At 49.3% G+C, this 99,719-nt stretch carries 86 protein-coding genes, 1 tRNA gene and 1 pseudogene; 59 read left to right on the top strand and 29 right to left on the bottom strand.

Features of this window, described 5'->3' with window-relative positions:
- Both B2U90_RS00835 and B2U90_RS00840 read right to left on the bottom strand, forming a co-directional pair.
- Positions 1 to 519 (bottom strand): annotated as a pseudogene (locus tag B2U90_RS00835) (hypothetical protein); the annotation flags it as partial.
- A 55-nt stretch (positions 520 to 574) separates the two neighbouring features.
- On the bottom strand, positions 575 to 2,713 hold the full coding sequence (locus tag B2U90_RS00840) for a TonB-dependent receptor (protein ID WP_257536617.1): 2,139 nt from the start codon (positions 2,711 to 2,713) through the stop codon (positions 575 to 577).
- 209 nt (positions 2,714 to 2,922) lie between these two features.
- Between B2U90_RS00840 and B2U90_RS00845 the strand changes: the two genes are divergently transcribed.
- The 4 genes from B2U90_RS00845 to nrdG all read left to right on the top strand — a co-directional run bounded on the left by B2U90_RS00845 (position 2,923) and on the right by nrdG (position 8,469).
- Complete coding sequence (locus tag B2U90_RS00845; RefSeq protein WP_292016917.1) at positions 2,923 to 4,320, top strand: purple acid phosphatase family protein; 1,398 nt, start codon at positions 2,923 to 2,925, stop codon at positions 4,318 to 4,320.
- Positions 4,321 to 4,455: 135 nt separating this feature from the next.
- Positions 4,456 to 5,286, top strand: coding sequence for a hypothetical protein (locus B2U90_RS00850; RefSeq protein WP_292016850.1), 831 nt, complete (start codon positions 4,456 to 4,458; stop codon positions 5,284 to 5,286).
- Between the two features lie 343 nt (positions 5,287 to 5,629).
- Complete coding sequence (gene nrdD, locus B2U90_RS00855; RefSeq protein ID WP_292016851.1) at positions 5,630 to 7,840, top strand: anaerobic ribonucleoside-triphosphate reductase; 2,211 nt, start codon at positions 5,630 to 5,632, stop codon at positions 7,838 to 7,840.
- A gap of 74 nt (positions 7,841 to 7,914) precedes the next feature.
- Positions 7,915 to 8,469, top strand: coding sequence for an anaerobic ribonucleoside-triphosphate reductase activating protein (gene nrdG / locus B2U90_RS00860; protein WP_292016852.1), 555 nt, complete (start codon positions 7,915 to 7,917; stop codon positions 8,467 to 8,469).
- A gap of 68 nt (positions 8,470 to 8,537) precedes the next feature.
- Here the strand turns inward: nrdG and B2U90_RS00865 are convergent, their stop codons facing one another.
- The 5 genes from B2U90_RS00865 to B2U90_RS00885 all read right to left on the bottom strand — a co-directional run bounded on the left by B2U90_RS00865 (position 8,538) and on the right by B2U90_RS00885 (position 14,550).
- Positions 8,538 to 9,707 carry an amidohydrolase gene (locus B2U90_RS00865; protein WP_059076138.1) on the bottom strand — a complete coding sequence of 390 codons (1,170 nt, stop codon included), beginning with the start codon at positions 9,705 to 9,707 and terminating at the stop codon, positions 8,538 to 8,540.
- 151 nt (positions 9,708 to 9,858) lie between these two features.
- Positions 9,859 to 11,067 (bottom strand): hypothetical protein, encoded by a 1,209-nt coding sequence (locus tag B2U90_RS00870; RefSeq protein WP_113855277.1) that lies wholly within the window; start codon positions 11,065 to 11,067, stop codon positions 9,859 to 9,861.
- 297 nt (positions 11,068 to 11,364) lie between these two features.
- Entirely contained in the window at positions 11,365 to 12,573 is a 1,209-nt protein-coding gene (locus B2U90_RS00875; RefSeq protein WP_292016853.1) for a hypothetical protein, read from the bottom strand.
- Positions 12,574 to 12,867: 294 nt separating this feature from the next.
- Entirely contained in the window at positions 12,868 to 13,431 is a 564-nt protein-coding gene (locus B2U90_RS00880) for a manganese efflux pump MntP family protein (RefSeq protein WP_170087032.1), read from the bottom strand.
- Between the two features lie 222 nt (positions 13,432 to 13,653).
- Positions 13,654 to 14,550 carry a DMT family transporter gene (locus B2U90_RS00885; protein ID WP_292016854.1) on the bottom strand — a complete coding sequence of 299 codons (897 nt, stop codon included), beginning with the start codon at positions 14,548 to 14,550 and terminating at the stop codon, positions 13,654 to 13,656.
- Between the two features lie 202 nt (positions 14,551 to 14,752).
- Here B2U90_RS00885 and B2U90_RS00890 point away from each other — a divergent pair, with 202 nt between their 5' ends.
- From B2U90_RS00890 to B2U90_RS00910, 5 genes are all read left to right on the top strand, one after another.
- Entirely contained in the window at positions 14,753 to 15,841 is a 1,089-nt protein-coding gene (locus tag B2U90_RS00890; RefSeq protein WP_059076133.1) for a hypothetical protein, read from the top strand.
- A gap of 21 nt (positions 15,842 to 15,862) precedes the next feature.
- On the top strand, positions 15,863 to 17,791 hold the full coding sequence (locus tag B2U90_RS00895; protein WP_059076132.1) for a sigma 54-interacting transcriptional regulator: 1,929 nt from the start codon (positions 15,863 to 15,865) through the stop codon (positions 17,789 to 17,791).
- A 551-nt stretch (positions 17,792 to 18,342) separates the two neighbouring features.
- Positions 18,343 to 19,557, top strand: coding sequence for an MFS transporter (locus B2U90_RS00900; protein ID WP_292016855.1), 1,215 nt, complete (start codon positions 18,343 to 18,345; stop codon positions 19,555 to 19,557).
- 17 nt (positions 19,558 to 19,574) lie between these two features.
- Positions 19,575 to 20,246: a cyclase family protein gene (locus tag B2U90_RS00905; RefSeq protein ID WP_059076130.1), complete on the top strand. Its 672-nt coding sequence runs from the start codon at positions 19,575 to 19,577 to the stop codon at positions 20,244 to 20,246.
- A 24-nt stretch (positions 20,247 to 20,270) separates the two neighbouring features.
- Positions 20,271 to 21,275: a PdxA family dehydrogenase gene (locus tag B2U90_RS00910; protein ID WP_292016856.1), complete on the top strand. Its 1,005-nt coding sequence runs from the start codon at positions 20,271 to 20,273 to the stop codon at positions 21,273 to 21,275.
- A gap of 121 nt (positions 21,276 to 21,396) precedes the next feature.
- On the opposite strand, the gene B2U90_RS00915 is transcribed toward B2U90_RS00910, so the two are convergent.
- The gene (locus tag B2U90_RS00915; RefSeq protein ID WP_292016857.1) at positions 21,397 to 22,764 is read right to left on the bottom strand and encodes an MATE family efflux transporter; all 1,368 of its coding nucleotides are present in this window, start codon (positions 22,762 to 22,764) and stop codon (positions 21,397 to 21,399) included.
- A gap of 132 nt (positions 22,765 to 22,896) precedes the next feature.
- On the bottom strand, positions 22,897 to 23,763 hold the full coding sequence (locus tag B2U90_RS00920; protein WP_292016858.1) for an AraC family transcriptional regulator: 867 nt from the start codon (positions 23,761 to 23,763) through the stop codon (positions 22,897 to 22,899).
- Positions 23,764 to 24,040: 277 nt separating this feature from the next.
- On the opposite strand from B2U90_RS00920, the gene B2U90_RS00925 reads away from it, so the two are divergent.
- The 21 genes from B2U90_RS00925 to B2U90_RS01025 all read left to right on the top strand — a co-directional run bounded on the left by B2U90_RS00925 (position 24,041) and on the right by B2U90_RS01025 (position 45,538).
- Entirely contained in the window at positions 24,041 to 24,817 is a 777-nt protein-coding gene (locus B2U90_RS00925) for an SDR family oxidoreductase (protein ID WP_292016859.1), read from the top strand.
- A 20-nt stretch (positions 24,818 to 24,837) separates the two neighbouring features.
- Complete coding sequence (gene fucP / locus B2U90_RS00930) at positions 24,838 to 26,082, top strand: L-fucose:H+ symporter permease (RefSeq protein ID WP_059077118.1); 1,245 nt, start codon at positions 24,838 to 24,840, stop codon at positions 26,080 to 26,082.
- 11 nt (positions 26,083 to 26,093) lie between these two features.
- Positions 26,094 to 26,876 (top strand): amidohydrolase family protein, encoded by a 783-nt coding sequence (locus B2U90_RS00935; RefSeq protein ID WP_059077117.1) that lies wholly within the window; start codon positions 26,094 to 26,096, stop codon positions 26,874 to 26,876.
- A 141-nt stretch (positions 26,877 to 27,017) separates the two neighbouring features.
- Positions 27,018 to 28,868, top strand: a complete 1,851-nt coding sequence (gene ftsH, locus B2U90_RS00940) for an ATP-dependent zinc metalloprotease FtsH (protein ID WP_170087025.1) — start codon at positions 27,018 to 27,020, stop codon at positions 28,866 to 28,868.
- A 20-nt stretch (positions 28,869 to 28,888) separates the two neighbouring features.
- The gene (locus B2U90_RS00945; RefSeq protein ID WP_292016860.1) at positions 28,889 to 29,425 is read left to right on the top strand and encodes a hypothetical protein; all 537 of its coding nucleotides are present in this window, start codon (positions 28,889 to 28,891) and stop codon (positions 29,423 to 29,425) included.
- Positions 29,422 to 30,459: a S66 peptidase family protein gene (locus tag B2U90_RS00950; protein WP_292016861.1), complete on the top strand. Its 1,038-nt coding sequence runs from the start codon at positions 29,422 to 29,424 to the stop codon at positions 30,457 to 30,459. Before B2U90_RS00945 ends, B2U90_RS00950 begins: the two co-directional genes overlap by 4 nt.
- A 123-nt stretch (positions 30,460 to 30,582) precedes the next feature.
- Complete coding sequence (locus B2U90_RS00955) at positions 30,583 to 31,056, top strand: NUDIX domain-containing protein (protein WP_075581807.1); 474 nt, start codon at positions 30,583 to 30,585, stop codon at positions 31,054 to 31,056.
- On the top strand, positions 31,049 to 32,506 hold the full coding sequence (locus B2U90_RS00960; protein WP_292016862.1) for an aminotransferase class I/II-fold pyridoxal phosphate-dependent enzyme: 1,458 nt from the start codon (positions 31,049 to 31,051) through the stop codon (positions 32,504 to 32,506). Before B2U90_RS00955 ends, B2U90_RS00960 begins: the two co-directional genes overlap by 8 nt.
- A 4-nt stretch (positions 32,507 to 32,510) precedes the next feature.
- Positions 32,511 to 33,188: a dTMP kinase gene (locus B2U90_RS00965; RefSeq protein WP_113855286.1), complete on the top strand. Its 678-nt coding sequence runs from the start codon at positions 32,511 to 32,513 to the stop codon at positions 33,186 to 33,188.
- A 98-nt stretch (positions 33,189 to 33,286) separates the two neighbouring features.
- The gene (locus tag B2U90_RS00970; RefSeq protein WP_292016863.1) at positions 33,287 to 34,279 is read left to right on the top strand and encodes an ATP-binding protein; all 993 of its coding nucleotides are present in this window, start codon (positions 33,287 to 33,289) and stop codon (positions 34,277 to 34,279) included.
- Positions 34,280 to 35,122, top strand: coding sequence for a PSP1 domain-containing protein (locus B2U90_RS00975; RefSeq protein ID WP_059077111.1), 843 nt, complete (start codon positions 34,280 to 34,282; stop codon positions 35,120 to 35,122).
- Positions 35,112 to 35,846 (top strand): tRNA1(Val) (adenine(37)-N6)-methyltransferase, encoded by a 735-nt coding sequence (locus B2U90_RS00980; RefSeq protein WP_059077110.1) that lies wholly within the window; start codon positions 35,112 to 35,114, stop codon positions 35,844 to 35,846. Before B2U90_RS00975 ends, B2U90_RS00980 begins: the two co-directional genes overlap by 11 nt.
- 50 nt (positions 35,847 to 35,896) lie before the next feature.
- Positions 35,897 to 36,754, top strand: a complete 858-nt coding sequence (gene rsmI, locus B2U90_RS00985; RefSeq protein ID WP_075581811.1) for a 16S rRNA (cytidine(1402)-2'-O)-methyltransferase — start codon at positions 35,897 to 35,899, stop codon at positions 36,752 to 36,754.
- A gap of 71 nt (positions 36,755 to 36,825) precedes the next feature.
- Entirely contained in the window at positions 36,826 to 38,763 is a 1,938-nt protein-coding gene (gene metG / locus B2U90_RS00990; protein ID WP_113855290.1) for a methionine--tRNA ligase, read from the top strand.
- A complete protein-coding gene (locus B2U90_RS00995; RefSeq protein ID WP_292016864.1) occupies positions 38,763 to 39,539 on the top strand; it encodes a TatD family hydrolase in 777 nt (258 codons plus the stop codon). The genes metG and B2U90_RS00995 overlap by 1 nt, the downstream gene beginning before the upstream one ends.
- A gap of 43 nt (positions 39,540 to 39,582) precedes the next feature.
- Positions 39,583 to 39,861 (top strand): TIGR04076 family protein, encoded by a 279-nt coding sequence (locus B2U90_RS01000; protein ID WP_075581814.1) that lies wholly within the window; start codon positions 39,583 to 39,585, stop codon positions 39,859 to 39,861.
- 221 nt (positions 39,862 to 40,082) lie between these two features.
- Positions 40,083 to 41,231 carry a galactonate dehydratase gene (dgoD, locus tag B2U90_RS01005; protein WP_292016865.1) on the top strand — a complete coding sequence of 383 codons (1,149 nt, stop codon included), beginning with the start codon at positions 40,083 to 40,085 and terminating at the stop codon, positions 41,229 to 41,231.
- Between the two features lie 210 nt (positions 41,232 to 41,441).
- Positions 41,442 to 42,317: a LysR family transcriptional regulator gene (locus B2U90_RS01010; RefSeq protein WP_059077104.1), complete on the top strand. Its 876-nt coding sequence runs from the start codon at positions 41,442 to 41,444 to the stop codon at positions 42,315 to 42,317.
- Positions 42,318 to 42,331: 14 nt separating this feature from the next.
- Positions 42,332 to 43,024 (top strand): iron-sulfur cluster assembly scaffold protein, encoded by a 693-nt coding sequence (locus B2U90_RS01015; protein WP_059077103.1) that lies wholly within the window; start codon positions 42,332 to 42,334, stop codon positions 43,022 to 43,024.
- 13 nt (positions 43,025 to 43,037) lie between these two features.
- Positions 43,038 to 44,048, top strand: a complete 1,011-nt coding sequence (locus B2U90_RS01020) for a GGGtGRT protein (protein ID WP_292016866.1) — start codon at positions 43,038 to 43,040, stop codon at positions 44,046 to 44,048.
- Positions 44,049 to 44,308: 260 nt separating this feature from the next.
- Positions 44,309 to 45,538, top strand: a complete 1,230-nt coding sequence (locus B2U90_RS01025) for a peptidoglycan-binding protein (RefSeq protein WP_234995357.1) — start codon at positions 44,309 to 44,311, stop codon at positions 45,536 to 45,538.
- A 156-nt stretch (positions 45,539 to 45,694) separates the two neighbouring features.
- On the opposite strand, the gene B2U90_RS01030 is transcribed toward B2U90_RS01025, so the two are convergent.
- Together B2U90_RS01030 and B2U90_RS01035 are read right to left on the bottom strand one after the other, a co-directional pair.
- Positions 45,695 to 46,480 (bottom strand): hypothetical protein, encoded by a 786-nt coding sequence (locus B2U90_RS01030; protein ID WP_150824333.1) that lies wholly within the window; start codon positions 46,478 to 46,480, stop codon positions 45,695 to 45,697.
- Positions 46,481 to 46,519: 39 nt separating this feature from the next.
- Positions 46,520 to 47,443, bottom strand: coding sequence for a LysR family transcriptional regulator (locus B2U90_RS01035; RefSeq protein ID WP_059077099.1), 924 nt, complete (start codon positions 47,441 to 47,443; stop codon positions 46,520 to 46,522).
- A gap of 276 nt (positions 47,444 to 47,719) precedes the next feature.
- Between B2U90_RS01035 and B2U90_RS01040 the strand changes: the two genes are divergently transcribed.
- On the top strand, positions 47,720 to 49,066 hold the full coding sequence (locus tag B2U90_RS01040) for a branched-chain amino acid transport system II carrier protein (protein WP_075581818.1): 1,347 nt from the start codon (positions 47,720 to 47,722) through the stop codon (positions 49,064 to 49,066).
- Positions 49,067 to 49,088: 22 nt separating this feature from the next.
- On the top strand, positions 49,089 to 49,943 hold the full coding sequence (locus B2U90_RS01045; RefSeq protein WP_292016867.1) for an alpha/beta hydrolase: 855 nt from the start codon (positions 49,089 to 49,091) through the stop codon (positions 49,941 to 49,943).
- A gap of 114 nt (positions 49,944 to 50,057) precedes the next feature.
- Here B2U90_RS01045 and B2U90_RS01050 read toward each other — a convergent pair whose 3' ends face one another.
- On the bottom strand, positions 50,058 to 50,387 hold the full coding sequence (locus B2U90_RS01050) for a hypothetical protein (protein ID WP_059077096.1): 330 nt from the start codon (positions 50,385 to 50,387) through the stop codon (positions 50,058 to 50,060).
- Positions 50,388 to 50,682: 295 nt separating this feature from the next.
- Between B2U90_RS01050 and B2U90_RS01055 the strand changes: the two genes are divergently transcribed.
- On the top strand, positions 50,683 to 51,828 hold the full coding sequence (locus B2U90_RS01055) for a pyridoxal phosphate-dependent aminotransferase (protein WP_292016918.1): 1,146 nt from the start codon (positions 50,683 to 50,685) through the stop codon (positions 51,826 to 51,828).
- A 170-nt stretch (positions 51,829 to 51,998) separates the two neighbouring features.
- Here B2U90_RS01055 and B2U90_RS01060 read toward each other — a convergent pair whose 3' ends face one another.
- Together B2U90_RS01060 and B2U90_RS01065 are read right to left on the bottom strand one after the other, a co-directional pair.
- Positions 51,999 to 52,877 carry an MBL fold metallo-hydrolase gene (locus B2U90_RS01060; RefSeq protein ID WP_292016868.1) on the bottom strand — a complete coding sequence of 293 codons (879 nt, stop codon included), beginning with the start codon at positions 52,875 to 52,877 and terminating at the stop codon, positions 51,999 to 52,001.
- A 13-nt stretch (positions 52,878 to 52,890) separates the two neighbouring features.
- The gene (locus B2U90_RS01065) at positions 52,891 to 54,102 is read right to left on the bottom strand and encodes a hypothetical protein (RefSeq protein WP_292016869.1); all 1,212 of its coding nucleotides are present in this window, start codon (positions 54,100 to 54,102) and stop codon (positions 52,891 to 52,893) included.
- Between the two features lie 131 nt (positions 54,103 to 54,233).
- On the opposite strand from B2U90_RS01065, the gene B2U90_RS01070 reads away from it, so the two are divergent.
- The 7 genes from B2U90_RS01070 (at position 54,234) to B2U90_RS01100 (ending at position 64,326) form a co-directional block, all read left to right on the top strand.
- Positions 54,234 to 55,571 carry a replication-associated recombination protein A gene (locus B2U90_RS01070; protein WP_292016870.1) on the top strand — a complete coding sequence of 446 codons (1,338 nt, stop codon included), beginning with the start codon at positions 54,234 to 54,236 and terminating at the stop codon, positions 55,569 to 55,571.
- A 138-nt stretch (positions 55,572 to 55,709) separates the two neighbouring features.
- Positions 55,710 to 56,951, top strand: coding sequence for an efflux RND transporter periplasmic adaptor subunit (locus B2U90_RS01075; RefSeq protein WP_292016871.1), 1,242 nt, complete (start codon positions 55,710 to 55,712; stop codon positions 56,949 to 56,951).
- 15 nt (positions 56,952 to 56,966) lie between these two features.
- Entirely contained in the window at positions 56,967 to 60,050 is a 3,084-nt protein-coding gene (locus tag B2U90_RS01080) for an efflux RND transporter permease subunit (RefSeq protein WP_292016872.1), read from the top strand.
- A 181-nt stretch (positions 60,051 to 60,231) separates the two neighbouring features.
- Positions 60,232 to 61,176 (top strand): glycosyltransferase family 2 protein, encoded by a 945-nt coding sequence (locus B2U90_RS01085; protein ID WP_292016873.1) that lies wholly within the window; start codon positions 60,232 to 60,234, stop codon positions 61,174 to 61,176.
- Positions 61,177 to 61,349: 173 nt separating this feature from the next.
- Positions 61,350 to 62,375, top strand: coding sequence for a FecCD family ABC transporter permease (locus tag B2U90_RS01090; RefSeq protein ID WP_292016874.1), 1,026 nt, complete (start codon positions 61,350 to 61,352; stop codon positions 62,373 to 62,375).
- Position 62,376: 1 nt separating this feature from the next.
- Complete coding sequence (locus B2U90_RS01095; RefSeq protein ID WP_292016875.1) at positions 62,377 to 63,135, top strand: ABC transporter ATP-binding protein; 759 nt, start codon at positions 62,377 to 62,379, stop codon at positions 63,133 to 63,135.
- Positions 63,136 to 63,150: 15 nt separating this feature from the next.
- Positions 63,151 to 64,326 (top strand): ABC transporter substrate-binding protein, encoded by a 1,176-nt coding sequence (locus tag B2U90_RS01100; RefSeq protein WP_292016876.1) that lies wholly within the window; start codon positions 63,151 to 63,153, stop codon positions 64,324 to 64,326.
- Between the two features lie 95 nt (positions 64,327 to 64,421).
- On the opposite strand, the gene B2U90_RS01105 is transcribed toward B2U90_RS01100, so the two are convergent.
- The 6 genes from B2U90_RS01105 to B2U90_RS01130 all read right to left on the bottom strand — a co-directional run bounded on the left by B2U90_RS01105 (position 64,422) and on the right by B2U90_RS01130 (position 70,820).
- Positions 64,422 to 65,795, bottom strand: a complete 1,374-nt coding sequence (locus tag B2U90_RS01105) for an MATE family efflux transporter (RefSeq protein WP_292016877.1) — start codon at positions 65,793 to 65,795, stop codon at positions 64,422 to 64,424.
- Between the two features lie 152 nt (positions 65,796 to 65,947).
- A complete protein-coding gene (locus tag B2U90_RS01110) occupies positions 65,948 to 66,691 on the bottom strand; it encodes an ABC transporter ATP-binding protein (protein WP_292016878.1) in 744 nt (247 codons plus the stop codon).
- A complete protein-coding gene (locus tag B2U90_RS01115) occupies positions 66,676 to 67,473 on the bottom strand; it encodes a dipeptide/oligopeptide/nickel ABC transporter ATP-binding protein (protein ID WP_292016879.1) in 798 nt (265 codons plus the stop codon). Before B2U90_RS01115 ends, B2U90_RS01110 begins: the two co-directional genes overlap by 16 nt.
- Before the next feature lie 36 nt (positions 67,474 to 67,509).
- Complete coding sequence (locus B2U90_RS01120) at positions 67,510 to 69,057, bottom strand: ABC transporter substrate-binding protein (RefSeq protein WP_292016880.1); 1,548 nt, start codon at positions 69,055 to 69,057, stop codon at positions 67,510 to 67,512.
- A gap of 5 nt (positions 69,058 to 69,062) precedes the next feature.
- Entirely contained in the window at positions 69,063 to 69,878 is an 816-nt protein-coding gene (locus B2U90_RS01125; protein ID WP_292016881.1) for an ABC transporter permease, read from the bottom strand.
- Between the two features lie 3 nt (positions 69,879 to 69,881).
- A complete protein-coding gene (locus B2U90_RS01130) occupies positions 69,882 to 70,820 on the bottom strand; it encodes an ABC transporter permease (protein ID WP_292016882.1) in 939 nt (312 codons plus the stop codon).
- Between the two features lie 234 nt (positions 70,821 to 71,054).
- Here B2U90_RS01130 and B2U90_RS01135 point away from each other — a divergent pair, with 234 nt between their 5' ends.
- The 5 genes from B2U90_RS01135 to B2U90_RS01155 all read left to right on the top strand — a co-directional run bounded on the left by B2U90_RS01135 (position 71,055) and on the right by B2U90_RS01155 (position 75,377).
- The gene (locus tag B2U90_RS01135; RefSeq protein ID WP_292016883.1) at positions 71,055 to 71,798 is read left to right on the top strand and encodes a class I SAM-dependent methyltransferase; all 744 of its coding nucleotides are present in this window, start codon (positions 71,055 to 71,057) and stop codon (positions 71,796 to 71,798) included.
- A 90-nt stretch (positions 71,799 to 71,888) separates the two neighbouring features.
- Positions 71,889 to 72,836: a metal-sensing transcriptional repressor gene (locus B2U90_RS01140; protein ID WP_292016884.1), complete on the top strand. Its 948-nt coding sequence runs from the start codon at positions 71,889 to 71,891 to the stop codon at positions 72,834 to 72,836.
- Between the two features lie 8 nt (positions 72,837 to 72,844).
- Positions 72,845 to 73,600 carry a class I SAM-dependent methyltransferase gene (locus tag B2U90_RS01145; protein WP_292016885.1) on the top strand — a complete coding sequence of 252 codons (756 nt, stop codon included), beginning with the start codon at positions 72,845 to 72,847 and terminating at the stop codon, positions 73,598 to 73,600.
- Between the two features lie 193 nt (positions 73,601 to 73,793).
- The gene (locus B2U90_RS01150) at positions 73,794 to 74,549 is read left to right on the top strand and encodes a macro domain-containing protein (RefSeq protein WP_075581839.1); all 756 of its coding nucleotides are present in this window, start codon (positions 73,794 to 73,796) and stop codon (positions 74,547 to 74,549) included.
- Positions 74,550 to 74,564: 15 nt separating this feature from the next.
- Complete coding sequence (locus B2U90_RS01155; RefSeq protein ID WP_292016886.1) at positions 74,565 to 75,377, top strand: CpXC domain-containing protein; 813 nt, start codon at positions 74,565 to 74,567, stop codon at positions 75,375 to 75,377.
- Positions 75,378 to 75,465: 88 nt separating this feature from the next.
- Here B2U90_RS01155 and B2U90_RS01160 read toward each other — a convergent pair whose 3' ends face one another.
- The 3 genes from B2U90_RS01160 to B2U90_RS01170 form a co-directional block, all read right to left on the bottom strand.
- Positions 75,466 to 76,584: a hypothetical protein gene (locus B2U90_RS01160; protein WP_075581841.1), complete on the bottom strand. Its 1,119-nt coding sequence runs from the start codon at positions 76,582 to 76,584 to the stop codon at positions 75,466 to 75,468.
- A gap of 39 nt (positions 76,585 to 76,623) precedes the next feature.
- On the bottom strand, positions 76,624 to 77,487 hold the full coding sequence (locus B2U90_RS01165) for an NYN domain-containing protein (RefSeq protein WP_292016887.1): 864 nt from the start codon (positions 77,485 to 77,487) through the stop codon (positions 76,624 to 76,626).
- A 148-nt stretch (positions 77,488 to 77,635) separates the two neighbouring features.
- Positions 77,636 to 78,730 carry a M48 family metallopeptidase gene (locus B2U90_RS01170; protein ID WP_075581842.1) on the bottom strand — a complete coding sequence of 365 codons (1,095 nt, stop codon included), beginning with the start codon at positions 78,728 to 78,730 and terminating at the stop codon, positions 77,636 to 77,638.
- 259 nt (positions 78,731 to 78,989) lie between these two features.
- Between B2U90_RS01170 and B2U90_RS01175 the strand changes: the two genes are divergently transcribed.
- The 9 genes from B2U90_RS01175 to B2U90_RS01215 all read left to right on the top strand — a co-directional run bounded on the left by B2U90_RS01175 (position 78,990) and on the right by B2U90_RS01215 (position 87,587).
- Positions 78,990 to 79,718: a FadR/GntR family transcriptional regulator gene (locus B2U90_RS01175; RefSeq protein WP_075581843.1), complete on the top strand. Its 729-nt coding sequence runs from the start codon at positions 78,990 to 78,992 to the stop codon at positions 79,716 to 79,718.
- A 252-nt stretch (positions 79,719 to 79,970) separates the two neighbouring features.
- Positions 79,971 to 80,801: a transketolase gene (locus B2U90_RS01180; RefSeq protein ID WP_113855323.1), complete on the top strand. Its 831-nt coding sequence runs from the start codon at positions 79,971 to 79,973 to the stop codon at positions 80,799 to 80,801.
- A gap of 1 nt (position 80,802) precedes the next feature.
- Positions 80,803 to 81,738 carry a transketolase family protein gene (locus B2U90_RS01185; protein WP_292016888.1) on the top strand — a complete coding sequence of 312 codons (936 nt, stop codon included), beginning with the start codon at positions 80,803 to 80,805 and terminating at the stop codon, positions 81,736 to 81,738.
- Between the two features lie 63 nt (positions 81,739 to 81,801).
- On the top strand, positions 81,802 to 83,145 hold the full coding sequence (locus B2U90_RS01190) for an MFS transporter (RefSeq protein WP_059077072.1): 1,344 nt from the start codon (positions 81,802 to 81,804) through the stop codon (positions 83,143 to 83,145).
- A 79-nt stretch (positions 83,146 to 83,224) separates the two neighbouring features.
- Positions 83,225 to 83,983: an SDR family NAD(P)-dependent oxidoreductase gene (locus tag B2U90_RS01195; protein WP_170087004.1), complete on the top strand. Its 759-nt coding sequence runs from the start codon at positions 83,225 to 83,227 to the stop codon at positions 83,981 to 83,983.
- 72 nt (positions 83,984 to 84,055) lie between these two features.
- Positions 84,056 to 85,084: a zinc-dependent alcohol dehydrogenase gene (locus tag B2U90_RS01200; RefSeq protein ID WP_292016889.1), complete on the top strand. Its 1,029-nt coding sequence runs from the start codon at positions 84,056 to 84,058 to the stop codon at positions 85,082 to 85,084.
- Between the two features lie 30 nt (positions 85,085 to 85,114).
- Positions 85,115 to 86,080 (top strand): ATP-dependent 6-phosphofructokinase, encoded by a 966-nt coding sequence (locus tag B2U90_RS01205; RefSeq protein WP_059077069.1) that lies wholly within the window; start codon positions 85,115 to 85,117, stop codon positions 86,078 to 86,080.
- A gap of 108 nt (positions 86,081 to 86,188) precedes the next feature.
- The gene (locus tag B2U90_RS01210) at positions 86,189 to 86,698 is read left to right on the top strand and encodes a flavin reductase family protein (protein WP_170087002.1); all 510 of its coding nucleotides are present in this window, start codon (positions 86,189 to 86,191) and stop codon (positions 86,696 to 86,698) included.
- A gap of 49 nt (positions 86,699 to 86,747) precedes the next feature.
- The gene (locus tag B2U90_RS01215; RefSeq protein ID WP_059077067.1) at positions 86,748 to 87,587 is read left to right on the top strand and encodes an MBL fold metallo-hydrolase; all 840 of its coding nucleotides are present in this window, start codon (positions 86,748 to 86,750) and stop codon (positions 87,585 to 87,587) included.
- A 2-nt stretch (positions 87,588 to 87,589) separates the two neighbouring features.
- Here B2U90_RS01215 and B2U90_RS01220 read toward each other — a convergent pair whose 3' ends face one another.
- Genes B2U90_RS01220 through murQ form a run of 3 tightly spaced genes read right to left on the bottom strand, consistent with a single transcriptional unit; the run spans position 87,590 to position 90,968 of the window.
- Positions 87,590 to 88,672, bottom strand: a complete 1,083-nt coding sequence (locus tag B2U90_RS01220) for a MupG family TIM beta-alpha barrel fold protein (protein ID WP_059077066.1) — start codon at positions 88,670 to 88,672, stop codon at positions 87,590 to 87,592.
- Between the two features lie 2 nt (positions 88,673 to 88,674).
- Positions 88,675 to 90,048 (bottom strand): PTS transporter subunit EIIC, encoded by a 1,374-nt coding sequence (locus B2U90_RS01225; protein WP_292016891.1) that lies wholly within the window; start codon positions 90,046 to 90,048, stop codon positions 88,675 to 88,677.
- A complete protein-coding gene (gene murQ / locus B2U90_RS01230; RefSeq protein WP_292016893.1) occupies positions 90,048 to 90,968 on the bottom strand; it encodes an N-acetylmuramic acid 6-phosphate etherase in 921 nt (306 codons plus the stop codon). Before murQ ends, B2U90_RS01225 begins: the two co-directional genes overlap by 1 nt.
- A 193-nt stretch (positions 90,969 to 91,161) precedes the next feature.
- Here murQ and B2U90_RS01235 point away from each other — a divergent pair.
- From B2U90_RS01235 to gmhA, 4 genes are all read left to right on the top strand, one after another.
- Positions 91,162 to 91,238: transfer RNA gene (locus tag B2U90_RS01235), tRNA-Arg, on the top strand.
- Positions 91,239 to 91,293: 55 nt separating this feature from the next.
- Positions 91,294 to 92,658, top strand: a complete 1,365-nt coding sequence (locus tag B2U90_RS01240; RefSeq protein WP_292016896.1) for an NAD(P)-dependent oxidoreductase — start codon at positions 91,294 to 91,296, stop codon at positions 92,656 to 92,658.
- Positions 92,659 to 92,668: 10 nt separating this feature from the next.
- Complete coding sequence (locus tag B2U90_RS01245) at positions 92,669 to 93,232, top strand: beta-class carbonic anhydrase (protein WP_292016897.1); 564 nt, start codon at positions 92,669 to 92,671, stop codon at positions 93,230 to 93,232.
- Between the two features lie 12 nt (positions 93,233 to 93,244).
- Positions 93,245 to 93,802 (top strand): D-sedoheptulose 7-phosphate isomerase, encoded by a 558-nt coding sequence (gene gmhA, locus B2U90_RS01250; protein ID WP_059077062.1) that lies wholly within the window; start codon positions 93,245 to 93,247, stop codon positions 93,800 to 93,802.
- A 111-nt stretch (positions 93,803 to 93,913) separates the two neighbouring features.
- On the opposite strand, the gene B2U90_RS01255 is transcribed toward gmhA, so the two are convergent.
- Genes B2U90_RS01255 through B2U90_RS01265 form a run of 3 tightly spaced genes read right to left on the bottom strand, consistent with a single transcriptional unit; the run spans position 93,914 to position 95,889 of the window.
- Positions 93,914 to 94,558, bottom strand: a complete 645-nt coding sequence (locus B2U90_RS01255) for a lactate utilization protein (RefSeq protein ID WP_059077061.1) — start codon at positions 94,556 to 94,558, stop codon at positions 93,914 to 93,916.
- Between the two features lie 35 nt (positions 94,559 to 94,593).
- Positions 94,594 to 95,238 carry a lactate utilization protein gene (locus B2U90_RS01260; RefSeq protein ID WP_059077060.1) on the bottom strand — a complete coding sequence of 215 codons (645 nt, stop codon included), beginning with the start codon at positions 95,236 to 95,238 and terminating at the stop codon, positions 94,594 to 94,596.
- A 12-nt stretch (positions 95,239 to 95,250) separates the two neighbouring features.
- The gene (locus B2U90_RS01265; protein WP_150824351.1) at positions 95,251 to 95,889 is read right to left on the bottom strand and encodes a tetratricopeptide repeat protein; all 639 of its coding nucleotides are present in this window, start codon (positions 95,887 to 95,889) and stop codon (positions 95,251 to 95,253) included.
- A gap of 465 nt (positions 95,890 to 96,354) precedes the next feature.
- On the opposite strand from B2U90_RS01265, the gene nifJ reads away from it, so the two are divergent.
- Positions 96,355 to 99,719: pyruvate:ferredoxin (flavodoxin) oxidoreductase (nifJ, locus tag B2U90_RS01270; RefSeq protein ID WP_292016898.1), on the top strand; the 3,365-nt coding region annotated here is incomplete at its 3' end.

The raw sequence follows: 99,719 nt of genomic DNA on the forward strand, positions 1-99,719 counted from the left end.
ACCGTTACCGCTGCCACTACCTTCTCCAACGCCATCACCGTTACCGGTGCCACTTTCTCCACTGGCATCCCCGCCTATATTGCTGTTGGTACTTTCTGCAGTGGTGCTGCCGGCCGAGGCGGCAGTTGCAGGAACCGGTGTTGCGGCATCCTCTGCTGTATGGGAAGCCGGTGCTGCATCCGGGATGGATATACGGTTCTGATCTGACGGTATCTTGGCGGACGCAGCTGTTGTCGCCACACTGCCTGCACGGTTAACGGCCTGCAGGCTGCTGGAAACGGCTGATTCACTGAGGGGCTGGGGAAAAGCCGTATTCTGCCAGCCGGGGGTTCCGCTGCTACCGCCCCCGCCGCCACCGCCACTGCTACCTGTATTGCCATTTCCTTCCAGTTCGACCATGACCATTTGTGGGGGCTGCGTAGCTGCTGTATGGACAAAAAACAGGGCGAGGATGAAAAAGAAAAGGACATGAATCAGGCCGGATACGGTGTATGCTTTTTTCCAGGAAAGAGTATTCATATACAGGGAGTGCTATCCTTCTGAAGGAGTCAGCATCTCCGGCACCTCCTTAATGTTAAAACGTATATTTGACGCCGCCATAATATGTCCGGTCCGATCCTGCCGTGATGGTGCTATAGGGTCCGATACCAGATTCGTATTCGTAATACGTCTTGTTGAACAGATTGGTGATGCCACCGAATACTTCCAGATTTTTGTTCACTTTATAATGAGCATCGATATCGACGAGAGAGTGAGATCCGATGATTCCGCCATCGTTATCATATTTATCGGCATCGGATAGGAAGTTATTATATTTTCCGATATAGGTGTAGGTGGCGCCCATATTAAATTTTTTATTGAAAGCGTAGTCGGCGCGGAGCATGACTTTATGTTTGGGAACTTTCATGAGCCCGCTCTTGGTATAATCAATCCGGTCTTTCGGGTGTTCTGCCATCCAGGCTTCGCCGGCACCGTTATAATTGCTGCGGCCTTTTAGATACGTATAGCCTTCAGTAAATTTCCATTTTCCTACATGCTGCTGGATTGATAAATCAATTCCCTTTCGCTGTGTTTTCAGAATATTCATGGTTTTCATGTTCAAGTGATTCTGGGCGTCAAAAATATAGAAACGGTTCATTTGATTATCTGTATACGAATAAAAACCTGTCAGGCTGATTGTGGAAGCTCCGATTTTATCACGCCAGCCCACTTCATACATGTTGAAAATTTCGTCATCGGCCCCGGTCGTGACATAGCGCTTGTATCCATCGATACGCGTTTCATCGGTGATCTGCAGGCCGTCGGGGGAAGTAAAGCCCCGTTCCCAGCGGGCGTATATACGTCCTGTATCGTTGTAATGGTATGCTGCCGACAGTTCAGCTGCTGTGTTCCAGCGATTGCTTTCATCAGCGCCGGAAAGTCCGCTGGCTGCCTGTTTGTCAAAGTCCCACAGCAGGCGTTCCCGGCGCAGTCCCTGGGTGAATGTCCATTTCTTTTTGTTCATGACATTCAGAGCATAGAGGGCTTCTACTTTCTTGTCGTAATTAAACGATAATGGTTCCAGTGTATAGGTTTTAGTCCGATAGTTCACTAATTTATAGTTATTATAATCCAGATTAGCTTTTTGCCGGTAGATGTCCAGGCCGAGCAGCAGGTTATTCTGCTTGCCGGAACCGTAGGAATAATCGAATTTCAGTTTGGCCCCTTTAGTATCGTGATACATGCGCTTATCGTCCGTATCGGTATTGCTGTAATACCCCTTGTTATAGAAAAAGTCGCCAATAAACCGCCAGTTGGAGCCAATACTGGATTCATAAGTCATATTATATGAATCGAGATGGCGGTCGCCATTCAGATAATCACGCCGCTGTTCTGTTATTTTGTGACCGTCTGCATCGAGGCCGACTGTGACTGTCTGATAAGCGGGAACATAATTTTTACCTTCTTTCAGCATTTTGGAAATAGAAATATTACCGATATAGCGGCTGTCCTCTTCCAGATGGCTGGCACGGACGGTCAGCCGCTGGTTTTTATCGATGTCATAGCGGAAGCCGCCGTATACATAATCACTATTGCGGTAGGTGTTTTTAAAATAGAGGTTGCGGTTGATTTTGGAATAACCGGCCGTAACGGTCAGCTTGTCATTGACTTTGGATCCGATGTTCAGGTTCAGCTTCTCCCCGTCAGAATTCCATTCTGTATTGAGCGTGTTCTGTACCTGATTCATCGTCCGCAGACTCGTCGTAATATTGATGACACCGCCAGAAGCTCCGGAACCGTAAAGGACGGATCCACCACCGGGAATGATTTCAATTTTTTCGATATTTTCCACGGGTACAACATCATAGTTTGTCTTGAGAGGATGATTGACGACAGAGGTAATGGGAGCCCCGTCGAGGAGTACCTGCAGGTTACGGGCAGACTGGTCCGAACCCTGACCACGAATATCGATATCGCCCTGTCCGGTGAGGCCGACGTTGATGGATGGGACATCTTTCAGAATGTCTGACAGGCTGGTGTAGCCCTTTTCCTGGATATCTTTTTTCTGTATGACAATGACTTCTTTTGTATCTTTGAGACGCTCGACTTCCACATAGTCAGGATGGACGTAGGAATCCTGTAATTTAATGGTAGATGGTTCGGCCGCCAGACTGGAACCGCAGGCCAGAAGAACTGAAACTGTCAGCAGTGGTATGTATTGTTTCTTTTTCAAAATAATCCTCCTTATGTATACGAGATTTCACAAACGATTGTGACAATCTTTATCAAGTATACACGCGTAATGTGACAATTTCTACTCCATTCAGACAAAAAGCAATCCATTCCGACATTTTTTTATGCAGACTGTGTCATAACTCTTGCCAGTCCTTCTATTCGTGTTAGAATAGGTCATGCAGTATAAGATAAGAAAGGAACATTGTGATGAAATATAATCATATCATAGCAGGGATACTATCTGTCTTCTGGTGCGCTTCTCTGATGCCGGTTCTGGCGGATACGATTCCTGTCAATAATCTGGTGCAGATAGTCGCTTCCGATTCGGCGACGGCCAAGACTGTGGCCTGGCAGGATGACAGCGGACGCCGTGACTATACCGTTACGTATCGTCAGAAAGGCAGCAGGGAAACAGAAAGGGCCTTTGTCACCAACCCTAAACGCCCGCCTGTATACGATGCGGACTGGGTCCCGCCGTATACGTATGGTGCCTATATGCAGGGACTCCGGCCCGATACGGATTATGAATATGAAATTGCCGATGGGGACGGGGAAAGCGGCTGGTTTCCCTTCCACACGACGACGGAACAGCTCAACCGGTATGAGGTACTCGTCTTCAGTGATACCCAGTCATCAGATTACAGCGTCTGGGGACAGACGGCGCAGTCTGCCTATGAAGCCCATCCCGGAGCCGCTTTTTTTACGGTCGTAGGAGATTTGAGCGATAATGGCCAGTCCTGGTATCAGTGGAAAGAGTGGTACGAAAATACTGATATCCTTACGTCCTATATGCCGATAGCACCGGTCCTGGGGAACCATGAAGCCTATTCTCTGGACTGGAAATTCTGTGAACCCTATACCTATAAGGCGCTGTTTCCCGTACCGTACGGGGCCCCGGAAGGACAGAGCCGCCTGGCCTACTCTTTTGATTATGGCGACGTTCATTACGCAGCTCTTAATACGGATTATGAAGAATTGCACGAGTTATATCCGGACATGATGGAACATGAAGTGACCTGGCTGGATCGGGATCTGGCAGATGCACAGAAACGGGGGAAAAGGCTGATCGTGCTCATGCACCGGCCGGCAGTAACGGCTACGTACCGGGCTCTTCCCGATATCAATGGGACTTATTTTATGCCTCTCTTTGATAAGTACCATGTGCCACTGGTTTTTACGGCCCATGAACACTGCTATGCCCGTACGGAACCGCTGATAGATGGCAGGCCCGGCGAAGGAGGCACGACGTATATTTCAACAGGCCGTGCCGGGACGGAATCGTATACGGATACGGTAAAACGATACTGTGATGCGGCTTATTATAATCCTACGGATCAGCCCATGTATCTGGTATTAGATGTAACCCCGGATTCCTTTGTCGTGACGGCGTATAAGATGGATGGCGCGGTTATCGATACGGCTTCTATCGCGGCTCCATCTCCTTCAGGAAATACGGTGACTGCATCTGCCGGAACATCCAGTGAGAAAAAGAAAGTCCGCAAAGTAGTCAATAAACCGGCGGAAAATCGGTTGTTACAGAAGAAGAATTCAACTAAAGACCCCGGCTCTTTACAGAAAGAAAAACCGGAGCGCATACAGAAATAAAGAATGAACGTATCCGGCAACAGGAACGGGAATGCCTGCCATCGTGTGGCGCAAAGTCTATATCCCGTTCCAGCCGGGCTGTCATGTAATCGTGACAATGGTGTAGTATAATTAGGGAACAGGAGGTAGATAATAATGAAAAATAAAACATGTAAATTCTTGGCTGCCGCTGCGGTACTGGCACTGGGATTTGCCAATACTGCCTTCGTTTCCCAGGCTGCTGGTACGGCATCCGGTGATTGGAATCGCCAGCTGGTACGCCAGATGGACCAATTAGAACAACGTATGGATGCGATGGAACGGCGCATGGACCGCGATATGACAGTGCAGCGTCAGTTCTTCAATGACTGGATGGATCATTCTATGGTTATGCCGGATCCCTTTGCCCGTATCTGGCAGGATAAGTTTCAAAGTCTGGAAAATATGCAGACCATGCTTTCCCAGGATGGGAAAGGCAACGGCTCTTCTTCCGGGCTGCAGCTTACCGGGACGGATGGCAGTCTGATGCAGTTCAGTACCTGGGGCAATGGGATTCCGGCCGACACCGATATCAGCTATGCCGTATCCAATCAGACGATTGCCGGCGATGTGACGGCCGATGGAAACAGTTCATTAAAACTGGTGCTGCGGGACAAGACCTATTTTAAAGGAGCACTTAATAAAGACAAAACGGCGCGGGCCGTATCGGTCTCCCTCGATAAAGATGCTGTGTGGGACGTGACGGGTACATCTTATGTGACAGCTTTTACGGATGAAGATACGACGCTGGCGAACGTTCACAGTAACGGATATGACATTTATTACAATGGTGATATTCCTGATAATGCCTGGCTGAAAAAAGCTGTGCGGGATCTGCCCGGAGGGGGACGGCTTCTTCCGGAAGTACAGAAACCGGAAGTGCAGCAGGCAGCTTCTGACAGCAGGGTGGAAAAAGCGCTAAAGGCAGATACCGGACATACGATGTAACAGGGCGCGTGCAGGCTCCCAGGCTTGTCATAAAAAACACTATATATTGTATAACCGGAAGGTATTCACTTTCTATACGCCTTCCGGTTTTTCTGTGCGCCCGTATAGCGAGGGAATGGCCCGATATAACAGATGATAAATTGATACTGGACAAGGCTTCCTTATATTGTTTTCACAAAAACCTGTGAAATACCAATTCTTCTATTGGCTTTTCCCTTATTTTGTAGTATTATAATACACGGCATTAACGACACTATATATAGTATTTTTAAAACATTAATTGACAATATTTTGTATATAAAAGAGGAATACCTCGTATGTTTGAGACACAAGGAGATGTAGTATGGAACAGGTACAGCAGACAGAAACCATCAATGTAAGGACCCATGTCATCAAGCGCAATGGTCAGGAAGTGGGCTTTGATATTTCCAAAATCATCAATGCAATCAGTAAGGCCAATCAGGAAGTCAGCGGGATTCACCAGATGAACAGCTACCAGATCCGGGCTGTAGCCGACACCATTGCTAAGAATATTGCCAGCCAGCCCCATGCTGTCAATGTCGAAGATATACAAGATATGGTAGAAAAGGGCATCATGGAAATGCGCGGCTATGAAGTGGCCCAGAAGTATGTGCGGTACCGGTATAAGCGTGAAATATCCCGGAAAACGAATACGACAGATGACAGTATCTTGTCACTCATCGAACAGATGAATGAAGAAGTCAAGCAGGAAAATTCCAATAAAAACCCGGTCATTAATTCGACACAGCGGGATTATATGGCGGGAGAAGTCAGCAAGGACCTGACGAGACGAGTTTTATTGCCGGAAGATATTGTCCGGGCTCACGAACAGGGAATCATTCATTTCCATGATATGGATTATTATGCCCAGAAAGAACATAACTGCGACCTCATCAATCTGGAAGATATGTTGCAGAATGGCACTGTCATCAGTGAAACGCTGATTGAAAAACCGCACAGTTTCTTTACAGCCTGTAACGTCACGACCCAGATTGTCGCCCAGGTAGCCAGCAATCAATATGGTGGCCAGTCATTCACACTGGCTCATCTGGCTCCGTTCGTCGATATCAGCCGCCGCAAAATCCGCCGTCAGGTCGAAGAAGAACGGAAGGTATGCGGAGAAAGTCTCGATCCGGCCATTATAGATAAAATCGTTGCCTGCCGGCTGCGGGAGGAAGTAAAGAGCGGTATCCAGACGATACAGTATCAGCTTATTACACTCATGACCTGCAATGGACAGGCACCGTTTGTGACGATGTTCATGTATCTCGATGAAGTGCCGGAAGGTCAGACCCGGGACGACCTGGCCATGATTATTGAAGAAGTGCTGCACCAGCGTATGCAGGGCGTCAAAAATGAAAAGGGAGTCTGGATTACACCGGCTTTCCCGAAATTGATTTACGTCCTCGATGAAGATAATATCAGTGAAGACGCTCCCTATTGGTACCTGACGGAACTCGCTGCGCAATGTACGGCCAAACGGATGGTGCCGGACTACATTTCTGCAAAAATCATGAAACAGCTGAAACAGGGCAATGTCTATACCTGCATGGGCTGCCGGTCCTTCCTTACCGTCGAAGATTCCCAGCGCAATCCCGATGGCAGCCACAAATTTTATGGCCGTTTCAATCAGGGTGTCGTAACCATCAATCTCGTTGACGTGGCCTGTTCGTCTAATGGCGATATGGATAAATTCTGGAACATCCTCGATGAACGGCTGGAACTCTGTCACAGGGCCCTGCGCTGCCGCCATGAACGGCTTTGCGGTACCGTATCGGACGTAGCTCCCATTCTCTGGCAGTATGGCGCTCTGGCACGGCTGAAGAAAGGGGAAACGATTGATAATCTTCTGTATAATGGCTATTCGACGATTTCCCTCGGATATGCGGGCATCTATGAAATGTGCATGCGCATGCTCGGTAAATCCCATACGACACCGGAAGGCCGGGACTTTGCCCTGTCTGTCATGCAGCGTCTTAATGATAAATGCAAAGAATGGCGGCAGGCAGAAAATATCAGTTATTCTGTATATGGCACGCCCATGGAATCGACGACATACCGCTTTGCCAAATGCCTTCAGAAACGGTTTGGCATTATTAAAGGTGTAACGGATAAAAATTATATCACCAATAGTTACCACGTCCATGTGACGGAACCGATTGATGCGTTCCATAAATTGAAATTCGAAGCCGATTTCCAGCGCCTTTCGCCCGGTGGCGCCATCAGCTATGTTGAAGTGCCGAATATGCAGAATAATATTCCGGCCGTCCTGACAGTTATGAAATACATATATAACAATATTATGTATGCAGAACTCAATACGAAGAGCGATTACTGTGAAGTCTGTGGATATGACGGTGAAATCAAAATCGTAGAAGATGACAGCGGAAAATTGGTCTGGGAATGCCCGAACTGTGGCAACCGGGATCAGAGCAAGATGTCCGTTGCACGCCGGACCTGCGGATACATCGGTACCCAGTTCTGGAACCAGGGACGTACCCAGGAAATCAAAGACCGGGTGCTTCATTTATAAGAACAGCAAAATGTCTGACCATAGAGGAGTTGTCTGCCTGAGACAGCTCCTCCTTTCATCGCGGAGGCAGAATCATGAATTATGCAGAAATAAAAGAATACGATATTGCCAATGGTCCGGGCGTGCGGCTGAGTGTATTCGTATCCGGCTGTACCCACCATTGCAAAGGATGTTTTAATCCCATGACCTGGGACTTTTCGTATGGAAAACCATATACACAGGAAACAGAAGACAAGATTATAACCTTACTGGGGGAAGAGTGCTATCAGGGACTGACTCTTCTGGGAGGAGAGCCCATGGAACCAGTCAATCAGAAAGGCCTGCTGCCTCTGTTGCGGCGGGTCCGGCAGACCTATCCTCATAAGGATGTATGGTGCTTTACGGGATACCTTTTCGACCGGGATCTCCTGGGACGCATGGCAGAGGCTGTACCGGAAACAAAAGAACTGTTGTCCTATATTGACGTTCTCGTCGATGGAGAATTTGTCCTGGAGAAAAAAGACGTTACCCTTCTCTTCAAAGGATCCAGTAACCAGCGTACGATCAACGTTCCTGAGTCACTCCGGACAGGGGATATTATTTTCTGGGACCCGGGACATGTATCCATGTCTAAGATGGCAAAAGTATAATGATAATTTGAACGTAATAAAAAGACCTGCTGCATGTGCGGCAGGTCTTTTTATGAGACGTGGACAGATTATTTTTCAGCATTGAAATCCAGTGCTGTCTGGGCATAGAGCATAGCACCGCCCAGGAGGGCACTTTCATCTACGGTGTAGTAGCAGGAATGCTGTGGATAAACGGCTTTGCAAGCTTCATTGCGGATACCAAGCTGGCAGACGCAGCCAGGAACTTTATCCATGAAGAAAGCGAAATCTTCACCGCCCATGGTGGCTGGAACTGCTACGGGAGCATCAGGAGCAATGACTTTGCGGGATGCACCCTGGACAACGGCAGCCATGTGTTCATCGTTGATGACCGGCGGGCAGAGTACTGTATTTTTTGTAACAGCCGTAGCCCGATAGGCGGCAGCTGTTTCGCTGGCGATGCGATCGATGACTTTCGGGAGAGCCGTAAAGATTTCTTTGCTGAAGCAGCGGGATGTGCCACCGAGATGAGCACTTTCGGCAATGACATTCCAGCGGTAGCCGGCTTTGACTTCGCCGACCGTAACGACGACCGGTTCCATCGGCGAGAATTCACGGCTGACCATAGACTGCAGGTTGTTGATGATTGCAGCCTGGACGACAACGGCATCGACGCAGCTGTGCGGAGTAGCACCGTGGCCGCCTTTGCCGGTGACATCAATGGTGAACATGTTAGCAGCACCCATACGCGGACCGGCATCGCAGGAGATATGACCGGCATCGACGTCGAACCAGACGTGAATAGCGAAGCAGCCGTCGACGCCTTCCAATGCCCCGTCTTTGATCATGGCAGGAGCCCCTGTGGCTACTTCTTCAGCCGGCTGGAAAGCCAGTTTAACTGTACCGCAGAGGTCTTCCTTCATATCATTCAGGATATGAGCGGCGGTCAGCATCATGGAAATATGGCAGTCATGGCCGCAGGCATGCATGACGCCTTCGTTCTTGCTGGCAAACGGAAGCCCTGTTTTTTCCGTTACTGTCAAGGCATCCATATCACCGCGGAGGAGAATGGTTTTGCCCGGTTTGCTGCCTTTAATGGTAGCGAGCACGCCTGTTTCCAGACCGCAGGGAACCCAGGGTACGCCGATTTTATCGAGTTCTTCTTTGACGACTTTACTCGTATTGAATTCTTTTTCACTGAGTTCCGGATTTTCATGGAAATACCGTCTCATGTTAATCTGATAGTCAGCATATTTCTTTGCAACTTCTTTGATATCCATGTTAAAAGACCCCCTCTTCTTTTAAATAAAAATAAACTTCATTTAGAATATTAAACCTATGAAACATTGCTGTCAAATAAACAGAAAGAAAAAAAGATAAATCAGATTGCTGATTTTGCTATAGTAAAATACGTTATAGTCATTATAGCATTTAGAGCAATGTAGCAAAATATCCGGCAATCAGTACGGATGTAATAGTAACGGAGGTAAAACCGCCGACAATCATACTCGGGAAGATATGACTCATGAGATAACCCCGTTCTACCATATTATCAGCCAGAGAATCACACGTCATTTCGGTAATCAGAGCGTCTGCCGGGAATCCGTAGAGTGCAGTCAGGCCATTGGCAAATGCCAGTGGGAAGGAAATGCGCATGATTTTGGAAATGATGAAGGCAAATACACCCATACCAGCGGTACCGACGAGAATCAGTATGACCATGGGGCCGATAAGAGACATCAGCATGTCCGGCGTGCAGTTTTTCAGGCCGTCAAAGACGAACATCATCAGAGCGAACATGATGATCCAGAACGAACCGGCACGGGTCAGAGAGTTTTGGTCGAGGAAACCGATATAGGTGAAGAATACGCCTAAGACCAGAGCCCAGATAGCACCGTTGACCGGTGTGGCCTGACCGAGGAGAATAGCAAACCAGGCAACGAGGCCAAGTTTGGTCATCATGAAGACAGGCGTATTGAATTTGTCCGGCATTTTAGGAATCAGGGTTTTACGCTGAGTGTCATTGGACACAGCTGTCAGTCCGACGTGGGAATTACGTTCGATTTCTTCCGGTGTAAGAACGACTTCACCTGTACGGAGTTGTTTTAAAAGGCGTCTGCCTTCCGCCTGCAGGCAGACCGCTGTGAGCGGATATCCGGCAAAACCTTGGATACAATACATGGCAATAGCAAAGACGGAGGCACTCATGAGACCTGCCTTCGTTGCGGCCTGTTGCATGATGGTCGTAGCGACGATACCACCAGTCAGTGGTGGCAGACCGACGATGACCAGCGTGCGGTCCATGAGGAGAGAACCGACAAAATAGCCGATAATGCACATGCCGAGGAGACCGAACAGGCAGATGACGACGGTACGCCATTGATGAATGAGCTGCTGGACGCTGATAATCGTACCGATGTGCACAATCAGAAGGAAGATAGCAATTGTATTGCCAAAAGGCATGAGGCCTGAATTAGTCACCATTTCTTTTGGAAAAATCGTCCAGTAGCCAAGCAACATGAGGCAGGCGGTGACGAAAACTGATGGAATCCAGGCTTTAGATAATTTGGAAACGTATTCGCCGATGACGAATACGACGCCACAGGCAAAAAAGGCCAGGGCAAAGTTATACAGTACCATAATACCAAAACCCCTCTCATATAACTAAATCCCCTCGTTCTGAGGTGGTGACTCATATACTAGTACTGTCAAAATGGTTTGTCAATAAAAAATTAGCTATAATAGATTAAAATATTAAATTAAACGTTTTACTGATATATACAAGATAAGAATATAATAAATGCGATGTAATATATTAATATTTGATTTGTATAATCAGTATAGAGAAGAAGACTTTTTCGATATAAAAAAACAGGCGTTATCCATAAAGAATAACGCCTGTATGGTTTGTACCGATATGTGCAGACCGCTGTCTGATCAGAGCAGGGTAGCAAAGTAACCAGCAATCAGTACGGATGTAATTGTAACGGAAGTAAAGCCGCCAACAATCATGCTCGGGAACATGTGGCTCATGAGATAGCCCCGTTCGACCATATCATCAGCCAGAGAATCGCAGGTCATTTCCGTAATGATGGCATCGCAGGGGAATCCGTAGAGTGCCGTCAGGCCGTTGGCAAAAGCCAGCGGGAAGGAAATCTTGAGGATTTTGGAAATGACAAAGGAGAAAATGCACATGCCCAGCGTCCCGGTAACGATGAGGATGATCATAGGCCCGATGATGGAAATCAGCATATCGGGGGTGCAGTTCTTCAGGCCGTCGAATACGAACATCATCAGGGCAAACATGACAATCCAGTAAGAACCGGCACGGCTCAGCGTGTTCTGTTCGAGGAAGCCGAGGTAGGTGAAGATGACGCCCAGAACAAGTGCCCAGATAGCGCCATTAACGGGTGTTGCCTGACCGAGCAGGATGGCAAACCAGGCGACGAGACCGAGTTTAGTCAGCATGAAGACCGGTGTATTGAATTTCTGCGGCATTTTCGGAATCAGTGTCTTCCGGTTGCTGTCATCGGCAATAGCTGTCATGCCGACATGGGAATTACGTTCGATTTCTTCCGGCGTAAGGACGACTTCTCCCGTGCGGAGCTGTTTCAGAAGACGACGGCCTTCAGCCTGCAGACAGATAGCCGTAAGCGGATAGCCGGCAAAACCCTGGATGCAGTACATAGTGATAGCAAAGACCGATGCAGTCATAAGGCCGGCTTTGGAAGCGGCCATCTGCATGATCGTGGCAGCGACGATACCACCTGTAAGAGGCGGCAGGCCAGCGATGATAAGGGTGCGGTCCATAAAGAGTGAGCCGACGTAATAGCCGATGACGCACATCCCTAAGAGGCCGAACAGACAAATGACGACCGTTTTCCACTGGCGGATGAGTTGCTGGATACTGATAATAGTGCCGATATGAACGATTAGAAGAAAAATAGCGATAGTGTTGGCAAACGGCATGAGACCAGCATTAGTAATCATTTCCTTCGGAAAGATTGTCCAGTAGCCGACCAGCATGATGCAGGCCGTAACGAAAACGGATGGAATCCACGCTTTGGTAATGGTGGATACATATTCACCGATTACGTATGCGCAGCCGCAGGCAAAAAATGCTAAAGCAAAATTGTAAAGGACCATAATACCTGATACTCCCCTCTTAAAACGTAATATATACATGCGTCAGGTATAACGCACGCATATTCTTTACTCCGCCAGTATAGGTTCCTGACGGACTGTCATCTTGTCTCCCCAGACAGCTTGGACAGTAGAACGTTTTTCTATCCCCCTTTTATTCAATTTTGTTCTCATCCTAGCACAAAATATTCACTCCGTCAATAAAAAAATAAACAAAATGCCAGAAAATATTAAAGTTAAGAAGAAACTTAAAAATATTAAGAAAAGTATTTAATGCATTGCATGCAAAATTGAGAACTATAGTATACCAAGCCCCTGCAGGAGAATTTTCAGGCCGATGAGGATGAGTACGATACCGCCGAGGCGTTCAGAACTCTTCTGATACCGCAGGCCAAAGAGACTGCCGGCTTTTACGCCGATGGCAGAACAGATGAAAGTCGTACAGCCGATACAGAGCGCGGAGTAGAGAATAGATACGCCCATGAAAGCAAAGGTAACACCTACTGCCAGGGCATCGATGCTGGTGGCGATGGCCAGTATGAGCATGGTCCGGACATCGAGAGCGGCGCCACAGTTATTTTCCTGTTCACTGCTGCCTGATTCGCGGATCATATTGCCACCGATGAGGACGAGCAGGAGGCAGGAAATCCAGTAGTTGTACTGCACGATATAGGTGGAAAAGAAACTGCCCAGAAGATAGCCCAGCGTTGGCATCAGGGCCTGAAAGCCGCCGAACCAGGCACCGGCAATCAGCATATGGCGCAGGCGGATATGTCCCAGGGAAAGGCCTTTACAGACCGATACGGCAAAGGCATCCATGGAAAGACCCAGGGCCAGTAAAAATAATTCGATGGTATTCATGAGGGATGGCTCCTTTTCTGTATAAAAAATCATAAAAAAAAGAGACGTAAAGACAGAAAAACTGTCTTCAAGTCTCATCATTTCAAATAGTACCGGGTGCGGGCACCAGTATGTCGATACTACTATACATATTTCTATGTACCGATTACTCCCTTGAGGTAATGTACACATTATATAGTATCTATACATTCATGTCAATAAAATTGAGAAAATAGTTGAGAATCAGGTCTGGCTTTTCATGGTAATCAGATAGACAGTGGCGATGATGCAGGCAAATCCAATGAAATCGGTGAACGAAAAGGATGTGCCCAGGAAGAACAGAGAGGAGAGCGTAGCTGAAACCGGCTCAAGGGTGCCGATAAAAGTTGCTTTGACCGGACCGATATCACCGACGCCGCGCAGAAACAAGGTGAAGGAGGCTACCGTGCCAATCAGGACAATAAAGGCGATTGCCAGGATTCCGGTCGTATCGAGGTTCATGGCGCTCTGCCAGGGGCGCAGGCAGAGCGTCAGCACGATGCCTCCGATGAGCATACCCAGGGCATTGACGGGAAGCGTTCCCCATTTGCGGATTTGTTTATGGGGAATAACCGTGTACAGGATAGAGCCGATAGCGGCGCCGATGCCCCAGAACAGCCCCTGGGGAGAGATGACCATAGTTTGTATCTGGCCGCCTGTGGCAATGAGGAAAACTCCGGCTAATGCCAGAAAGATGGCTATTATCTGCCAGCGGTCGGGCCAGCGCCGGAAGCGGATGGCCGCTACGCAGGACATAAGGGCTACATTAAGGGATTGCAGGACCGTGGCTGTTCCTGAATTGGCGTATTGGATAGCTGATAGATACGTAAGCTGACAGGTAACGAGTCCGAATACAGAAAAGGCCGCCAGTTGTACCATATCGCGCCGGTTGTGCAAAAGGGCTGTCAATGTTTGCCGCTGCAGGGAAATGACCAGAATCATGAGGACGATACCGGCACCGAGCATGCGGATATTCGTCAGGAGCAGGGCGTCTATGGTGTAGTGCATGAATAAATACTGGCCGCATGTGCCGGACAGTCCCCAGCTGAGTGCGCCGAAAGTGGCACAGACCATTCCTCGTTTTACATTTTCATCTGCCATACTATCGTCCCTTCTGTGTATTTTCTTCATTATAAGAAATGAAAAAGGGATTGTAAAGGCATGGGAAATGAGAAAATAGTGCCATATCAGAAAGAAATAATCATTTGTTCATTCAGGCCGGGCATGATACAATATAAAATAAGGTACTATATATATGTAATATAGAATATAAAGAATATTATGTGAGTGAGGAGGAATTATCATGAGTTGGTCTATGCCAGTTTATACTGCACCGGATTTTACGAAAGAACCGTTTGTCCATGCTCCGGACGTTACATTAGTGCCGGCACCGACAGATGGAGGAGCTCCAGATCAGTACCATTCCATGTCGATTTTCCCGGAATACTTTAAAATAAACGGACATTGGCTTCTGGCCGAAGAAAGCCGGATGGACTGCGTGCCCGTATATGATGGTCAGAAAATCCGCATCGTGGAATTCCGTAACCTGAAAAAAGGGGACCTTGTCGTCATAGGGCGGAAAGAATGCGGTGAAGAAGGGATTTATGTACACGTCGATGGCTTTTTGACGGAAGAAGAGAAACATAAAGATACGTTCGTATTCCGCACAGGCCGCTCGCGGGAAACGTCGTATTCCAAAGATTACGATTCTATCTATGAACTCCTGCGGCATGAAAAAGCCCATGGCAAAGTGGTCTGGATTCTGGGACCGGCTTGCGCTTTTGATGCCGATTCGCGAAAGGCCTTTTCGGATCTTGTACGCAATGGCTATGTCAATGGACTCATGGCGGGAAATGCGCTGGCTACCCATGATCTGGAAGCGGCGTATCTGGGGACGGCTCTGGGGCAGGATATCTATACCCAAAAGCTGGCACCGCTGGGACATTATAACCATCTCGATACGATTAACAAAGTACGTCAGTATGGTTCCATTCATTCTTTTATTGAACAGGAACATATAGACAATGGGATTATCGCGGCATGTGACCAGTGTCACGTCCCGCTCGTACTGGCCGGTTCTATCCGCGATGACGGTCCTCTTCCGGAAGTCATTGGAAATGTCTATCAGGCACAGGATGCGATGAGGGCCATGATCAGCGATGCCACGACGATTATCTGTATGGCCACCATGCTTCATTCCATAGCGACCGGCAATATGTTCCCGTCGTATCGCGTGGTGGATGGTGTCGTACGTCCGACTTATTTTTATTGTGTCGATATTTCAGAATTTGCTGTCAACAAATTGCGTGACCGGGGCAGTCTGAGTGTCGATTCTATCGTAACCAATGTGCAGGATTTCATCGTCAATGTGCGCAACAATCTCTGCTGTTGATAAGGAGACAGGCTGAAAGCTATGAAAATTACGTTCTTTTTGCCATATATGGAAATGAAAGACGTCGTCTGCCATACGTTTCTTGAGCAACAGGAGCAGAGCGGGGAAGAGTGGCAGCTGGAAACGATACTCCGGCTGGGAACTCAGATCCTGGATGATGTGGCTATTGGCGGCGACGTAGTTGTGGCCAGAGGGGCTACGTATCGTAAACTGAAACAATTGCTGAAGCATGTGCCGGTTACGGAACTGAAAATCAGTGGATACGATATCATGCGGGCGGCGCTGGCCTGTAAAAAAGAATCGGGCGAAGAACGTATCGGGTTCATTGGAACGACGGAAATGATTTACGGCGCCCAGCATATTTCTGAATTGATACCCGTAGAGCTGGTAACTGCTGCGGCATTTGAAGAAGATGGCATACGGGAACGACTTCTGGAAATGAAAGAAAAAGGAGTCAGAGCGGTCATCGGCGGCGTGACGGCTACGATTATTGCCCGCAAACTAGGCTTTTCTGCTGTTCGCATCAGCTCCGGCCGGGAAGCTGTGTATCAGGCGCTGGTAGAGGCAAAAAGGGCTTATCAGCTTTCCCTGCAGGAACGGCGCCGGGCCGAACTGTTCCGGGCTATCCTGAACTATACGAACGATGGCATTATTGCCGTGGATAAGAACGATGAGATTCTGCTCATAAACCGGGAAGCCGCAAATATTACAGGACTTTCGCCACAGAGCACGGGCAAGCGGCTGGCATCTCTTTTACCTCATATCCCCCTGCGCCAGGTGGTGGAAACGGCCCAGCCGGTACTCAACCGCATTACCCGTTTCAACGACCAGGATGTCACTCTGACCTGTATTCCCATGCAGACGGGAAATCAGACAATTGGTGCCGTTGCGGCATTTCAGCCCGTATTGAAGGTGCAGAACCTGGGAAATGAAATCCGGCGCAAAAAAAATCAGAAAGGGCATATAGCCAAAGCTCACTTTGATGATATTTTGGGCGAGAGCCCGGCTCTTCTGGAAACGATTCATCTGGCTAAACAGTACAGCAAGGCCGATGCCAATGTGCTAATCAATGGCGAGACGGGTACAGGGAAGGAACTCTTTGCCCAGAGTATCCATAATGCCAGCAGCCGCAGCCGGGAACCATTTGTCGCCGTAAACTGTGCCGTCCTTTCGGAAAATCTTCTGGAAAGTGAACTCTTCGGCTATGTGGAAGGCGCCTTTACCGATGCACGGAAGGGCGGTAAGAGCGGCCTCTTTGAAGCGGCCCACCACGGTACGCTCTTTCTGGATGAAATAGCGGAAATTTCTCCACGTATGCAGGGACTGCTTTTGCGGGTATTGCAGGAACATGAAATCATGCGCGTCGGCGATGACCGGATTATTCCCGTCGATGTCCGCGTCATCGCGGCGACCAACCGGGATTTGGCGGCTATGAGCCGGGAAGGGAAATTTCGGTTAGACCTATATTATCGCCTTAATACGCTGCATCTGGTGCTGCCACCGCTGCGGGACCGGGGACAGGATGTGTTATTCCTGTTCCGCCGCTTTTTGTCGGGGATTTACAGCCGTGATGGCATTATCTGGGAAGGCATGACAAAGGCGGCAGAGCAGTGTCTGCTGCAGCAGCACTGGGCTGGAAACATCCGCGAACTGTATAATGTGGCGGAACGCGTCGCTGTATTTACCGAAGGAGCTGAACTGGACGAAAACGACTTGCGTATTGCCCTGAGCGGAGGCGTACAGACTGGAACTACCCAGCAGGCCCTGCCAGAAGAGCGGCCAATGCCTGCAGAGCAGAAAACCGTGGCAGCGCCGGCAGCCGGAGAGATGGATGAATACCAGCGTATCCGGCAAGTGCTGGAAGAAACTCACTATCATTATGGACATGCAGCAGAACGACTGGGAATCAGCCGTACGACACTGTGGCGGAAAATGAAGCAGATGAAGTGACAGGATAGAATCGGTGGCTGCACATCGGCTCTCCTCTTAGAATGTTGATTGAAGAAGACCGTGTACCGCGAGGTATGCGGTTTTTTTCTTATATTGAAGTTTGTTCCTTGCATAAAAGTTTTGTGAAACAGAATAATTCCGAAGTAATTACTCTGTTTCACAAAATGAAAAATATGAAACGGTAAATATGAAAAACAGAAAAGATATGTTCCATTGAACGATGCCTTAATCGAAATAGAAGGCTTTTTTGTGTGTAAATTATGTGAAAATTTTATCTTTTTAAATCATGTTGAAATAAAAAGAGCATATCTTATGTTATTACATCATAGGTGGCAGTTTGTAAATACACATTGGCATAAATATTTCATATAGACATGCGAAACGTGAGAATAAACGAAATGGCCATTTGATTTAATACTCGAACGTTGACCGTAATATGTTTCAATCTTGTTTTTATTCTATTATAATGAACTAATACGGACGTAAAGGAGAAAAAAATGAATACGGTTCCAAAGAAAAGATGGTTTAGAATTTTACCGGCAGTATTTCTTATGTACTGCATCAACATGATTGACAGAAATAATATCGGTTTTGCCTTCCCGGGCATGGAATCAGACCTGGGGATTGGTGCTACCTATGCCGGTCTTGCCGGTGGTATTTTTGCTATTGGTTACTTATTCCTTCAGGTTCCCGGCGGCTTATGGGCAGAACGTTGGAGTGCTAAGAAACTGATTGGCGTAGCTCTCATTGCGTGGGGAATCTTTGCTGCTGCTACCGGCTTTATCCAGAACGTGACACAGCTTCTGATTGTCCGCTTTATGATCGGTTTCGTCGAAGGCTGTATCCTGCCAGCCATTGTATTGCTCCTGAAACGATGGTTCCCGCTGGATGAACGGGCCCGGGCCAATGGCATCTGGATGCTTTCCATTCCGTTTGCAGCCATGATTATGTCGCCTATCTGCGGTTTCATCCTTACCTATGCTACCTGGCGTGAAATGTTCTGGATTGAAGGCGCATTCCCGATTATATTCTGCATTACGGATCATCCGAAAGATGCCAAATGGCTTTCTGAAGAAGAACGGAATTACCTTGTCAATGCTGCTGCAAAAGAAGAATCGAAAATTGCCACTAAAGGTATGTCGGTCATGGAAGCCCTTAAGACCCGTAATGTAATCATTCTCATTGCTATCTGGTTCCTGACACAGACCGGATTTGCCGGTTATTCTATCTGGCTTCCGACCATGATGAAAGATTTGACGGGCAGCAGCCAGATGCTGGTTGGCCTGCTGACTTCTGTTCCCTGGTTCTTTGCCATGATTATGCTGACTTTGAACTCCCGCCATTCCGATAAGACGGGCGAACGCCGTTTCCACATGATTGTACCGGCTGTTACATCGGCTCTCTGCCTGCTGGCTTCTACACTTCTGGCAAGTTCTGGTAATGTTACGGCAGCCGTCATCGCCCTGATTTGCTGTGGCGGCCTGATCCAGTGCTACTATGGTATCTGGTGGGCTATTCCGACAACATTCCTTACGGCAGATGTACTGGCTGTTACCCTGGGTGTCATCAACGCAGTCGGCAACCTGGGCGGTTTCTTCGGACCATGGCTCTTTGGTTATTTCACAACCGTTACGGGAAGCTCCCTGGGTGGCATGGTATTCCTGGTCGCTGCTTCCATCGTAGCGCCGCTTCTTCTGTTATTCCTGAAAAAAGATGCAACGAAAGCACCGTCTGCTACGGCTGCCCCGGTAAGTAAAGAAGCTTAAAAGGAGATGCAAATATCATGAAGTTGATTGATTTATCTTTTCCTATCCGCGATCATTGGCGTTGGGGATATAAACAAAGTTTGAAACATACATTAGAAGCCGGCGATGATTTCCGCGCTTCTGTCATGACGCTTCCGGCCCATGCCTTTACTCATGTTGATACACTGTTGCACTGTAAACCAGGTGGTGCGCCGGCTTTGGACGAACTGCCTGTCGATACCTATAGCGGGGCTGCAGCCGTCATCGACCTTTCTCATATCGGTGCCGATCATGAAATCACGGCAGATGATTTAAAAGAACATGCCAAGGATATCCGTGAAGGGGACATTATTATCTTAAAGACCTGCTGGGATAAGAAACGTGATATCCAGTCTAAAGAATATTGGACGGATGCTCCTTTTGTCAGTGAAGAAGCAGCTGACTGGCTCTATGCCCAAAAGCCTAAGGCTGTCGCCTTTGATTTTCCGCAGGATCAGATTCTTAAACAGGCGGCTACGTATAAAGGATGCCTGCCTATGAGTGAATCGACGACACATTACGCATTACTCCTGAAAGGTGTATTCCTTATTGAATATCTGGCGGGTCTGGATCAGATTACAGAAGACAGAATTACCTTTATGGCTCTGCCGCTGCGCCTTGTAGGTGTGGAAGGCTGCCCCGTACGGGCTGTGGCCGTCAAATCTTTATAATAACGTAAGGAGAAATATATAACTATGAAACCAATTATCGGTATATTTTTAGGAGAAGCAGCCGGTGTAGGCCCGGAACTGATTGCCAAACTGGTAGCAGAAAAAATGCCGGATACGTGCTGCCGCCCTGTACTCATCGGCGATGCCCGTGTATTGCGTCGGGGGATGGAAATTTCTCACGTTGATTTTCCGTTCACCTGCGTAGATAAGGTAGATCAGATTGACTGGGATGGTCCTGTTTCCATCATTGATTTGAAAAATCTGGACCCTGATACGGTCAAAATCGGAGAAGTCGATCCTAAATCTGGCAAAGTGACCGGTGATACCCTCGTGTATTCGATGGACCTTTTGAAGGAGCATCAGATTGATGGCTTCGTCTTTGGCCCTCTCAACAAACAGGCTTTCAAACGGGGCGGGTATCATGTAGAAGACGAACATGAACTCTTTGCCCAGTGCCTCGACTGGATGGATAAACCCCGCGGTATCCTCAATGTCATGAATAAATTGTGGACATTCCGCGTGACGACGCACATCCCCTTCAAAGAAGTACCTAAATATATTACTAAAGAAAACGTCCTGAAGACCATCGATCTGACCTATCAGACGATGAAACGGGCTGGCTATGATAATCCCCGTATTGCTCTGGCAGCACTCAATCCGCATTGCGGGGAAGGGGGCCTGTGCGGTACCGAAGAAATCGATATCCTCAAGCCCGTCGTAGAAAGCCTGCAGGCCCAGGGCAAAGATATTGTCGGTCCTGTATCGGCAGATACCATTTTCATGCATGCCTTCCGTGGCGAATACGATGCCGTCGTGACGTTGTATCATGACCAGGGGCAGATTGCTACGAAACTCTTGGCTTTTGATGAAGGAGTTACCGTAGCCGGTGGCCTGCCGTATGCTATTACGACACCGGAACATGGAACGGCATTTGATATTGCCGGCAAAGGTATTGCCAAAACGAGCTCTTTTGCCCATGCAATCCGTCTGGCAGCCCAGATGTCCGGCTGGAGGGGAGAAGAAGCATGATCATCTGCTTTTTGCAGATGCGTAAAAAGGCTCCGGTGGCAGCACACCGGAACCTCTTATAAGACGTTAATGAATAAGACCGTATACCTCCGGGTATGCGGTTCTTTTCATTTGGACACAGTCATTTTTGCCGGACCCGGGATTTTTTCCAGGCGCCGCTCAGGTAAAAGAGGATACCTACCCAGAATGGCGTGAAGTTGGCCAGGGCATCCCCGAGCCAGAAGCCCATATAGCGCATATTCAGATAGACGCCGAACAGGACGGACAGACCCAGCCGCAGGATGAGGCCGTCAAAGAGGGCTGTTGCAAAGTTTACTTTGGTATTGCCGCTGCCATTAATGAGGGAATTCATGGCAGACCGGCCGGCACAGCTGAAAAAGCAGAGGATGCCAATTGGGACATATTCTATGCCGATACGGGCTACTTCAGGGTCATCGGTAAATATCTGAAAAATTTCTACCGGCCAGGTGTACAGCAGGATAGAAAAAAGGATAGCCAGAGTAACGGTGATGCGGAAGATGGACCAGATAATCTGATTGACCCGTTCGTACCGGGCAGCTCCGATGTTCTGCCCTATCATGGACGATCCGGCTGTATTGATGGCATTGGAAATAAGATTGGATGTTACATAGAGACGGTTGGCCACTCCGGAAAATGCGGAAACGGCTACGCCATAGGAATTAATCCATGAATTGACGAATAATTTGGAAAATTGGACAGAGGCGTTTTTGATGGCCATGGGAACGCCTAGTTTGAGAAGATCACCGGCAATCTGAAAATCAGGATGAAAGAATTCTCCCAGGGAAGCAGGCAGGTAGTACTGGCTGCGATGGCGCCAGACAAAACAGGATGCGGCCAGAAAACTGACTCCCTGACTGAATACGGTAGCCAGGGCAGCGCCGGCGGCTCCCATATTCCAGAAGCAGACGAAAACGAGATCCAGAATGACGTTGAGGACTGTAGCGCAGGCAATGAAATAAAAGGGATGCCGGGCATCCCCCATGCCACGGAGAATAGCACTGGCAGCATTGTATCCGTAGATAAACAGAATGCCTGTCATGCTTACGACGGCATATCCCATCGTTTCGCCATATGCTTCAGGCGGTGTATTCATGAGAGCCATAATGGCGTGCCGTTCATACAGGCAACCTGCGGTCATAAGCAGAGCAAAAAAGAGCAGCAACAGGAGCAGGGTACTTACCAGAGCAGCCAGCTGATCATGACGCCGGGCCCCAATATACTGGGATATGAGAATCTGGCCGGCGCTGGAAAATCCCATAGCGATAAAAGTCAGGCAATTCGTCAGGTCCCCGCCGATAGAAACTGCCGACAGGCCAGCCTTTCCCAGTACCTGGCCGACAATAATCATATCTGCCATATTATATGTAATTTGTAATAACTGGGACAAAAGCATAGGCAGGGCGAACCAGAGAAGCTGCCGGGTGACGCTGCCTGTCGTAAAGTCCGTGACATAAGTTGATTTATTCATTGCAGCTGAAACACAGAGAGCCTGTAGCATAGAATTCGCTGCAGGCTCTTATCCTTTATGTTTTATTATTGTTGTATCAGCAGAAAACTGCTATACCGACATTATACCAGACCTGTCCCGGGTGGAAAAGTGCTATTTCCGGTTGACCTGACGGAATTTACCAGGGGAAATCCCTTTTTGTCTGCGGAACGTTTTGATGAAATAACTGAGGTTATTGAATCCGCAGGAATAGGCAATATCCGTGATGGATTTGTCTGTGTAGGCCAGTTTCAGGCAGGCCTGATCGATACGATACTGGTTCAGATATTCAATCGGTGTATAATGCGTCATTTTCTGGAAAAATTTACAGAAATAATTAGGTGACAATCCGGCAGCACTGGAAAGCTCGGAGAGCGTAAGGGGTGCAGCGTATTTGTCATCAATGAGTTGAAATGCCTTTTTTAGTTTTTGCATCTGAAGATGACTCGTTTCTACAGGCTGCTTTGTCACAGGAGTATATTGCTTTTCCTGAATGATAAGTCCGAACACTGTATACAGCATGCCTGTGACAATCAGTTCATAACCGGGATTTTCCCGTTGCATTTCTTCAAAGAGTATACGGACGATGAGAGCTATTTTCTTATCATCCTGGTTGAAGTGGTTGCGGACATTGAAGGTATGATTGAGCAGATTATTGAGATCACTGGATTGATAATTGGCCGAATGAAGCAGTTTGGGAGGCTCAAATACGAGACATTCATACGCCGTATCATCGGAATCGACAACACCTCCGTGGACGATTCCGTCGCGGATAAAGACGATATCTCCCGGAACGAGATGGAGTGTTTCCTCATTGAGCGAGATAGTAAAACCGCCGCGGAGCATACGGATGAGTTCATATTCCATGTGCCAGTGATAGGGCATGTTAAAGCGGGGATGATATTTTTCAACATGATAAAAGCCTATGGGAAAATCGAAGCGGCCGCGCTTCATCATTTCATGATAACTTTCGTGTTCCAATGGACCAGATACCTCCTTCTGATGCGTAATATTGCACAAACAAACGATAAAATTATTATATTTTAACATTGTTAACTAACAAAAATAAATAAAATAACCGAAATAGACATAAAATTATTATACTAATAGGTAGTATAACACAAGTAAAGAACTTTGCCTAATGCTATACTATAAGCATGAACAAAAGGAATAACAAAAATTAAAATCATGCATGATACGCAACAAAGTTAAACAGTTAATGACTTTATGGTATGGTTAGAAAGGATGGTATTATATCATGGATTTACAGTTAAAAGGCAAAATCGTATTGGTTTCTGGTGGTGGCGCCGGTATTGGCAGCGGTATCGTAGTCTCTCTCGTAAAAGAAGGCGCTGTTCCCATTATTCTGACCCGTTCGGATAAACCCGCATTCAAAAAAGAATTAGATGCTATGGGCGCCGATTATGAATTTCACCTCATCGACCTCAACAACACCGACCAGATCAAACCGATTGTTGACGATGTAGCGAAACGCCGCGGGGGTATTTATGGCGTCGTAAATAATGCCGGTTGCAACGATAATAAAGCTATTGAAGAAACGTCGTGGCAGGATTTTGAAAAGAGTCTTCATGGCAATCTGACCCATTATTATGAACTTGTCCGTGCCGCTCTCCCTTATCTGATCAAGAGCAAAGGCTCTGTCCTCAATATTACATCCAAGACGGCTCTTACCGGCCAGGGAAAGACGAGTGCTTATGCAGCTGCCAAAGGGGCTATCCTGGGCCTGACCCGTGAATGGGCCGCTGCGTTCCTTCAATATGAAATCCGCGTCAATGCCATCGTAGTCAGCGAATGCTGGACTCCGCTGTATGCAAAATGGATCAAGACCTTTGATGATCCGGAAGCCCGTAAGAAAGTCATTACCGATAAGATTCCGTTCCAGCACCGCTTTACGACAATTGAAGAAATTGGAGACAATACGGTATTCCTCCTCTCACCGGTATCATCCCATACGACGGGCCAGTGGGTATTCGTCGATGGCGGCTATGTACATCTCGACCGTGCGTTAACCTAACAGCAGGGAGGTAAGGACGTATGCCAAGTGCAAGCAATAAAAGTATAAAGATTGCGTTTATCCTGGTTACGACGCTGTTTTTGCTCTGGGGGCTCAGCTATGGCCTGATCGATGTCATGAATAAGAATTTCCAGAACCAGCTGGGGATTACAAAAGCTACTTCCGGCCTGTTGCAGGCAGCTTATTTCGGCGGGTATTTCGTTTTCGCCACGCCGGCTTCTCTCGTAGCCCGCAAATACGGTTATAAAGGCGGCATCATGATGGGCCTGGCACTGTATGCTATCGGTGCCCTCCTGATTGTCCCGGCCAGCAATGCCCACAGCTTCCAGATTTTCCTCGTAGCCTTCTTCATCATCGCCTGTGGTCTGGCCAGCCTGGAAACGAATGCCAATCCGTATATCACTAAGTTAGGCAGTGATAAGGATGCTGCATTCCGGCTGAATGTCGCTCAGTGCGCCAACGGTATCGGCCAGTTCTTAGGGCCTATCATCGGGGGCATGCTCTTCCTGTCCATCGCCAGCGGCACAGATATTTCGCAGAACATGCACAACGTACAGATGGTTTATGTCGGTATTGCTGCTATCGTCGTCGTTATGCTTATCCTTTTCGTGGTCAACAAACTGCCGGAAGGGGCAGAAGTTTCCGGGGATGAAGATGCCGCCGAAGGAGATGGATCGTATAGCCAGCTGTTCAGCTACAAACACTTCCGCCTCGGTGCTCTCGCCCAGTTCCTCTACATTGCAGCACAGGTCGGCGCCGGTGCCTTCTTCATTAATTACAGTGTTGAACACTGGCAGGGACTTTCCGACAGCCGTGCCGCTTATTTCTTCAGTATCGCGCTCGTAGCCTTTCTGATCGGCCGTGTCGTAACGACACCGCTTATGAAAAAATTCAGTGCTGGTAAAATCCTCGGTGCGTATTCAGCTATTAACGTCGTCCTCGTCGTACTGCTGAATGTCGTTTCCGGCAGCACAGCCGTATTCCTTCTCATTGCCGTATTTTTCTTCATGTCCATCAGTTTCCCGACCATTTTTGCCCTGAGCATTGTCAATCTGCCACAGAATCTGGTCAAGACGGCATCCAGTATCATCATCATGAGCATCGTCGGTGGAGCTATCATGCCGTACTTCATGGGTCATGTCGCCGATATGGTCAATACGGCTGCCGGGTATCTGCTGCTCATCCCATGCTTCCTCTATGTTGCCTGGTACGGCTTCAAAGGCTGCCATGCTGATGACAGTGCCAAGAAAGCTGTTCAGCAGTAAGGAGAATTGTTATGTTAGATATTATTGACAGCCATTTCCATATATGGAATCTCGATGTACTTCGTCTTCCCTGGCTCAAAGACTGTCCGGCCATTGCTCATAGCTACGCCGTGTCAGATCTTCTGAAAGCCTATGGTCGCCACTCCGATGTCAACTTCCTCGGCGGCGTCTATATCGAAGTCGATTGCGACGACCGTTTTAAAGAAGACGAATACATTTATGGCCTTCACGAACCGAAGATGCTGGCCAAAGTCATGCGGGCCCCCCTTTCGGCACACATGCGCGTACCCCTTGGCATTGCCGGTGTCCGCGAACCGCTCCATGTGCCGGGATCGCCTAAAGGCCGCTGCCTGCAGAAAAGCTTTATCGAAGGATTGGAAGCATTGGCTGATGCGGGACTTCTCTTTGAAAGCTGCAACCGTACGGAAGAACTGGACGATATGTATCAGGCGGCAAAGACCGTTCCGCAGGCCAAAATCGTCATCAATCACTGTGGGAATGCTACGGAAGTGACTCCAGCATATAAAGAAGTGATGACTAAATTTGCCTCTCTTCCCAATGTGTACTGCAAGGTTTCGGGCTTTCCGACCCAGGATAAAACGTTCGTGAAAGAACTCCTCGATTTCCTGAGCGGGACCTTTGCTCCGGACCGCCTCATATACGCATCCAATTTCCCCGTCGTATCACTGTATTCAACCTTTGATGAACACCTCAATATCGTCCGCGATTATTTCCACGACGATCCTGATTTCTTTGCTAATACGACAAAAGCGTTATATCGGATTACAGACTAATACGCTTATGCCTGTTAGATAGCCACTTCTCTGAGGAAAAGCACTGCTTCTGCCGGCAGTGCTTTTTTCCGTATCATTTTTCCCTGTTTGGGGTTATAATAATACCACATAGTACAGTTTGCACAGTAAGGGAGTGACACCATGAAAGAAGTCAAAGAAAAAAAGAAGCCCATGCTGTTTTATTATATCGTGGCGCTGGCGATAATATTTGTGTTTAATGCCATTGCCAAACCTTATTATGATCAGCAGAGCGTCAAAAATGTCGATTATGGCACCTTCATGAATATGACCGATGACAAATCGGTGGCCAGTGTGGAAATTGAAGAAAATCAGATTCTCTTCAAAGACAAAGACGGCAATCAATATCGGACCGGTGTCGTCAATGATCCTCAGCTGACAGAACGGCTGCATAAAGCCGACGTTTCTTTCAATCAGGTCATCAAAGAAAAGGATTCGCCTTTTACAGATTTCCTCATTGCCTGGATTCTGCCTATTCTGATTTTCTTTGGTATCGGCTATTATTTCAACCGCAAACTGATGAGCCGCGGTGGCGGAAATTCGCTCATGTTCGGCTCGAAAAATCAGGTCAAAGTCTATGTTCCCTCTGCTAATGGCATTCATTTCTCCGATGTAGCCGGGGAAGATGAAGCCAAGGAAAATCTGTCTGAAATCGTCGATTTCCTTCATCATCCCGATAAATATGCCAAAGTAGGGGCTAAGATGCCCAAAGGGGTACTCCTCGTAGGCCCTCCGGGCACAGGAAAGACTATGCTGGCCAAGGCTGTAGCCGGCGAAGCCGGTGTTCCCTTTTTCCCAATTGCGGGGTCGGAATTTGTAGAAATGTTCGTCGGCATGGGTGCTTCCAAAGTGAGGGACCTTTTCAATCAGGCCAAACAGAAAGCGCCGTGCATTATTTTCATCGATGAAATAGATGCTATCGGTCAGAAGCGGACGGGCAGTGCTATGGGCAATAGTGAACGGGAACAGACGCTGAATCAGCTCCTTACGGAAATGGACGGCTTTGATGCCGATGACAGTGTCGTCATTCTGGCGGCTACCAACCGTCCGGAATCACTGGACCCGGCACTATTGCGCCCGGGCCGGTTTGACCGCCGCGTTCCTGTCGAATTGCCAGATCTTCAGGGGCGCGAAGCCATCCTCAAGGCCCATGCACGCAAGGTTAGTCTGGGGCCGGACGTCGATTTCCACACCATTGCCCGTATGGCTGCCGGCGCTTCCGGGGCAGAACTGGCTAACATTGTCAATGAAGCGGCGCTGCGTGCTGTCCGGGACCACCGGGATGCCGTTTGTCAGGCCGACCTGGAAGAAAGCATCGAAGTCGTCATCGCCGGCTATCAGAAGAAGAATGCTATTTTGTCGGATGAAGAAAAGCGGACTGTGGCCTATCATGAAATCGGACATGCCCTGGTAGCTGCTCTTCAGAGCCATTCGGCACCGGTACAGAAAATCACCATCATTCCCCGTACGTCCGGGGCTCTGGGCTATACCATGCAGGTGGATCAGCAGGATAAATATATTCTTTCCAAAGAAGAACTGGAAAATAAGATAGCTACCTTTACCGGTGGCCGCGCTGCGGAAGAAGTCGTATTCGGCCGGGTGACGACCGGCGCTTCCAATGACATCGAACAGGCGACGAAGCTGGCCCGGGCCATGATTACCCGATATGGTATGAGTGATGAGTTTGATATGGTCGCTATGGAAACGGTGACTAATAAGTATCTGGGCGGCGATACGTCTCTGGCCTGCGCACCGGAAACGCAGAAGTACATCGATGCCAAAGTCGTGTCACTCGTCAAGGAACAGCATAACAAAGCCAGAAAAATTCTTTCCGATAACCGCCCCCTTCTGGATGAGCTGGCAAAGTTCCTGTATGAAAAAGAAACGATTACAGGGAAGGAATTTATGGCTATTTTGCGTAAATACTATAAACAGGATGAAGTCAAAGATGCTCCGGAACTGCCGGAAGATTAAATAAGAGAGGCGGAGATAGGATGAAAAACGGCAAGTATGGCAGACGAAACGGAAACATATGGAAAAAGGCAGCCGTCCTGATGAGCCTGGCCTTGTGTCTGGGTGCTGGAAGTGTGCTGCCGGCACAGGCGTATTTCAAGAGCCCGCTGGCCGCCGATTCCCGTTACCGGCCTGTAAATTTCGGCATGGGATACGAAGTATATGTCGATTTGTCGCGTCTGGAAACGATACCGGGACAAGGAGGAGACTGGGTATTTAAAGTCCCTATGTTCAATTCTAAAGAAGATTCTGGACAAATAGAAGGGACGTATACGATTACCTATAAGATAGACCGGAGCAGAGAGGCCTGGGTCTATGATGAAGGGACGCATTCCTGGCAGGCTGTTCCCATGAGCAAACGGATACAGCACAGCCAGATGGCAGATTATGTGGCGGTTAATCTCTGCTATAAAGCAAAAACCGGCAAGTATCTCTATGATGCCGGCCAGTACGCACAAGCCATGGAACGGTATTATCGCGGACCGGCGGTGATGCCGGCTGTGGGAGATGTACCGTGAGGCGTTTTCGTATTTATGGTCTGCTGGCCGTGGTACTGATATCCCTGCTGACAAGTGTCATTGTGGTGCCAGTCTGTGCATACGGTTTGCCTGTCGTCAAAGGACGCCCTCTTCAGCCCGGTGATACGATAGGCATCGTTGCGCCGGCGACACATAGCGAAGATATCGCACTGGCTCCCCATCTGGAAGCACTCCATGCCATGGGGTATAAAACGTGCCTGGCTCCGTCGGCACTGCATCGGTATGGCTATTTTGCCGGTACCGATTCGGAGCGGGCCTTTGATATCAATGAATTTTTCCGCGACGATCGCATCGATGCTATTCTCTGCCTCAATGGCGGATATGGTAGTTCCCGTATTCTGGACCAGCTTGATTATGCCATGATTGCGGCCCATCCCAAGTTGCTGATCGGATTTAGTGATATTACGGCCCTTGAGGCAGCGCTTTATGAGAAAAGCCGTCTCGTGACGCTCAATGGCCCGCTACTCATCACTCTTCCGGGCAGTCCCTATTCCTCTCAGCAGTTTGAAAAGGCCGTGACCACCTCGGTGCCGCTGGGAGCTGTGACTATGCCGGCCGGCAGAGTCTTACAGACCGTGCTGCCGGGGAAAGCCTCCGGCAGGATTATAGGTGGCAACCTTTCCGTTGTTGCCTCCCTTGCCGGTACACCGTATGAATTAAAAGGAAAAGGCTGTATTCTGGTTCTGGAAGATGTGGGAGAAGAATCATACCGCATCGATCGGATGCTGAACCAGCTCTGGCAAAATGGGCTGCTACAGCAGGTGGAAGGAATTGTCTATGGCGATTTTACAGACTGTGGCCACGATTCCGGTGATTTTACGACCGATGAAGTGCTGGACTATTATGCAAAGAAAGCCGGAAAGCCTGCTGCCCGGGGATTACCCTTTGGTCACGGGGCGGATAAGGCCTGCATTCCTATAGGCGCAGACAGCGAACTGGATGCCCGGTCCGATGGAACGGCTCAGCTGATTATCAAAGAAGCTCATACGACACAAAAAAACGCATCGAAATGACGAGATGCGTTTTTTTGTGTGTCCGGTCCCGGTTATGGCCGAATCAGGGCTTTTTTTGTTGTCCCGTATTTGTTAAAATAATCTATTATAGTTGTATATGAAAGATGCAGAAAGGAGTGCGCTATGGCACAGGAAGAACGGGTGCATATGGGACTGAGCGTAAAGGCAATGATTTTTCATGCCGGCCGCCTGCTCGTGCTGCAGAAAAATGATTCGGAAGGGTTGCATCACTGGGAATTTCCCGGCGGAGGACTGAGGCGCGATGAGGACTTTGCTATGGCTGTACGCCGGGAGGTCATGGAAGAAACCGGGCTTTCTATTCAGATTCTGGCGACAGCAGGAACATGGAGTTATCAGAAAAAAGACGGCCAGTTTCTGAACGGCGTTATTTTTACGGCTGTGACAGATAAGGAGGACGTACGCCTTTCTCACGAACACTGTGATTACCGCTGGGTGACGCCGGAAGAATTCCGTACGTGTGAACTTCACGGATCACTGAGACGGTCGCTGGACCGGATGCAGGAGGCAGACTATGAGCGGCAGGATTTCCTGCTCCAGCCGTTCCTGCGTCTTCATGGAGTGATTGGACATGAATAAAGAAGCGCAGAAGAGAACTCCTTTTGCCGATGCGTTAGAGGAATATTGCCAGCAGCAGATGGTGCCATTTCATACGCCGGGGCATAAATTGGGGACTGGAGCCCCTTGCAGGGAACAGGCCCTTTTTGGAACAGCGCTGCGGCAGGATTTGGGCCTTATGTACGCTCTGGATGACTTATTTCAGCCGGAAGGCCCGCTCCGGGAGGCGATGGAACTGGCGGCAGATGCCTATGGTGCCGGACGGACTTTCTTTTCCGTCAATGGGACGACGGCCTGTATTGAAGCGATGATTCTGGCTGTCTGCGGGCCCGGCGATACCGTGCTTATTCCAAGAGAAGCCCACCGCAGCGTCCTGAGCGGCCTGATTCTGAGCGGGGCCATGCCAGCGTATATGGAAAGCCGCTATGCCGGCAGGGAAGAAGTTTCACTCGGCCCTGACCCGGCTAGTCTGCAGGCGGCCATTGCGGCTCATGGGGAGGCAAAAGCTGTACTTTTCACCTATCCGACCTACGACGGTCTGGCCGGACGGTTGGCAGAGATGGTACAGATTGCCCACCAGCACGGACTGATTGTACTGGTTGATGAGGCGCACGGGGCGCATCTGGCTTTTCATGAAGACCTGCCGGCAGATGCCCTGGCCTGTGGTGCCGATTGTGTGGCTCAGAGCACGCATAAACTGACGGGATCGCTGACACAGACGTCTATGCTTCACTGCCGCAAGGGGTTCCCGTATACAGAACGGGTAGCGGCAGCTATGGCGCTTGTCCAGTCTACGAGTCCCCATTACTGGTTTCTGGCATCGCTGGATCTGGCGCGGCAGCAAATGGCACTGGAAGGAAGAGCACTGGAAGAGAAGGCACTGTTTCTGGCCCGACAGGCCCGCAAGCAGCTCAATGCCCTGTCCGGAATCAGCTGCTTTGGCGGGGAGATGACGCGTTATGAAGCCGTTGAGTCCTTGGATGAAACGAAACTGACGATTGATTTTTCAGGCCTGGGGCTTACCGGGCGGGAAGCGGAACGTCTGCTGCGGGCTGCCCATATCGAAGTAGAACTTACCGCCGGCCATCACGTGTTGGCACTTGTTACCTTTGGTGATACAGAAAAAAGCATACAGACTTTACTGGAGGGCTGCCGTACGATTGCCTGTACGCATGAGACCGTGGAGCGGAAAGATACCGCTGAACCGCCACTGCCACAGCCCCGCGTCGTCATGGCGCCACGGGAAGCCTGGTATGCTGAAAAAGAAGCGATGGCCCGTCCTCTTTGTGCAGGACAAATATGTGCAGAAACGATTACCTTTTATCCGCCGGGAATCCCTGTTGTGGCGGCAGGGGAAGTATTGACCGGGGAGGTACTGGCATATATTGACCAGAAATTAAATGAGGGATATGTAACTAATGGTGCGGCAGACAGCAGTCTGGACACGATACAGGTCGTACGGAAAGGATGATATCATGCAAGGCAGGTTGATTATCATAGAAGGCGGAGACGGCAGCGGCAAGGCGACACAGACGAAATTGCTGCAGGAGCATCTCCAAAGAGAAGGACAATCGGTACGGGCCGTAAGTTTTCCCGATTATGACAGCGATTCCAGTGCCCTCGTACGCATGTACCTGCGGGGCGATTTCGGCGCTGATGCCGACGCGGTCAATCCCTATGCAGCGTCTGCCTTTTACGCTGTAGACCGCTTCGCGTCCTATCAGATGCACTGGAAATCATTTTTAGAACAGGGCGGGATTGTTCTGGCTGACCGGTATACGACGAGTAACATGCTCTATCAGATGATTAAATTCAATGATCCGGCAGATCGCCGTGCCTATCTGGATTGGCTGGAAGATTTTGAATTTGGAAAGATGGGGCTTCCCCGCCCGGACCTGGTATGTCTTCTCGATGTGCCACTCGATGTGACAGAACAGCTGATGGCGGGCAGACAAGGGAAAACCGGCGGCACTACGGGTGACATTCATGAAAAAAACGGGTCTTTTTTACATAAATGCCATGATGCCTATGATGAACTGACAGACCGATATGGCTGGCAGCGTATTGCCTGTACGGAAGACGGGCGTATGCGCAGCATAGACGATATACACGCTGACGTATACCAGGCAGTCGCGGCAGTCCTGATACCGTAAGCGGTATTTTTCTCATGGAAGGCATAGTATAGACTTTATGCTTTATTTTCCTTATAATAGAAAGGATTAGTATAGATTTTTCAACAGGAGGGCGCGGCATGAGTCAGGATTATTTTGATGCTGTTATCGGCCATGAGACGGTCAAGGCACGTCTGCGGCGTCTGATTGCCGAAGAGCGGCTGCCCCACGCCATGATTTTTGCCGGACCGGAAGGCCTTGGCAAAGCGCTGATGGCACGGGCCGTTGCAGAAACGATCAGTGACCGTCCGCTCCTGGCTGATTTTACCCACCTGTCCTGCGATGCCGATACGCCATTCATTGAAGATGGAGGAACCGTTTTTTATCTGGATGTTATCGGTACGATGCTCCGGGTAGATCAGTTTCGGCAGCTTCAGGAAAAGCTGATGTTACGCGCTTCCGGGAGCCGGGTCTGCATTATTAATCACGTAGAAACGATGAACAAGGAATTTGCCAACCGCATGCTCAAGACATTGGAAGAGCCGCCAGAAGGCGTGCATTTCATTCTTGTGACCAGTCAGCCCGACTTATTACTGCCGACGATTGTGTCACGCTGTGCCATCATATCCTTTGAACCGGTCGGTGATGAGGAAATGTTAGGCGGGCTGGTGCGGCAATATGGAGGAACGGCAGAATCCTATCGTCAGGCTGTGTTGTGGGGCGGTGGCAATGTCGCCCGTGTCCTTGCCCTGAAAGAGGGAAAAGGCCTTGAAGCGCTGCAGCAGGCACTGTCCTTCCTGCAGGTCATGGCCCGTCACGCATGCCCTTATGCCAAGTGGCACAGTATCTCGGCGGGGTGGACGGATCAGGAATCGCAGGAGGTTTTCCGCTGGATCCAGATGCTTCTTCGCGACATGGCAGTCATGCGTTCGGGTGTACCGGCAGGACGACTCCGCCTGGGCCAGTATGCCCATGAAGTTTCAGAATTGCTGCCGGCCTGGCCGGATTCCTGTATTTTTTCACTCCAGCATGTTCTCGATGAAGCGGGAGAAGCAATCCTCCGTCACGTCAACGTGCGGCTGGTGTGGGATGCGGTGTGTATCCGGTTTATCCGGGCAAAAGGAGGAATATAGTTGATAGTTGTTGGCATTCGTTTTAAACCAGCCGGCAAGATATATTATTTTGACCCGACAGAGATCGTTCTCGCTGAAGGGGACGGGGTCATTGTCGAAACGGCCCGCGGTATGGAATACGGAACGGTGGTCATTGCCCCGCGCAGTGTCGCCGCTTCGGAAGTGGTACAGCCACTAAAACCTATTATCCGCAAAGCGACGGCGAAAGATATGCGGCAGGTGGAACGCAATAAGGAAAGAGAAAAGAAAGCGTTTACCATCTGCCTGGAAAAAATCGCCAAACATAAACTTCCCATGAAGCTTATCGATGTGGATTACACCTTCGATATGGGAAAAATCATATTCTTTTTTACCGCTGACGGGCGGATTGATTTCCGGGAACTGGTGCGCGACCTGGCATCCGTATTCCGTACGCGTATTGAGCTGCGGCAGATCGGCCTCCGCGATGAAGCCAAGATGATTGGCGGTATCGGGTATTGCGGCCGGCCGTTATGCTGTGCTTCCTTCCTGGGCGATTTCAAGCCCGTATCAATCCGTATGGCTAAAGGACAGGGCATGTCCCTCAATCCGACGAAGATATCCGGTATCTGCGGCCGCCTCATGTGCTGCCTGCGCTACGAAAATGATTTGTATACGTCAGGGGAACTCAAATGCCAGAACTGCCAGAAAAATTGTGAACAACAGAAACCACCGCAGGTCGGACAGCGGGTCATTACCGATGAAGGCCTGGGTACGGTCCTGCGCGTCCATATGAAAGACCATACGGTCAAGGTACAGCTCGAATCAGGGCACAATGTCAACGTTCCCTGGTCGGATGTAGCCGAACCAGATCATGAAAGTTAGTCTGGGACCTCACGAACGGCTCGATGACCTGGTCCTGGACGGGATGAAAATTATCCAGCGCGATGATCAGTTCTGCTTTTCTCTCGATACGGTGCTGCTGGCTCATTTTGGTACGGTACCCCGGGGGAAAGTCCTGGACCTGGGTACAGGGACGGCGGCAATCCCGCTTATTCTGAGCGCCCGCGGTGCTGTTTCCGTGACCGGTGCTGAACTCAATCCGGTCATGGCGGATATTGCCCGGCGGAATGTGATACTCAATGGCCGTGAGCCGGTCATTACCATAGTGGAAGGAGATTACCGTACTATCCGGCAGTGGTCGGACAGCGGAGCGTTTGCAGCAGTATATGCTAATCCGCCGTATCGGGAAAAAAGCCGTGGCGCATACAGTGATGCCGAAGGAATCCGGCGGGCGCGTCACGAAGAAACGGCTACACTGGATGATGTGCTCGATGCGGCCTCCTTTGCGCTCAAGTTCCATGGACGCTTCCGCATGGTGCATATAACGGAACGCCTGACAGATATCCTGACGGCGATGCGCATCCATGCCATTGAACCCAAAGTGGTACAGATGGTCCATGGAAGGGCAGATAAGAAGGCCAAACTGTTCCTCGTAGAAGGAATACGGGGTGGCAGCAAGGGTGTAGATGTCCTGCCGCCGCTTATCGTACATCATGCCGATGGGACCTATACGGAAGACGTTTTGAAATTATATGGAAAATTGTAATATTTGGTATATTATCGTATATAATACGAACAGGGCTGAAGGAGGTCATGATGGCTGAACAATTTCAAAAAGGCACATTGTATCTGTGTGCTACGCCCATTGGCAATATGGAAGATATCACCTACCGGGCCGTGCGATGCCTCAGGGAAGCCGATTTGATCGCCGCAGAAGATACACGCCATACGAGACTTCTCCTTTCGGCCTACGATATAGGGACGCCGACGACGAGTTACCATGAACATAACAAGGCGGAAAAAGGGCCGCAGCTTATTGAAAAACTCAAAGAAGGCTGTATGCTTGCATTGGTGAGCGATGCAGGCATGCCGGCTATCTGTGATCCCGGCAGTGACCTCGTACAGATGGCCATTGCCGAGCATATCCCCGTCGTACCGCTTCCCGGAGCCAATGCGGGTCTTACGGGGCTCATTGCATCGGGCATGGATACGACGCGGTTTACGTTTGTAGGGTTTCTTCCAAAGACAAAGAAACACCGCCGTCCCGTACTGGAAAGTATCAAAGACTATACGGGCACATTGATTTTTTATGAAGCGCCGCACCGCATCCTTGCTGTGCTGGCAGAAATAGAAGAAGCGTTGGGAGACCGCAAAGCAGTGCTTTGCCGGGAACTGACCAAACGCTATGAGGAATATCTGCGGGGACCGTTGTCCCAGCTCCGGACGGAACTGGAACAGGAAGGGGTCCGCGGTGAATTTGTGATCCTCGTCGCCGGTGCCGTTCCGCAAGAAGACGGCCCTTCCGACGATGATTATGCATCCCTTGTCCGGGAACTGATGGATAAGGGAACAGATAAAAAGCAGGCTATCCGGACCGTAGCCCAGCGCTGTGGTGTCAGCCGCCGTGTGGTATATCAGGCGGTGCTTGCTTCAGAGGGCAGCTCAGCCCCTTAAGAAACGCTGGTTCATCAGCAGCGTTTCCCGTACAAAAGGCCGGCTCATTTGCCGGCAGAGGAGGAATTTCCATGACAGACAAGAAGAAGTATTTTATTACCACCCCGATTTATTATCCGAGTGCCAAGTTGCATATCGGTCACACGTACTGCACGACTATTGCCGACACACTGGCCCGGTTCCATCGTCTCCGCGGCGATGACGTCTTTTTTACTACCGGATCTGATGAACATGGTCAGAAAATCCAGCGTGCCGCTGAAAGCAAGGGAATGCAGCCTAAGGAATATGTTGACGGCATCGTGGCTCTTTTCAAAGAACTCTGGAAGGAACTGAACATTTCCCATGACCGCTTTATCCGTACGACTGATGCCGATCATGTCAAAGTGACGCAGGCCCTGATGCAGAAATCCTATGACAAGGGAGATATTTATAAAGGAGAATACAAAGGCTGGTACTGCACTCCCTGTGAATCGTTCTGGCCGGAAAATAAACTGCCCGAAGGCAAACACATCTGCCCGGATTGCGGCCGCCCGCTGGAACTCGTTTCGGAAGAAGCTTATTTCCTCAAGATGAGCAATTATACGGACCGCTGGCTGAAATTCATCGATGAAAACCCTGATTTCATTCAGCCGGAAGCCCGCCGCAATGAAATGATTGCCTTTGTCAAAAGCGGTCTGGAAGATTTGTGCGTATCCCGTACATCCTTTAACTGGGGGATTCCCGTACCCTGGGATCCGAAACATGTCGTATACGTCTGGTATGATGCCCTGGCTAACTACCTGACTTCAGCTGGCTATGTATTTGATGAAGAACGCTTCAAAAAATGGTGGCCGGCAGATCTTCATCTGGTCGGTAAGGAAATTGTACGGTTCCATTCAATTATATGGCCCATTATGCTGATGAGTGCGGGCCTTCCTCTGCCCAAAAAAGTATTCGGTCACGGCTGGCTGATTGTCGATGGGACGAAGATGAGTAAATCCCTGGGCAATGTCGTCGATCCGATTCCACTGATTAAACGCTATGGCGCCGATTCACTCCGGTATTATCTGATGCGTGAAATCCGTCTCGGCCAGGATGGCAACTTCTCTCTGCCGACCTTTATCGACCGGATCAATGCCGATCTGGCCAACGACCTGGGCAATCTTCTCCATCGTACGCTGGCTATGGTTGAACAGTATGAAAACGGAGTGGCAGCCGGTCCTTCGGCTGCAGAACCGGTGGACAGCGAATTGTCCCAGATGGCCGTAGAAACTGCTAAAAAATACGAACAGCAGATGGATGACATGAAGATTAATGACGCCCTTAACGATACATGGGCTCTGATCCATCGCAGCAATAAATATATCGATGAAACGACACCGTGGATTCTCGCCAAAGACCCGGCTAAAAAAGAACGCCTCCAGACTGTTCTGTACAATCTCCTGGAAGTACAGCGTATCATTGCCATGCTGGTAAGCCCGGTCATCCCGTCGGCGGCTGCTGAAATATGGAAACAGCTGGGGCTGGGTGATTTCTCCCAGGCAATTTTGGCAGATGGACAGACTTGGGGCCTGTATCCGGCCGGTACGAAAGTTTGCAAAGGAGCGCCTTTGTTCCCACGGTATGATCCGAAAGAAGAAATTGCTGAAGCGGAAGAAGAAAAGAAAGCGGCCGCTGCCTGCCCTGCAGCAAAAGAACCGTTCAAAGATGAAATCAACATTGATGATTTCGGCAAAAATGATCTCCGCGTCGGCAAAATTGTAGCCTGTGAAAAAGTACCGAAAGCCAAAAAACTTCTCAAAATCCAGGTTGATTTGGGTACAGAAACCCGTCAGATTGTCAGTGGTATTTCTCTGTATTATAAGCCGGAAGACCTGATTGGTCATAATGTTATTGTCGTGACGAATCTGAAACCGGTTAAGCTGTGTGGTGTAGAATCGAAAGGGATGCTGCTGGCAGCATCGGATGGCAACGATCATCTGCAGGTCGTCTTTGTCGATGGCATGGCACCGGGAAGCCGCGTCCGCTGATGTTGTTTGATACACACTGTCATCTTTACGATGCAGCGTATGATGCAGACCGGCCGGCCGTGCTGGAGCGTGCCTGTGCTGCCGGTATTGGAAGGATGCTCTGCCCGGCGACGGACCGGCAGTCTTCTGAAGCCTGCGTAGAACTGGCACGGCACTATGACGGGATATATGCAGCGGTAGGAATCCATCCGCAGGAAGCGGGCCGCGTGCAGCCTGGTGATATAGAAGCAATCCGCCGTATGGCGGAGCAGGAGCCGGCTGTCGTGGCTATTGGCGAAGTGGGCCTCGATTATCATTACGACACGCCGGCACGGGACACGCAAAAAGAAATCTTCATTGAGATGATAGGTCTGGCCCGCGATTTAGACCTTCCTATTGACATTCATGACCGGGAGGCCCACGGCGATACAATGGAAATCCTCCGTCGGTATGGAAAGGGCTTGCGCGGCGTCTTCCATTGTTATTCCGGGAGCCTGGAAATGACGACAGAACTGATCCGCATGGGGTTTTATTTTGGCTTTACCGGTACGGTCGTATTTCCCAATTCCAAGCGGGCAAAACAGGTGGCTTCCCGTATCCCGATGGAACGCCTGCTCATCGAAACGGATAGTCCCTACCTGACACCGCCGCCGTACCGGGGCAGACGCAATGAGCCGGCCTATGTGCGGTATGTGGCAGAGGAAATAGCCCGGCTGCGCGGCCTCGATGTAGAATACGTCATCAGTCAGACTACGGCTAATGGGTTACAAGTATTCGGAATAGCAGAAGATGTCTGAATCTCATCGGATGCTATTGGTCCGCTCAGAAAAGGAGAGTAGTATGACACGAGGAAAACGGCCGGACATACGGCTGACCATTACGGGGAAGTTAGGGAAAATAGGCTGTCACCGTGGTCATCATGTCGGTGAAACGTTTGATTATGATACCGAACGGGGCAGGATTTGCCCTATGGCACTTCATTGCGCCTTTCCCTATATTGACATCCTGCGCTACGGAGGCACATTGCCGGGACAGCCGGAAGGAACGGCAGAATTTTGTTGTTCCGATGCGGATGTGGCCATGGTATTTAAAGCAGAAGTCATAAAAGAAGAGGAATAAGTCTGGATAGGCGGGCATACGAAACAACCCTGTTTCGTGTGCCCGCTTTTTTGTTCCAGGGCAGGATTTGTCTGCCATGAATCGCCGATACATCGTCCAGAGGGACCGCTTCAGGCCCACCTGGCACCGGGATGTTGCGGTTGGACAAGGCAATTGATATAATTGGAAATGTATAAGATAATCTTATGAGTCATCTGCCAAAGGTGTGAGGAGGCGTAAACATGAAAATTCAATCGATAGAATTATTTAAGGTACCACCCCGCTGGCTCTTTTTAAAGATTACGACTGACACAGGGCTATCAGGATGGGGGGAACCTGTTATTGAAGGACGCGCTGATACGGTAGCTGCTGCTGTTAGAGAGTTGGAAGAGTACCTTATCGGCAAAGAGGCCGGGCGGATTGAAGACTTGTGGAATGTATTGTACCGCGCTGGTTTTTATCGTGGCGGTCCTGTCCTGATGAGTGCCATTTCCGGTATTGAACAAGCGTTGTGGGATATTAAGGGCAAAGCCCTGGGCGTGCCCGTATACGAGCTCCTGGGCGGCGTATGCCACGATAAAATGAAAGTATACTGTTGGATTGGCGGCGATCAGCCCGACGAAGTGCTGCAGGCGGCAAAAGAAAAATACGAACAGGGATACCGGGCTGTTAAGATGAACGGTGTTCCCAAGGTAGGCTGGATCCAGAACAACCGACAGATTGATGAAGCTGTAGCCCGTGTGGCATCTATCCGGGAAGCATTCGGGTACGATATGGATATTGCCGTCGATTTCCATGGCCGTGTCCATAAACCGCTGGCTTTTACGCTCATGAAAGAACTGGAACCGTACCGTCTCCTTTTCGTCGAAGAACCGGTTCTTTGTGAAAATGAAGAAATTTTCCCCATGCTGCGGCAACAGTTCTCTACGCCCATTGCTACAGGAGAACGGAATTATACCCGCTGGGGATTCAAGCAGATGCTGGCCCGGGGCGGTGTCGATTATATCCAGCCCGATCCCTGCCATTGCGGGGGAATCCTGGAAACGAAGAAGATCGCGGCTATGGCAGAAGCCTACGATGTAGCACTGGCTCCTCACTGCCCGCTGGGTCCGATTGCCCTTGCGGTGGCACTGCAGATTGATTTCTGCACATATAATGCGGTCATTCAGGAACAAAGCCTGGGAATCCATTATAATCAGGGATCTGACCTGCTTGATTATCTGAAAGATCCGTCCGTATTTATCTATCATCAGGGATATGTCAATCTTCTGACAAAACCAGGACTGGGAATCGAAATAGACGAAGAAAAGGTACGGGCTGCTGCAGCCGTGGGACATCATTGGAAGAATCCCGTATGGCGCGATGAGACGGGTACCGTATTGGAATGGTAGTACACGTAAAATGAGAATGGTGTATCCTGAACCAGAGGTGGACCGATATATATTGTTAACAAGTAGAAAAATAGTATAACCGTGCATAGTACAGCTGTTTCCACCGTATTACACCTTGATTAAATTTCAGAAATACCGTAGAATGTTCATGAGGATTACGCTTAAATTATTGATACGTATTATATTTCTAATTGAGAGAGGAGCCGCCTCATGCTAGATTTTCGTATTCATACGTTTTTGTGTGTCTGCCGCCATATGAACTATACCAAGGCTGCAGCAGAGCTGCATATCACACAGCCGGCTGTCTCACAGCACATCCGCTACCTGGAAAATGAGTACCATGCCAAATTATTCGATTATACGGGCAAGCACCTCATTCTGACACAGGCCGGACATATCCTTCTGGATGCAGCAGCCACTATCCGGCATGATGATCTCATCCTGAAGGAAAAACTGCAGGAACTCAGACGCAGTACGAAAATCGTTTCCTTTGGTGCGACCCATACAATAGGCGAGTTTATGATTGTGGATAAACTGGCACAGTATCTGAGGGAAAATCAGGAAGTCCTTTTGCGGTTGGAAATCGCTGATACGGAGCAGTTATTGCAGGAAATTAATGATGGTAAAATCGACTTTGCCATCGTCGAAGGATTTTTTGAACAGAAACAATACGAAACTATGCTGTTTTCTAAAGAACCGCTCATTGCCGTATGCGGTCCGGAATTCGATGTTCCCGATGAAGTAGAGCTGACCGATCTCTTGCTAAAACGCCTTTGCGTCCGAGAACGGGGATCCGGCTCACGGGATCTTTTGGAACGGACTCTGGCCGAATACAGCCTGTCGCTGGAAGATTTTCCATACCGGGCGGAAATTGGCAGTCCTCAGACCATCAAGGCGTTGGTACACTGCAATGCGGGATTCTCGTTTTCCTATGAAAAATCGGTGCGTGATGAATTAGCCGCAGGTACGCTTCGTAAGATTCATATCCGCAATTTTACAGCCGAACATTCCTTTACGTTCTTATGGCGTAAGGGAAGTATGTATGGCAATACGTTCCGCGGCATGTTTGAAGCACTGAAAGATTAGAAAGGATGAATAACATGATATATTCAACAGAAGTCAAGAATATGTGCCCCGTTACTAAAGGTGCATATCATGGACCGGCCCCGATTCCCGAAGAAGGCGAATGGGTACAGGTCAAAGAAATTAAGGATATCAGCGGTCTTACTCATGGTGTAGGCTGGTGTGCTCCCCAGCAGGGCGCCTGCAAGCTGACACTCAATGTCAAAGACGGTATCATTGAAGAAGCTCTCGTTGAAACGATTGGCTGTTCCGGTATGACCCATTCTGCCGCCATGGCATCGGAAATACTGCCGGGAAAGACTCTTTTGGAAGCGCTCAATACGGATCTGGTCTGCGATGCTATCAACGTTGCCATGCGCCAGTTGTTCCTCCAGATTGTGTATGGCCGCAGCCAGACGGCTTTTTCTGAAGGCGGATTGCCTATCGGCGCCAGCCTGGATGATCTGGGAAAAGGTATGCGCAGCCAGACCGGGACTATGTTTGGCACAAAAGCAAAAGGGACACGTTATCTGGAAATGACCGAAGGATATGTCACCCGTATGGCCCTGGATGAAGAAAATCAGGTTATCGGATACGAATTTATCCACCTTGGCAAAATGATGGACGCCATTAAAAAGGGCGTAGAACCAGCTAAAGCCATGGAAGATGCTAAAGGTCATTATGGCCGTTTTGAAGAAGCCGCTTCGTATATTGATCCGAGACAGCAATAGGAGGAACCTACAGATGGAATTATTCGAAAGTTATGACAGAAGAATAGATAAAATCCTCGGCGTGCTGAAAGAATACGGCATTAAAAGCGTAGAAGAATGCCGTGATATCTGCCAGAATGCCGGCATTGATCCGTATCAGACCGTCAAGGAAATCCAGCCCATCGCCTTTGAAAATGCCGGCTGGGCATATACCGTAGGGGCGGCCATTGCCATCAGGAAGAATTGCCGTACGGCTGTTGATGCGGCTAAAGCCATTGGCATCGGCCTGCAGGCTTTCTGCATTCCCGGATCCGTCGCCGAAGACCGCAAAGTAGGGCGGGGCCATGGTAATCTGGCATCTATGCTGCTTCAGGACAGCACACAGTGCTTCTGCTTCCTGGCCGGCCATGAATCTTTTGCCGCCGCTGAAGGAGCTATCGGTATTGTCCGCAATGCCAATAAAGCGCGTAAAGTGCCACTTCGCGTTATCCTGAACGGCCTGGGTAAAGACGCGGCCCAGATTATTTCCCGTATCAACGGATTTACTTATGTACAGACCCAGTTTGACTATAAAACGGGAGAACTGCACATTGTCCGGGAAATTTCCTATTCCAAAGGTGAACGTTCTGCTGTCCGCTGCTTCGGTGCCGATGACGTACGTGAAGGCGTGGCTATCATGCATCATGAAGGCGTTGATGTTTCTATCACGGGGAACTCGACAAACCCGACCCGCTTCCAGCATCCCGTTGCAGGTACGTATAAGAAAGAATGCATCGAAATGGGCAAGAAATACTTCTCCGTTGCATCTGGCGGTGGCACAGGCCGTACACTCCATCCAGATAACATGGCTGCCGGCCCAGCTTCTTACGGCATGACCGATACGATGGGCCGTATGCACAGCGATGCCCAGTTCGCTGGCTCTTCGTCCGTACCGGCTCACGTAGAAATGATGGGCTTCCTCGGCATGGGCAACAACCCCATGGTTGGCGCATCCGTAGCCATAGCTGTCGCCGTAGAAGGTGCTGCCAAAGCGGGAAAATTCTGATTTATCGTAAATGATGACTCAAATGAACAGGACTACCGACGAAGTCAGGTACACTTCGTTAGTAGTCCTGTTTTTGACACATAGTCTCATATTATGCTATAATATATAGCGGATTTATAATCAATGCACAAATTCAAGCTATCCAACGAGCAGGCCTTGGCGGATAGCTTGTTTCATACGCCATAAAGATTAGCAGTACGTCTTAAGAGCTGGAAATACGAGCTGCAGATGATTGGCAGAAATACCAGAAAGGGGATACAATGGCAGACATAAAAAAAATTGCAGGTCTTGCCTGCTGCATGATTTTCGTTTCTACATCTTTTGCCGGAGCCACGTTCCATCCTGGCGACAGGGGCAGCCAGGTTCTGGCAGTACAACAGCAACTGGCCGCTGACGGCTATTCACTGACCGTTGATGGGGACTACGGGACTGGAACGACGGAGGCAATCCGGGAGTTTCAACGGGATCATGGCCTGACGGCTGATGGCATTCTCGGCGCAGCGACCTATGCAGCCCTGATGGGATCGGCTATGCCGGATAATATGAGCAGTCATTTTGTGCAGAAAGACGCACCGGACCCAGAAGCAGCACCGGTGCAGCCTTCCCAGCTGCAGGATATCCAGCAGGCGCTGGCTGATCGGGGCTACAGTGTTGATGTGGATGGCGTATTCGGCAAAGGAACCGATGCGGCTGTCCGGTCTTTTCAAAGCAGTAATGGTCTGAATGCCGACGGTGTCATTGGCCCGGCTACTTACGAAGCACTGATGGGCCAGCCTATGCCTGACGGACAGACAACCTTTTCCATGGCAGACCGGTTCCGGACTGATACGGCTCCAGCAGCACCGGCAGATAATAAGCCTGCTGCCTCTTTAGAGCCGGCAACGGCGTCCAACGCTATTGTGTTACTGCAGCAGGCGCTGGCCAATAATGGATATGATGTCGATGTAGACGGCGTGTTTGGCGTTGGAACGGAAAATGCCGTCCGCAATTTCCAGGCCAGTCATGGATTGGAAGTAGATGGCGTAGCCGGCCAGGCTACGTTTTATGAACTGACTGGGAAATTCCTTCCTTCCGGTCCGCTGCGCCGCTTTGGTAACGGGGGATATGGCGGATCTACTATGGTGGCAGATAGGGCTCAGCGCCTTATGGGCATTGCCAACCAGTATATTGGCGTACCCTATGTGTTTGGCGGAAATGATCCGTCCGGATTTGACTGCTCCGGTTTTACCCGGTATGTCTATTCGGCCGTAGGAATCGATCTGCCCCGCATGGCTGACGAACAATACAACGTTGGGTACGATGTATCCCGTTCGTATTTGCAGCCGGGGGACCTCGTATTTTTCACGACTTATCTGCCCGGTGTTTCCCATGTAGGGATTTATATCGGAAATAACCAGTTTATCAACGCCTCCAATTCCGGGGTCAGTATTGACAGCCTGGACAGCCGCTATTGGTCCAGCCGCTATGTAGGGGCAAAACGGGTTATGTAAAAATAAGGTTTGCAGGAAATATCACCATGGGGCGAGTTGCCAATTAAACAGAGGCTGCACTAAAATGTCTTTAGCAATCATTTTAGTGCAGCCTCTGTTTGTTTATCGTGGGAAAAACCACTTATTTAACGAAAGCATACCACAATCCTATTTTCTTTATATATTGCAGTAGACCTGTTCCAGTTCATGCAGTATAGCATCAGTTATTTCAGGATTATCACCACTGTCATAGGATTTTTCAATGGCTGTTTCATCGACAATCCAGTGATTCCGCCGCAGATTTTGGCGGTGTTCATACAGCCATTGGGCACAGCATCGGGCCATGCGGCTTTCCGACAGGCTGCGCTTCAGGTAACGGAACCGTGTCCGGGGAATGGCCTGGTGAGGTTCTTTCATAATATCTTCGATTTCCAGTGTGAAGTCGCATTCATGATATCCGTTCGATACGGCTTCCCTGCCGACGAAACGGGTGTTTTCCAGCCCCATGTCATACAGAAGATACTCATGGAATAATTGTTTTTCCAGTTCATCGGCCATGATATCCCTTATGGGCAGGCACTGACAGATATCGTTATGACACAGGCGCAGCAGGTCCATCAACATGACGTGACGATGGCGCATGAACGTGCAGTCTGCAGCATCGAGCCAGATGGTGCGGAGACGGATATACGCTTTCATTTCTTCTTTATATCCGGCATCGTAAATGCTCAGCGGTGTGTTCTGGCAGGTGTACCGGTACAGACGGGGTTCCAGCGTGAGCCAGTCATGAGCAGCCTTCTGCCGGCATGGCTGGTCCAGCTGGCTATCGGCGAAGGTACGCTTCAATGCCTGCAGATAGTTCAGGCCGCTGCAGGAAACGGCAAGTACACGGAAGGTTCCAGAAACTGGCTGCTGGAAAAAAATCTGCTTGAAATCATTTTCTGTCAAATCGGATGTATCCATTTCTATCGGTCCTTTGTGGTGATGTATCTGTCCGGAACGTTATTGGGCAGATGCATTTTTTTCTGCTGCTTTGTGGGAATCGCTGTAAAAATTTTTGAATGATTGTACCCATGTACGAGCTGGATGAGGCAGGAAGCCCTTGCTTTTCCATACCATGGCCAGTGTCCAGGGAATCTGTGGCTCTACGAGGGGAATATGGACGAGCTTTTCGTCATCCAGACGCTGACAGATCGTGTGAGGCAGGAGTGCAATGCCCAGCTGGGTGCGTACGATTTCGGCCTGGAAATCCCAGTTGCTGCTCTGGCAGACAATCCGGGGATGGGCCATGATTTTCTGATAAAATGTCTTGATGAACGGATTGAGAGAGAATGATTTGGGATAATATACCAGCGGTTCGTCTTTTATCTCTTCCAGGGTAATGACTTTATTTTTGGCAAGGGGATGTTCCGGCCAGAGGACAACTTCCAGGTGCTCTTCGTTGAAGATAAAGAAATCGTAGGTCATTTCCGTTGCCACGGGTAGCGCAACAAACCCGACCTGGATAAGTCCTTCGTCAATCGATGAAATAATATCATTGGAGCCGACTTCCAGCAGTTCTAATTCAATTTGGGGATAATCGGAGATGAAATGCCGGATAAAGGATGTGATGAAAGAAGAGCCGATCATGGGGGGGATCCCGACCGTCAGCTGTCCGGAATTGAGGAGCTGGGGCGATTCCATCTGTTCGTTCAATTGGGAAAAGTCTTTTATGAGCGACTCAATACGCGGTAACAGCCAGGCGCCCGTTTCCGTCAGTTCGACGCGTTTGCCGTTCCGGTTAAACAACTTGACATTCCAATGGTCTTCCAGTGCCTTGATGCCTTTACTGATGGAAGGCTGGCTGATATGCAGTGATTTTGAAGCTTTGGTAAAACTTTTTTTCTGGGCTACTTCGACAAAGTAGGTTAATTGAAATAGATCCATAGCCTTACGTCACCTCTCTTATGACACTATATTACCATATTTCTTAGCATAATAGAACCATGCACAAATGGAATGTTACTGATATGTCAAGTTTATTTATTTTTCATCATGTGTGTAAGGCAGAGGGGACTTATTATCTATAAGCTGAAATTTTAATAATATTTTAATCTATAAGACATGGAAGTAGTGTATTGTCATATGTCTCATAACGAGATATAATGAAAGACAAATGTATATTGTGAATATACATTCACCTATTTTAAGGAGATGTTACCTATGTCAAAAAATGCAAACGCAAATGCCCTGATTATTGGCTTTGCCATGTTTGCCGTATTCTTCGGTGCGGGCAATCTGGTATTTCCGCCTCTTATCGGGCTCATGTCAGGGAGTTCCTGGGAAATCGCTATTATCGGCCTTGCTATTTCAGCTATTTTATTTCCTATTGCTACGATTATTGCTGTCGATAATATGGGCGGTAACGTCCAGGCTATTTGTGCACCTGTAGCCAAATGGTTTACGAAAAGCTACATGGTCATGTGGATTATCTTTATCCTCACCTGTGGCGTGCCCCGGCAGGCAGGCGTTGGCATTGAAAGCGGCCTGCTCAGCGTATTGCCGGGACTGCAGGGAAATGACGCCGTCCGTATTGCTCTTCTGGCAGGATATTTTGTCATTGTCCTGGCGCTTACCTTCCGTCCATCCAAAATCGTCGATATCGTCGGAAAATATCTGACACCGTTCCTGCTCATCTGCCTGGTCGTCATGATCGCCCTGGCTGTTTTCGAACCGCTGGGAACACCGATTGCGCCGCAGGTAGATAACGTATTCTCCTATTCTTTCCTGCAGGGCTATCAGACTGGTGACGTTGCCGTCGGCATTGCCATTGCCGGTATGTTCGTCGCTTCCATCAAAGCCAAAGGATATACCGACCCGTCAGCACGGCATAAAATGACACTGAAAGCTGCCGTTGTCGCCTTCCTGGGACTTCTCATCGTTTATGGCGGCCTGTTGTACCTCGGTGCTACCGGATCCAGTATGTTTGATGGCAAAATGGATCAGACAGCTCTTCTCAATGGCCTCGTCCATGCGCTGACCGGTGCTACCGGTAATGTTGTGCTCGGCATTGGTATTTTCCTGGCCTGCCTGACGACGACCATTGGCGTCGGTTCGACTATTGCCAATCTGACCGTTGACTTATCAGATGGTAAGATTCCTTTCAAATACATGATGGTATTTGTGTGCCTCTTCGGCCTTGCTGAAGCCTGCATTGGCGTACAGGGGATCATCCGTTATACATTCTGGATTTTTATTGCTATTTATCCCGTTTCTATCGCCCTTATGCTTCTTGGCGTATTCTGCAAATACGTTCCTAATCATGGTGCCTGGAAAGGGACCATCGCCATGGCAACCATTATCGGTTTGTTTGAAGGGCTGATGCAGCTCAATAAGAGTGGTATTACCAATCTTCCCCTCGACTCACTCATCCAGCTGTATAATCACATTCCCTTTGCAGCGGAAGGGTTTGCCTGGGTTCTGCCGGCTGTTATTGGTTTCATCGTTGGCACCGTCATTGTAAAATCCAAAGGCGGCGATCCCTATCCTATGATTTCGAAAAATCAGTAAAACGGACGAAGGAGAGATTGATATGGCGTTACAGATTGAAAATATAGAAAAAGACCCTCTTTGTTGTCCTCAGGAACGGCCGGCATCACTGGAATCGCTGACTTTTTCCAGTCATGGCTGCCAGGTATATGGCACGGCTCTGATTCCCGGTGGAGCCAGGGACCAGACCTATCCCTGTGTCATTATCTGCCATGGCTTTCCCGGTTTTGCCTCAACTTTTGACATTGCCCAGAACCTGCGCCGTACCGGCCTGGTAGTCATCAGTTTTTCTTACCGTGGCAACTGGGGGAGTCAGGGGAATTATACCTTTTCTGGTGCTATCGACGATGCCGTTTGCGTGGCCGAATGGGCTCATGACGAAAAAAACGCAGCTCAATACCACATCGATAAAAACAACATCTTCTTCATTGGTCACAGTATGGGCGGTTTTGTCTCCATTAATGTCACACGGCGCCTTCCCTGGCTGAAAGGGACGGCCGTCATGTCACCGTATGACCTGCCGTACTGGCCTGCCCATGGTCTGGACGCGGCTATGCACGAACTCATCGACTCCAGCCTTTACGTTCTTCATATTGAATCACCGGAAGCCTTGTACCGGAACGTCGTATACTGCTGTCAGCAGGGATACGGTATCTCCCAGGCTTTTGAAGATATCAAAGACCGGAACCTCTATTTTATCGGAGCCAGCCAGGATGACGTGGCACCTGCCAAAACGATGATTGAACCTCTTTGGAATCAGCTCAGCCAGCATCAGACAACGGCTATCCAGGATTATGATACACTGCCGACAGAACATGCCTATAATGACGTGCGCCTTACCGTAAGTCGCATGTTTGCCCAGTGGATTGACAAAGTCCTGGAAGCAGAAAAGAAGTAACAGGAAGCACCTTTATTATGCATTAGACTACAAAGCAGGGGCTGTCGCACGAAGCGGCAGCCCCTGTTATTTGTAGTTTTTGCTTTTTCTTCAAACCTCAAACTTTTTTCTTAGCTACGGCAGACCTGGAAAATTCTGGACGAACTGGATGCGGATGTCTGGGAAGGAATCGACGAACTGGACCGTAAAATCTTCACCGTAGTCGACGAATTGCCACTGGCCAATGTCATCGGGGAAGTAGTCGACCGTCTGGACGCGCAGATCCGGGAACGAGTCGACGACCTGGACACGGATATCCGGGAAGGAATCGACGACGCGTACTTTACCAGCCAGACGGATATTTTTGAAGTAGCCGTCTGCATTGATGGGAGACGCGGCCAGGGTTGAGCCGCCGATGCAGAACAGACAGAGTGACAGACATATAAATCGCAGGAATTGTTTCATCGTGCATACCTCCTTACAGGAATAAGTCTTTCGTTTCCTTTAGCGTAGCAAGTTTTTCGTTAGAATACAACGGGTTGTAGGGATATAAAAAATTAATTACAAAAAATAATTGGATATTTACAAATGAAGTGTCATTGCTATAATAAGAAGTATGCTAGACAATTTAATTAAAATAATAGGATACAAGGCCGTATTGCTTATCTATTTTCGATAATCGATGCGGTACTTTTCTATTCAAAGAGGGGGAAGCGCGCATGGTAGCAACAAAAATGTATGAATTGGGGCCAAGGCTAACCTGATTCGGACACTCTACATGTTTGGCCTCCAGCAGGCTAAAAAAGTGGGCGAAGAAAATGTATTCGATTACAGTATCGGCAACCCGTCTGTACCGCCACCGCAGGCTGTATCCGATGCCATTGTCGAACTGGCAACGAAGTATTCCCCTATGGAAATCAACAGCTATACTCCGGCTATGGGTCTTTCGGAAGTCCGTCAGGGACTAGCCGACTATATGAATAAGACTTATGGGGCGGAGCTTAAGGCAGATAACTTCTATCTTACCTGTGGTGCCAGTGCTTCGTTGTCTATTATCATGAAGGCACTCATAGAACAGGATGGGGATGAAGTCATCATCATCGCTCCCTATTACCCGGAATATAAAACCTTCGTCACTGTACCGGGTGGTAAAGTCGTCATTGTGCCACCGGACACAAAACACTTCCAGCTCGATATTGAAAAGCTGGAAGCGGCGATTACCCCGCGGACGAAAGCTGTCCTGATTAATTCGCCGAATAACCCGTCAGGGATGGTATACTCAGCAGAAACGCTGACGAAATTAGGAGATCTTCTGCGGGAAAAATCACAGGAACTGGGACATCCCATTTATCTGATTTCCGATGAACCGTACCGGGAAATCGTCTATGATAATATTCCCATTCTGTATGTACCGAAGTTCTATAAGGATTCCATTATCCTCTATTCGTACAGCAAATCCTTATCGCTTCCGGGCAACCGTGCCGGCTATATCCTGGTGCCGGGAGGCGTAGAAGATGGAAAAGATGTTTATACGGCCGTCATTGGCGCCGGTCGTGCCTTGGGGTTTGTCAACATGCCCAATCTCTATCAGCATGTCATCCTGAAATGTATGGGTATGACTTCCGATTTCAGCGTCTATGACCAGAACCGTAAGACACTGTACAATAATCTCAGTGAAATGGGATTTGACTGCGTATATCCTAGCGGTGCTTTCTACTTATTCATGAAAGCGCCTGACGGCGATGATATGCAGCTCATGGAAAATGGTAAGAAAATCAATCTGCTCCTCGTACCAGGGACAGGATTTGATTGCCCGGGATATGTTCGCATATCCTACTGTAAACAGCCAGAGATGGTTGAACGGTCTCTGCCAGTCTTCCAGAAACTTCGAGATATGTACAAGTAATAATTATATACAAATCAATACCTCTTTTCTCTTTATGAAAAACCGTTACAATATGGCTTGTCCCCTATATTGTAACGGTTTTTGGATATCTTACGATAAACGGACGGTGGCATGAATTCATACTTTTCATGCCACTGTCTGTTGCTATATTTTTTTTCACGATTCCCTGGTTATACGGTCTGCCAGAGCAGGCGGTTTGCTTTGATGAGAATGGTCACTTTGTCCGTATCGCGGAGCCAGGAAAGGTAGGACCGGATGGTATTTCCGATGAGGACGTATTGTTCCACTGTGAGTGTGAGATGATAATAGTCAAATACGGACTGCAATATGTCATCCCAGCTCAGGGGGGCCTGGCAGAGTTGGAGAATCAGATCGGCGATTTCCTGCACCTTCTGCCGGTTGTACTGCACGAGCGGGCGGATATTCTGCACGGCTTCAGCATGAGCCGGTACAAACCAGTCTGCTTCCATCGTTTCTACTTTGTCCAGTGTATCGAGATAAGCCTGAACGTCGTAGATATATCCCAGGGCATACTTATCGAGAATCGCCCGGCTGTTCAGGCAGTCTGCGAGAAATACGACATTATCGGGTGTACGGAATCCAACCATATGGAAGAAATGGCCGGGCAGGGGAATGATTTCTATATCCTGGGGAAAGGACGGGTCGGAAAAATCGGTGACAGGACTTTCTTTTGCCATGAGAAATTTGTGTCTCAGATCTTTCATGGGATAGCCGCCATATAAAAAGGATGGTTCTAGAATGGGATACGATGTAAATGCCTTTTCCAGTCCGCCGGCATAGACGCGGCATCCCGTCTGACGCTGCAGATATTGATTGCCTCCGATGTGGTCCGCATTGGAGTGGGTATTGAGGATTCCCTGCAGCTGCCAGCCCTGTTGTTCCAAGATTTGACGCAGTTTTCGCCCCGCATCTTTGTCATTCCCGCTGTCGATAAACCAGGCGTGGACACCGTCGGGGCACCAGACGCCGATTTTAGCGGGGCTTTCGATATAATAGGTTTTGCCAGTAAGGGCCGTAAGTTCAAACATTCAGGACACCTCTTTACGGTTTGGACGCTGTGAGAAACAGGATTTCCGGGGGAACTTGTGAGGAAAACTGGAATGGTGTGAGTACGGCACTGTACGCTCCGGCGTGAGGGAAAGCTAATACGTCCCCAGGCGATAGTTTTGGCAGGAGCACGTCCGAGGCGATGATGTCTGCTGCCGTGCATAAATTGCCGTAGATGGTGACTTTTTCCATTTCCTGCGTGTCGTTCAGCACGTAGAAGGGAGTCGAACCGGTGCGGTAAAATAAGGGTTCCCGTGCTGGTGCTGTTTCACTGATGCTGGTGACGAGGTGTTCCAGACAGGGACGGAGAAAACCATTTAATGTATTGGCTGCTATGGCGATATGGCTGCCGTGAGATTCTTTCGTATCGATGATATGGGTGACATACCAGCCACAGGGGCCCGCCAGATAGCGGCCGCTTTCAATCAGGATACGGGCCTGTGAAAACGTATCTTCATAAATGACGCGTAGTTTTTCCAGTTCCTGTCCCAGAGATTCTATGTCGCAATCTGCTTCGTCCTGACAATAGGGGATACCGATGCCACTCCCGAGATTGAGGAAGCATAGCGGGCTGTCCAGTTTTTCCTGAATGAGTGAAGCCAGGGAGAAGACATTTTTATAATAGCTGCAAAGTGTGTTCCAGTTCAGCTCCTGGCTGCGCAGGTGGGTGTGTACCCCGATAATGAGGATATGAGATAATTTTTTTAATTCCGGCAGAGCAGAGAAAAACGCATCTTCATCGATGCCGAATTTTGAGCTGTGTCCCTTCTTGTCAGTATAGGAGAAATTGGGGTTGATGCGGACGCCGATGGGGACTTTCATATTCTTTGTGGCGGCCAGTGCGTTGATACGGCGTATTTCATTCAGACTGTCGGCGATGAGGATACACTGGCCTAGTGCTTTTTCCAGACAATAATCGCTCTTGCCTGGGGCAGAGTAATAGATGTGGTCGGATGGTACGCCACAGTCACTTGCAGCATACACTTCTCCCAGACTGGCAGCATCGGCATCGATGTCACTGGAGAATATGGTCTTTAAGATTGCCCGATGGGGATTGCATTTGATGGAATACAAAATCTGTTCATGAGGAAAGGCCTGCTGCAGATGATGAATGGATTCCACGAGAGTCTGTTCATCATAGAAATAGAAACTTTCGTGCTTTTTTGCTTCGGCCAGTAATAGGGGACGCAGACGCTGGGTTAACATAGACATGCACCTCTTTTTCGGGATGGAATACAGATACGATTCGCTATAGACGTGGTATAATGCTACTATAAGCGTACCATATTGTTAACAGAAATTCCAGACGTATATCTTGCGTTGGAGGAGGAAACGAAATGCGTGAAGAATCGCTTTTTTCACAGGATGTGCCGCAACCGCTGGCCAGCCGCATGCGGCCGGAAACTCTGGATGAATTTGTCGGTCAGCAGCACCTCATAGGAAAGGGGAAGGTACTGTATAATCTGATTGAAAAAGATTGTATTTCTTCTATGATTTTCTGGGGACCGCCCGGTGTAGGCAAAACGACGCTGGCACGGATCATAGCTCACCATACCAAGTCGGTATTTATTGATTTTTCTGCCGTTACCAGCGGGATACGGGAAATCCGCAAAGTCATGGAAGAAGCGGAGAAAAACAGGATGTACGGACAACGGACCATCGTTTTTGTCGATGAAATCCACCGTTTTAATAAGGCACAGCAGGATGCGTTCCTTCCTTTTGTAGAAAAAGGAAGTATTATCCTGATTGGGGCGACGACGGAAAACCCCTCTTTTGAAATCAACAGCGCTCTCCTTTCACGGTGCAAGGTATTTGTCCTGAAAGCGTTGACAACGGATGATCTGGTACAGCTCCTCCGGCGGGCTGTCCAGAGTCCCCGCGGATTGGGAAGGGAACGCGTATCTGTAGGTGAAGACGTATTGACGCGGATTGCCGTCTTTGCCAACGGGGATGCCCGTACGGCCTTATCGACACTGGAAATGGTTGTCCTGAATAGTGAATGCAAGGAGGACGGTACGCTGGTAGTGAGCCCCGATATACTGGAGCAGTGTACGTCACAGAAATCTCTTCTATATGATAAGAATGGGGAAGAGCATTATAATATCATTTCGGCGCTGCATAAGTCTATGCGGAATTCCGATCCCGATGCGGCTGTTTACTGGCTGGCCCGCATGCTGGAAGCCGGCGAGGATCCACTATATGTGGCCCGCCGGGTCACACGTTTTGCCAGTGAAGATATCGGTCTGGCAGACCCGCGGGCGCTGACTATTGCCATCGCTGCATATCAGGCCTGTCACTTTATCGGCATGCCGGAATGTACGGTTCATCTGACCGAAGCCGTCGTGTACATGTCACTGGCTCCCAAATCCAATGCGCTGTATACGGCCTATGGCCAGGCTCGTCATGATGCACTGCGGACATTATCCGAACCGGTGCCTCTGGTGATACGAAACGGGGTAACGAAGCTTATGAAAGACCTGGGATATGGGAAGGGATATCAGTATGCCCATGAAACAAAAGAAAAGCTGACGGACATGCAGTGCCTTCCCGATACACTGGCAGGAAGGGAATACTACCGGCCGGGACAAAAGGGAGAGGAAGCGGAATTTTCTACCCGCCTGCAGCGCATCAAACAATGGAAGAAAGCGCACAGGCAGGGGGAAAAGCAGGAATGAAAGAATATCTTTTAACTTTTTTTTTGATTTCGTTTACATATAGTTTACATTTGGCTTCTATACTAAAAACACAATTCCGCCCGGTATGGCTCCGATAATCCGGACCTGCCAGACTCAGAATAAATTAGGAGATATATAATGAACCGTTATTGCAATCCATTCCGAGGACCTCACGGCAGTGCATATAAATTGACGGCTATGGGAATGGTCCTGCTATTAGCCTGCATCATCATATACGGCGTCAGCCATTCACAGAAAATAACAAAAGAAAAAGGAAGCAGCGGACCGATTCCCGTGGCGTCGTATACATTGGCCAGGCAGGACATGAATCGTACCATATCCCTGTCGGGGAAGACCGTACCTGTATCCCAGGTGGATATCACGACGAAATATGCTGGCAAAATAGCGGCAGTCAGGGTGAATCTGGGTGATACGGTAGAGCCCGGCCAGGTACTGCTGCTGCAGGACGTCGTCGATGCGACTCTTTCCCTGCAGCAGGGACAGGCGGCACTGTTGCAGGCGATGGCTGATTCACGGGCGGCAGAATCCCAGTTTTATGCCGATCTGAAAAAAGCCGAAGTCGATTATGATATGGCCAAAATCAATTATAACCGGTATCAGGTCCTGCGCGATGAAGGCGCTGTATCCCAGCGCGAGCTGGACACGATATATCAGGCCTTTATCGATGCCCAGGCCGTATTGGACAATCTCAATTCCCAGAATGTAGGATCTGTCCCGGCCAGTATTGCCGGAAAATATGCGGCACAGGATAAAGCCGATTATGCCGTACACAGCCTGTCACAGCAGATCGATGACATGACGCTGCGCGCCCCACGTAGGGGTGTCATAACGTACCGGAATGCAGAAGCAGGTACGATTGTACCGGCCAATACGAAAGTGCTGACCATCACCGATACGAGTGGCATGTATGTCGATTGTGCCCTATCAGAAGAAGATGTCGCCTTTATGCAGATGGGAACTCCTGTTACGGTGTCCATTGATTCGTTGGCAAAGACGTACGATGGAATCGTTACGTATGTCAGTCCGGCTATGAATGATGCCGATAAGACTTATGCCATACGTATTACGCTGCAAAATCCTGACGCCCTGCTCCGTGGAGGGATGCTGGCTGAAATGAATATAAGTGTGTTGCAGAGGAAAGATACATTGTTTGTCCCCAAGGAAGCTCTGGATGTACAAAACGGGACGTCCCGTGCATACGTTATCAGACCGGACCAGACCGTTGAAATCCGCACGGTTCAGACGGGACTGATGAATGATTCCTATATAGAAGTGACAGACGGACTTTCCGAAGGAGACGTCATTGCGACGACTAATCTGGCACGTCTGAAAGATGGTACTGCCGTTACAGTTGATTAATATGAGGTGTTACCCATGAATCTGACTAAATTTTCTATACAGCGGCCCATCGGTATTGCCATGATTGTAGCATTTTTTGTCGTTCTCGGCCTGTTCAGTTTTTATAAAATCGGCGTAGAATTACTGCCGGCGCTGAATACGCCCTATGTAACCGTTTCCATCGCCTATCCGGGGGCCAATGCGGACTCGGTGGAACAGCAGGTTGTCAAGCCGGTGGAAAATGCCCTGTCTTCCGTTGCCAATCTCAAACACATGACTTCCCAGGCTTCATACGGGCAGGCGCGGATTACACTGGAACTGGATTTTTCTGCCAATGCTGATGCGGCGGCCATTGATGCGACGAAGAAAATCAATGCCATACGGGGTAGTTTCCCGACAGGAATTGAAGAGCCGGTCGTCATTAAGCGGGATATCAATGCCACTCCTGTCATGTATATTGCCGTGCAGTCGTCCCGGCCACTGGATGACATATATACCAAGGCATATAATGATTTTCAGGATGTACTCCAGCAGGCGGACGGTGTATCGGAAATCAATCTCAATGGCGGACGGGATAAAGAAATCGCCGTTGAAATCGACAAAAACAAGCTGGTTCATTTTGACATGACCCTGGCAGAAGTGATTTCTGCGTTAAAGTCAGAAAATCTGCTCATGCCGTCCGGGACGGTCTATTCATCCGGCACAGCGACGGACGTCCGGGTGAAGGCGCAGTATGCCAATGAGGCTGAATTATCGCAGATTGAAATCACCAATGCCAAAGGCGCCCGGATCCCACTGACAGCCGTCGCTTCCATTAAGCGGCAGGATCAGCGGGTCAGCCGCTATGCCCGTGTAAATGGTGAAGACGCCATTGTCATGGAAGTATATAAAAACAGTGATGCCAACGTCGTATCGACAGTAGATAATGTCAATAAAAAATTGGAAACGCTGAGGCAGGACAATCCGGAATATACCTTTACTGTAACCAGTGAATCAGCGTCTTATATCCGCAATTCCCTGAATAACACATTGCAGACACTCATTGAAGGACTCTGTACGACCGGCCTGGTCCTGTTCTTTTTCCTGCGGGGCTGGCGGTCTTCCCTGGCCGTTATGGTAGCCATACCGACGTCTCTTATTTCTACGTTCTTTGCCATGTATATGGCCGGTTTTACCTTTAATATGATGTCTCTCATGGGGATGACCCTTTGCATTGGCATCCTCGTAGATGACTCCATCGTTATTCTGGAAAATATACACCGCCATATCAGAAACGGAGAGCCGCCGGAGACGGCAGCCCTCAACGGCCGTATGGAAATCGGCATGGCCGCCATTGCCATTACGCTGTGCGATGTAGTCGTTTTTCTGCCTATCGCTTTTATGACGGATATGGTAGGACAGTACTTCAAACAATTCGGCCTGACTATCGTATTTGCTACCTTGTTTTCCCTCTTTGTTTCCTTCACCCTGACTCCTATGCTGGCATCCCGGCTGTTTAAAAAAGGGGCAGAAGTAAAGAAGCGGCCTTTGTGGCAATTTATGGACCGCATGGAGGAACGGGCCCGCCAGGAATATACGAAGATACTTACATGGAGTATTGATCATCCGCGGAAACTGGTCCTGCCCATCCTGTTTTTGTTTGCAGTGGCACTGGGACTCCTGGTCAGCGGTACCGTGGGGTCGGAATTTATGCCGCAGACGGATGAAAGCGGGTTCCGCGTATCCATCCAGCTGCCGGCAAATGCCAGCCTGGATAGAACAAATGGCGTCGCCCGGCAGATAGAAGATTATCTGAAGACTGTACCGGAAGTCACTTATTACACGGCTATGGTAGGAGGAAAGCGGCAGAATGAAGCGACTATCAAAGTGACGCTGGACGACCGACGCAACCGTTCCCGGTCTATCTGGGATGTGACCAATGAGGTACGTAAATTCGCCGCAGCCCATGTGTGGGATGGTACGGTACGGGTCCGGGAAGACCAGGCTTCCGTAGCCGGTACATCCGGCGGCTATGGCGGCGGATCCGGGAATCTCCGGCTGGAACTCCGTGGCAAGGATAATGAACGGCTGCTCCAGAAATCGAAAGAAATCGAAACATGGATGCAGACGGATATTGCCGGCCTCAACGGGGTCAGCAGTTCGTATGAAGATGGTATGCCTGAATACCGGCTTGTGGTGGACCGGGTGAAATTAAAACAGTACGGAGCATCACTGGATGATCTCAATAAAAATTTCTCCAATGCTATCAGTGGGCAGAAAGCGGGAGTATTGCCAAACGATGCTAAAAACGATAATAACGATACAGATATTTACGTGCGGCTGAAAGGCGCCGATTCTTTCGGCGTATCCGATCTCAGACGAATCCCGCTCAATGCCAATGGTCATATCATCTTTGTTAGTGACGTGGCGCAGATTGTATCGGCTACAGGGCCGGTCACGATCCGCCGTACGGACAAAGAGCGGAGTATTACCCTGGGAGCCGTGCCGCAGGGCAGACCGCTCAGCGATATCATTCAGGACATAACGGCCCATTTGCAGACGATGGACTTGCAGGGCATCACCTACCGGTTTACCGGACAGGCAGATCAGATGACGACGGCATTCAGGAGTCTGGGCGAAGCCCTGGGATTATCGCTCATCCTGATATTCATGATTCTGGCGATTCTCTATGAATCCATCAAAACACCGTTTATCCGCATGTTTTCTCTCCCTCTGGGCCTGATTGGTTCTGTGTTCCTTCTGTTCCTCACGAATAATACGCTCAATCTTTATTCATTGATTGGCATTCTGGTCATGGACGGCATGGTGGCAAAAAACGGGACGCTGCTCCTGGATTACACCCTGACGTTGATTCATGAGCAGCATATGGATGTACGCAGCGCCGTCATCGAAGCCGGACGGGTCCGGCTCCGTCCTATTTTCATGACGACCCTTACGATGATTGTAGGGATGCTGCCGACGGCATTATCCATGTCAGCCGGCTCAGAAACCCGGTCCAGCATGGCCGTTGTCGTCATTGGCGGACTGATTACATCGACCGTATTTACCCTTGTGATTATTCCGATTCTGTTTCTTTTTATCGAAAATCACCGGCCGGGCAAAAAAATGCCGGCAAAGTAAGCGGGATGCGGCAGATAATACAGGGACTATCCGTGTGCAGCTGGAAATTTGGCAAAAATAAAGTTTTTTTACAATGCAGTTTATATTTTCTTAAAGAAATATCCGTATACTAGGGGCATACGCTGATGGAATACTCCGCTTGTGAGTATCTTCCCTTCCAGAAATGATGAAAGGTGATTCTATGATATCGATCATTACTCCCGTGTACAATGAAGAAGAAAATATAAACTGCTTTTATGATGCCGTCACGGCCGTCATGAACCAAGTGGGAATGGATTATGAACTGATATATGTCAACGATGGATCCCGCGATGGGACTGAAAGGGAAATCAACCGGCTGGCAGCTGCCGACCCTCACGTCCGGGCTGTTTCGCTGGCACGGAATTTCGGTCATCAGATTGCCCTTACCTGCGGGATGGACCTTTCCAGAGGAGATGCCATCATCACGATGGACGGAGACATGCAGCATCCACCGGCTCTGATTCCAGAACTGATAGCCCGCTGGCAGGAAGGATATGATATCGTCCAGACTGTGCGGGAAACGACGGAAAACGCCAGCCTTTTTAAACGGATTACGTCGGCAGCCTATTATAAACTCATGAACGCCATATCTGCGACGCCCGTCGTTCCCGGAGGCTCTGATTTCCGCCTCATGGACCGGAAAGCCCTTTCTATCTTCCAAAAGTTCCGTGAACACAGCCGTTTCATCCGTGGCATTGTAGGAGGACTGGGATTCCGGCAGACGACACTATCGTTCAAGGCACCGGCCAGACATGCGGGGACCTCGAAATTTTCCCTGCGGAAAATGCTCCATCTGGCGATGGATGGCATCATTACCAATTCGACAGTACCGCTTCGCATGACCTTTTATCTGGGATTCCTGGGGGCTTTTGCCGGGGTTATACTGATTGTCTATGTTTGTTACTGCCATATTGCGGGCATTACCGTGCCAGGCTGGTCAACGACGGTGATTCTCCTGGCAATCTTTGGCAGTGTCAACCTCATGGCTCTGGGAATATTGGGGGAATATATCGGCCGCATTTTTGAAGAAACAAAACAGAGGCCATTGTACTGGCTGGCGCATGATTCAAAGGAAACAGAACCGGACCGGTCTCTTACAAAATGATATTTCCCGTAGAATCCGTTATCAAAAGTGAGTACAGCTCCTGCAGTTTGGCATAATTAACTGCAGAAGCTGTACTCTTTTTTTATAAAAATGTATCCCCTGTGGGGGATTGAGAATGTATGGGATACTGATATACTAGTCCTATACTCCTTGAAAGGCAGGAAAAACTTCTTATGGAATCTCATGTATATCATGATATCAACAGCCGGCGATTGTATCTTAGTGCAGGTATTTGTCTGGCGATGATACTGTCTGCTGCTATAGATTTAAATACAGGTGCCTCCTCCATTCCTCTCGCTTCTATGGGAGAAGCCCTGCTGGCAGGACCTGACGGCCATACACTTCATTCTATGATTGTCTGGAATATACGACTTCCCATGACCCTGACTTGTATTTTTGTCGGGCTGGCATTAGGAATCGCCGGTCTTCAGGTACAGACGACGACTCATAATCCGCTGGCCAGTCCATATACCCTGGGCATCACGGCGAGTGCCAGTTTTGGTGCTGCTACGGCAATTACTATCGGATTTACCATTGCAGGCTATTTGTGGATTGGGACTACGCTGCTGGCGCTGATTTTTGCAATGATTGCGTCTATGGGCATTTTTTTCCTCGGGCGTCTGAGAGGAATGACTGCCGATACGCTGGTATTTGCCGGGATTATTACTAATTTTTTCTTTTCTGCATTACAACAGTACCTGCAATACCGGGCTTCGGCAGAAGTGGCACAGATTATTTCCAGCTGGACCTTTGGTAATCTGGCCCGCTCTACCTGGACGAGTGTCATTGTCGTTGCCGTCGTAACGGTCGTCAGTTTCTTTTTCCTTGCCCGGTGGGCCTGGAAACTGACGATTCTCACTATAGGGGAAGAACGGGCTGTCAGTCTGGGCATTAACGTACAAAAACTGCGGCTGTACACATTCATCATCTGTTCTTTTCTGATTGCAGCAGCGGTGGGCTTTATCGGTACGGTTGCCTTTGTCGGATTAGTCGCTCCTCATTGTGCACGGCTGATGCTGGGTGAGGACCAGAGGTATTTACTTCCCATGTCGGGCGTTACGGGCAGTTTATTGATACTGATTTCATCTATTATATCCAAACTGCTTTCTGTAGGAGCCATGCTACCTGTTGGTATCATTACATCGATTGTCGGAGTCCCCTTCCTGGGGTTCCTCCTAATTAAAAACAGGAGAAAATAAGATGCTGCATCTTGAAATAGATCACCTTACCGTTTCATATAATAAAGATAACATCTTGGAAGATATCAATGCGTCATTTACAGGCAGTCAGATGATTTCTGTCATTGGTTGCAACGGGGCGGGAAAAACAACATTGCTGAAAGCACTGGCCAGAATGGTACACAGCAGTGGCAGTATCCGCCTTTTTGATGATTCCGGACAGAACTATTCTTCCCGGGATATATCGTATCTGCCACAGCTTGAAAGTGTGGAATCCCGGCTTACTGTTTATGAAATCGTCCTGCTCGGTCTCGTAAAGGAACTGAACTGGCGCGTTACGGAACAACAGGAAAGAAAAGTAGATCAGATTTTGAGGAAACTGGGAATCCATGATTTAGCGGAAGTCCCTATATGCAACCTGAGTGGCGGGCAGAAACAATTGGTATTTATGGCACAGGCAATGGTATCAGAACCTAAAGTACTGCTCATGGACGAACCTACCAGTGCACTGGATTTACGCCATCAGCTGATAGTAATGGATCTGGCGGCCTCCTATACAAGAGAAGCCGGCATTATCACCTTGTTTGTCGTGCATGACCTGATGCTGGCGGCACGCTATGGTGATCAATTATTGCTGTTGGAACAGTCCAGAGTAAAAATGCTGGCAGAACCAGAGAAAGTACTGCATCCGGAGCTTCTGGAGTCGGTATATCAGGTGTCTGTAGAAATAAGCCATAATCAGCACGGGTTTATCATGGTCACACCCTTGAAGCCCTTATAAAAAGGAGGAATCGTTGTGTTTGTAAAAAGATGGATGTATACGTTGGTGGTACTTGTTTGTATGATAATGGCCGGGAGCATTCTTTCAGGATGCAGTACGGAGAAAAAAGATACGTCTGCTGCAGCCGTCATGACATTTACCGATCTTGAAAACAGGAATGTGTCGCTGGATAAAATGCCGGAAAAATTTGTGGTAGGTGACTATATCACCAATTTCCTGCTGGTAGGCGGCGCTCCCAGCCTGGATAAGGTAGTAGGTGTCACAGCCGACGGCTGGCAGGATGTCCGTTATGGCGAATATCAGGTGTTCACCAAAGCGTTTCCCCGCCTGAAGACGGGAGAGTCTGATAGTATCCCCAGTATTGGCGGATATCATGACAATGTTCTCAATGCAGAAAAAATCTTGTCTTTGAAACCTGATGTGCTGATTATAGATAAGAGCCAGTTTGCTGAAAATAATCAGGCCATAGAAAATTTTGAAAAAGCCGGTATCAGGGTAGTCGTATTGGATTATCATTCGGAAACACTGGAAAATCATGTAAAAAGCACAGAGATACTTGGTAAATTATTAGGAAGAGAAGAAGTAGCACAAAAGCAGATCGATACATATAAAAATGCCGTAGAAGAGGTGTACCGGCGTGTAGATGCCCTGCCGGACAGCCAGAAACATAAAAAAGTATACATGGAAATCGGCAATAAGGGAACAAGGGAATATGGCAACAGCTATAATAACAACTTCCTTTGGGGAGCGATTATTCATCGTGTCGGCGGTGATAACATTTCTGGCAATATGAAAACAACTTATGGCGCATTGGACAAGGAATTTGTAACATCGGAAAATCCGGATGTCATTATTATTGGCGGCAGTATATGGGCGAAAGATACTAAAAATGACCAGATGCGCATGGGATTTACTGTCGATGAAAAAACGGCCCAGAAACGTCTTCGCGGATTTGCATCCATTCCGGAGTGGCAACATTTAAAAGCTGTTCAGGATGGCGAAGTATATGGCGTAGACCATGGAAGCTTGCGGACGATGGCAGATTATACATTTACACAGTATATTGCGAAAATCCTGTATCCGGAAGCGTTTGCAGACATGGATCCGCAGAAGAACATGAATGATTTCTACGCGACATTCCTGCCAGAACTTACATATACAGGTACATTTATGATTAAGTTAGAAAAATAGGATGCACTTTGCCTAGCCATGCAAAAGAAAAAAATGCCGGCCATTCTTTTACAGAATGGCCGGTTTTGGTGCATCCGGAACTTTGTGTATGGCTTTTATGGTGAAAGATAGGTGCGGGCAGATAGAGATGCTTTATATTTCCATCGATAGCACAGATACATAGATAAAGCAGCTGTGAACCATGTAAAAGGATAAATGGCAGCCAGCGTCGTGATTTCCGGACGAGATGGGAAGAAGAGAAGGAGACACGCCATCCGGAGCATGCAAAAATTAATAAGGATGACTGTCATGGGTGTAAGGACACAGCCTATGCTGCGTAATACTGCTCCGTATACTTCCAGTATGACATACAGCCCATAAAACGGCAGTGTGATGACGACTATTCTCAGGCAGTCGGATATTACATAGATATCTGTAGTAAACGGATAAAAGGCATAAGTGCCCAGATAAAGTACGAATGCTGCTATGAATTCGGTTACCATGATTCCCAGGAACAGACTGGTACGCATTCCCTTCCGGGCTCTCGATGGAAGGTTCGCTCCAAGATTCTGGCCAGTAAATATGAGGACGGCCTGGCCTAAGGCGATGATGGGGAAATACAGGAGTAATTCCAACTTAAAATATGCAGTAAATGCGGCCATGGCTGATGTCCCCAGACTGTTTATATGATACTGGATGAAGATGTTGGAAGCCGTCATCACTACGGATTGCAACCCTGCAGGGATACCCAGACGGAATATGGCGTACATGGCGTGAGAGTCCCATCGGGGGCTGGAACCGGTCGTGTTGTCATGGAGAATCTGCTTCCACAGATAATACAGACATAGGCATCCGGCTGCGCCCTGGGAAAGGAAGGTAGCCCAGGCAGCCCCGCTGATTCCCAGTTCCCATACGCAAATACAGAGTGCATCGGCCACTACGTTTATTACGCCTCCGATAAACTGGAAGTAAAGCGGGCTGCGGGAGTCTCCCGTCGCCCGGATAATACCAGAACAGATATTATAGAGTAAAATCCAGACAGCACTGCATAAATAAACTTGCAGATAGGAAATGGCCAGAGGGGCAATAGACGGGGGTGTATTCAGATGCAGGATGAAGAAAGGCGCAGTTATATAGCCAAGAATGGATAAAAAAAGTCCGCTGATCAGTGAAATCCCTATTGCTGAATAGACAAGCCTTATAATAGCGGTTGTATTATGTTGTCCATAATACCGGGCTGTGAGAATAGAGGCGCCGATGGAAAGACCGCTGAAAAAGCCAATCAGGCAGGCGATGAAAAGGGCACAGGTACCAATGGCAGCAGCTGCGGTGGTACCAAGAAACTGACCGATATAAATCAAATCGACAGTGTCATATAATAGCTGGATCAGGCTGGATCCAAGCAGTGGAAGGGAATAACTGATAAGAGCGCGGCTGCATGAGCTATGCAATAAATCGTCAGAACGGTTGCGGGACAAAGAAAGGAACATATCGACCTCGGTTTCTGATAATGCGGAAAGACAGGTGCTGTATATAGCATAAGAACGGCAGACTGTCCGGATGAGTGAGAGGAGTAATCCAGGCAGGTGCCGTCCTTATGACAGGTGTGTAGTATATTCATTCATGGATCCTGTGCCCAGGTTCAAAGCATAGAATCCAGTAATGACTTTGTATAATCAGCATGGGGATGAGAAAATATGGCTTCCGTTTCCCCACGTTCCACGATAGTACCCCGGTTCATGACCAGCATCGTATTGCATAAACGGCGGGCCAGGTACAAATCGTGGGTAATGAACAGGCAGGCGATGTGATGACGCTGGCAGGATGACTTTATAAGACTGGCTATTTCGCCACGGATGCTGACATCCAATGCACTGGTGGCTTCATCACAGATCAGCAGCTTCGGGCGCATACACAACGCACGGAGCACGGCTGCACGCTGGCATTCCCCGCCGCTGACCTGATGAGGATAGCGGTCGAGGTGAGCCGGTGTCAGATGGACTTCCTGCAATAACTGGTCCATATCTTCGTCATGGAACGGGATATGATAATTGTGCAGGCCGGCCCGGATGCTTTTCCCAAGTGTAAAGCGGGGATGAAAGGAGCGTACAGGGTTTTGGAAAACCATTTGCAGTTTTTTGTACAGCTCTTTTTGATGGCGGGACGGAAGATGCGTAATATCGCGGCCATCGAAGCGGATTTGTCCGCTGTCAGGCTGGATAAACTGGCAGATGAGCCGGCCCAGCGTGCTTTTGCCGGAACCGCTTTCTCCGACAATAGCCATGATTTCTTTTTCGTCCAGTTGAAAGGAAACATCATCGACGGCCCGGAAAGGGATGCCTCCCCGTTCATATGTTTTTACGAGATGGTTTATTTCAAGGAGCATGGAACAGACTCCTTTCTCATACCGGCAAGGGTAAGAAGACGTTCTGTATAGGCGGCGCCGGGATGGGCAATGATGGGCTTTGCCGGCCCGTATTCTTCTACATGGCCCTGGCGCAGGATCAGCAATGTATCTGCCATATACGCGGCCAGCCGGATATCGTGGGTAACGAGGATAATAGCCGTCTGATGATGACGGCGCAGGCGCAGCAGGGCATCGGCCATCTTTTTCTGGGTTACGCTGTCTACGGCCGAAGTCGGTTCATCGGCAAATACCAGTCTGGGAGGAATTATGAGAGGAAACAGAAGCCCTGCTCGCTGCACCATGCCGCCGGATAACTCCTGCGGGTACGAAGAGAGGCTTCCTTTCGGCAGATCCAGGACGGCGGCCCGGTCAGCCGCTGTTTTGTCGAATTCATTCCGGTTCATTCCGGCTGTACGGGCTGCGTCCCATAATTGATCATAAATGGAGCGGACCGGACAGAAAGAAGACAGCGAATCCTGGAATACGTAATTCATGTCCCGTCCACGCAGAGGAAGCCAGTCATCTTTCCGGACCAGAGGCCGGCCTTCAAAGGCAATACTGCCATTTGTGATGCGTATTGTATCGGGCAGCATCCCGGCACAGGCTTTGAGAATAGTCGTCTTCCCGCTGCCGGATTCGCCGACGATGACCAGGATTTCTCCCTGATGGAGAGAAAAGCTGACCTGTTTTACGATGGGACTATCCCCTATAGCAATGGATATCTCTTTTACTGTGAGCAATGACGGCTGTGCCTCTGTCATACTATCATCCTTTTCTGTACGGGTTTAATACGTTGGTTATTGCATATCCAGTTCCGGTGTAATTTCATAATAATCGGATGGGTGAGCTGCGAAACCGGTTACGTTCTTTTTCATGACGAAGCTCATCTTGAGGAATGATGCGTACAGTACGGCATCATCATCGAGAATCTGCTGCTGGATGCGGATGGCCAGGTCATTTCTCTGATTGCGGTCAAATGTATTGTGCAATTCATCAATCATGGCATCTACCTGGGGATTGCTGTAGTAGCCGTTATTATACGGCTGGTTTGAATAGATTTTACTCATGAGGTAGTATTCGGGATCCCCGGTCGGAGCCGTTACGATTGCCTGGGCATAAATGTCATATTCGCCGCGTTTCAGGAAGTCCTTATAGTTATCGGTAGCGTTGACATCGAGTTTGATGCCGATATCTTTCAGGGCCGACTGGGCATATTCAGCGAGAAGGGGCAGTTCCTGGCGTGATGTGTAGGTCAGCCAGCGCAATGTCAGTGGCTGACCGTCCTTGGTGACATAGCCGGCGCTGTTTGTTTCTGTATAACCGGCTTCTTTCAGCAATGCTTTTGCCTGTTCCGGATTGTATTTGGGACCATTCAGGCCTTTGCCATAAGGTGTTGTGTCAGGGAATGCACCCGTTGCGACAACGCCGTTGCCATTCAATAATACGTTTACGAATTTATCTTTGTCCAGAGCCATCGTAATGGCTTTGCGTACGCGGTTATCCTGGAGTGCCGGTGTCTTGAAATTCATGGCAGCCTGGTATACACGGGACGTAGCGGTCGAACTGATTTTGTATTTACTGGTATCCTGGAAATTAGGCAGGCTGGCATAAGGAAGTCCCTGGACTGCGTCGAGTTCCCCGCTCTGCATTGCCATGGATAAAGAGTCACCATCGGTTATGCTGCGGACGACGATTTTGTCCATTTTTGGTTTGGTCTGGCCCCAGTAATGTTCATTTTTTTTGAGTTCGATTCCCTGGTCGTCTACTTTGACGGCTACATACGGGCCGGTACCGACGGCAATTTTATCCTTGATGCCGGCTTCCATATCGATAATGGCACCATACGGATCTGCCAGATAATTGATCAGGGCCGGCACTTTTTCTGATGAATGGATGGTAACTGTCTGACCGTCGGCCGTAATATTGTCGATTTTCAGGTCATGAGGGGCCCGGTCATTGCGCTTGATGAGATCTTCCAGACAGGCTTTGACGGCTTCCCCGGTTACTTTCTTTCCATTGGAGAAAGTAATATCATCACGGAGCTTGATTTTCAGCGTATTATCATCGACCTGTTCGTACGATTCGGCCAGCCAGGGCTGGACGTTCATGTCATTGTCGAATTTAAACAGCGTTTCTCCTACACCATAGCGGACGGTACTCCAGCCACAGTAGGTGTCATGAGGATCGGTACTGGCATTCTGCATTGCCGGCCCGTAGGCCATGGTCCCATAATGGAATACTTTCCCTTCCTCCTTGGCTGTTTTGCCTGTATCTGAGCCGCAGCCGGATACGAGCAGAGCTGCTCCCAGCATAGCTGCAAGCAGACATTTGAATTTGTTGTTCATACATGTCACCTCGTCGTTTTAGAATCGGCCAGATCCCGCAGACTATCGGCAAAAAGCTGGAATGTGGCCACAGTAATGAATATAGCAGCACCAGGAACGAAAACAGTCCAGGGTGCGGTCTGCAGCAGGTTGCGTGCTCCGCTCATCATAGATCCCCATTCGGCAGCCGGCGGGGCAGTACCGAGCCCCAGGAAGGACAGACCGGCGATTTCTGTAATGATGGTGCCGATATCAAGGGCGGCTGTTATCAGCACCGGGCCGATGATTTCTGGCAGGATCTGTACAATCAGGATCTGCAGGGAAGAGAAACCGCTCATACGGGCTGCCTCGATGTAATATTCGTGGCGCAGAGGCAGTACCTGATTGCGTACGAGGCGGGTGTATTTAGGCCAGGCAACGGCCGCAATAGCAAAGGCTGCGTTAAAGGTACCGCCACCCAGGATACCGGCAACGGCAATGGCAAAGACCATGGAGGGAAATGCAAGGAATACGTCTGTCAGGCGGAGTAAAACAGTCGTTGCTTTTCCCTTGTGATAGCCGCAGATCAGTCCGATGAAGGAACCCAGGGACGAGGCGGCAAGAGCGACTGCCAATGCAGTAAAGACCGTTGTTTTGGCACCGGACAGGGTACGGGACAGCATGTCACGGCCATAGCGGTCCGTTCCCAGCCAGTGTGTGGCATCAGGTGGTTTGAGTGCCATGGTCAGATCCTGATCGTACGGGCCGAAGGGCATGATGTGGTCTGACAAAAGAGAAATAATGAGTCCCAGCAGAATCAGGGAGAGAAAGAAATAAAACCGTTTCCGCTTTGTCATGTGCATGAGTCAGTCCTCCTTTTCCCGGACAGTAATGCGCGGGTCGAGAAAACCGCAGACGATATCGGAAAGAAGATTGACTCCGACGTAAATAATAGACATCCAGATGACATAGGCCTGGATGATGGGATAGTCGCGCATCATAATGGCATCTACGGCCAGTTTTCCGATGCCGTCCCAGAGAAAGATGGATTCGATGATAGCGGCCCCGCCGAGGAGCGAACCGGCAGATACGGCAAGCAGTGCCAGTAGTGGAGCCAGTACGGAGCGCAGTACATAGCGGGTAATGACAAACCGGTAAGACAATCCCCGGGACAAGGCGGCCTGCACGTATTCCTTGCTCAGCTCATCAAGGAATACCGCCCGTATCTGACGCATATATTTGGCGGTCATGGCGATAGAAAGGGTAAGGGCCGGCAGGACAGGGAGCATGGATGAACTGGTACCCAGGAAAGAAAAAACATGCCATTTCACTGCGAACAGGTACAATAAAATGATGGCAATAAAGAAATCAGGCAGAGAATTGCCCGTAAACGACAGCAGGCGGACCAGCTGATCCCAGATGCTGCCCTTGCGGATTGCCGCGAGAATACCCAGAGGAAGGGAGATGAGCAAGGTCAGTCCCAATGCCATGACCATCAATTCGATGGTAGCAGGCAGTTTGTCCATGATAGTTGTAAAGACGGGCGTTCCGGAAACAAAGGAATTTCCCATATCGCCATGGAGTATGTTGACGACCCATGCGGCATACTGGGTAAAGAAATCCTTATCCAGACCCAGCGTGGCACGGCGGGCAGCTGCAGCTGCTTCATTGGCTCCTCCATTCTGGTCATACAGGATATCGACTGTATCGGTCGTAACGGTGTGCATCAGGGCGAATGACATAAACGTAATGCCTATCAGGATAGGAATAAGATGCAGCAACCGTTGTAATATATACCGTTTCATAAAAATACCTCTTTCCCATGAGATTTCATCGGTAAGAACATTTTAATTATAATGTGTTTTCAAGAAAAATGGTAAGCCCCGTAGGGGGATGTGGATAATGAAATTCTTTTATGATGGATTTAGATATTCTGTACCCTGCCATGCCCCCGGAGGGGATAGGCAAAGGGATTTTTTACTTATATACTTTTAAGTAAATATACGGGTATGCTATATATGATGAGGGGTGAACTACAGATGGGAGAAATCAGTAAACAAATTCAAAGCTATTGGAACCGTCGCAGTCAGGATTTCAGTGCCGTACGGAAGAAAGAACTGGCGAGCCATGATGCAGCTGCCTGGCAGTCTTATATTGAAAGGTATCTGCCCAAGGGCCGCAGCTTGCGCATACTGGACATCGGCACCGGACCGGGGTTCCTGGCTATTCTTATGGCGCGTCTGGGTCATGATGTTACAGCTATTGATTCTTCGACGGGCATGATACAGGAAGCCTGCCGGAATGCAGCGGAATATCACGTATCCGTCGATTTTCAGACCGGCGACGCCCAGGCACTGCCTTTTGCGCCGGCTTCGTTTGACGTAGTATTGTCTCGTAATCTGACGTGGAACCTGCCAAATGCAGTGAAGGCGTACCAGGACTGGCACCGCGTACTGCGCGATGGAGGATTGCTTTTGAATTTTGATTCCGATTATGGTCCTGTTCAGTTTACCTCGGCTGCATCAGAAGAAAAGAATATTCATCATACTGTCGATTCGGACCTTATCCGGGAGTGCGAATCCCTGAAAGATGCCTTATCTATCAGCAGGGAATGTCGTCCGGCATGGGATATGTACCGGCTGCAGGATATCGGATTTACCGATTGTCAGTGCGTAAAAGATATCCGTCCGGTTGTTCATATTTCATCGTGTATGCAATATGATTCGGCTCCCTTATTCTGCCTTTCAGCACACAAAAAAGGATTGGCCCGCTGTGCCCATTGACATGATCTGTTTCCATTGACACACGGCGACGGTGAACGTATCATAAGACATGACAACGTGTGACAATTCTTTCAGATAGTGGTGAAGGCAATGGATAAAGAGCATGTGTTTTTTGAAAATTATGCCGGAACATGGGATCAGGACCGCAAGGAAAATCCGGAGGTTCTGTCCTTCCTGATAAAAATGGCAGGAATTTCAGCAGGTGATACCGTACTGGACGTCGGCAGTGGTACAGGAATTCTGCTTCCCTATCTGCATCAGGCTGTTACCGATACGGGACGGATCGAAGAACTGGATTATTCCCATCGTATGCTGGAACAGGCCCGGCAGAAATTTGCATCCTTTCCAGGCGTTACGTATACGGAAAAGAATATCCTGAAATATAAGCTGCCACAGAAGGCATACGATGCGATTGTTTGCCTGAATTTTTATCCGCATATTGCGCAGTATAAAGAAGTGTTTATCAAAAAAATGACAGCCGCTCTTAAACAGGACGGTTCTCTCATCATTATGCATGACATGCCCCGCAGCCGGGTCAACGCCATGCATGATCAGGGAGAGAATCCACCGTCCTGTGTGCTTCCGCCGGTGGATATCATGGCGACCATGCTGATTACGGCAGGTCTTACGGTGACGGTTGCCATGGATACGGAATCGTTCTATTTCATCAGGGCAGAAAAGAAGCAGTATATCCCCTATGAACAGTATCCGGAACCGCATTTTCAGGAAGAAACTTCCCGTCAGGAAACAGATACTTCCGGGCACAGTCACGTACACAGTCATACGCAGACAAAGGCTGTCATGAACCGGCTGGCCCGGATCAGCGGCCATCTGGAAGCGATTAAGCGCATGGTAGAAGAAGGACGGGATTGCAGTGATATTCTGATTCAGATTTCTGCGGTCGATTCTGCCCTGGTAAGTGTGGGAAAAGTGATTCTCCGCGATCATATTGACCATTGCATTGTCGATGCGGTAAAAGATAATGATATGGAAGCTGTAGACAATTTGAAAAAAGCCATTACGACATTCATTAAATAGGAGATAGTATGGAGATGCAGGATAAGGCCCGGGCTGTGGGCCAGCGCTGGGATTATTGTGCCGCCGGGTACGACAAGATAATAGAAGAAGAACGGCAGACACAGGAAGAATGCTGGCGTCAGCTGCTTATGGCACATCGGCCTGCCCAATCGGGCGAATTACTCGATATAGGTACGGGACCGGGATTTTTTGCCATCCTCATGGCAAAAGTTGGCTGGAAGGCTACAGGTATAGATTGTTCGGCAGCCATGATAGAAACGGCGTCGCGTAATGCCCGGAAAGCTGGAATAGATGCCACATTCCGGCAGGAAGATATTCATGCCACCTCTTTTCCCGGCCAGTCTTTCGATTACATAGTCTGCCGGAATGTCACCTGGATTCTGTATGACCCGGAAAAAGCCTTTTGCGAGTGGTTCCGGCTGTTAAAGCCAGGGGGCCGTCTCTTGTATCTGGATGCCAACTGGTATTATGTAAAAGACGAAGCAGAACGGGCGGCAAGGGAACGCGATGAGAAAGAATACCGCCGGTTATATGGCGTGCCTGTCGATACGTATTGTGGTGATGATCTTACCGATCAGACGTTTCAACAGACTCTGTTTTTTAATCACGTTGACCGGCCGCGCTGGGACCGGGACCATCTGTCCCGGTTTGGATTTACCAACGTACAGATTACGCCACGGTTGAACGAGCAGGTCTATGATGAAAAGTACCGGCTGTTGTTCCATTCTATTCCGCTTTTTATGGTGACGGCAGATAAAAAATAATAGGATACGGATAAAATCTTGTCTGTGGCGGATAGGTGCTGGCGGACCGGCAATAAGGATGATTTTATACACGAAACGGGACTGTTTTTAGGACAGCCCGTTTTCTTTTTCCTTCAGCCGTACGGGATACAGAAAGGGGGATTATATGTTATAATACGGTAAAGAGATTCCTCTTACTAAAGGATGTGATACTATGCAATTGCGCATTATCTGTGGAGATATAACGACCTGGCCGGCAGAGGCGATTGTCAATTCAGCCAGTGAAAGCCTGATGAGTACTGGCGGCCTGGATAACCGCATTTATCAGGCAGGAGGCATTTCCTTGCGTGCTGCCTGCAGCAGTCTCGGCGGCTGCCCGGAAGGGAAAGCGGTACTTACCTTTGGGTATAAATTGCCGGCCCGCTATGTGATTCATACGGTGGCTCCGTTCTGGCGCGGAGGAAGCCATCACGAAGAGTCGCAGCTGCTGTCTTGTTACCGGGCCAGTCTGTCTCTGGCGAGAGAAAAGGAAGTGCATCATCTGGCATTTTCGTCTCTGGGAACGGGAGATAAACGGATTCCTCTGAACCGGGCTGCGGACGTTGCCATCCCTGTACTTCTGGAAGAAGGATTTGGGTTTTCGCGTATTGACTTCGTCTGTGAAACACAAGAAGAACAGGACGCCTATACTAAGGCGGTCATTTTTTACTGGCTGCAGCAGATCAATGATGCGGCAAAAGAGGATATACACACCGTATTGGAAAAGGCGTTGACGGCATTGACTGTGCTTCGCCAGACGAGTGATGGCCAGGAACCGATGGCCCAGGCTGATATGCTTCTGTCCCTGCGGCATACTCTGCATCCGTTTGCAGCCCTGCCGGTACCGCGGAGCATTATGAATCTGGAAAGTACGGCGCGGCAGGTGATGGACATTTATCATCTGGCCGGGACGAAGGCACAGGCCAACTAAAAGGAGATATGAAAGATGGATACTATTATTATTGGCAACGGTGGCAGTCATGAAATCGATTTGTCCCTGACCTGTCCGGCATGTCACGGAAAGGGCGTATTTCATACGTGGGACTGTATCAATGGCACCGATGACCTGGCAATGCGCCAGCGCGTGCTGCATGACCAGTCACTCTTCTTCTACACCTGTCCACACTGCCAGAGTGCAGTCCATGTAGAAGAAAAATGTCTGTACTTTGATAAAAAGAAGCATTTCATGGTATGGCATATTCCCGATTTAAAAATGACCGTTACCAGTGGAGAAGTTGAAGATTTCCTGGGACAGAATGATTTTTCCGGATATGACTGCCGGGTAGCTCTTACCTGGGGAGAATGGCGGGAAAAGATTATAGAAATGGAAAGTTCCTTTGACGACCGGCTGTACGAGCTGATTAAATATGGGGCATATCAGTTGCTGAAACCGGAGCAGAAAGAAAAACTGCCTCTGGAAATGTACCACTTCGATTACGCTGACGATTCGTATCAGCCAGATCAGCTGGCCCTTGTATTCATGGAAGCAGACCAGAAGGGAAACGGCTATGTATATCCCGTGAATACGAAGATGCTGGAAGTGACTCACGATGTATTCCTGCCGGTTCTGCAGAAACTTTCACCACAAGCCGGGAAGGGTGTATTTGAACGGTATGGATATTCCTGGGCTGAACATTTTATGAAATATATCATAGAAGCAGCCAAAAAGCCCGGGATGGAGACGTACAGTCAGCTCGTCGGATTCTGGATACGGACGATAGGGCGCGAAATTTTTCAGACAGAATTAAAAGGGCAGTAACATTTATTCCGAATACAAGACAGAGGCAGCAGCAAAATGAACTGTGGGAAGTCATTTTGCTGCTGCCTCTTGATTTTTCCGTACATTATTATTTGGCTTTTGTAATCATACTGTAAGCGGCATATCCGCTCTGCCCGGCATGATCTCCTTCTTTAATCGTGATGGGAACGAATCCGTTTCCATGGGGATTGCCTGTCACTTCGATGGGAACGGCCGATTGGAAAACCAGTACCTGATTGTTCCGCAGCATCGTGCGGATTTTATCCGTATCGTGGTTTTTAGCAGCTGTAATAAACAGATCAATGTCCTTTTCGTTTATGACGACATAAGTGCCGCGTGTCATCATGTACGTTTTTCCGGATTCAAAATTGGGAAATTCCTTTTTTTGTGATTTAGGAACTTCCGTCGATGAATACGATGAGAAATCGACGTGAGCCGGTGCATTCTGGCGCTGGCGGTACATGTAGTACCCAAACAGGCAGAGACAGATAATCAGAAGAGGAATGAGACTGAAACGGGTAGCGTGTGTCAGCCGCTCTGAAAGGGGCTGTGGTTCTTCTTCTTCCTCATCTTCCATACTTTCTTCTTCCTGCAGTGTATCGGCAGGGAGATTCAGGGCCCCGGCCAGTACCATAGAAAGAGGGACACCGTATCCACTGGCCGGATAAATCATCTGCAACCGGTCGAGGGCGCTCGTACAGGCCCGGGCCCGGCTGGCAGCATCATCCAGATCGGCACTGAGACGCAGGCGGTGGATAATAGAAATAAATGAATCGTTTCCCAGATTGGGCATATAGGTAATGGCGAGGAAACGGAGATCGCGTATGTATAATTCAGGCAGCATAAATGTCCGGCCCGATGTTTCATAACTGGCTTTCAGTGTACGCAGAGTGCGTGAAGCATCATACAAGGCCAGGACATCTCCTTTCAGGAGGGGCAGGATTTGCCGGTCCCATACGGTGGCAAAATCTGCACTATGTGCTACCATAGAAGCCGTCACTTTGCGCGAACATGAAAAGTCATCTACCGGTGGCTTTACCAGATAGGTCATGCTGTGAGCTTTGGATTCACTGATCCAGGCGATAGCGATACGGCAGATGCTGGTATCGTCGCTGCTGGCTTTGTCGAAAGCGATGGCAATGGCCGAGTTATTTTTACGGCGCATGATGGATTGTAAAATTTGTTGTGTCTTGATGTCCTCCTCCATAATACCATCCTTTCTATAAGAACATCTGGTATGCGGCTATCAGACTTTACTCTGCCGCTTTCTGGACCGGGATGAATGGGCGTAATGATGACGGTGAACCGGTTTTAATTTGAAATAATTGTGCTTGACCGTTTTATTTTTATCATCGGTAATCGTATTGACTTCGAACATATCCAGAGATTCGATGAAGGGGACAAATTTCTTGAATCCGAAATTGCGGACATCGAAGTCGGAAAATTGTTTGTTGAGCAGATTGCCCAGCGTACCGGAGAAAATCCAGCCGTTATCGTCGGAATTTTCTTCCGTGATTTTTACCAGCGCCTGCCGGATTGTGCGGAAATTTTTGCCCGAAGTTTTTTCTGATTTGACCGGTTCTTCTGTGGCGGGAGAGATGACAGGCGGTGTATCATCGATGATTGCCGGTTTGGCCGCATCCGTTGTTTCTGTATCGGCTTCATTTTCTGCTTCTTCCAGCAGGACATCGAGATAGAGAAACTTATTGCATGCCGAGATAAAAGATCGGGGCGTCTTACTTTCTCCCATGCCGAGGACGTATTTCTGTGATTCCCGGAGCCGGGATGCCAGACGGGTGAAATCGCTGTCTGAAGAAACGATGCAGAAACCGTCGAGATTGCTTTGGTATAACAGGTCCATCGTGTCGATGATTAATGCTGAGTCAGTCGAATTTTTTCCCGTCGTATTACTGTATTGCTGAATGGGCTGTATGGCATTGTTGAGAATCGTCGTCCGCCATGACGCCATCTGTGGTGTAGTCCAGTTGCCGTAAATCCGTTTATAAATGACATCGCCAAGATTATTGGCTTCAGATAAAATAACATCAATGTACTTTGTCGAAATATTTTCGGCATCGATCAACACCGCAAGTTTCATTTCCTGGTTCATAACTGTATGCTCCTCCTGTATAGAATTATTTTATCATGTAGCGTAATAAAGATAAAGCAGAGGATTATAGGAAATGGAAAAAATAACAGGGGCATCCGGTAAAGTAAAACTCGACTTACCGGATGCCCCTGTTGCCGTGTTACAGGGATTATAATAATTTTTTCAGTGTACTGGTTACTTCTTCCGGATTTTTGACAGGGGATAAATCCATAATCTGCTGCTGGCCGACGCATAAGATATTATTGCCGTCTACATGGACATCGCTGACGGATGGTTTGCCGTTATTGTGGTAGACCGCTGAAAGATTGCCGGCAATCAGATATGCCCGTTCTTTTCCACTCATGTTGGGGATATCCTGAGGCTGATAGAAGTCCTTTTTGCGGATGGTGATCATGCCTGTGTCCTTATTGACAGCGACGACATTATTGCTCCATTTTGTAATATCGGCGCTATACGTGTCGCGGCGGCTTACCGTCGTAGGATGATCGTTGAACAGTTCCATGATGCCGCTGGTCTGCACGTCTTTTTCTTTATCGAGGAACCGCTGCCATAAGGCGGCGCCGCCACCGACGTTATACCCGGCCGCTACGGCATACTGGAACCCGAGGGCATCGGCTTCCTTTTCCATCGGTTTGGTTACCAGTTTGGCAGAGCCTATCTGGTCCAGAATAGCCGCACCCAGCTGGGCGGCTCCTCCGCCGGAACCATAAATCGCTGCCAGAAGGTCGAGGGGCATGCGTTTTTTTACGCCGCTGATGGCATGATTTTTTTGTCCATGTCCCATTTCATGGGCCAGAACGAAGGCAACTTCATTTTCATTGTAATTCAGCGGTTCAAAGAGACCGATATTGACACTCATATTATGTCCGATAGTGCAGAACGCATTGAAACTCGTGTCGTTATTTACAAAGTAATTGTAGGGCTTTTTCAGGATAGATGGATCTGTTTTGGCAATGGCATTGGAAAGACGCGTCATGACCCGTTCTGTCATGGCGTTGGCCTGATAATCAGTATTGACGCCATACTTGGCTTTTATCTGCTTCATATAGTCGTCACGGCCTTCATTATCCAGGTAATTAAGCTGCTGATTTAACTGGGCGTAATAAGCGCCAGCCTGGGCAATTGTACCGATGGTACCAATATCAATAGCCTGTACGGGAGACGTTTCTGCCATGGTGCAAAAACTAAGACCCAGGACCGCGGCGGCAGCCAGCAAGGTCCGTTTCGTTCTGTGTATAAACATGATACCCCCACTCCTTTCGCATGGTACACTCTATGCAGCCCCATTATACCATAATAGCATGGAGTAAGACATGAGATTCAAACGAAAAATAAATATCAAATGTTCAACAAAGTATATTGCGTTATGAGCTAATTTTGTATTTAATATATTATAAAGATATATTATAATAAGGAAGAGATTTAGAAGAGAATAATGGTCAGAGGATAATGACTAAGGTATAAATTTTTAAATAATACTTTGAATCAGGATGTGAATCATTATGGCAGCAGAAAAAACGTATTTAAAACCTATAAAGAGCAAATCTGTCGTCCAACAGGTCATCGACCGCATTACGGAGGCGATTGTAAATCACCGCATTCATCCCGGCGATAAAATCCCGACCGAGCAGGAATTGGCTGAATCCTTTGGCGTGTCACGCAACTCCGTGCGGGAGGCCATCAAGATCCTCGTTTCCTATGGCGTATTGGAAATCCGCCGGCCTGAAGGGACTTTTGTCTGCCAGGGGTTCAGTGAATCCATGATTGATCCGCTCCTTTATGGCATCATCCTGAGTGATACGGAATCGATGGAGTCATTGAAAGAGTTGCGGGAATGGATCGATGTCGGTATTATTTATAAGGCCGCCCAGAAAGCAGATGATGAGGACTTACGGAAATTAAAAGGCGCATTGGATGCTATCCGGGAAGCGGCAGTGAACAAGAATTTCAAAGCCATGTGTGATGCCGACGATGAGTTTCATCAGTGCATGGTGGATATGACTCATAATATTTTGTTTATAAAAATTAGTGAAGTGACCAGGTTATTAACAAAAAAGATCCGCTATCAGACCGTGTATAATATGGGCAAGATGGGAAAAATAAAGGAAATGTACGATGTTCATCTTTCCATGTACCAATTTATCAAAGATAAAAAACAGACGGCTGTCGATGAAGTCGTGCGGCAGGGATATTTCTATGAATATGGCGTTCTGGATGAAGAAGGAAATTAAAACGATATAGATGTTTATTGCACGGGCGGTCCTGTCAGGGTGTCATAACCCAGACAGGACCGCCTTTATGTTTATGGCTCATCAGAGTAGTTATATCGATGCAAAAGGAGCAAACGCGTAATTGTATAAAGTCATTGACAACATCCTACGTTGGAAGTATAATACAGTCAAAAGTTAAACATCCTATGTTCAACAGAGGATGAAAAGAGTAATACACTTTTATCTATTATTTATCTTACGAGGTGACATTGCATGAAACGAACAGAAGAGGAATTGAAAGAGGTTGCGAAAGACCTGCGGAAAAAAGCCGTAACCATGATTTATGAAGCACAGTCCGGCCATCCCGGCGGTTCACTTTCCGTCGCTGATTTTGTAGCTGCCTGCTATTTTGGTGAAATGAATATTGACCCGAAGAATCCGAAATGGGAAGACCGGGACCGGTTCATCCTGTCTAAAGGCCATGTATGCCCCATTCAGTACGCGGCTCTGGCAACACTGGGATACTTCCCCCTTGATGTACTCCATACACTGCGGAAAGAAGGATCGATCCTGCAGGGCCATCCGGATATGAAGAAATGCCCGGGCATCGATATTTCGACGGGCTCTCTCGGTCAGGGCCTGGCTTGTGGCGTCGGCATGGCACTGGCAGGCAAACGGGATAATAAAGACTATCGTGTATTCGTAGTCGTCGGTGACGGCGAAGCCCAGGAAGGGGAAATCTGGGAAGCTGCCAATACGGCGCACAAATACGAACTGGATAACCTGATTGTTTTCGTCGATAACAACAATCTGCAGCTCGATGGTACGACGGACGAAGTTATGCCGAACGGTGACCTGGGCAAGAAATTTGAAGCCTTTGGTTTTGACGTATATGAAATCGACGGCAACGATATGCACCAGATTGTCCATACACTCGATATGATCCGCATGCGCAAAAACAAGAAGCCCCATTGCATCTTCGCCCATACCGTAAAGGGCAAGGGCGTATCGTATATGGAAAACCAGTGCGGCTGGCACGGTGTTGCTCCGAACGATGCGGAATATAAACAAGCGATGGAAGAACTCGAAGGAGGCCTGAAATAAAATGGCAGATATGACAAAAGCAACCCGCGATGGTTTCGGTGAAGAAATACTGAACCTTGGTAAAGATAACAAAGATATATATGTAATTGATGTGGATATTGCGAAATCGTGCCGGACGACGCCCTTTTCCAAGGCTCTGCCCCAACAGCACGTCAACGTCGGCATTGCTGAACAGAATGGTGCCGGCCTGGCAGCAGGGCTGGCTACATGCGGCAAAATCCCGTTTGTCGTTACCTATGCCGTATTCGGTTCCCTGCGCATGTGCGAAATGATCCGCCAGGAAATCTGCTATCCTAATCTGAATGTCAAGATTGCCTGCTCCCATGGCGGTGTTACTCCGGCTAATGATGGCGCCAGCCATCAGTCTATTGAAGATATGGGTGTTCTCCGGACGCTGCCTAACATGACGGTCTGCATGCCAGCTGACTATGTAGCAGCCAAGAAACTGACGAAAGCTGCTGCTGAAATGTATGGTCCGGTATACCTGCGCTTTACACGCGATCCCATTGCAGTCCTCTACGATGATAACGTAGAACTCCAGCTTGGGAAAGCTCATCAGATTCAGGACGGCAAAGACATTGCTATCATTGCCAACGGCGATACGGTCCGCCTGGCTATTGAAGCGGGAAAGAAACTGCAGGCTGAAGGTATCTCCGCACGCATCATCGACATGCACACCATCAAACCTCTTGATACAGAAGTTGTCAAAGACTGCCTGGAAACGATCGGCAAGGTTATTACCGTCGAAGACCACAATATCATCAACGGCCTGGGAAGCGCTGTCTGTGAAGTAGCAGCAGAACTTGGCAAAGGTCAGGTCAAACGCATGGGTATCCAGGACCGCTTCGGCGAATCGGCTCCATACGAACATCTCCTGGCAAAGAACGGCGTTTCTGTCGACCATATCGTAGAAACGGCCAAATCCTTTTGCCAATAAACAACCTACATTGAACGTTGAATGGTTATTGGACATATATTGGGAGAAAGGGAGTGCAGTTTTATGACAACAGCAGCAGCTAATGTTGCGGATATAGAAAAACGTACTGTACACAAAGTAACACGAAGACTGATTCCATTCTTGTTCCTCTGCTTTGCCATTTCCATCCTGGACCGCGTCAATATTGGGTTTGCCGCCCTCCAGATGAATGCCGATCTCGGCTTTTCCAGTGCCGTCTTTGGCTTTGGTGCTGGCATCTTCTTCTTCGGCTACTTCCTCCTGGAAGTGCCGGGAAGTGCCCTCATGACCAAATTCGGCGCCCGTCGCTGGATTTCCCGTATCATGGTTTCCTGGGGCCTCGTATCCTGTCTGACGGCATTTGTACAGAACGACATCCAGTTTTATTGCGTACGATTTGCTCTCGGCGTCTGCGAAGCCAGCTTCTTTCCCTGCATGGCCTGGTATCTGAGCAACTGGTTCCAGACGAAGAACCATGCCAAGGCTATCGCCGGATTTATGATCGCTATCCCCAGCGCCAGTGCCGTCGGCTCGCCTATTTCTACGTACCTGCTGGAACTGAACCTCTTTGGACTGGAAGGCTGGCAGACACTGTTTATCCTCGAAGCTATCCCGTCGCTCATCCTCGGCGTCGCCTGCTTCTATTACCTGACCGATTCGATTGAAGAAGCCCACTGGCTGGAAACGGATGAAAGGGAATGGCTGAAGAATATTGTGGCCGAAGAACAGGCTGCAAAGGCCAAGAAAAAGAAAGTATCCTTCCTTACGGCTCTGAAAGAACGGGATGTCCTCATCCTCGCCCTGGGATACTTTGCCTGGATCTGCGGATATTACGGCATCGTCATGTTCCTGCCGACACTGGTTCATGGCCTTTCCAGCACCATTGCTACGACGACCATCGGCTGGATTATCGGACTCATGTATCTCCTGGCTGCATTTGTCATGTATGCTGTCGGCCGTCATTCCGATAAAGTCAATGAACGGCGGTATCATGTAGCCGGCTGTCTGGTAGTCGCTGCTGTCGGTCTCGTCGCCAGCGTCTACATTGCCCAGTCCAACGTCATAGCCAGTCTCATCGTCTTTGCCGTCGCACTGAGCGGCGCCTATGGTGCCTATTCTCCGTTCTGGGCCATTCCGCCGGCGTATCTTTCCGGTTCTGCTGCGGCAGCGGGTATTGCCCTCATCAACAGTGTCGGCAACCTGGGCGGATTCTTTGGTCCTTATGTCATGGGTTACGTCAGCACCGTAACCGGTTCCTTTGATGCCGGCGTCCTTTTCCTGGCCATCTGCATGGTCATCAGTGCCTTTGTCGTCACGGTCCTGGTTAAACAGACAGGGAAAGCTATCGACGATAGTAAGTTAAATGCAGCTGATTCAGCTGATAAATAAATATTCACAATCTATTACATCAATACATTTTATTAACACCGTGTAAGATTACACGCGCTATTTCAAGGAGGTTTTTCAAATGTTAGATTTCACAGATCAGGTAGTCATCGTTACAGGTAGTGGTTCTCCTAAAGGTATGGGTCGTGTCATGGCCCGCACATTTGCAAAGCAGGGCGCTCAGCTCATCATTGCAGATATCAACATGGCCGGCGTTCAGGAAACGGTCGATATCATCAAAAATGAAGGCGGCAAAGCCGAAGGCATCAAACTCGATGTTACGAGCAAAGAATCGTGCGAAGCAATGGTCGATCACATCATGAAGACCTATGGCCGTCTTGATGTTCTCGTCAATAATGCCGGCATTTCCCAGCATGTTACCGTAGCCGATATGACGATGGATGATATGAAACGCATTTTCAACGTCAACATGTTTGGCTTGTTCCTCTGCACCCAGGCCTGCATGAAACCGATGGTCAAAGCCGGTTATGGCCGTATCGTCAATCTTTCCTCCGTATCGGCCAAGCGCGGTGGCGGCATCTTCGGTGGCGCTCATTATTCGGCAGCTAAAGCGGCAGTTCTCGGCTTCTCCAAGAACCTGGCCCGTGAAATTTCTCCCTATGGTGTCACCGTCAATAGCGTAACGCCGGGCCTGATCAATACAGAAATCTGGAAATCCCTGCCGAAAGACGAAGCCCAGAAAGTTATCGACAATATTCCTATGGGCCGTCCGGGTGAACCGCAGGAAGTCGCTGATACGGTCGTATTCCTCGCTTCTAAAGAAGCATCGTACATTACAGGCGAAGAAATCGATATCAACGGCGGTCAGCACATGGACTAAAAGTGGATATAACGAGCGGCAGAAAGCAGGCAGGCTTCCTGCCGCCCTTTTCTACGAAAGGTGGGACGGGATATGCGAGCAGGATTTATAGAAAAACCGATGAAAGCCTACTTTATCAATGACGCACCGGAGCCTCAGTTGGAACGGGATACGGATGTCAAAATCCAGGTCCGGGCGACAGGCATCTGCGGTTCTGAAGTACATGCTTATCATGGGAAGCATCCCTGGCGGGTGCCACCCGTCGTATCAGGCCACGAATTTTCCGGGGGCGTCGTCGAAACGGGCAGCGCCGTAACGACGTGCCGGCCCGGTGACAGGGTGACGGCCGAACCACAATATGGCTGTGGCCATTGTTATTTATGCCAGAGCGGGCGGTATAATCTGTGCCCGGAAAAGAAGATACTCGGCGCTTCCGGATGGAGCGGATCGTTTGGTGAGTACGTCGTTCTGCCCCAGCAATGCATCGTACCGTTGCCGGACGCCGTATCCTTTGCCGAAGGGGCGCTCATTGAACCACTGGCGGTCGGCATGCATGCCGTACGGGCGCATCATATACAGGAGACGACAAAGGTGGCCGTCATCGGCTGTGGTACGATAGGACTGGGTGTCGTTCTCAGCGCGGCTTGTTTTCATCCGGCGACCCTTTTTGGCATCGACGTCATCGATTTTAATTTGGAAAAAGCCCGCTCCATGGGAGCTGTTGCTGCGTTTAACAGCACGCGCGATGATGTCGTCAAAGAAATTATGGAACGGACCGATGGTAAGGGCGTCGATATTACCTTCCTGGCCTTCGGTAATGATGCCTGCGTCCGTCAGGCGGCGGAAATTACCCGTCCGGGCGGCACGATTTCGGAAATCGCCATCATGGGTAAGGATATAAAGGCTTCGTTTGACCTTATCCAGGTGAAAGAGCTGCATGTGGACGGGTCCAATATGTATGTCCGTAGTGACTATGAAGCTGTATTGGCAGAAATTGCGGCAGGTAATATGAAGCCCTCAGGGTTTATTACAAAACGCTTCCCCATTACCCAGTTTGGTGAAGCCCTGGAATTTACGGATAAGCGGCCGGAACCGGTCGTAAAGACACTTCTGGAATTTTAGATCGTGAAACAGCGTAAGGATGTGACGCCTATGATAAAGAAAATCGGAATATTGACCAGCGGCGGGGATGCACCGGGGATGAACGCTGCCATCCGCGGCGTTACCCGTTACGCTATGTATAAAGGACTGACTGTAGAAGGCATATTGCGGGGATATGACGGATTGATCCATGGAGACAGCACTGCCCTGACACGCCGTTCTGTCGGCGGAATCATTCATCGCGGAGGTACACTATTAAAGACGGCCCGTTCGGAAGAATTCCGGACAGAAGAAGGCCGGCAAAAGGCCTATGAATGGTTGCAGAAGAACCACATTGACGCATTAGTCGTCATTGGCGGCGATGGATCTATGAAAGGGGCAGAAAAACTGAGTGCATTGGGCATACCGACGATAACGATTCCCGGAACGATTGACAATGATATGCCTGGCACAGAATATACGTTGGGCTATGATACGGCTGTCAATACCGTACTGGAAGCAGTGAACCGCATCCGCGATACGGCGTCTTCCCATGACCGGGTAGCTATTGTAGAAGTTATGGGGCGTCACGCCGGGTTCATCGCCCTCGAATCGGGCATGGCCTGCGGGGCAGAAATCGTTCTGGTACCGGAAAAGAAAGTCACACTGAAAGAAGTGGCCGACCATCTCGTGGAATCCCATAAACAGTGGAAAATGAGCAGTATTGTCATCGTTGCCGAAGGTGCCGTCAGTGGATGTGACGTGCTGACCTACATGAAACAGCATCATCCGGAAATGAATCCCAGCCTGACCGTACTAGGATATCTCCAGCGCGGTGGTGCCCCTTCGGCAAGAGATGCCAAAATGGCGGGGCTGTTTGCCCAGAAGGCCGTCGATTACCTTCTTTCCGGTGGAAAAGATGCTGTCATTGGCTCTATTCACGATAAGATTGTGGCAACGCCTTATACCGAGGTAGATAAATATAAGTTTACCATTGATGAAAACGAATATGACTTAGTACATGCGTTAGGCACGTAAATTCCCCTCTTCTGTAGAAGAAGGAACTGTATCTCCCCATGCAGTTTCTTCTTCTTTTTTTTTGTACTTTCCCATATAATAAGAGATATAGAACAGGAGGCGGTATAGATGCTTGAACTCGTAACAGCTGACAAGCTGCAGCTGGATATTTTTTCTGTTTTTGGTACGAATAACGGACTTCTCATGGCAGGAGACAAAAACGATGCACGGGTCATGACGATTGGCTGGGCCAATCCGGGGCGGACCTGGAATATTCCTACGTGCATCGTCTATGTACGGCCGGAACGGTATACGTATGAGTATATGGAGCGGTTTGATTATTTTACCGTATCGGTGCTGCCGATGGCTCTTCATGACAAGGCCATATACTGTGGTATCCACAGTGGACGCGATACGGATAAAATCAAAAATTGTGGATTCCCTTTGCAGTATGGGATGGGGGATGCCCCGTTCATTGCCAGTGCAGACTGGACCCTGGTCTGCAAGAAACTGTACGTGCAGGACCTGTCGCCAAAGGGAGTGACCGATTCCCGCGTCCTTCGCTCCTATACGCGGGAAGGCTGGCATCGCATGTACATAGGTCAGGTAGTAGAAGCGTATCATCAGAAAGCCGAATGACCGCCAACTAAGATGTTCCTATTATATTAACTTATCAGAGGTGATACCTATGAAATTAACCATTCTTATTGATAATTACACCATCAGCGGGGGCTGCTACGGCGCAGAATCCGGCTTTTCTGCCTGGTTTGAAGACCGGGATAAGAAAGTCCTCCTCGATGCCGGCCGCTCAGACATGTTCATGAAAAATGCCTGGCGCCGCGGTATTGACTGCCTCCAGGCCGATGCTGTCGTTTTATCCCATGGTCACTATGACCATACGTGGGGCCTCCTGCCGCTGGTACAGGCACATATTGAAGCGACGTATGAAAAACGCCCCCGCATAGCAGCGCCTGTGTACGCCCATCCTGATACTTTTTTGCCCAAGGAAGCAGGGGGCAAAAATATCGGTTCCATCCTGGACGAAGCTTCGCTCCATGCCATCCTGCCGGTCCATACAACAAAAGAACCGGTCTGGCTGACAGACCGGCTCGTATTCCTCAGTGAAATTGAACGGACCAATGATTTTGAAGCGAAAAAGCCTTTAGGTCATACGCTGCGCAACGGCGTATGGGAAGACGATTATTTGTATGATGACTCGGCCATGGTCTATTGTTCCGATAAGGGCCTGGTCATTGTAACGCCCTGCGCCCATGCCGGCGTCTGCAATACCATTGCCTATGCGAAAAAAGTATGCCATACCGATACGGTGTATGCTGTTATTGGCGGATTCCATCTTTTGCGGGACAATCCGGACGTCATGCGGAAAACACTGGATTTCATAGAAGACTGCCAGCCGGAGCTGGTATATCCCTGCCATTGCGTCAGCCTGGAAAATAAGACACTCCTTGCACGGGAATTGCCCGTAAAAGAACTGGGAGCTGGTACTCGCCTGCGCTTCGACGAATAGACTCAGCGGACGAATTCCAGGCGGAAAGCCCGCCCCGGCGTGATATAGGGGATGAGAAATTGTTCTTCCGGCAGGATATAAGCTGCCCGGTTGCAATTAGGGCCGCCTGGGTAGGACTTCAGGCTGATCTGTACCTCGCCCATATAACGGCCGTATCCTTCATTGTCTACGGTGATGTCGCCGTACGATACGGGCTGGTCTGCCGTTTCATCACCCGAAATGATGTGCCCCTGCAGCCGGGAGCGGCTTTCTGCGGCGCGGATGACATCCTGAGCCGGGTCCAGGCGGGCCGTCATAGGCTGGCTGAGAAGGTCCTGCAGGAACGGGTCATGACTGAGAAGGCGTGCCTTGAGAACGATTCGGCCTTTTTCCTCCCGGCCCGCATGGGAAAGAGCGGTCAGTTCTTCCTGTGAGGGGGCAGAGTCACCGATATAAACGGTATCTGCGCCCATAGCCTGGGCGTGGCGGGCCGCCAGATCTACTGTGCGATTCCGATCGTCTTCCAATGTGGGCAGTCCTTCCCGGAGGGGCAGCCGCCGGCCGGTCTGACTGGGGATGAACAGACCAACGGAAATACCCTGGTTCTGCAGCCACTGTGTCTGTTTTTGTACATAGTCTTCTCCCAGACCCGTATGAGGGCGGGGATAAAAGTTGTGCAGGCTGTCTATATGGCTGAAATCAGCCCCGGCTTCCTGAAGGGCTGCCAGTTCTGCCGGGCGGAGGGTGGAGGCATTGAGCTGCACCTTCATCATATGGCTGAACAGAGCTATTTTGCGGACATCGAATCCATAATCAAAGCGGACCGTCGTAATGCCCAGGGAAAGCAGATGTTCCGGTGTCAGAGATGGCAGATTCAGTAATTCCTGCGTCTTTGGTGATACATCAGCTATGACATCGAAGTGATGGTGACGAGCGACAGATAAAATTTCCTGAAGCTCCATAGATAGGACGTCTGTGTCTGATTCGGGAATGTGGAGGGATGTAAACACCCGCGTAATGCCCATAGCGGCCGCTTCTTCCAGAAGGGCCAGTTCATCGGCACAGCTGCGGCCTAAACCGGGATAGAGAGAAATACCTGTTTTCATAGTCAGCAAACCTCCTCGGCAGGGTCATCAAATCCGATGATCCACGTAGCAATAAAACCGGCAAGATAGGAGACGAAAAGCCCGGAAAGATACACGGGGATATTGTCCGTGCTGGCGGCCAGGGGAAGGCCGGATATGCCCATAGCTGCAGCGCCGACCATAAAGGCAGCCTGTACGGCACCACCGCAGGCCCCGCCGATACAGGCACCGATAAACGGTTTTCCCAGAGGAAGCGTAACGCCGTAAATCAGCGGTTCACCGATACCCATGAGTCCGACAGGCAGTGCAGAGGCAATGGTTTTGCGCAGCTGCCTGTTTTTTGTTTTGACATATACGGCTGCTGCGGCGCCTACCTGGCCGCCACCGGCCATAGCCAGAATGGGGAGCAGGATGGTAACGCCATAGCGGGCCAGTAGTTCCGCATGGATAGGCGTCAGGCCCTGATGGATGCCTAGCATGACCATGGGAAGAAACGTGCCGCCGAGGATGAAGCCCGTCACGGCGCCGCCGCGGCCGATGGATTCAGTTGCCGCATATCCGATGGCTTCCGACAGCCATCCGCCGATGGGCTGGCAGATGAATAGGGCAACAAAGGTCGCGATGAGGACGACCAGGAGCGGCGTCAGAAAGAGGTCAAACATATCGGGAATGACGCGGTGCAGTTTCTTTTCCAGCAGGGAAGCAAAGAGGACGACGAGGATGACGGCGATAATGCCGCCCCGCCCTGGAACGAGAGGCTGGCCGGAAAAGACGATATGGGCCAGTCCCGGATGGGTAATGATAGCGGCCATGACACCACCCAGCATGGGCGAACCGCCAAAGACTTTGGCTGCATTGACGCCGACAAAGATATTGAGACCGTAAAACGCGGCATTGCCGGCAATGGCAAATATCTGTATTACAGGCAGGGCGGATAATTCCGGATTGAGTTTCAGGGCAATATTCAGCAGTCCCGTAATCAGGCCGCAGGCGATGAACGCGGGGATGATGGGTACAAAAATCTGGGCAATCTTTTTCAATGCTTCTCTGGCCGGAGTGGCGTTTTTTCTGCGGATGGCTTCATGCAGTGCCTGCCCGTCTCCGACAGCGGCATTGCGGGCCAGCTCGCCAACTGATGCAGATTGATTGTCTTCTTTCAGTAATTCCAGAAATTCCCGGGTCACTTCCTGGGCCTTGCCCGGTCCCAGGATAATCTGCCATTCATCACCGGACTTATTGATGCCCATGACGCCGCGCAGGCGGCCTATATCTTCTTTTGTGAAATGTTCTTCCTTTACGACCAGGCGCAGACGGGTCATACAGTGATAGGCCTGGACGATATTGGAGGCAGGTCCTGTGAGAGCGTAGATTTCCCGGGCCAGTTCTTTATAATCCATTATATCGTCCCTTTCGCAGCGGATTGAGCAGAAAGCACCTTCGAAATAAAGCCGTCGGCAGTCTGTAATTTTTCTTGTGCTTCTTCATAAGAAATATGCAGGAGCAGCATGACGATGGCTGGTTTAGCCTGTCCCTTACTTTGTGCGAGGGCCCGGATGGCTTCATCACGGCTGCAGCCGGCGGCCTCCATGACAATGCGCCGCGCCCTTTCTTCCAGTTTATGATTCGTCGCTTTGACATCGACCATCAGATTCCCGTAAACTTTACCGAGGCAGATCATCGTTCCCGTAGACAACATATTCAGAATCATTTTCTGGGCAGTGCCGGCTTTCATACGGGTGGAACCGGTAATGACTTCCGGACCGGTAACGGCACATAAATCAATATCAGCACAGGCGCCTATGGGAGAATGGGGAGAACAATCAACGGCAATGGCGGCAGCGCCACATTGACGGGCGCAGGTGAGAGCACCTATGACGTAAGGCGTGCGGCCGGAAGCACTGAGACCGACGACGACATCTTTTTTCGTAAGGCCCTTGTCGAGCAGGTCTTTTTTTCCCAGATTTTCGTCGTCTTCTGCGCCTTCACGGGCACGGAACATGGCAGATTCTCCTCCGGCAATCAGTCCCTGGACGAGGTCCGGATCAGTAGAATAGGTGGGTGGACATTCTGCTGCATCGAGGACCCCGAGCCGTCCCGATGTACCAGAGCCGGCGTAAAACAAGCGGCCGCCTTCATGAAGATGATGGCTGATGAGGTCAATGGCTCTTGCGATGTCCGGTATGATGGCTTCTACGGCCGATGCCGCCCGATGGTCTTCCCTATTGATGATGCGGACCATTTCTTCCGTAGAAACCTGATCTATGTTCTTACTGCGGGGATTCCGCTGTTCTGTTGCAATAGCTGCTAATTCAATCATAATAGAGCCTCTTTTCTCTACAAGGTGTATTATATTATAAAACAGGAGCCGTATTGTAGCAACCGGATGTGATTCAGGATACGCAGGATGTATGCAAATGTTTTGATAATATACATCCATTTGAGGATAATAATTTACAATCCTCCTTTTTCATGGTATGATATTTTTGCACGGAAAATCTGTGCATACCTGTGCGCCCATAGCTCAGCTGGATAGAGCAGCAGTTTCCTAAACTGCGTGTCGGATGTTCGAGTCATCTTGGGCGCACCATTTTTATATCTGTTTTGTATTTATTGCAAACTTCAGCAGAAAGGTGGCTGTCTGCATGTCCCAAATAGAAAAGAACCCTCTTGCTTTTTTCCATGAAGAACCTATTTCTGACCGTGACTATACCATGGCTGAGGCTGTAGCCGAAGCGAAACGCTGTCTTAATTGCCGTGTGCCCCAGTGCCGCAATAGCTGCCCCATAGAAAATGAAATACCTCAGTTCATTCATGAATTGGCACAAGGGAATTTTGGTGCGGCCGCCGAATACATCTATCACCGCAGTGATTTTCCTGCACTGTGCGGACGTATCTGCCCCAGGGAAACGCAATGTGAAGGGGCCTGTGTACTGGGCAAAAAAGGAAAGCATATAGAAATCGGAAAACTGGAACGGTTTGTGGCCGATCTGGTTCTGGATAATCACATTCTCGACGACGTGCCCAGCAAAAAATGCAGTGGGACCGTTGCTATTGTCGGCAGTGGCCCGGCAGGCATGGCAGCAGCCCAGGACCTGGCACGGATGGACTACGATGTGACGATTTTTGAAAGTTCTACCCAACCGGGAGGAACGCTTACCTATGGTATACCGACATTCCGCCTTCATAAAGAATATGTCCTCCGGGAAGTAGAACGGATGGAGCAGTTGGGCGTTACCATACGGTATGAAACGAAAGTGGGCCGTGATATTTCTCTGGATAAACTGGCCGAAGACTTTGATGCTGTTTTTATTGCCGTCGGCACAATGGAAGGATGGAAACTGGGAGTCGAAAATGACCATTTATCTGGTGTGATTGATGCGGCCCAGTTCCTGTACCAGGTGGAACAGGTACAGCTTGGTGAAGAACAATTATCCAGGCTGCCCGTCAAACCGGGAGATACGGTCCTCGTCGTCGGTGCCGGTAATGTGGCTATTGATGCGGCCCGTACGGCACTGCGCCTGAAAGCAAAGGTAAAAATCGTATACCGCCGGGGCGAAAAGAATATGAAATGCCTGCCCTCCGAATATATGGAAGCAAAAGAGGAAGGAATCCAGTTCCAGTTCTATTCGGCGCCCCGTGCCGTCGTCGGTACCGATCATGTAGAAGGGCTCCGGATTGAAAAGCAGAAGATCTTGGACGATGGGACGATGGTACCGACAGGAGAATTTGAAATTGTGCCGGCCGATAAGATCATTGCTGCCATTGGCAATAGACCGGAAATGGACATTATTCAGGCTTTTGGTGCTGAAGCTACGGAAGACGGTTACATCGAATCCCGCAATATCCCTTACGGTATGACCAGCCGGCGCGGTATATTTGCTGCCGGTGACGTCGTACACAAGCCGAAAACGGTCGTGCTGGCTATGCGTGAAGGCAAGCGGACAGCGGCTGGTATCGATGAATATATCCGGGCTAAACACATGATGGAAGAGGTCAACAAGGGATAAGGAGGTCCATATGTCCGAACTGATACAGCAGATTGAAAAAGCCAATGCGGCCTTTGTAGAAGAACATAAGGCCGGAGGCTTGACAGAAGTAAGCAAATATCCGTCCCGCAGCGTAGCCATCCTTACCTGTATGGATACGCGCCTGCTGGATTTTCTGGAACCTGCCATGGGTTTGAAACGGGGCGAAGCTAAGATCATTAAAGTGGCTGGCAATACGGCAGGCCGCAGTTTTAACGGTGTCGTTGGCAGTCTGATGGTCGCTGTCTATGAACTTCATGTGACGGACATTATCGTCGTCGGACATGAAGATTGCGGCATGCTCCATACGACGGCAGAAGGACTTTGTAAAAAAATGTTTGAGGCGGGGATTGACCCGGCAATCATTGATGATGTGGAACCACAGCTCATGGCCTGGGCCGATCCCATCTGTGACTGCGAAGAATCGGTACGGGTTACCGTACGCAACTTGCAGCGCAATCCCTATCTGCCCGGGGGAATCCATTACCATGGAGCGGTCATCCATCCTGATACAGGGGCCGTCCGGTTCGTAATTACGGATGCGGAAAAGAAATAAAGGAGGCAGATTATGAATCTCGTTGAACAACGTATGGCAGATCATGCAGCTGTCCTGGCTGCGACAAAAGCACTGGCTCCTGATATAGAAAGAGCAGGCACTCTGATCCGGGATGCGCTGGCTGGTGGCCACAAAATTTTATTCTGCGGAAATGGCGGCAGCGCTGCCGATTCCCAGCATCTGGCAGCAGAAATCGTCGGCCGCTTCCAGAAAGAACGGCCCAGCCTGCCTGCACTGGCACTGACCGTAGATACATCGGTCCTCACAGCCGTAGCTAATGACTACGGGTACGATACGGTATTCAGCAGACAGGTAGAAGGACTTGGGAATGCCGGAGATGTACTGGTTGGCATTTCTACATCGGGGAATAGCAAGAACGTCATTGCCGCCATCGAAACGGCCCGTAAAAAGCAGATGAGCGTCATCGGCTTTACCGGCATTGGTGGTGGAAAAATGGCGGACTTGTGTGATGTTTGTCTGGCCGTTCCTTCCAAAGTGACGGCCCGCACCCAGGAAATGCATATCATGATGGGCCATATCATCTGTGAAATTGCAGAAGAAACGTATTGATACAATAGTCTTAGTTCAACAAAAAACGGGAACAGAATGGCTTTACGTCATTCTGTTCCCGTTTTTGTTGCTATACATTCTGATTCTTTTGGCGAAGGGAAAACAGCGATATTAATATCCTAAGTTTTCCCCGACGAGGATGACCTTGATACGGCCCTGGGGTCCGCTGTTGCGGCGGGTCCGGACCATCTGATTGCAGATACTCTGCGGGCTGAGACAGTCAGCGCACATGCCGTTGGTGTTGCACGGCGTCGGGATGCCGAAACGCTGGGCATTAATTGGAGCGGCAGTCGAACGGGCCCGGGCGATGGCCGCTTCCAGTGTCGGTTCTACTTTATTCATGCCGGCGATGACTATGACCTGTTTGGGCCCGAAGATGAGCGCTGCCGTGCGGTTGCCGTTGCCGTCGATATTAAATAACTGACCATCCTGGGTGGCGGCATTCGTACTCATGATGAACGTATCGCAGGTCAGACCTTTACGCATGATTTCCATCCGTTCTTCCGGTGTCTTGGCCGTATCGCGGTCGAGAACCGGGTTGTGGGCTTTGACGTAATCATAGAGTCCCATTTCTACAATAGAGGTGGAACCACCCCAGGAAACGACGTCTGTTTCCGGAATCAGTGATACCGCTTTAGCCAGGGCTTCTTCTTTGGTAGGACAATACCAGGCGGCAAAACCGCGTTTTTCAAAATTTTTGGCAACGGCCGGCCCTTTCTTATCATACATGGTGTGCATCATATCGGAACGATCCATATTAACTCCTCCTAAAATATATATTGTGACATAGGCTAAAAGCCGATGTTTTCACCGACGAGAATGACTTTGATGCGCCCGGCCGGATTGCAGGCGCGGGTGCGCAGTATCTGACGGCATACCGTGTCCTGGCCTTTGCAGTCAGCGCACATGCCTGTCAGGTAGCACGGTGTTTTGGAGCCGGCAAAGCGGTTGATGTTGATGGCTGATGCGGTCGAGCGGGCCCGGGCCAGAGCGGCAGCCACTGTTGGAACGACCTTATTCATGCCGACGATGACCAGCACCTGACGGGGACCATAGGAGAGCGCTGCTACGCGGTTGCCGTTGCCGTCGATGTTCAATAATTCACCATCCTGGACGGCAGCATTGGTCCCCATGAGGAAGGTATCACATAACAATGCTTTACGCATGAGTTCTACCCGTTCTTCCGCTGTCTTTGCCGTGTCGCGGTCAATGACCTTGTAATGGGCCTGTACATAAGCGTGGAGCCCGATGTCATCAATGGAGCGGGAACCGCCCCAGGAGACGATGTCATCTTTGGGAATGAGAGAAATAGCTTTAGCCAGGGCTTCCTCACAAGTTGGACAGTACCAGGCGGCGAATCCTCTTTTTTCAAAGTTCCGGGCAACGGCCGGCCCTTTCTTATCATACATGGTATGCATCATATCGGTTCTTTCCATTGTAAAACCTCCTTATTGGTTCATAAAGTCCTGAAATGCGCGGGTATTACGTATACGGTCAAAATGAGACTGGCTGCGGGCTGCCTCTTTTACATTTTCTTTATCGATGGCAGCGGCTTTTTTCAGGTATAAAACGGCCTTTTCGGCATTCCCCTGGTCGCCGTAAATGGTGGCGATGCCATAATAGCTCCACGTGTTATCCGGTTCGCTGTCGATGACTTTCTGGAACCAGGTAATCGATTCATCGTATTGCTTGTCGATTTTCAGGGCCAGTGCCAGGTCATAGAAAGATGGGACATAATCTGGTTTTAGTTCCAGTGCCTGCCGGATGAGAGAAATTCCCTGACGGACCTCCTTTGGATTTACCCCGTTGCCGCGCATGGCCAGGGCGATTCCCTTGCCGGAAAGTGCTTTATAATTTTTTTGGTCTTTGGCAAGTGCCTGGTCATACAGGGAAATGGCCTGATCATACTGGAATTGCTGGTAGAAAGACAAGCCCTTTTCAAAGAGGGCTTCTGAGGCGGCATCTATCTGAATCTGTTGCTGTTGCTGCTGGTTCTGTGCCGGTGCCGGCTGCTCCTGATTTCCGCAGCCGGCTATGAACAGGCCAACTGTAAGACATAAGGCCACTGCTATAGGAATCTTTTTCATTTTTTCACCTCATATACATACGCTACGTATAGTATATAAGAAAATTCATAAATGCACAAAGCCGTATACACGGTATTCACGTTTTCTTACTATGTATACATAAACTATGGATAGCTTTATTATACTATCTATGGTATCATTTTTATAGAAGTTTCTTTCCGTACACGGCCAACCGGATAATATTTTTAATTGTAAAGTGAATTTATTCTACATGTACCAGATGGGAAACCATACCATTTTAGGATGAATTTTGCTTATTTTTAGTATGCTCAAAACGCAATACTCATGCTCGAAACGCAATAGACTATACTGAATGGTGCTATTTATGCAAATGAATTGAAAAATAAATTCAGCTTGCTATAATAAAGGTAGAGAGATTAAACGTTTAAATAACCTCTGTAATTGTAAGCGCTTGTATTGTCTACTATTATTTTTCTCATTTTATTTCTCAAGGAGATGTTTAAAGTGACTGAAAAATTGATGAAAACAATGGATGGTAATGAAGCTGCCGCATACGTATCGTATGCATTGACAGAAGTTGCAACAATTTTCCCGATTACTCCGTCTTCCCCGATGCCGGAACACGTGGATGTATGGGCGGCTCATGGTAAAAAGAACCTCTTCGGCCAGCCGGTGCGCGTCATGGAAATGCAGGCTGAAGCCGGTGCTGTCGGCGCCCTGCACGGCCTCGTTGAAGCAGGTTCTCTGGGTACTTCCTATACGGCTTCCCAGGGCCTGATGCTCATGATTCCTGTCATGCACCGTATTGCCGCAACATGCAAACCGGCTGTACTCCATGTAGCTGCCCGTTCTGTAGGGTCTCATGCCCTTTCTATTTTCGGGGATCATTCCGATGTCATGGGCTGCCGTAATACCGGTTGGGGCATGCTCTGCAGCGGCAGTGTCCAGGAAGTCATGGATCTTGCCGGCGTAGCACATCTTTCTGCTATTAAAGCCAGCCTGCCGATGATGCACTTCTTCGATGGTTTCCGTACATCTCACGAAATCCAGAAAGTCGAAGTTATGCCCTATGAAGAATTAGATAAACTGCTGGACCGCGATGCCCTCTATAAATTCAAACATGAAGCACTGAACCCGGATCATCCGACCATGCGCGGCGGCGTTAATAACCCGGATATTTTCTTCCAGAACCGTGAAGCCGTCAACTCCTATTATGACAAACTGCCTGATATCGTCCAGGATTACATGGACAAAATCAGTGAATTTACAGGCCGGACCTATAAATTGTTCAACTACTACGGCGCTCCCGATGCAGAATACGTCATTGTAGCCATGGGTTCCGTAACGGGCGCTATTGAAGAATGCATTGATACCATGATGGCAGAAGGCCAGAAAGTCGGCTATGTACAGGTACACCTCTATCGTCCGTTCTCGCTGAAACACTTCTTTGCAGCTATGCCGAAGACGGTTAAACGCATTGCTGTCCTGGACCGCACGAAGGAACCGGGTGCAATTGGCGAACCGCTGTATGAAGATGTATGTACGGCATTCCAGAATTCGGACCGTAATGCGATGATTATTGCCGGCCGTTATGGCCTGTCCTCCAAGGACGTTCCGCCTTCCCATATCAAATCTGTATTTGTTCATCTCATGAGTGATAATCCGAAACAACATTTCACCGTCGGCATCAATGATGATGTAACCAATCTGTCTATTCCTCTCGTACCGATGGATGTCAAGACGGACGGAATCATCAGCTGCAAGTTCTGGGGCTTCGGTTCCGATGGTACAGTTGGTGCCAACAAGAACTCTATCAAGATTATCGGCGATAATACGGACCAGTACGTTCAGGCTTATTTCGAATATGATACGAAGAAATCCGGCGGCGTTACGAAATCCCATCTGCGTTTCGGCAACCGCCCGATTCGTTCGACCTATTATGTCAAATCGGCTGACTTCGTAGCATGTCATAAAGAAGCGTATATCAAAGATTACGATATCGTCGGTGAAATTAAAGATGGCGGCATCTTCCTCCTCAACTGCAGCTGGGATCAGGCAGCCCTTGAAACACACCTGAAAGCCAGCGTAAAACGTCAGATTGCCAATAAACATATTAAATTCTACACCATCGATGCGACGAAGATTGCCGCTGAAATAGGTCTGGGCAACCGTACCAATACGGTTCTGCAGGCTGCCTTCTTCAAACTGGCCAATATTATTCCTATCGATGATGCCGTCAAATATATGAAAGAAGCCATCGTCAATACCTATTCGGCCAAGGGCGAAAAGATTGTCAATATGAACTGTGAAGCCGTTGAACGCGGCGTATCCGGTGTTGTTGAAATCAAGGTTCCGGAAGCATGGGCTACGGCGAAAGACGAAGCCGTCGAAGATATGACAAAAGATCTGCCTGATTTTGTCAAGAGAATCTGTATTCCGTCCAATCTGCAGAAAGGCGACGACCTGCCGGTCAGCGAATTCCTGCCTTATGCAAACGGCGATTACCCCGTAGGCAGCGCGGCTTATGAAAAACGTGGCATTGCAACCAATGTCCCGGTCTGGGATGTAACGAAATGCGTACAGTGCAACCAGTGCTCTATGGTCTGCCCGCATGCCGCTATCCGTCCGTATCTCCTCGATGAAAGTGAAGTAAAAGCAGCTCCCGAAGGCTTCGTGACGAAGAAAGCCGTCGGCAAAGGCCTTGAAAAATATGAATTCCGCGTTCAGGTATCTCCGCTCGATTGCTACAGCTGCGGTTCCTGCATTAAGACCTGTCCTGTACAGGCACTCTCCTTTGCACCGCTCGATTCCCAGCGCAAAGAAGCGGCAAACTGGGACTATGCCCAGACGGTCAGCATCAAAGATACGGGCCTCGATGAATTCAGTGTCAAAGGCAGCCAGTTCAAACTGCCGTATCTGGAATTCTCCGGCGCCTGCGCAGGCTGCGGCGAAACACCGTATGTCAAACTGCTGACCCAGCTGTATGGCGACCGCCTCTATATCGCTACGCCGGCTGGCTGTATGCAGGCGTGGGCTGCTGCACTTCCGTGCATCCCGTGGACAAAAGATAAGAACGGCAAAGGGACGGTTTGGACGAACTCCCTGTTTGAAGATAATGGCGAATTTGGTTTCGGCATGTACCTGGCTCTCCATCAGCAGCGGGAAGATGTAAAGAACCATCTCGAAGCACTGGCTGGTCTCATCGATGAAGGTTCGCTCAAAGCGGCTATCCAGAAATGGCTCGACTCCTATGGCTGCCATAATGAAGGCGAAACGACGAAACAGATCAGCGCAGATCTGATTGCCGAACTGGAAAAAGCACAGCTTACAGGTAAAGCGGGCGAAGAAGTGGCTTATCTCCTGGCTCACAAAGAACACATCGGCAAGAAGACCGTCTGGATCGTCGGCGGCGATGGCTGGGCATATGATATCGGTTATGGTGGTCTGGACCATATCATGGCAACGACGGAAAACTTCAACGTTCTCGTCATCGATAACGAAGTATATGCCAACACCGGTGGCCAGTCCTCCAAGGCTACACCGAAAGGCGCTGTGGCACAGTTCGCTGCTGCCGGCCGCCGGACCAATAAGAAGGATCTGGGCCGTATTATGATTGGCTATGGTCACATCTATGTCGCCTCTGTCTCCATGGGTGCTAACCCGGCTCAGATGATGAAAGCCCTCAAAGAAGCGGAAGCGTATGATGGCCCATCTATCGTCCTGGCTTACAGCCCGTGCATCAATCACGGCCTTGTCAAGGGCATGAGCACGGCACAGATGGAAGAAAAGAAAGCCGTCGAATGCGGTTACTGGCCGCTCTACCGGTACAATCCGGCTCTGGAAGCAGAAGGCAAGAATCCGTTCAGCCT

Source organism: Megasphaera sp. UBA4233, assembly GCF_002395615.1.
GTDB lineage: Bacteria > Bacillota > Negativicutes > Veillonellales > Megasphaeraceae > Megasphaera > Megasphaera hexanoica.

Bases quoted from the DNA above. Each gene is read 5' to 3' on its own strand.
- B2U90_RS00865 (WP_059076138.1), bottom strand. From the start codon at position 9,707: ATGGATATCAAAGAAGTTGCAAAGAAATATGCTGACTATCAGATTAAC.
- B2U90_RS00895 (WP_059076132.1), top strand. From the start codon at position 15,863: ATGAAAATTACGTTCTTTTTGCCATATATGGAAATGAAAGACGTCGTC.
- B2U90_RS01160 (WP_075581841.1), bottom strand. From the start codon at position 76,584: ATGGAGGAGGACATCAAGACACAACAAATTTTACAATCCATCATGCGC.
- B2U90_RS01225 (WP_292016891.1), bottom strand. From the start codon at position 90,048: ATGGATTATAAAGAACTGGCCCGGGAAATCTACGCTCTCACAGGACCT.
- B2U90_RS01090 (WP_292016874.1), top strand. From the start codon at position 61,350: ATGGAATCTCATGTATATCATGATATCAACAGCCGGCGATTGTATCTT.
- B2U90_RS01175 (WP_075581843.1), top strand. From the start codon at position 78,990: ATGGCAGCAGAAAAAACGTATTTAAAACCTATAAAGAGCAAATCTGTC.
- B2U90_RS00870 (WP_113855277.1), bottom strand. From the start codon at position 11,067: ATGGTACTGTATAACTTTGCCCTGGCCTTTTTTGCCTGTGGCGTCGTA.
- nrdD (WP_292016851.1), top strand. From the start codon at position 5,630: ATGGAACAGGTACAGCAGACAGAAACCATCAATGTAAGGACCCATGTC.
- B2U90_RS01040 (WP_075581818.1), top strand. From the start codon at position 47,720: ATGTCAAAAAATGCAAACGCAAATGCCCTGATTATTGGCTTTGCCATG.
- B2U90_RS01215 (WP_059077067.1), top strand. From the start codon at position 86,748: ATGAAATTAACCATTCTTATTGATAATTACACCATCAGCGGGGGCTGC.
- B2U90_RS01170 (WP_075581842.1), bottom strand. From the start codon at position 78,730: ATGTTTATACACAGAACGAAACGGACCTTGCTGGCTGCCGCCGCGGTC.
- B2U90_RS01105 (WP_292016877.1), bottom strand. From the start codon at position 65,795: ATGTTCCTTTCTTTGTCCCGCAACCGTTCTGACGATTTATTGCATAGC.
- B2U90_RS01125 (WP_292016881.1), bottom strand. From the start codon at position 69,878: ATGCACATGACAAAGCGGAAACGGTTTTATTTCTTTCTCTCCCTGATT.
- B2U90_RS01145 (WP_292016885.1), top strand. From the start codon at position 72,845: ATGGAGATGCAGGATAAGGCCCGGGCTGTGGGCCAGCGCTGGGATTAT.
- B2U90_RS01065 (WP_292016869.1), bottom strand. From the start codon at position 54,102: ATGTTAACCCAGCGTCTGCGTCCCCTATTACTGGCCGAAGCAAAAAAG.
- B2U90_RS01070 (WP_292016870.1), top strand. From the start codon at position 54,234: ATGCGTGAAGAATCGCTTTTTTCACAGGATGTGCCGCAACCGCTGGCC.
- B2U90_RS01095 (WP_292016875.1), top strand. From the start codon at position 62,377: ATGCTGCATCTTGAAATAGATCACCTTACCGTTTCATATAATAAAGAT.
- B2U90_RS01180 (WP_113855323.1), top strand. From the start codon at position 79,971: ATGAAACGAACAGAAGAGGAATTGAAAGAGGTTGCGAAAGACCTGCGG.
- metG (WP_113855290.1), top strand. From the start codon at position 36,826: ATGACAGACAAGAAGAAGTATTTTATTACCACCCCGATTTATTATCCG.
- B2U90_RS01200 (WP_292016889.1), top strand. From the start codon at position 84,056: ATGCGAGCAGGATTTATAGAAAAACCGATGAAAGCCTACTTTATCAAT.
- B2U90_RS00845 (WP_292016917.1), top strand. From the start codon at position 2,923: ATGAAATATAATCATATCATAGCAGGGATACTATCTGTCTTCTGGTGC.
- B2U90_RS01050 (WP_059077096.1), bottom strand. From the start codon at position 50,387: ATGAAACAATTCCTGCGATTTATATGTCTGTCACTCTGTCTGTTCTGC.
- B2U90_RS00890 (WP_059076133.1), top strand. From the start codon at position 14,753: ATGAGTTGGTCTATGCCAGTTTATACTGCACCGGATTTTACGAAAGAA.
- B2U90_RS00850 (WP_292016850.1), top strand. From the start codon at position 4,456: ATGAAAAATAAAACATGTAAATTCTTGGCTGCCGCTGCGGTACTGGCA.
- B2U90_RS01150 (WP_075581839.1), top strand. From the start codon at position 73,794: ATGCAATTGCGCATTATCTGTGGAGATATAACGACCTGGCCGGCAGAG.
- B2U90_RS01000 (WP_075581814.1), top strand. From the start codon at position 39,583: ATGACACGAGGAAAACGGCCGGACATACGGCTGACCATTACGGGGAAG.
- fucP (WP_059077118.1), top strand. From the start codon at position 24,838: ATGCCAAGTGCAAGCAATAAAAGTATAAAGATTGCGTTTATCCTGGTT.
- B2U90_RS01195 (WP_170087004.1), top strand. From the start codon at position 83,225: ATGTTAGATTTCACAGATCAGGTAGTCATCGTTACAGGTAGTGGTTCT.
- B2U90_RS01010 (WP_059077104.1), top strand. From the start codon at position 41,442: ATGCTAGATTTTCGTATTCATACGTTTTTGTGTGTCTGCCGCCATATG.
- B2U90_RS01165 (WP_292016887.1), bottom strand. From the start codon at position 77,487: ATGAACCAGGAAATGAAACTTGCGGTGTTGATCGATGCCGAAAATATT.
- B2U90_RS00900 (WP_292016855.1), top strand. From the start codon at position 18,343: ATGTACTGCATCAACATGATTGACAGAAATAATATCGGTTTTGCCTTC.
- nrdG (WP_292016852.1), top strand. From the start codon at position 7,915: ATGAATTATGCAGAAATAAAAGAATACGATATTGCCAATGGTCCGGGC.
- B2U90_RS00955 (WP_075581807.1), top strand. From the start codon at position 30,583: ATGGCACAGGAAGAACGGGTGCATATGGGACTGAGCGTAAAGGCAATG.
- B2U90_RS01205 (WP_059077069.1), top strand. From the start codon at position 85,115: ATGATAAAGAAAATCGGAATATTGACCAGCGGCGGGGATGCACCGGGG.
- B2U90_RS00925 (WP_292016859.1), top strand. From the start codon at position 24,041: ATGGATTTACAGTTAAAAGGCAAAATCGTATTGGTTTCTGGTGGTGGC.
- B2U90_RS01020 (WP_292016866.1), top strand. From the start codon at position 43,038: ATGGAATTATTCGAAAGTTATGACAGAAGAATAGATAAAATCCTCGGC.
- B2U90_RS01015 (WP_059077103.1), top strand. From the start codon at position 42,332: ATGATATATTCAACAGAAGTCAAGAATATGTGCCCCGTTACTAAAGGT.
- B2U90_RS00910 (WP_292016856.1), top strand. From the start codon at position 20,271: ATGAAACCAATTATCGGTATATTTTTAGGAGAAGCAGCCGGTGTAGGC.
- B2U90_RS01120 (WP_292016880.1), bottom strand. From the start codon at position 69,057: ATGAACAACAAATTCAAATGTCTGCTTGCAGCTATGCTGGGAGCAGCT.
- B2U90_RS00880 (WP_170087032.1), bottom strand. From the start codon at position 13,431: ATGAATACCATCGAATTATTTTTACTGGCCCTGGGTCTTTCCATGGAT.
- B2U90_RS00995 (WP_292016864.1), top strand. From the start codon at position 38,763: ATGTTGTTTGATACACACTGTCATCTTTACGATGCAGCGTATGATGCA.
- murQ (WP_292016893.1), bottom strand. From the start codon at position 90,968: ATGATTGAATTAGCAGCTATTGCAACAGAACAGCGGAATCCCCGCAGT.
- B2U90_RS01115 (WP_292016879.1), bottom strand. From the start codon at position 67,473: ATGACAGAGGCACAGCCGTCATTGCTCACAGTAAAAGAGATATCCATT.
- B2U90_RS01025 (WP_234995357.1), top strand. From the start codon at position 44,309: ATGGCAGACATAAAAAAAATTGCAGGTCTTGCCTGCTGCATGATTTTC.
- B2U90_RS01245 (WP_292016897.1), top strand. From the start codon at position 92,669: ATGTCCGAACTGATACAGCAGATTGAAAAAGCCAATGCGGCCTTTGTA.
- B2U90_RS01210 (WP_170087002.1), top strand. From the start codon at position 86,189: ATGCTTGAACTCGTAACAGCTGACAAGCTGCAGCTGGATATTTTTTCT.
- B2U90_RS00935 (WP_059077117.1), top strand. From the start codon at position 26,094: ATGTTAGATATTATTGACAGCCATTTCCATATATGGAATCTCGATGTA.
- B2U90_RS00915 (WP_292016857.1), bottom strand. From the start codon at position 22,764: ATGAATAAATCAACTTATGTCACGGACTTTACGACAGGCAGCGTCACC.
- B2U90_RS00905 (WP_059076130.1), top strand. From the start codon at position 19,575: ATGAAGTTGATTGATTTATCTTTTCCTATCCGCGATCATTGGCGTTGG.
- B2U90_RS00960 (WP_292016862.1), top strand. From the start codon at position 31,049: ATGAATAAAGAAGCGCAGAAGAGAACTCCTTTTGCCGATGCGTTAGAG.
- B2U90_RS01130 (WP_292016882.1), bottom strand. From the start codon at position 70,820: ATGAAACGGTATATATTACAACGGTTGCTGCATCTTATTCCTATCCTG.
- B2U90_RS01265 (WP_150824351.1), bottom strand. From the start codon at position 95,889: ATGAAAAAGATTCCTATAGCAGTGGCCTTATGTCTTACAGTTGGCCTG.
- B2U90_RS01075 (WP_292016871.1), top strand. From the start codon at position 55,710: ATGAACCGTTATTGCAATCCATTCCGAGGACCTCACGGCAGTGCATAT.
- B2U90_RS01045 (WP_292016867.1), top strand. From the start codon at position 49,089: ATGGCGTTACAGATTGAAAATATAGAAAAAGACCCTCTTTGTTGTCCT.
- B2U90_RS01140 (WP_292016884.1), top strand. From the start codon at position 71,889: ATGGATAAAGAGCATGTGTTTTTTGAAAATTATGCCGGAACATGGGAT.
- B2U90_RS00945 (WP_292016860.1), top strand. From the start codon at position 28,889: ATGAAAAACGGCAAGTATGGCAGACGAAACGGAAACATATGGAAAAAG.
- B2U90_RS01030 (WP_150824333.1), bottom strand. From the start codon at position 46,480: ATGGATACATCCGATTTGACAGAAAATGATTTCAAGCAGATTTTTTTC.
- B2U90_RS00965 (WP_113855286.1), top strand. From the start codon at position 32,511: ATGCAAGGCAGGTTGATTATCATAGAAGGCGGAGACGGCAGCGGCAAG.
- B2U90_RS01110 (WP_292016878.1), bottom strand. From the start codon at position 66,691: ATGCTCCTTGAAATAAACCATCTCGTAAAAACATATGAACGGGGAGGC.
- B2U90_RS01135 (WP_292016883.1), top strand. From the start codon at position 71,055: ATGGGAGAAATCAGTAAACAAATTCAAAGCTATTGGAACCGTCGCAGT.
- dgoD (WP_292016865.1), top strand. From the start codon at position 40,083: ATGAAAATTCAATCGATAGAATTATTTAAGGTACCACCCCGCTGGCTC.
- B2U90_RS01035 (WP_059077099.1), bottom strand. From the start codon at position 47,443: ATGGATCTATTTCAATTAACCTACTTTGTCGAAGTAGCCCAGAAAAAA.
- B2U90_RS01220 (WP_059077066.1), bottom strand. From the start codon at position 88,672: ATGAAAACAGGTATTTCTCTCTATCCCGGTTTAGGCCGCAGCTGTGCC.
- gmhA (WP_059077062.1), top strand. From the start codon at position 93,245: ATGAATCTCGTTGAACAACGTATGGCAGATCATGCAGCTGTCCTGGCT.
- rsmI (WP_075581811.1), top strand. From the start codon at position 35,897: ATGGCTGAACAATTTCAAAAAGGCACATTGTATCTGTGTGCTACGCCC.
- B2U90_RS00875 (WP_292016853.1), bottom strand. From the start codon at position 12,573: ATGGTCCTTTACAATTTTGCTTTAGCATTTTTTGCCTGCGGCTGCGCA.
- ftsH (WP_170087025.1), top strand. From the start codon at position 27,018: ATGAAAGAAGTCAAAGAAAAAAAGAAGCCCATGCTGTTTTATTATATC.
- B2U90_RS01155 (WP_292016886.1), top strand. From the start codon at position 74,565: ATGGATACTATTATTATTGGCAACGGTGGCAGTCATGAAATCGATTTG.
- B2U90_RS01260 (WP_059077060.1), bottom strand. From the start codon at position 95,238: ATGGAAAGAACCGATATGATGCATACCATGTATGATAAGAAAGGGCCG.
- B2U90_RS01240 (WP_292016896.1), top strand. From the start codon at position 91,294: ATGTCCCAAATAGAAAAGAACCCTCTTGCTTTTTTCCATGAAGAACCT.
- B2U90_RS01060 (WP_292016868.1), bottom strand. From the start codon at position 52,877: ATGTTTGAACTTACGGCCCTTACTGGCAAAACCTATTATATCGAAAGC.
- B2U90_RS00970 (WP_292016863.1), top strand. From the start codon at position 33,287: ATGAGTCAGGATTATTTTGATGCTGTTATCGGCCATGAGACGGTCAAG.
- B2U90_RS01085 (WP_292016873.1), top strand. From the start codon at position 60,232: ATGATATCGATCATTACTCCCGTGTACAATGAAGAAGAAAATATAAAC.
- B2U90_RS01185 (WP_292016888.1), top strand. From the start codon at position 80,803: ATGGCAGATATGACAAAAGCAACCCGCGATGGTTTCGGTGAAGAAATA.
- B2U90_RS01190 (WP_059077072.1), top strand. From the start codon at position 81,802: ATGACAACAGCAGCAGCTAATGTTGCGGATATAGAAAAACGTACTGTA.
- B2U90_RS00885 (WP_292016854.1), bottom strand. From the start codon at position 14,550: ATGGCAGATGAAAATGTAAAACGAGGAATGGTCTGTGCCACTTTCGGC.
- B2U90_RS01255 (WP_059077061.1), bottom strand. From the start codon at position 94,558: ATGGATCGTTCCGATATGATGCACACCATGTATGATAAGAAAGGGCCG.
- B2U90_RS00980 (WP_059077110.1), top strand. From the start codon at position 35,112: ATGAAAGTTAGTCTGGGACCTCACGAACGGCTCGATGACCTGGTCCTG.
- B2U90_RS01080 (WP_292016872.1), top strand. From the start codon at position 56,967: ATGAATCTGACTAAATTTTCTATACAGCGGCCCATCGGTATTGCCATG.